The sequence below is a fragment of the Laedolimicola ammoniilytica genome, from assembly GCF_025567165.1.
GTDB lineage: Bacteria > Bacillota > Clostridia > Lachnospirales > Lachnospiraceae > Laedolimicola > Laedolimicola ammoniilytica.
On the sequence record NZ_JAOQKC010000008.1, the window covers coordinates 1 to 115,343 of the forward strand.

A 115,343-nucleotide genomic window follows, 5' to 3' on the forward strand; every position below is an offset into this window, starting at 1 on the left:
TGCAGGAAAAAGCAAGAAAAAGAAACCCCCACCCCTCAAGAATGAGGGGCAGGGGAGTTGAATAGGCGAAGCCTATTTTTTAATTTGCAGACGCATGAGGAGAAAAGTTATGTTAAATCAGTTTTCAAGAACAGAACTATTACTGGGTAAAGAGGCCATGGAGATTCTGGAACGCTCCAGAGTGGCGGTCTTCGGCATCGGCGGCGTGGGCGGCTATGTGGTGGAGGCCCTGGCCCGCAGCGGCGTGGGGGCCTTTGACCTCATCGACGATGATAAGGTATGCCTGACAAACCTGAACCGCCAGATTATTGCCACAAGAAAGACCGTAGGCAAATATAAGGCGGAGGTTATGAAGGAGCGGATTCTGGAGATCAATCCGAAGGCGGAAGTGAATACTCACATCTGCTTCTTTCTGCCGGAAAATAAGGACGAATTTGATTTCAGCCAGTACACCTACGTGGTGGACGCCATTGACACAGTTACCGCAAAGATTTCCCTGGTGGAGGAATGCGAACGGGCAGGCGTGCCTCTCATCAGCAGTATGGGCGCAGGCAATAAGCTGAATCCCTTCCTCTTTGAGGTGGCGGATATCTACAAGACCAGCGTATGCCCGCTGGCGAGAGTGATGCGGCGGGAGCTGAAAAAGCGCGGCATTAAAAAATTGAAGGTCGTTTATTCCAAGGAAAAAGCGGTGCGCCCCATCGAGGATATGTCCATCAGCTGCAGAACCAACTGTATCTGCCCGCCGGGAGCCAAGCACAAATGCACCGAACGCCGGGACATTCCGGGTTCGACCGCATTCGTACCGTCTGTGGCCGGACTTTTGATTGCCAGCGAGATCGTAAAGGATCTGACCGAGGACGCCATGAAGCGGGCCCGGGCAGCCCAGGAGCAGGAGGAGAGTAAATAAATGAATGGAAAATTATATGGAATCGGCGTGGGTCCGGGTGATCCGGAGCTGTTGACACTGAAAGCAAAACGGATTCTCGACGAGGCGGACATCATCGCCGTTCCGGTAAAAGAGGCCGGAGAAGAGAGCACTGCACTGGAAATCATCCGTCCGGTGGTGGATCTGGAGCATAAGAGCCTCCTGGAAGTCATTTTCCGAATGGCAAAGGACAAAGAGGAGCGGAAGAAATGCAGGGCGGCGGCCTGTGGGCAGCTGACTGCGGAGCTTTCCAAGGGAAAAAATATCGCCATGATTACCCTGGGCGACGTCTCTGTATACAGCACCTATATGTATGTCAATCAGTACGTGGCTGAGCATGGCTTCGAGACCGAGATCATCCCGGGCATCCCGTCCTTCTGCAGCGGAGCGGCGGCGGCCCAGTTACCGCTGATGGAGGGAAATGAGTCCCTGGTTATCGTGCCCTCCGTCCGGGCAGAGCAGCAGGTGGAGGACGCCATCGCCCATTATGACAATGTGGTCATCATGAAGGCAGGCGGCAGCATCGGCCGCATCCTGGAGCTGATGAAACAGTATGACCGCGCGGAAAACTGCGCCACCGTCATCAGCTGCGTGGGTATGAAAGACGAATATATCGGACCGTTGGATCCGGAGAGAACATACAGCTACTTTACAACCGTGATTATCAAGAAAGAGAAGAGGTAGGAAAATGGTATCATTTATCGGAGCAGGCCCGGGCGATCCGGAGCTTCTGACAATCAAGGGAAAGAAACTCATCGACAGCGCGGACGTCATCATTTACGCAGGTTCCCTGGTGAACCCCCAGGTGCTGGCGGACGCCAAGGAGGGCGCGCAGATCTATAACAGCGCCACTATGACCCTGGAGGAAGTGCTGGCTGTCATGAAGGACGGCGAGGACAAGGGCCTGAAGGTAGTCCGTGTCCATACCGGCGATCCGGCCATCTTCGGCGCGCACCGGGAGCAGATGGACGCTCTGGACCGTATGGGAATTACATATGAAGTAATTCCGGGCGTCAGCTCCTTCCTGGCTACCGCGGCGGCGCTGAAGAAGGAGTATACTCTGCCGGGCGTCAGCCAGACCGTGATCCTGACCCGGATGGAGGGAAGAACTCCTATGCCGGAGGGAGAGAAGCTTGCGGATCTGGCAAAGCACCACGCCACCATGATCATTTTCCTGAGCATCGGTATGATGGACGAGCTGTCCGCGACCCTTCGGAAGGAATACCGTCCGGACACACCGGTGGCTGTGGTCTACAAGGCCAGCTGGCCGGAGCAGAAAATCGTGCGGGGAACGCTCTTGGATATCGCGGAGAAGGTCAAGGCTGCAGGCATCACCAAGACTGCTCTGACGGTAGTAGGCGATTTCCTGGGAGATGACTATGAGCTGTCCAAGCTTTATGACAAGACCTTTACCCACGAATTCCGGAAGGGAGTCGATGCATAATGAGTATCCGGCTTATCAGCATCAGCCATAAGACGGCGCCGCTGGAGGTCCGGGAGCTGTTCGCTTTTACGAAAGAGAAGCAGGCGGAGCTTGGGAGAATTCTCCGGGAGGAAGGCGGCGCGGCAGAGAGCGTCATTATCGCCACCTGCAACCGGACGGAGATCTATACCTATTTCGACGCAGCCCAGGATAAAAAGAAAAATGTATTTACCAGGCTGCAGGAGCTGATTCTCCGGGAATCCGGCGCGGTGGCTGTAAAAGAGGACGTGTCCGACTATCTGCGCTTCTATCAGGACAGAAAGGCGGTCAACCACCTGTTTTCCGTGACGGCAGGCCTGGATTCCATGGTGGTGGGTGAGGATCAGATTCTCGGCCAGGTGAAGCACGCATTGGAATTGGCTCAGGAGGCGGGCAACAGTGGCAAATACCTGAATACCCTGTTCCGCTACGCCGTGACCTGTTCCAAGAAGATTAAGACTGATACCGATCTGTCGAAGACTTCCGTGTCCACAGCGACCCTGGCGGTCAAGGCGGCGGAGGAAGCCTTTGGCGGAAGCCTGGAGGGAAAAAATGTCATGGTTATCGGCGGTACCGGCCAGATAGGCGGCATCGTGCTGAAGAATCTCTACAGTCTGAAGGGCTTAAATATCTACAGCACCATCCGGAATGTGACCATGACTCATGACGCCCATATCAAGAGCGAAACCAATACGCTGATTGATTATAAGGACCGTTACGACTACGTGGATCAGATGGACGTCATCATCAGTGCCACGGCCAGCCCCCATTATACGCTGACCGGCACGAGGGTGAAGGAGCACATGAAGACTGACAAGATCCGTGTGTTCGTGGATCTGGCAGTTCCGGTAGATATCGAGGAGAGCATCGCGGAATTTCCGCGCACCTTCTTTTATAATATGGATGACTTTGAAGAGTTAGCAGAAGCTAACAATAAGGCCAAGAAGGAAGCAGTCTGTCAGGCAGGCGAGATTCTGACGGAATACGAAGAGGATTTTATGCGCTGGATGATTTTCCAGCAGGGCGTGCCCCGGATGCAGGAAGTGAAGCACTGGATGGAAGAAGAAGCGGAGAAAAAGGGCTTCGGGAAAGCCATCGATAAGCTGTTTTACCGAATTCGGGAAAATGCGTCGCCGGAGGAACTGGAGGCCTTTGTGGAGAACCTGCGGGAGCCGGGGAAGTAAAACGGTCGGGACATAAATTCTGAGAAATAAGTTTTAGAAGTAAAATGCGGTTGCAATCCGGAAAAGTCCGGGACAGAAATGGAGAATACAATGGGAAAATTATACGTGGTGGGCTTCGGCCCCGGCGGCTATGAGCATATGACCGCCAAATGTATCGACGTCATCAATCATGCGGATATTATTACAGGCTATACCACCTATGTGGAGATGTTAAAGGAGTTCTTCCCGGATAAGAATTATCTGGCCACACCTATGATGCAGGAAGTGAAGCGCTGCCGGATGGCGGTGGAAGAAGCCATGAAGGATCAGACCGTGGCCATGGTCAGTTCCGGCGACAGCGGCATCTACGGCATGGCGGGCATCATTTACCAGGTGGCAGAGGAAATGAATGCGGACATCGAGATTGAGACCGTACCGGGCGTGACCGCAGCCAGTGCGGCGGCTTCTGTGCTGGGCGCGCCGCTGATGCATGATTTCGCTGTGATCAGTCTGAGCGATCTGATGACCCCGCTGGATCTGATTATGAAGCGTGTGGACTGCGCGGGTCAGGGCGATATGATCGTCTGCCTGTATAATCCCAAGAGCAAAAAGCGCACCGGCTATGTGGAGCAGGCGGCGGAGATCCTGATGAAGTACCGGAAGCCGGAGACGCCGGTGGGAATTGTGCGCCATGCGGGCCGCAAGGAGGAAAGTAAGCAGATCACCACGCTGGCAGAGCTTAAGAATGCGGAGATCGATATGTTCAGCGTAGTCCTGATCGGAAACTCTCAGACTTATGTAAGTAAGGGAAGAATGATTACCCCCAGAGGATATGCGTTAAAGTGATGAGCGCTGCGAGATGGAACGAAGTGAAATCGAGGTCAGCGCTCATGGAAACACAGGAGTAAATTATGAAGATTCGAATCGGTACAAGAAAAAGCAAACTGGCCTTAGTGCAGACCGATCTGGTGCGGCAGCGCATCGAGGCGGCCTTCCCGGAGGTGGAGATAGAAATCGTGGAAATGTCCACCAAAGGTGACGAGATTCTGGATAAATCCCTGACCTCCTTTGGAGGCAAGGGGGTCTTTACCCAGGAGCTGGAGGAAGCCCTGTTAAAGGAAGAGGTGGATCTGGCCGTCCACAGCGCCAAGGATATGCCTATGGAATTCCCGAAGGGTCTCTACATCGGCGCAGTCCTGGAGCGGGCCAATGTCCACGACGTGCTGGTGACCACCACAGGCGTGAAAGCGCGGGATCTGGCGCCGGGAAGCATCGTGGGAACCAGCTCTCTCAGACGGGAATTACAGATCAAAGAACTGAATCCCACCGTGCGGATCAAGATGCTTCGCGGCAATGTGCAGACCAGACTCCGGAAATTGAAAGAGGGCCAGTACGACGCCATTCTTCTGGCGGCTGCAGGTCTGGAGCGGCTGGGTCTCGATAAAGAAGAAGGCATTCATCTGGAATATCTGGATACGGATAGATTTTTACCGGCAGCAGGTCAGGGAATTCTGGCGGTGGAGGCAAAAGAGGGACGTTTTACAGAGGTATTAAAGGCCATTCACTGTGAAGAGGCTGCCCTGGAGCTTGCGGCAGAGCGGAGCTTTCTGGCGGCCATCGGCGGAAGCTGCAATGCTCCGGCGGCGGGACTGTGCGTTCCGGCAGCCCGTTCTTTAAAAATGAAAGTGCTGTACGCGCCGGAAGGAGCTACCGGGCTTCGGAAAGCCGAGGCCATCGTGGATCTGACTGAAGCAGGAAGCCAGGAGGAGAAGCTTTCCAAAGCGCGTATGTTAGGCGAAAATCTGGCAGGCGAAGTGAAGCGGGGCAAGGTCTGGCTTCTGGGCGCAGGCCCGGGCGACATGGGACTTCTGACCCGGAAAGCCCTCTGGTGTATCCGACACGCAGACGTGCTGGTCTACGACAATCTGGCCAGCGGAGCCATTTTAAATGAGGCCAGGGAGGATGCAGAGCTCATCTACGCGGGCAAGCGCGCCGATAAGCACCATTTACGCCAGTGGGAGACCAATGCCCTTCTGGTGGAGAAGGCCCTGGCGGGCAAAAACGTGGCCCGGGTCAAGGGCGGCGATCCCTTTATCTTTGGCCGTGGCGGCGAGGAAGCCCAGGAGCTCTTAAAGGCGGGCGTGGAATTCGAAATCATTCCGGGCGTATCTTCCTCCTATGCGGCTCCGGCTTACGCGGGTATTCCGGTGACCCATCGTGACTATGCGTCCTCCTTCCATGTGATTACGGGACATGAGAGCGCGGACAAGACCGGTCTGGTGCTGGATTACGCCACACTGGCGAAGGAAGAGGGAACCCTGGTCTTTCTGATGGGCCTGAAAAATCTCCCCCATATCGCGGAAGAACTGATTGCCCACGGAAAGGATCCGAAGACCCCGGCAGCTGTGGTGCAGGCCGGAACGACGGCCAGACAGCGGGTGGTAACAGGGGTACTGGAATCCATCGCGGAGACCGCAAAACAGGTTGGCATTCAGACCCCGGCTATCACGGTCGTGGGCGATGTGGTAACTCTGCAGAAGCAGCTTTCCTGGCTGGGCGACAAGCCCCTCTTTGGAAAACGGGTACTGCTGACCGGCACGAAACCCATGTGTGAAAAGCAGCGGGAGGTCCTGGCGGCAGACGGCGCGGAGGCGATTCCCTTCAGCCTGATTTACACGAAGAAGCTGTCTATCCCGGCGACGGAGCAGGCATTTGCAGAGATAAAGAATTACAGCTGGGTAGTGCTGACCAGCAGCAACGGCGTGCAGTTTTTCCTGGATGAAATGAAAGAGCGGCGGCTGGATATCCGAAGCCTCTATGACCTGAAGTTTGCGGTCATTGGGGCCGGTACGAAGGCGGCGCTGGAGGCGGCGGGCCTCTATGCGGACTTTGTGCCCAGCCGGTATTCCAGCAGGGATCTGGCGGAGGAATGGATTCCGGGGCTGACTGACGCAGATAAGGTGCTTCTGTTACGCGCCCGGGAGGCTTCTTCGGAGCTTACGAAAGCGTTGGATGCAGCAGACGTTCCCTACACGGACGCGGCCCTCTATGAGACAGCCCGGGACGGGCGCAAAGCCGAAGAACTGAACCGTATCCTGCCGGAAATGGATTATATCACCTTTGCCAGCGCGTCGGCAGTCAAAGCCTTTGCAGACATGGTGGAGAACCCGGCGGAACTGACGGCGAAAGCTGTCTGCATCGGGCCGGTGACAGAGAAAGCAGCAGTACAGGCGGGCATTCCGGTGTATGCAAGCGCAGTGGTTTACACGGCAGAGGGCATACGGGATGTGCTCAGAAAAGATAATTTGAAAGGGAAAGCGAATTGATTCAGATACAGAGCGGCACGGCTTCGATAGTGGAAGGAAAACTGCATAGGGGAAATGAGCCGAAGCAATTCGTCTATCTGCATGGCGGCGATATCTGCGGCGCAGCGGAGGCAAGCGGGAGGAATACGGCGGAAATCCTGGATTTCTCTGCGAATATCAATCCGCTTGGCATGCCGCCCGGCGTCCGCGAGGCCATCATTGAAAGCCTGGACAGCTCGTTGAATTATCCGGATCCCTTTTGCCGGGGCCTTAAGGCAGCGCTGTCCGAAAAGCTCGGCCAGCCAGAGAATTTTATTCTCTGTGGCAATGGTGGCGCGGATCTGATATACCGACTGGTATATGCCACCCGCCCGAAGCGGGCGCTGGTGACGGCTCCGGCCTTTGCGGAGTACGAAGAAGCCCTGAACCAGACCGGGACGTGGATAGATTTCTTTCCGCTGGGGAAAACGCTGGAGATTACGGAAGATTATGTGGATAAATTATCCGCGGAGCACGACATGGTATTTCTGTGCAATCCGAATAACCCTACGGGCATCCTGACGCCCCGCAGCGTGGTGAAAAAGCTGCTGGACAAGGCGAAAGCCCTGGATGTGCGGGTGTGTCTGGACGAGTGTTTTCTGGATTTTGTGGAACATGAGGAGGCGTATTCTGCGGCTGGGTGGCTTACAGAATATCCCAATCTCATTATTTTAAAGTCCTTTACCAAAATGTACGCCATCCCCGGGCTGCGGCTGGGCTATGTGCTCTCTGCTGACGGGGAGCTGCTGAACCGGATGTGTCTGGCGGGCCAGCCCTGGTCTGTATCCGAACCGGCCCAGGCCGCCGGAATCGCGGCGCTGAAAGCCGGGGGCTTCCGGGAAAAGACCATTGCTCTTATCGATAGGGAGCGGACATTTTTAAAGGAACAGTTAGAAAAACTGGGGTTTCGCGTTTGCGACGGCCGTGCCAATTACCTCTGCTTTCAGGCAGAAGGCGATGAAACCCTGGCGGACCGGCTGCAGGCCGAGGGCATTTTGATCCGGCGTTGTGCCAATTATCACGGGCTGGGCGGGGATTACTACCGGACAGCGGTGCGGGGTCACGAGGAAAACGAAGAATTACTTGCCTGTCTGAAAAAGGTTTTATAATTTTATTATAAAAAGAGTAGAAAAAGAAACGAACTTATAAAATTTAGCACGAAGAAACGGAAGAAGTTTGGTGATAACATGAGCGAAAAGAAAAAAGCAAAAGCAATCATGGTACAGGGAACCATGTCCAACGCGGGTAAAAGCTTCCTGGTGGCCGGACTCTGCCGGGTATTTAAGCAGGACGGCTACAAGGTGGCCCCCTTCAAATCCCAGAACATGGCCCTGAATTCCTACATCACAAAGGACGGACTGGAGATTGGCCGGGCCCAGGCCATGCAGGCGGAGGCCGCGGATATTGAGCCCACCGTGGAAATGAACCCGATTCTCTTAAAGCCCACCAGCAACGTGGGCAGCCAGGTCATCGTAAACGGCGAGGTCCTGGGCAATATGAAGGCCATGGATTATTACGCCAACAAGCGTCAGCTGATTCCGGAGATTCAGAAGGCCTTCGACAAGCTTTCCGAGGAGTTCGACATTATCGTCATCGAGGGCGCGGGCAGCCCGGCGGAGATCAATCTGAAGGAAAATGATATCGTGAATATGGGAATGGCAAAAATTGCCAACGCTCCCGTACTGCTGGCCGGCGACATCGACCGGGGCGGTGTCTTCGCCTCCCTGTACGGAACGGTGAAACTTCTGGAGGACGACGAGCAGCAGAGAATCAAGGGTCTGATCATCAACAAATTCCGCGGCGATGTGGAAATCCTGCGTCCGGGCCTCCGTATGATCGAGGAGCGCACCGGCATTCCGGTGGTGGGCGTAGTGCCCTTAAAGCCGCTGGATATCGACGACGAGGACAGTCTGTCCGAGCGCCTGAATCATAAGGAGAAAAAGGGAGGCATCGACCTGGTGGTGGTGCGGCTTCCGCATATTTCTAATTTTACAGATTTCAATGTGTTCGAAGGTATGGAGGGCGTGTCTCTGCGCTATGTGCGGGAGGTGAGCGAGCTTGGCCGTCCCGATCTGATTTTCCTGCCGGGAACCAAGAACACCATGGACGACCTGGCCTGGCTTCGGGAGTCCGGCATGGAGACCGCGGTGCTCCGCTGCTCCGGGGACGGGATTCCGGTGGTGGGAATCTGCGGCGGTTATCAGATGCTGGGCGATCTTCTGGAGGATCCGGACAATGTGGAGCACGGCGGAACCATGAGGGGCATGGGCCTGTTACACACGAAGACCGTATTCTCCCAGGCGAAGACCCGGACCCGGATTCAGGGCCGCGTCAAAAATGAGGCGGAGCTTCTGGACTTCGCCGGAAAAGAAGTGCAGGGCTACGAGATTCACATGGGCCGCACGGAGGCTCTGGGCGGCTGCCGGGAGACCATTTACCTGGAGGACGGTCGTGTCGACGGCCTGTCCAATCCGGAGGGAACTGTGTACGGCACCTATCTTCACGGCATTTTCGACTATGGTGATTTGGCGGCCATGCTGGTGAGCCGTCTGATGGTGAAGAAAGGTCTCGACCCGAAAAACTGGCATTTTGACGCCCAGGCCCATAAGAAGCAGGAGTATGACAAGCTGGCGGATCTGGTCCGCAGCTCTCTGGATATGAAGAAGATCTACGAGATATTGGAGGAAGGAATCTCATGTTAAATGAAATCGAAATTGTAAAGCCTATGGATATCGAGAAGCGCAGTATGGCGATTATCACGGAGGAGCTTCATGGCCGCACCTGGCCGGAGCCGGAGTTCTCCATCGTGAAGCGCTGTATCCATACTTCTGCGGACTTTGATTACGCGGACAATCTGTGCTTCTCGGAGCATGCGGCGCAGATCGGCGTGGAGGCTTTGAACAGGGGCGCCTCCATCGTGACAGATACCCAGATGGCAGCCTCCGGTATCAACAAAAAACGGATGCGGGAATGCGGCGGAGAGGTATACTGCTTCATGAGCGATCCGGATGTGGCTGCGGAAGCCAAAGAACGGGGCTGCACCCGGGCGGCTGTCTGCATGGAGCGGGCGGCGGCGCTTCAGAAGCCTCTGATCATCGCAGTGGGCAACGCGCCGACGGCTCTCATTCGTCTTTATGAGCTGATTCAGGAGGGAAAAATCAAGCCAGAGCTTATCATCGGCGCTCCGGTGGGCTTTGTGAATGTGGTGGAAGCGAAAGAGCTGATTATGACAGCGGGCATTCCGTATATTGTGCCGAGAGGGCGCAAGGGCGGCAGCAATATCGCGGCCACCATCTGCAACGCCATGTTGTATCAGGGCGGAAGATAAGGCTCTGGCGTGATGAAGCAACAAAAAAATGAAAGCGTGAAAATTATGGAGTTAGATAACTATATCGAACAAATCAAGCCTCTGGATGAGGATGCCGTAAATGCGGCCTGGGCCCACTGGGATTCCCTCTGTAAACCATTACGGGGCATGGGACGGCTGGAAGAAATGGTAGCCCAGCTGGCAGGTATCTACGGAACCGCGCAGCTCGGTGAAGTCGCGGATCTGAAACCGGTGGTCGTCATCATGGGCGCAGACAACGGCGTGGTAGCCGAGGGCGTCAGCCAGACCGGAAGCGAGGTCACAGCCCAGGTGCTGGAAAATATGGGCGATCGCAAATCCTCCGTCTGTATCATGTCCAGGCAGATGGGCATCGAGGTTATCCCGGTAAACATCGGTATGTTCGTGGACGGACAGCATCCCCGGATCTGGAACAGGGTAGTCCGTTACGGCACTGCCAATATGGCCAAGGAACCGGCCATGAGCCGAGAAGAGGCCATTCAGGCCATTGAGACCGGAATCCAGGTGGTGAAAGATCTCTATGAGGCGGGCCATCGCATGATCATCACCGGAGAAATGGGGATCGGCAACACCACGCCCAGCTCCGCCATGGCGGCAGTGCTGCTGGACAAAGACGTGGCTGAAGTCACAGGCCGTGGCGCGGGACTTTCCAGCGCCGGACTGGAGCATAAAATGGAAGTCATTCGTCGGGCTATCGAGGTGAATCAGCCGGATAAGAACGACATTCTGGACGTGCTTTCCAAGGTGGGAAGCCTGGATATCGCGGGCATGCTCGGCTGCTATCTGGGCGGAGCCATGATGGGCGTACCGGTCCTGATTGACGGTTTTATTTCCTCCATTTCCGCTTACTGCGCGGTGCAGCTTGCACCGGAAAGTAAAGCGTATATGGTGCCGACCCACTGCTCCGCGGAGCCTGCGGGACGGATGATGCTGGACGCGCTGGGAATGACTGCGCCCATTCAGGCGGGCATGCATTTGGGCGAGGGAACCGGAGCCGTGACAGCCTATAGCCTGTATCAGTACGCCCTGGCGCTCTACAACGGATTGCCCAGCTTTGCGGAAGGCAAGGTGGAGAAATATACACACCAGAAGTAAAAAGTGCGGAAAATTAAGAGTTTCTTAATGGGAAAACTGGCATGATATTTGATAGAATAAAGCTGACACAATAAATACTTGAAAGTATTTACATGGAGGTGCGGGTATGAAAAATAAGTGCGCAAGGCTTCTGACAGCGGCTGTGGTGCTGCTGATGGTGGTTATGGTGCTGTCTTTGAGTGGCTGCGGAAAAAAGAACGATGTGGAAAATGGAACCGTGGATGGAACAGAGCAGACGGATACGGCGACAGACACAGAAGCGGCAGAAAATACGGCAGATACGCCGGACGATGCAGACATAGCCGCATCTGAGAACTCGGACAGCAGCGACCCGGAAGCTCCCAGCTTCGCGGCTCTCCAGTACGTGGATTTCACCTTCTCCAGCGGCGCGGGAGCCTGGGCCACCCAGCTGAATATCCGGCCGGACGGCAGCTTTTCCGGGGAATACTGGGACATGGACATGGGAAGCAGCGGAGACGGTTACCCCAACGGAACCCAGTACGGCAATACCTTTACCGGGAAATTTACTGATTTACAGAAGGTCAATGACTATACCTGGGCCATGAAGCTTGACGAAATCAACTACACGTATGAGATAGGAAAAGAAGAGATCCTGGATCAGATTCTCTATTCCTACACGGAGGCTTACGGTCTGGACGGTGCGGACGAGGTCGATATCTATCTGCCCGGGGCTCCGGTTTCTGAGCTGCCGGAGGAGTTTTTACAGTGGGCGTGCAGCAATTATGATCGTTTTGAGGCCGAAGAGAACGGTCTTCCCTGCTACGGCCTTTACAATGTGGAGGGCGCAGAGGGATTTTCCGGCTATGATTTCATCGATACAGCGGTGGAATATGTGGAAAACGCGGCAAAGGCAGATCAGGAGATTGTCCGTTCCCTTCAGGAGGATCCCTCCCTTACCCAGATGGATATGAATGTAAAGAGCAAGGAGCGCTATGATAACTGGGATGCAGCCCTGAATCTGGTCTGGTATCAGCTGAAGATGAAGGGCGTTCTGAAGGACGAAGACATGGAACAGCTTCTTACGGAGCAGCGGGAATGGATCAAAGAGAAAGAAGAAGCCGCGCAGAAGGCCGGAGAAGGGTCAGAGGGCGGCAGCATATGGGCGTGCCTGGTCAATGACAAAGCGGCAGAGCTTACGAAGGAGCGAACCTATGTTCTTCTGAATATCCTGCTGGAGGCAGCAGGCCGGGAAACTGTGACGATGGAGTAAAAATCGATGCTGGATCAATACGTCTATAAAAACAACAAAAAAATGCGGATGGGCTATACCACCGGATCCTGCGCCGCGGCGGCTTCCAAGGCGGCGGCCTGGATGCTGCTTCACGGGCAGATTCTGCCGGAGGTAGAGCTGATGACGCCAAAGGGCATCGGCCTCCATCTGGAGGTGCTGGATCCGAAGCTTTCCAAAGGGGAGGTCTCCTGCGCGATCCGGAAAGACGCAGGAGATGATCCGGATGTGACCGACGGACTTCTGATCTATGCCACAGTCAGCAAGACAGAAAAGCCCGGCGTCACCCTAGACGGCGGCGAGGGCGTAGGCCGGGTAACCCGGGTGGGCCTGGAGCAGGCTGTGGGCGACGCAGCCATCAATAAAGTGCCCCGTCAGATGATTCGCGAGGGCGTGGAGGAGATCTGCAGGGAGGCCGGATATACCGGCGGCCTTTCGGTGATCATTTCCATTCCGGGGGGTGAGGAGCTGGCCCGGAAGACCTTCAACCCCAGGCTTGGTATCGTAGGGGGCATTTCTGTCCTGGGAACCAGCGGGATCGTGGAGCCCATGAGCGAGGAGGCCCTGATTCAGACGATCCGGGTGGACATCAAAATGCAGCTGTCCGGAGGACGGAGCTATCTGGTGCTGGTGCCGGGCAATTACGGTCTGGATTTTCTGGAGGATTATGAGCCGGAGGTGCTGAAGCGTTCCGTCAAATACAGTAATTTTCTGGGAGAAGCCATCGACGCGGCGGTGGAATTCGGCGCAAAGGGCATTCTGCTGGTGGGACATATTGGGAAGCTGGTGAAGCTGGCCGCAGGGATTATGAACACCCACTCCCGCAACGCCGATGCCCGGATGGATATCCTGACGGCCCACGCGGCGGTGCTGGGCGCGGACCAGGAGACAGCGGCCCGGCTAATGGACTGCATCACCACGGACGAGGCGTTGGATATCCTGAAGGAGAAAGGACTGCTGGAGCCGGTGATGAAGCGGCTGATGGAGCGGATGGAATTCTATGTGGATCACCGGAGCGGCAAGAGCCTGGAGCGGGGAATCCTGACCTTTTCCCTGGAGCAGGGAGTGCTGGGTGAATCCACAGATGTGCGGCGGCTGATAACCTGTGTGAAAGCGGAAATCGAGCAGACAGAGTCTGAAGGAACAGAAAAACTGACAGAGTAAGATAGAATAGATTTGGACAGGAAAGGAGATGACAGTATGAAGCTCGCAATCATTGCATTTACCAGAGCAGGGTGTACGTTTGCGAAACGGATACGAGACGCGTATGAACAAAAAGGTAACACCTGTGTATGCCACTGCAAAGGCAGGGATGCAGCTGAATGGGGCATTCCGGTGCTGGAGGGTTCCCTGAAGGAATGGACCGGGAACATGTTCCGGGAATGCGACAGCCTGCTGTTCATCGGGGCCGCCGGAATCGCAGTGCGCGCAATCGCTCCCTTCGTGGCCAGTAAGGCCTCTGATCCGGCAGTTCTGGTTATGGACGAGCAGGGTCATTTCGTCATTTCTCTGCTGTCCGGGCACCTGGGCGGGGCCAATGCGCTGACCAGGGAGATAGCGGCCCTGGTGGGAGCTGTGCCGGTCATCACCACCGCTACTGACGCGGGCGGCCGCTTCTCAGTGGACGATTTTGCCCGCCGGGAACATCTGTATCTGGACAGCCTGCCTCTGGCGAAAGCGGTGGCGGCGGATATTCTGGAGCAGCGGACCATCGGTCTCTACAGCGATTTTGAAGTGGTTGGGCAGATTCCGCCGGAGCTGTCCATTCAGAAAAAGGACGGGCTTGGCATCAGTATCTCTGTGGACGAAACCTACGATCCCTTTCCCAGAACCCTGCACCTGGTGCCGCGCATCGCGGTACTGGGCGTCGGCTGCAAGAAGGGGACTCCTGTGGAGCGCATCAAAGCGCTGGTGGAGCAGGTGCTTATGCAGAATCAGCTTTCAAAGCACGCCATCGCCAGGATAGTTTCCATTGATCTGAAGAAGGAGGAGCCGGGGCTTCTGGCCTTCTGCGAGGCCTGGAAGCTGCCCTTTCAGACCTACACGGCGGCAGAACTGGAAGACGTGGAATGTGAGGGCGGTTTTACCGAATCTTCCTTTGTCCGGCAGATCACCGGCGTAGGAAATGTATGCGAGCGCAGCGCCCTGCTGGCCGCAGGAAGAAAAAAGCTCTTTCAGCGGAAGGTGGCCCAGAACGGTGTGACCGTGGCGATTGCGCTGGAGGAATATACGGTAAACTTTGGATAAATGAAGGATAAAGAGGGACAGGTGCATGAAACAGGTAATTGTATTTGCAGGAACTACAGAAGGAAGACAGTTAAGCGCCTGGCTGGCGGCAGCAGGGGTGGAGACCCTGTGCAGCGTAGCCACCGAATATGGAGAACTGCTGGTGGAAAAGCAGCCCCATCTGAGCGTCCACCAGGGACGTATGCTCCCGGAGGAGATGGAACAGCTTTTCGCAGAAGAGGGAAAGCCCCTGGTGCTGGATGTGACCCATCCGTACGCGGTGGCCGTGTCGGCGAATATCAAGGCGGCCTGCGAGAAGACCGGGTGCGAGTATCTGCGTCTGATTCGTCCCTCGTTGATGAATAAAAATGCATGTAAGACTGCGGAAGAAATTGTAGTAGTCGAGAGTGTGGAGGCCGCAGTAAACTTTTTGAAAACGACGGAAGGTTCCATTTTTGTTACCACAGGCAGCAAGGAATTAGCCAAATTTACTGCTCTGCCAGACTACCAGAACCGTGTATACGCCCGTGTCCTGGCGACCCCGGAAGTCGTGACCCAGTGTACCGAAGCAGGTTTCACAGGCCCCCATCTTATCTGTATGCAGGGCCCTTTCTCCAAAGAACTGAATCTGGCCATGCTTCGCAGCATCGGCGCAGCCTGGATGGTTACCAAGGAAGCAGGCCGCGCAGGCGGCTTTGAGGAAAAAATGACCGCCGCCAAAGAGGCTGGAGTCAAAGTTGTGCTGATAGGCCGCCCACGGGAGCAGGCAGGACTGTCCATTGAGGAAGGCGTGAAGCTGCTGGCGGAGCGGTTCCATATCCCATCTGATTTGACGGATTCTCGTGACGAGAAAAACGGACGAATCGCATACTTAGTCGGCATCGGCATGGGTACCCCCGACCACCTGACCGGCGAAGCCCGCGCTGCCTTCGAAAAGGCTGACTGCATCCTGGGTTCCGGCCGCATGTTGGATTCTTTTAAAACTACCAGAAAGCCTTTATTCGACGCTTATGATCCGGCGAAAATGCTGACTTACGTTCAGGAGCACCCGGAACACCGCACTATCGCCGTAGCCCTGTCCGGCGACGTGGGCTTCTACAGCGGAGCCAGGCGTCTGATCAGCACCTTTGGAAATGCGGGCATCCGCACAGAACTCATCACGGGCATCTCCTCCGTGACCTATTTCTGCAGCCGCCTGCAGATTCCCTGGGAGGACGTGAAGCTCATGAGCATCCATGGGCGCCGGGAGAATCTGATTGCGGCGGTACGCACCCATTTCCGCACCTTCACGTTGCTGGGCGGCAGAGACAATGTAGCGTCCTTATGTGAAAAACTGGAAAAATATGGATTCGAAAACGTGAAGCTCTACATCGGCGAACGCCTTCACTACCCGGAGGAGCGTATCACCGAGGGCACGCCCGCGGAGCTGAAGGAGAAAGCCTTTGACAGCCTCTGCGTGGCCATCATCGAAAACCCGTCTTACATGAGCGGACTTCGAAGCTGCATCCCCGATGAAGAGTTTCAGCGGGGCGACGCACCCATGACGAAGAGTGAGGTGCGCAGTCTCTCCGTGGCCAAGCTGAATCTGAACCGGGATTCCATCGCCTGGGACATCGGCGCGGGAACCGGCTCTGTCACCATCGAGATGGCGCTGGCAGCCGCGGATGGTGAAGTGTACGCCATCGAGAAAAAGCCCGCGGCGGCAGCCCTTATCGAGGAGAACGCAAGAAGATTCGGCACGCCCAACGTGGAGGTCCATGTGGGAACGGCCCCGGAGGCCCTGACTGACCTGCCCGCCCCGACCCACGCCTTTATCGGCGGCTCCTCGGGCAACATGAAAGAGATTTTACAGCTTCTGCTTGCGAAAAATCCGCAGGTCCGCGTGGTAATAAACGCCATTACACTGGAGACCGTGGCGGAGGCCAACAGCTGCTTCAAGGAGCTTGGCTTCACGGACTTGGACATTACCCAGATTCAGGCGGCCAAGGCCAAAAAGGTGGGGCCCTACGAGATGATGATGGGTCAGAATCCGGTCTACATCTTCGCCGGAACCGGAAAGGGGGAAGCATAAATGAGACTGCCGAGAATTATGCTGGCCGCTCCTGCCAGCGGCAGCGGCAAAACTTTGATTACCTGCGGCATCCTGCAGGCTCTGGTAAACCGCGGTTTCCGTGTGGCCTCCTTTAAATGTGGCCCTGACTACATCGACCCCATGTTTCATAGCAGGGTCATCGGCGTGAAATCCGGCAATCTGGACACTTTTTTCACGGATAAGGCGACCACCCGTTACCTGTTTGGCCGAAGTGCTGCGGAGGCGGAGATTTCCGTGGTCGAGGGCGTCATGGGTTATTATGATGGACTTGGCGGCATCTCTGAGGAGGCCAGCTCTTCGGACGTGGCGGCGGCTCTTAATATGCCCGTGGTGCTGGTGGTGAACTGCAGGGGTATGAGCATTTCTGTGGTACCGCTGATCAAGGGCTTCCTGGAATATCAGACTCCCAGCCGCATCAAGGGCGTCATTTTAAATCAGATGCCGAAGTCCCTGTACGCCGACATGAAGGCGCAAATTGAACGGTGGCTGCCGGTGAAGGTGCTGGGCTACGTGCCGAAGGTGGACGATCTGGTGCTGGAAAGCCGTCATCTGGGCCTGGTGCTTCCGGGTGAAATCGAGAGCCTGAAAGAGAAGCTGAACCGCCTGGCTGCCGTATTGGAGGAAAGCATCGATCTGGACGCTTTTCTGGCTTTGGCCTATGAAGCGCCGGATTTTACCTACGAGACGCCGGAGCTTCCGAAGCTCTCCGGTGAAAAAAAGGTCCGCATCGGCGTGGCGGAGGACGACGCCTTTTGCTTCACCTATCGGGATAATTTTCAGATGCTTAAGGATATGGGTGCGGAGCTGGTTCCATTTTCCCCCATAAAGGATGAGAAGCTGCCGAAAGGCATCGACGGCCTCATCTTAAGCGGCGGCTATCCGGAGCTGCACGCGAAGGCGCTGAGCGAAAACGCATCCATGCGAAGGGCTATTCACGACGCAGTGGTGGCGGGACTCCCCTGTATCGCCGAGTGCGGCGGCTTTCTTTACTTGCACCGGATCCTGGAAGGCTCCGACGGCGTAGAGTATCCAATGGCGGATGTGATCGGGGCACGGGCCTACCGGACGGATCGGCTGTCTCGTTTCGGCTATATCGAGCTGGAGGCGAAACAGGATCAGCTCATTTTAAAAGAGGGAGAAAAGGGCCGGGGGCACGAATTTCATTACTGGGAAAGCGAGGACTGCGGCGACGCCATCCACGCGAAGAAACCCTTACGGAAGCGGAACTGGGACTGCGTACATGGCACGCCGACCCTGTATGCGGGCTTTCCCCATCTCTTCTTCTATTCCAATCCGGCCATGGCCTGGAATTTTTTACAGAAATGTAGTAACGATTCCATACAGCCCGAAGCACCTGCTGCTGAGGGCGTATAAAAATGATTCAATGTGAGGAATATAGATGCTTGCAGTGATTACAGGAGGCAGTGGAAGCGGCAAATCCGAATACGCGGAGAGCGTAGCCACTTCCTTGGCAAAACGGGACGGACTTCTCTTATATTATATCGCCACTATGCGGCCCTTCGGCGCGGAGGGCATGTGGAGAGTGGAGCGCCACCGGAAGCTCCGGGCCGGAAAAGGCTTTGAGACGATAGAATGTTATGTAAACCTGAAAGAACAGACCCTGCCGGAGAAGGGCGTGGTGCTGCTGGAGTGCATGTCGAACCTGACGGCCAACGAAATGTTTGAGCCGGAGGGCGCGGGTGACGACACCGTGGAGGCGGTGCTGGCAGGCGTGGAGGCATTGAGAGACCGCTGCGTCCACCTGGTCATTGTGACCAACGATATCTTTTCCGACGGAATTACATATGATGAAGTAACGGCGCTGTATCAGGAACGGCTGGGCGAGATCAACCGGCGCATCGCGGCGGAGGCCGACCAGGCGGCGGAGGTGATCTGCGGCATTCCTTTGCAGCTTAAAAATAAAGGACAGAGCCTATGAAAACGATGAGACGGATATGGAACAGTTTTAAAATCGCATTTGCCATGTATTCCAAGATTCCCATGCCCCGGGCGGACTGGGAGAAGGAAAATATGCGCTATATGATGTGCTTCTTTCCCTTTGTGGGCATCGTCATCGGCGCGCTGATGGTGGGCTGGAGCTTCTTAAGCGGAAAGCTCGGCGTGGGCGACAGCCTCCGGGGCGTCATTTATGTGCTGATTCCGGTGCTGGTGACCGGCGGCATCCACCTGGACGGCCTGCTGGATACGGCGGACGCCCTGTCCTCCTGGCAGCCGAAGGAAAAGAAGCTGGAGATTCTCAAGGATTCCAATGCGGGAGCCTTCGCGGTCATCGTGGCCTGCTGTTATTTCCTGGCCTGCTTCGGCTTCTGGACGGAGCTGTCGGGCCGTCAGGTGCTGGTGCTCTCCGGCGGCTATGTGCTGTCCCGGTCCATGAGCGGCCTTTCGGTAGCGTCCTTTCCCTGCGCCCGCAAGACCGGAACGGTAGCAACCTTTTCCGACGCGGTGCAGGAGCGCACGGTCATGACCTGCCTCTACATTCTGCTTTTTCTGTCCGCGGGCTTCATGTGCCTGCTGGACGCGAAGCTTGGCACGGCGGCTGTGGTGGGAGCCTGGTGTACGTTTTTCTGGTATTATTGTATGTCCATGAAACAGTTCGGCGGCATCACCGGCGATCTGGCGGGCTGCTTCGTGCAGACCTGCGAGCTGGTCATGGCCATCTGCGTGTGGGCGGCGGGGAAGTTCTAGTATTTCAATAAGTTGAAAATTGCGTCGGAGTTGAAAAACTCCGGCGTTTTTTTCAATGAAATTATTAGCCTGACAGGCAATGTATTTGTACAAAACGATAAACCGTGTTAAAATGAAGGAGTTGTCAGAAATAAGATTTGTTATACGGGAGGTGTCACTATGGCAGGAATTAATAAGTTAGGATTTTTAAATTCTTTGATAGAAATCGTAAATAATAACATGGAAGAAGATGCTGCAACAAGTGTTCTTGCAAGATATTTTCTTGTGAATTTTAACAGACTTCCTGAGTTAAACATATACGATGTGGCAGAAAATTGTTTTGTGACTCGATCTTCTGTGCGACGATTTTGTCAATCCCTTGGATTTGATAATTATAAAGAATTAAAAAAACAGTTAGAAAATGTGCAGGATAATTACCATTATTATAAAGATGTTGTAATTACAGAAAATTATGGACAGAAAACAGCGGAAGAACTCTATCAAATGGCATTGGATTGTAATTCAAATGTGAGGGATTATGTGGAAAAAATTTCAGATTATATTCATGAGAGTAATCAGGTGGTATTCCTGGTTTCTGATATTTATTCGAGACAATGCAATGAATTTCAAAAAGGAATGATTCTTCTTGGAAAAATGGTAAAAATTGTGGGGCAGCAGTATGAAAATAATAAGCTTCTCTCACGTTTGGCACAAAATGATATGGTGATTACAGTATCTGTGGGCGGATTTTTTGCTGAGGCTTCTATAAAAATTATACAGAATCTTACCTGCAAAAAATATTGCTGACATCTAAGCGCTCAAAAAAATATAAGACATATTACAATGAGGTATTATATATTTGCAATCATGAACTTGGTGTAGACAGAACTGTATATCATGTTTACGCAGTTCCCTATTGTTTGGATTTGATTTTGTTCGCATATAAGAAAAAGTACGCAAATAGGAGCGTTTTTTGCACCCCATAAGAAATAATAATACTCTACAATTGAAAATGTACTAGGAAAAAGACAGCTGCAGCGTCAGAATATTTTCATTTATGGAGGGTGCTATGAAAAAAACGGATAATGAGGAAACGGTTAAACGGATTCTGAATGCGGTAGGGGGAGCAACGAATATTGTTGTTGCAAATCATTGCGCAACGCGACTTCGCCTGACGATTAAAGATACTGAAAAAGTAAGAGATGAAGAATTAAAAACAATTCCGGGAGTTATGGGACTTGTGAAGAATGCCAATGAATATCAGATTGTTATTGGCGTAGGTGTGGATAGACTATATCTGGACTTTATCAGGAAAAGTGATCTGGAATGCCAAAAAGAAATTGTAGATTTGGAAACATCTGAATTAGATCAGACCCCAAAAGGTATAAAAGGATGGTTCCTTGCATTTACAGATTTTATAGCGGGGGCAATTATGCCGGCATTACCGGTTATTGTTGCAGGAGGAATGATCAATGCGGTGTTGGTTCTTCTAACTACATATTGTGGATTAGATAGTACATCGGGCACATATATAATCTTGCATGCTATTTATACAGGAGCATTTAGTTTTATGCCAATTTATATTGGATATAATGCAGCAAAGAAAGTCAATGTATCGCCCATGCTTGGAGCGCTACTCGGAGGAATCATGGTATGCGGCGATATTAGTGGGGTAGAAGGACTTACATTTTTGGGAATTCCTGTTACAACACCGAGCTATAGTAGTACTATTTTACCAGTAATTCTGGGTGTATTATTCATGCAGTTTGTATACAAACCGCTGGATCGTGTAATTCCGAAAGAAATTAAATTTTTTGCGGTTCCGTTGCTGACAATGGGAATCTCTGCTCCGATTACATTAATTGCTCTTGGACCTATCGCAACATGGGTGGGTCAGATACTTGGAAGCGTTCTGGTATGGCTATCTGATACGCTAGGGGGATTGGCTGTTGGTATTATGGGAGGAGCAACCCCATTTCTGTTATACACGGGAACAGCGTCAGGTCTGTATGCGCCTATTTTTGTAAGTTTTGAACAGCTGGGATATGAGGCATTTGTAATGCCGGGAATGTTAGCTGCAAATGTTGCGGTAGGTGGAGCAACTCTGGCAGCATGGACCATGCTAAAAAAAGATGACAACAGGGCGATGGCACTTTCCTCAGGTCTGACAGCAGTATTTGGAATTACAGAACCAGCGATTTTTGGTGTTTTGGGAAGATTTCGAAGACCATTTATTGGGGCTACGATTGGCGGTTTGGCTGGAGGAGTTTTTGCCGGGGTTACGCATGTGGCAGAATTCGCGTTTTCATCTCCGGGAGTAGCGAGCGTAATTGCTTTCATTAATCCGGACGGAACAATGACTAATTTTATGATGGCAATATTAACGATGGCGATATCCTTTGTTGTAGCTTTTGTAGCAACCAGAATGCTTGGATTGGATGAGGCAGGGGCAGTGAAGGAGTGATAGGATGAAAAAAAATATATTTCCCGAAAATTTTTTATGGGGAGGTGCTGTTGCGGCAACACAGTGTGAAGGTGCATGGAATAAAGACGGAAAAGGGGAAACAGTACTGGATCATTGTACAGCGGGCGACAGAGAACATCCACGTATCGTAACAGACAGTCTTGAATCAATATATTCATATCCCACACATAATGGGTGTCATCAATATGAGCGGTATGAAGAGGATATTGCGCTTTTTGCTGAAATGGGATTCAAAACTTATCGTTTAAGCATTAACTGGGCGCGAATCTATCCCAATGGGGATGATTTGGAACCTAATCAGCGTGGAATCGAGCATTACAGAAAGCTTTTTCAGTGTTGCCGGAAATATGGGATAGAGCCAACGGTTACAATGACGCATTATGATATGCCCTGGAATCTGTGCAAAAAATATGGAGGGTGGTCGGATCGCCGTGTTGTAGAGTTTTTTGTTCGATATGCCAGAACGATATTTACAGAATATAAAGGGCTTGTGAAACGCTGGCTTACATTTAATGAAATTAACTTTGGAACTGTGACTTATGGAGGTATCGTTACCTCTGGAATTATTCCGGAGAATAGAAAGATTGTGATGGATGATCCAAACGCGACTCCGGAAGAAAAATCCAAACGCTTTCAGGCTCTTCACAATGAATTTGTCGCCAGTGCAAAGGTAGTACAATTGGGACATGAGATTGACCCTGAAAATCAGATAGGATGCATGCAGTGCGGGTTTACTTATTACCCTCTTACATCTAAACCGGAGGATATCCTTGCTGCCCAGCATGACATGGAGATTTGGAATTATTATTGCATGGATGTGCAGTGCAAAGGAAAGTATCCCTATTGGGCAAAACGATTTTGGGAGGAAAATGACATCAGATTTTCTATAGCAGAGGAGGATTTGGCTGAGCTCAGAGAAGGTACAGTTGATTTTATTAGTTTTAGTTATTATAAAAGTGATTGTTCTTCGGAAGCAGGGGCAGGAGAACAGAACAATGGAACCAATTTTGGAATTCCAAATCCTCATTTACCCCAGACAGCATGGGGATGGTGCATTGATCCGAAGGGGCTGAGATATCTGTTAAATGATTTTTATGCGCGATATGAGCTTCCGCTTATGATAGTAGAAAATGGCATCGGTGAATATGAAATAAAAGAGGCAGATAACAGAATTCACGATCAAGCAAGGATAGAATATCTGAGGGAGCATGTGATTGCGATTCGAGAAGCGCTTCAGGACGGCGTTCCTGTCATCGGATATACGCCTTGGTCGGCGATAGATATTGTTTCTGCCGGTACCGGGGAAATGAAAAAACGTTATGGTTTTATTTATGTAGATGCGGATGATTCAGGAAATGGAAGCTACGACAGATATAGAAAAGACAGCTTTTACTGGTATCAGAAGGTTATATCTTCTAATGGAGAAAATCTGGAAAATATTTAGGCTTTGATTTAATAAAAGAAATCGCTCTGATATGGAAAATGGGCGATTTCTTTTATCTTTTGTGTTTCCCTTGCAGGATGGTATAAAAAATAATCCGACACAACAACGTTATACCAGAATGGAGAAAATAGAAGAATCGGAGGTTAATTTCCTGGACTTACATTGTATAAAATTAGGAGGAAATCAGATATGATAAAGTATATTATTTAAGACATAAGTAATGACATGAGACATCTTATCTTTCTCCTTTAAATATAAGGTATATCAGTTTTGTTTAGTGAGAAGCAGAGTAAACAGAATAAACAATATGTTTATAGAATTAAATATAGACTTTTGTTTGTAAAATAGATATACAAAAAGAGCATAACATGATAATCCACCCTAATTTACGAAGGTATAAAAAAATATACTTATAGTCCATACTGATTACAGGCGGAGCCTTTCAGAGGGAAAAAGTCTGCGCCATGGAAAGATCTATGGCAACACCCTGGGGCGCTATATCGGAACCACCAATGAGCCATTGTGCGAGGAGGGAAAAGAAGCCCTGCAGGCTATTTTCGAAGCAGGGATCTACCCCATGCCGGACGTACAAAGAACTGGCCGGGAACGCGGCCTACCAGGCCAGGATTGACAGCAACAGCACGCTACCCTTTCAGGGAGGCCTTTCAGGAGCGGTGCGTCAGGGCTTTCACAAAGTCCTTGCGGACTTAAAACGGAAAGCGGTTCACCGGGCGATCCTTGTGGACATGGAGGAACGATTATGAGTATCCTGGCAGGCAGCATACTGGGAAGTAGTATGGCGTATCGAAGAAAGAGAAGATAAAGGATTTAGAAATATCGGGATTGCAGGAAAAAACAGCCTGTGTTATTGTAGAAAAACAGTAACACAGGCTGTTTTAGACCCTTGCGGGATAAAGGCGTAAAACGTATAATAAAAGAAGAAAAGGAACAGGAGGTGCGGCAAATGCAATTATCCAGAAAAGAGATAGAAACATGTATTAGAACGCTTCTTATAAAATATCATGCAGAATATGCCATTCTTTTTGGTTCCTATGCCAGAGGAGAGGAGACAGAAGAATCGGATATTGATGTGATAGTTGTAGGTGGGGAGCATTTCCGGGCGAAAGATATTTTTGCGTTTGGAGAAGAATTGCGGGAAATGACGAAGAAAGATGTAGATGCATTTGAACTTCGAGAAGTGAATAGAAACAGTGAATTCTATGATACCGTTATGCGGGAGGGAGTGAAGATTGCGTGAAAAAGTCAGATGAAGAACGGTTAAAGAAAATTATTTCTACATGGGAAAGCCTTAGCAGGCAAATGAAAGAGCGTAATATTACAAAAGAAGATTTACTGAATGATGAGTTCTCACAATGGGCAGTTACCACGCCGTTGTATAATATAGGAGAACAGGTATATTATCTGAGTGATGAATTGAAAAAGAATTATCCGGAACAACCATGGAGTATGGTTGCAGGATTAAGGCATCGTCTGGTACATGATTATGACGGAATCAACTGGTCGATTATTGTGGAAGTTGTGTTTGAAGATATGGAACCGTTTGTCGAAGAAGTAAGAAAAATTCTATTTGAGATAACGAGTACAAGATAAACGTAGGAGGAAATCAGACATGATACTGATTACAGGCGGAGCCTTTCAGGGAAAAAGGACATACGCAATGGAGCATTTTCAGCTGACAGCTGATGATTTTGTAAACGGGGCCGACTGCGCGGAAGCAGATCTGTTTCAGGCGAAAGCGGTCACGGATTTTCAGGAATATGTACGCCGGGTACTGAAGGAGGGCGGCGACGCGTCCACGCTGGCAGAAACATTGTATACAGAAAATCCGGATATCCTTGTAATTACGAACGAGCTGGGAAGCGGCGTGATACCTGCGGATCCCTTTGACCGCCAGTGGCGGGAGGCCTCCGGACGGGCAGCCTGCGATCTGGCGAAATACGCAGTAGAGGTTTATCGTGTGGTCTGCGGGATTGGGACGGTGATCAAGGAATGAAGGAGCTGTATCTGATTCGTCATGGAAAGACTTATGGCAATACCCTGGGGCGCTACATCGGAACCACCGACGAGCCCCTGTGCGAGGAGGGAAGAGAAGCCCTGCAGGCTATTTTCGAAGCGGGGCTCTACCCCATGCCGGACGTCCTGTACGGAAGTCCCCTGAAGCGCTGCCGGGAGACGGGGGCGATTTTATTTCCGGGCAAGAAAATGATTCCGGTTTCCCGGCTCCGAGAATGTGATTTCGGCGAATTCGAAAATAAGAATTACAAAGAACTGTCCGGGAATGCGGCCTACCAGGCCTGGATTGACAGCAACGGCACGCTGCCCTTTCCGGGAGGCGAAAGCCGGGAGGCCTTTGAAGAGCGGTGCGTCACGGGCTTTCAGGAAGTCCTTGCGGATTTAAAAGGAAAGGCGGTTCACCGGGCGGCCCTTGTGGTACACGGAGGAACGATTATGAGTATCCTGGCAGCTTACGCGGCGCAGAAAGAGGAGTTTTATCACTGGCAGATTCAGAACGGAGAGGGCTTTCGTATGCTTGTGAATGAGACGGAAAAAGGAGGAGTTTTTCTCGATGAAATATCACATCTATGCCCTGATTCTGGGCTTTGTGCTGGATCTGATCTTCGGTGATCCAAGATGCTTATATCACCCCATCTGTCTCATCGGCAATCTGATTTCCCATGGGGAGAAGCCCTTCCGGGCGGCGTTCCCGAAGACGGAGAAGGGCGAGCTGGCAGCAGGCGTGTTCTTCTGTATTTTCGTGGTGGCCGTATCTACAGCAGTTCCCTTCGGACTTTTATATCTGGCCCGGAACATCAATTTCTGGCTGTATTTTGCCTTGCTGACATTCTGGAGTTTCCAAATTTTAGCAACGAAATCTCTGAAAACCGAGAGCATGAAGGTCTACGACGCTTTAAAAGAGGGCGATCTGGAAAAGGCCCGCCATGCGGTGTCCATGATTGTGGGACGCGATACCCAGGCCTTAAATGAGGAGGGCGTAGCCAAGGCGGCAGTGGAGACGGTGGCGGAAAATTCCTCCGACGGCGTGGTGGCTCCCCTGCTTTTTCTGGCCATCGGCGGCCCGGTTCTGGGCTTTTTCTATAAGGCGGTAAATACCCTGGATTCCATGGTGGGCTATAAGAACGACAAATATCTGTATTTCGGCCGCTTCTCCGCGAAGCTGGACGATGTGCTGAATTATATCCCCGCCCGGATAAGCGGCCTTCTGCTGGTTGCGGCGAGCCCGCTGGCAGGCTTAAGCATATCCGGCGCCTGGAGGATCTGGCTGCGGGATCGCCGTAACCATGCCAGCCCCAACTCCGCCCAGACTGAGGCGGCAGCGGCGGGCGCGCTTGAAGTTCAGCTGGCCGGGGACGCTTATTATTTCGGAAAGCTTTATAAAAAGCCGACCATCGGCGATCCCATCCGCCCGGTGGAGTATGAGGATATCCGCCGCATGAACCGGCTGATGTACGCGGGCGTGATTCTGGCACTGACGCTTGTGGCGACAGTAGCGGCGCTGGCCGGGGTGCTGGCAGTATAAGAATGATAGACGAAAGCCTGCTTGTAAAAAAGCAGGCTTCATGTTATTCTGAAGGTACGGAGAACCAGAGCAGTAAGGAGGGGACAGTATGCCAGAATTAAATATTCCTGTGGGCGTTTCAGACTTTCGGGAAATCCGGCAAAATGGCTATTACTATATCGATAAATCCGGTTTGATTCGGGAATTACTGAAGAACACAGCTACCAAAGTGACCCTGATTACTCGGCCTCGGCGCTTTGGAAAAACCCTCAGTATGAGTATGCTGGAAAATTTCTTTGATATCCGAAAAGACAGCAGAGCGTGGTTTGAGGGTCTGGAAATCGCCAGGGACAGTGAACTGTGCCAGGCCTGGATGAATCAATGGCCGACGGTTTTCTTTTCTTTAAAGGATATTGACGGCTTGAATTTTGAATCTGCGTATGGACAACTGAAAGCACAGATTTCCGAATTATATAAAAAATATGCGTACCTGCTGGAATATGACGCAATCGATCCGGATGATAAACAAAATTTCCTGGATTTGAAGGCAGGACGGGCCGGAGAAGTACAGGTGAGCCGTGCCTTAAGCCTGTTGCTGCGGATCATGGAGGCATATTATCAGAAGCCGGTGATCCTGCTTCTGGATGAATATGATGTGCCCGTGGCAAAGGCAAGCAGCAATGGTTATTATGAGCAGATGCTGGAAGTTATCAAAACCATGATGAGTACGGCCTTAAAGGATAACAGTTGTCTGCGGTTTGCAGTTATCACAGGCTGTCTGAAGATTGCCAAAGAAAGCATTTTTACAGGAACCAATAATCTGGTTTCCGATACCATCGGCACTTCTGGACTGAATGAATATTTTGGATTTACACAGAAGGATGTGGATCGGCTGCTTGAGGATGCCGGGGCAAATAGTCAGGCGGAGAACATAAAGGTCTGGTACGACGGATATCGTTTCGGAAATTTTGAGGTATACTGTCCCTGGGATGTGATGAATTATCTCCGGGATTTTCAGCAGAATCCGGAAGCCAGACCGGTCAGTTACTGGAAAAATACCAGTGATAATGCCATTATCCGTTCCTTTATTGATTACGCGGGAGGAGCCATTACTAAAAAACTGGAAACATTGCTTTCCGGCGGTTATATTCTTCAGCATATTGATGAAAATCTGACGTATGATTATCTCCATTCATCCGAAGACAATCTCTGGAGCGTCCTGTATCTGACCGGATATCTGACCGGACTGAGGGAAGAGGAGCTGCCGGGAGTTGTGCCGGATGGAATGACAGCTCTTCGGATTCCCAACGAGGAAATCCGGGAGATTTTTGAGACAACCATTCGGAAATGGTTTGACGATAGCGCCAAAACCTGGAACCGAAAGGATTTATTTGCTTCTATCTGGCAGGGAGACAGCGAGGCTGCCACAGAGGAAATCAACAAGCTGCTGCGCAGAACCATCAGCTATCACGATTACCGAGAAGATTTTTATCATGCCTTTCTGGCCGGTATCTTTACCGGCGCGGGTTATGCCGTGGAATCCAACAAGGAGCATGGCGAAGGGCGCAGCGATATTGTGGTTTCTGATTACACGGACGGTTGGGTTGCCATATTTGAGATCAAATATTCGGACAGCCCGGAGGAGTTGGAAACGGACTGCGAGAAGGCGATCAGGCAGATGGATGAGCGGATGTACGCGGTAGAATATGAGGAACAGTATCCGGCGGAGAGGATTCTCTGCTACGGTATTTCCTTCTTTAAGAAGCGTTGTCTGGTGAAAAAGAAAGCGTAAAATGAGGAGATTCGAATTATGAAACAATCATGTATTCACATCTACTGCGGCGACGGTAAGGGAAAATCCACCGCAGTCACAGGGCTTGCTGTCCGGGCGGCAGGAAGCGGCAGAAGGGTCGTTTTCACCCAGTTTATGAAGGATGGGAAATCTTCAGAACTGAAGGTACTGCGGGAGCTGCCCGGTGTCACGGTGCTGACCTGTGAGAAGCAGTTCGGCTTCTTCTGGAATATGACCGACGAGCAGAAAAAGGAGGCGGCAGCCGCCTATCAGGCGCTCTTTGACCGGGCCACAGAGCTGGCAGCGCAGGAAGATGCTTTCCTGCTGGTCATGGACGAGTTTATGTCCTGCTACAATCACGGCATGTTGAACCGGGAAAAAGCCCTGGATTTTCTGAAGAACCGTCCGAAAGGCCTGGAGGTGGCCCTGACAGGCCGGGATCCGGCCCCAGAGCTTCTGGAACTGGCCGATTATGTCTCCGAGGTGCGGAAAATCAAGCATCCCTTCGACCAGGGTGTACATGCCCGGAAGGGAATTGAGCTGTAGGAGAAGAACAGGGGCTTGACAGGCCGGGGGAAAGAGTGGTAATGTGGAAATGCCCAGGGTCAAAAGAAGTCTGACCCGAATTTCCATTTAAAAACAGAATGATGAGGTGCAAGGATATGCAGGAAATGAAACCGATCAAAGAAGGTAAGGTACGTGAGATTTACGACAACGGCGACAGCCTGATTATGGTAGCGACAGACCGTATCAGCTGCTTCGATGTGATTCTTCATAATGAAGTGACAAAGAAGGGCGCAGTACTGACCCAGATGTCCAAATTCTGGTTCGATATGACAGAGGACATTCTGCCGAACCACATGATTTCCGTTGACACAAAGGATATGCCGGAGTACTTCCAGCAGGAGAAGTTCCGGGGTAAATCCATGATGTGCAGAAAGCTTCAGATGCTTCCCATCGAGTGCATCGTCCGCGGCTATATCACAGGCAGCGGCTGGGCCAGCTACAAGGAGAACGGAACCGTCTGCGGTATCAGGCTTCCGGAAGGACTGAAAGAGTCTGACAAGCTGCCGGAGCCGATTTACACACCGTCCACCAAGGCGGAGATCGGCGACCATGACGAAAACATTTCCTACGAGCAGAGTATCGCTCATCTTGAAAAATATTTCCCGGGCAAGGGAGAGGAGTACGCAAAGGCTCTTCGCGACAATACCATTGCCCTCTATAAGAAATGCGCGGAGTACGCCCTGAGCAAGGGAATCATCATCGCGGACACCAAGTTTGAGTTTGGTCTGGATGAGAACGGCAACCTGGTGATCGGCGACGAGATGCTGACGCCGGACAGCTCCCGTTTCTGGCCGGCAGACGGCTATGAGCCGGGCCACGGACAGCCCTCCTTTGACAAGCAGTTTGCCCGCGACTGGCTGAAGGCCAACCCGGACAACAACTGGACCCTGCCCCAGGAGATCGTGGACAAGACCATCGAGAAATACCTGCAGGCATACGAGATGCTGACCGGAAAGCCGCTGGAAGTATAGGTAAAAAATTGAGGCGCGGATATGTTCCATTTTTGGAGTATATCCGCGTTTTTTATGTAATAGGAAATTCCGATGGAATCCCCTATTACATAAAAAACATTATCGCACTGCGGCGGAGAGGTAGTATGTCGCTTGGGCGACCCGCCGCATGCGGAGAATCCTGCGTAGCAGGATTCTTTCTTATATACAAAAGACGGATAAAAAATCACCGTTATGTTTTGAAAAACAGGTGAAACTTCCACTCCGCTGTGTTACACTGGATACATAGATTGGTTTTTGGGAGGAATTTGGGGTATGAAATGTATCAACACAACGGACGCGGTGGGCCATGTGCTCTGCCACGACATTACGCGGATCGTCAAGGATGTGGTTAAGGACACCGCATTCCGCAAGGGACACATCGTCACCGAGGAGGATATTCCGGTGCTGCTGTCCCTGGGAAAGGATCACCTGTATGTCTGGGAGAAGGACGAGAACACCCTCCATGAAAATGAGGCGGCAGAGATTCTGTGCGCCGTCTGCAGGAACGAAAATATGCATCCCACCGATGTGAAGGAGGGAAAAATTGAGCTGGTGGCCGACTGCGACGGCCTGTTCCGGGTAGATGTGCCGCGGCTTGACGCCATCAATGAAATCGATGAGATTATGATTGCCACGCGGCATAATAACACGCCGGTGAAAAAGGGCGACCGTCTGCTGGGAACCCGGGTGATTCCGCTTGTTATCGCGAAGGAGAAGCTGGAACGGGTAAAGGAGGCTGCGGGAAGCGAGCCTTTGGTTTCCCTGACGCCTTATAAGCCCCTGAAGGCAGGCATTGTCACCACAGGAAATGAAGTGTATTACGGACGGATCAAGGATACTTTCACGCCGGTTATCATTGAGAAGCTGGCCGCCTATGGAATCGAGATCTGCGGACACATCCTCTGCGACGACAACCGGGAGAAGATTACCGAGGCCATTCTGAAGCTGAAGGAAGAGGGAGCGGACATGATTCTCTGTACCGGAGGCATGAGCGTGGATCCGGACGATCAGACGCCGGGGGCGATTAAGCAGACGGGAGCGCGTATTGTATCCTACGGCGCGCCGGTGCTTCCGGGAGCCATGTTCCTGCTGGCTTATTTCGAGGACGGTACGCCGGTTATGGGACTGCCGGGCTGCGTCATGTACGCAAAGGCTACGGTCTTTGATCTGGTACTGCCCCGGATTGCGGCGGGGATAGAGGTGACGAAGAAGGAACTGGCCCATATGGGAAATGGCGGCTTCTGTCTGGGCTGTAAGACCTGTCATTACCCCAACTGCGGTTTTGGAAAAGGCGTATAAGGGGGAAGCTGGTATGGGAGGAATTACAACAGAGGAGGCGCTTTGCCTGGTTTTACAGCACACGCCGGTGATACAGGAGAAGGAACAGATTCAAATCGCGAATATTTCGGGCCGGGTATTGGCGGAAGACGTGAAAACCGTCTTTGATAATCCGCCCTTTCACCGCTCTCCTATTGACGGCTATGCCTGCCGGGCAGCGGATTTAACTGGCGCCTCAAAGGAACAGCCGGTCTGTCTTACAGTCCTGCGGGAGATTGACGCGGGGGATTATTCCGAGGAAGAGGTGCAGCCGGGACAGGCTGTACGTATTATGACCGGTGCGGCGATTCCGCCCGGCTGTGACTGCTGCGTTCGTCAGGAGGATACGGATTACGGCGAGGAGACGGTACAGATCTATAAGGCGGAGCGGCCGTGGGGCAATTATTGCTTCCGGGGCGAGGACTTTAAGGCCGGACAGGTACTGCTGAAAGCAGACCGGGAGCTTGGCTTCGTGGAGGCCGGCGTGCTGGCCGGAATGGGAATCCCGGAGGTGGCTGTCTACCGCCGTCCCCGGATCGCGGTGCTGACCACCGGCAATGAGGTGGTGCAGCCGGGAGAGCCGTTGGCTCCCGGCAAGATCTATGACATCAACCAGAAGCTTCTGGCGGCCCGTCTGATGGAGTTGGGCGTGGAGCTTCTGGAGGCCCGCTCCGTCCCGGACGAGCCGGAGCAGATGGCGGAGGCTCTGAAAAAGGCCGCGAAGGAAGCGGATCTGATCGTTACCACAGGCGCTGTGTCTGTGGGAAAAAAGGACATCATGCATGAATCCCTGGCCCGGATTGGGGCGGAGCGCGTATTCTGGGGTATCCAGGTGAAGCCCGGTATGCCTACTTTATTTTCTGATTATCAGGGAATCCCGGTTATGAGTCTGTCCGGCAATCCCTTCAGCGCCCTAGTTATTACAGAACTCCTGCTTCGCCCTATGCTGGCGAAAATGATGAGAAAGCCGTCTCTTGAGCTGGTGCGGGTGCAGGGAACCCTGGCGGACGCCTTTGGAAAACCCAGTCCGGGTCGGCGCTTTGTGCGGGCTTACTGGGAAAAGGGAACCTTCCATCTGCCGGAGGGACTGAATTCCAATGGCGTGCTGGCCTCCATGGTGGGCTGCAACTGCCTGTTGGATGTGCCTGCAGGATCTGGGGCGCTGAAACCGGGGGATGAGGCGGAGGCGATTCTGTTATAAAGGGAAAATCTCCTTGAGATGTTGCTTCCAACAGTTAATTTGAAAGTATGGAATGTTATTTATGAACAAAAGATTAGAGAAAAAGCCGTTATTTTACGCCGTCAGCGGTGTGAAAAATTCGGGAAAAACCACGTTGATCACGAAGCTTCTGCCGGTTCTGACCGGACGGGGGCTGAAGGTGGCTACCATCAAGCATGACGGCCATGATTTTCAGACCGATGTGCCGGGAACGGATACCTTTGCCCATTTTCAGGCGGGAGCCTACGGTACCGTGGTTTTTTCGGACCACAAATTTATGGTCGTAAAGAAGCAGCCGGAGGAAGCCCAGGCGGAGCAAATGACGCCGGAGCAGCTGGCGTCCTGGTTCCCGGAGGCGGATCTGATTCTGCTGGAGGGCTTTAAGGACAGCGGGTATCCCAAAATGGAGCTGATTCGCGGAGCCAATTCCTCGGACTGTGTCTGCAGGGGGCATAATTTACGCGCCGTTGTGACAGATCTGGCGCCCGGAGCGGTGAAAGGACTGCCGGAGGGCGTGCCGGTATTCGGGCTGGAAGACGTGGAGAGCATTGCGGAATTTATTTTAAAGGATTTGTTTCCTTTATCCGGAAATACAAAGGAGATCATATGAAAACAGGAGCGGTTATCATAGCCTCCGGCGATTATGGGGAGGAGCAGCGGGAAAATGAGGGGATTCATCTGTTCCTGCCCATGTATCCGCTGGATGGGACAACGGTTATCAAGGGAGAGATCGCCAGGTTCCGTAAGGCCGGGGTTTCTCCCATCGTAGTGTTGGCAGGCTGTCACAGTGAGACGCTGAAGCTGCACCTGAGTCACAATAATGTCATCTTCGTGGAAGATGAAGCCTACCGGGAGCATAGCTTTGAGGAAGCCCTGAAGCTGGCCCTGGAGACGGCTGCACCCCTGATGGATCGGGCCCTTGTGCTGCCGGTGGAATATCCGGCCTTTGGGGAGGAGACTGTGGAGGCTCTTTTGAAGGCGGAACAGGCGGCTGTGCCGGTATATGGGGGGCAGGCCGGCTGGCCCAGAAGTGTGGTGCCAGGTGAAAAAGATACCAAAGCCGGACAGGATAGAATTTTGGTGGAGGATCCGGGCGTCTGTTATTCGCTTCTGGACGCTGGCGGGATCGAACGGGTGTCTGCTTACCTGAAAGCTCGGTGGGACGCCGCCACGCTTCATTTCAAAACCAAGCTGGTGATATCCAAGGAAGAGGATTTCTTCGGTCCCGGCGTCTACCACCTGCTTCAGTACATTGATGAGACCGGTTCCATTCAGGCTGCGGCGGTCAAAATGAATATGTCCTATTCCAAGGGCTGGAAAATGATCAACAAGGTGGAGAAGGAGCTGGGCTTCCGGTTCCTGAACCGCTGCAACGGAGGAAAGAACGGGGGTAGCTCTACCATCACCCCCGAAGGCCGCCTCTTCATGGAGCGGTATCACGCTATGCTGGAGGACATGAAGCGGATTACCCGGGGATTTTTTGAGGTGTATTTCGGGGAGTTTCAGTAAAAAGCACAGAGTGAAAGGGAGGTTGCACTTGCACCCTCCTTTTTTTCTGTGTATAATAGACCTATCGTTATTCTTCTGAAAAAATAACGGACAGAAGAAGCAGTGCGAAATAAGAAAAAAGAGGGATAGTTATGATGAGGAAGAAGGTAATCGCAGGTCTATTGGCCGGCGCGCTGGCAGTATCTATGCTTGGCTGCGGAAGCAAGCAGGCGGAAGAGATTCCGGCAGCAGAGGAGACCACAGGTGCAGAGGATACTGCAGCAGAAGAGACTGCAGAGGCAGATCCGGTGACTTTGAATGTCTTTGCGGCAGCATCCATGACAGAGACCCTGACAGAGATTCAGGAGATGTACAAAGAGGTTGCCCCGAATGTAACTCTGGTATTCAATTTTGATTCCTCAGGAACCCTGAAAACTCAGATTCAGGAGGGCGCGGACTGCGACGTATTTATTTCCGCGGCCCAGAAACAGATGAACCAGCTGGACAAGGACGCGGATCCGGAGGTGAATACCGACGGTCTGGATTACGTGCTGGAGGGCACCCGCGTAAATTTGCTGGAGAACAAGGTTGTTCTGGCGGTTCCGGATGGAAATCCGAAGGATATCCAGAATTTCGAGGATCTGGGAACAAACAAGCTTTCCCTGCTGGCTCTGGGCAATGAGGATGTTCCGGTAGGACAGTACTCCAACGAAATTCTGACCAATCTGGGTATTCTGGACAGCCTGGAGGCAGCGGGCAAGATTACTTATGGTTCCAACGTAAAAGAGGTGACAACCCAGGTTTCCGAGGCAGCTGCGGACGCAGGCATTATCTACGCTACCGACGCGTTTTCCGCCAAGCTGACCGTTGTGGATCAGGCGGGAAGCGATCTATGCAAGCAGGTTATCTATCCGGCGGCAGTCCTGAATGTTTCGAAGAATCAGGAGGCGGCAAAGGAATTCCTGGCCTATCTGCAGACTGATACCTGTATGAAGGTATTTGAGGCAGTGGGCTTCGCGGCGGCAGAATAAAAGGACGGAGTAGAGTTTTATGGACTGGTTTCCCCTGTATAATTCCCTGCGTATTGCGCTGATTGCCAGTGTGATCGTGTTTTTTACGGGCATTTTTGCGGCTTACTATATCGCAAAGCTTCACCCGGTGGTGAAGGGCGTGCTGGACGTGGTGCTGACGCTGCCGCTGGTCCTGCCGCCCACGGTAGTCGGGTATTTTCTGCTGATGGTGATGGGACCCAGAAGACCGCTGGGCGCCTGGTTTCTGGAAAATTTTGGAACTAAGCTGGTAATGACCTGGTATTCCGGTATTTTCGCGGCGGCTGTGGTAGCCTTTCCGCTGATGTACCGGACAGCCCGGGGGGCTTTTGAGAGTTTCGATGAGACCTACGCCTATTCCGGACAGACCCTGGGCCTATCTAATAGCTTTATCTTCTGGCGGATCCGGATGCCGGCCTGCAGGCAGGGCATTCTGGCGGGAGCCGTCCTGGCCTTTGCCAGAGCCCTGGGCGAGTACGGGGCCACCAGCATGGTGGCCGGTTATACGCCGGGCCGGACCGCGACCATTTCCACCACCGTCTATCAGCTCTGGCGGACAGACAACGACGCCCTTGCTTTCCGATGGGTTCTGGTCAACGTGGCGATCTCGGCGGTGGTGCTGCTGGTGGTAAATCTGTTGGAAAAAAGCGAGCGGGCTTCCCGCATGGGTACAAAACGAGAGGCCGGGAGGTAGCGGAGATGTCATTGTATGTGGATATCAGAAAAAAGCTGGGAGATTTCCGGCTGGAAACGCAGTTTGAGGCTGCGGAGGGGGTGACCGGGATTCTGGGAGCCTCCGGCTGCGGCAAGAGCATGACGCTCCGCTGTATTGCGGGTATTGTGAAGCCGGACGAAGGATATATTGAGCTGGACGGCCAGGTGCTTTTTGATTCGAAGAAGAATATCAATCTGCGGCCCCAGGATCGTCATGTGGGACTGTTGTTCCAGAATTACGCCCTATTTCCCAATATGACGGTGCGCCAGAATCTGATGACGGGACTGAAGGCGGAAAAGACCGGGAAAAAAGAAGCGGAGATAAGAATTCAGGAAATGCTGGAAAAGTTTGAGCTGAAGGGTCTGGAGAAGCATAAGCCTGCGGAGCTTTCCGGAGGCCAGCAGCAGAGGGTGGCGCTGGCGCGGATCTTCCTCTCCAGCCCCCGTGTGCTGATGCTGGACGAGCCTTTTTCTGCGCTGGACGGGTATCTTCGCTGGAACCTGGAGCAGGAGCTTCTGGAGACGCTGAAGGAGTTTGGCGGGCCCACCCTGTTTGTGTCCCACAGCCGGGACGAGGTGTACCGGATCTGCGACCGGGTATGTGTGATGGATCAGGGTTCTTCAAGTCCGGTGATTCCGGTAAAGCAGCTCTTCGAAGCGCCCGAGTCCAGGGCGGCTGCGCTGCTGTCCGGCTGTAAAAACTTCGCGCGGGCCCGGGTTACGGAGAAGGGCCGGGTAACTGTGCAGGACTGGGGCGAGACGCTTTTCTACAGCGGAGAACACGGACCGGACACAGAGGACGTCCGCTATGTGGGCGTGCGCAGCCATTATATCGGGCTGATGGGAGAAAAAGAGGCGGCGGCGCAGCCGGAGAATACCTTCCGGTGTCGGATTGACCGGGTTATTGACGACGTCTTTTCCACGGTGCTGATGGTGACGCCGGAGCATGCGGAGAATTCACAGGAGAGCCGGAAGAATCATTTCAACCGGATCCGTGTGGAGACTACCAAGGAATACTGGCGGGAATTCTGTGAAAGAGAGTTTGCGGACAGAGAAAATCCGCAGGATACACTCTGGCTTCATGTGAATCCTGCGGACGTGATGGTGTTAAGATAGGTCAGCCTCCGATACGGGACATTTCCTTTCGTTCCGTTACGGTCGGAATATTTTCAAAGCAATGGGCTGCGGGCTTCTGACCGATAGCCTGGGCCAGCAGGGCTTTTACGTCCTCCGGACTTCCGTTCCGGAGGGCATTTTTTATGGAAATATGGTCGCTGTAGCACAGACAGGGCTTGATATCCCCGGTGGCCGTCAGGCGGATCCGGTTGCAGGAGCTGCAGAATTTCCCATGAATGGCGCTGATAAAACCGATACTGCCCGAAAAGCCGTCGATCCGGTAATAGCGGGCGGGGCCGTTGCCGTGGGCCCGGGAATCCGGGATCACCCGCTCAGAGCCGTAATGGGCGCGCAGGCGTCTAAGAATCTCCGGGTTGGACACCGGCTCCAGGGTTTTTCCGTAGCCGATGGGCATCAGCTCGATAAAACGTACGTCCAGCTTATGATTTTTCGCAAGCTCCGCCAGGGCGATACATTCCATATCGTTGACGCCCCGCTGGAGAACGGCGTTGATCTTGACCGGAATCCGGCGTTCCTCCATGGCGCGGATTCCATCCAGTACGGAAGAAAGCCGATCAAAGCCGGTAATTTCGGCATATTTTACCGGGTCGAGGGTATCCAGGCTGATGTTGACCGCGTGAAGTCCCTGGCGGCAGAGCTCGTCGGCACAGGAGGCCAGCAGGATTCCGTTGGTGGTCAGGGTGACCTGATCGATACCGGGCAGGGCGCTCAGCATACCGATGAGATCGGTGCAGCCTCTGCGAACCAGAGGCTCGCCGCCGGTCACCTTGATTTTTCGAATACCGAGAGCTGCGGCCTGGCGGCAGGCTTCGGTGACCTCCTCCAGACTCAGAATTTCCTCCATGGGAAGCCATTCGATACCGTCCGGCATACAGTAGCGGCAGCGCAGGTTGCAGCGGTCGGTGATGGAGACGCGCAGATAGTCGATATCCCGTCCATATTGGTCTTTCATAGAGTTATTCCGCCTTTCTCACAAACTCTCCGCTTTTTCCGCCGCTTTTGCGGCAGAGATGGATATCGGACATTTCCATACCCTTATCTACGGCCTTGCACATATCGTAGATGGTCAGGAGCGTGATCTGGACGCCGGTCAGGGCCTCCATTTCCACGCCGGTTTTTCCGGTGGTGCGGACGGTGCAGACCGCCCGCACCGAGGCGGTTTCCTCCTCTAAGGCAAAGCGGATTTCTACCTTGGTCAGGTTTAGCAGGTGGCAGAGGGGAATCAGCTCGGAGGTCTTTTTAGCGCCCATGATTCCGGCTACCCGGGCCACGCCCAGGACGTCGCCCTTTCCCATTTCCCCTTCTTTTATCTTTTCAAAGCATTCCCGGCTCATGGAAATGCGGCCCTCGGCCACAGCCTCCCTGGCGGTTTCTGCCTTGGCGCTTACGTCCACCATGATGGCTTCTCCCTGCCGGTTAAAATGTGTAAATTCACTCATAACAGTATATTTACGGATCCGCCCGCTTCCGGTGCGGATTCCCAGTTCCTTTCTTAAAAATTCAATTAAAAAACATTTCGGAAGGCTTCAGACAGCCCAGAACGAGATATTTACAGTCTTTCCGGCCTTCCGCAGATGCCCGATTAGCGCCTCCACCGTCCGGGTTTTAGTCTGGGCTGTAATCTCACTGCCCTCATAAGCCTGATTATAAGCATTTCCAAAGAAGACGTTGATATCCGTGGCCCAGGTAAAAAGAAGGGCGCCAAGCCGGGCAGCCCCGTCCTTCTTCTGCAGCATTTCATGGAAACACAGGCGGTCTTCCCGGAAATCCTCGCAGTATTCCAGCAGACGTTCCAGAGTCAGTAAGCCTTCCGTCACCAGATCCGCCCCGGGCAGGCGCATCAGGGAGGGCACGTCGTCCACCGCGGATCCTTCGATGGTGGTCAGGGGCTGACGCAGATACCGGGCCGCGATTTTCGCCGTGGTACCGCCGCAGATCACATGCTTTCCTTCCTTCTGCCAGAAGTTTTCCATATAGGTGGAATCCTGCTCAGAAGTAGTGGGCGGGCCAATCATCAGATTGACCGTCTGCTTTTTGCAGAAGCGTAAGGCCAGAACCGTCAGATCGTCGTCGGTCTCCTCCAGATTCAGGGCCAGTCCCGCATAGGCGATAGCTACAGCCATTTCCTGGGCGCTCATACCCGGGCGGTACTTCTTCTGACAGAAGCGCAAGACCTCATTGCGGCCCCAGCCGCCGTCGGTGGTTTTTCCCATTCCCGCGTTGGTGACGCCGTCGGACATGAGAATCAGCATGTCATTTTCCCGCAGATCAAAGGTGCTTTCGTGGATCACCTTTTCCTTCAGGGTGAAGGTGGAATAGGGGTAGGCCGTTACCTTGCCGTCCCGGATCAGGATCGCGTCCGGGTTGTCGAACTGGTAGAGCAGGGCCTGCCGTCCCCGGATATCCAGCACGGTGAAGGTGGAGTAGGCCAGGTGCCGGACGCTGCAGACCGGAAGCGTGTCGGCCACGGCAGCCACCGCGTCGTGAATGGGAAGCTTTTTGATAATCATATGGCTGAGCATCCGGGCGGTCAGAGTGGAGAGAATGTTGGCTTTGACGCCGCTTCCCAGGCCGTCGGACAGCACTAGCACATGATCCTCCTCATTTTCGGTGATGTCAAAGAAATCGCCGCAGATACTTTCCCGTTTTTTATTGAGGCTTATCCAGCCGAAATCCGTCACCAGTCCGTGGAAGGAGACGTTCAGCCGGTAATTTTTGTCCTTATTCATCGAAATCCTCATCCTCTCTGAGAATGGTGCGCTTCAGCTGTTCCACTGCCACCTTGGTGTCGGCGGCGGTTTCTCCCAGGAGGCTTGCGATCTGATGAACCAGCTTCAGCTGCTCGGCGGCCAGCTTGTCAGCCATGGCGGCCGCGTTGTTCCGGGCTTTCCGGATCCGCAGCTTTTCCTCCATTTCCCGGGTGATGTCCTTCATGACACAGAGAATCAGCTGATTTTTCCGGTCGTTGGCCAGAGTCCGCTCCAGATAGATCTTCCGATCCTCCAGGTAAATCTGATCGTCGGAACGGTTTTTGTCGAAGGAAATCAGGTTGACCAGGGAATAGTCGTCCATGAGATCGGAAACCGGCGCGCCAATCAGCTCCTTTTTATGCAGGGGATCGAACAGATCCCGGGCGGCCTGATTCATGTGGATAACCTTCAGCTGGTAATCAACCGTGACCAGAATGCCGGGCATCACGTTGATGATTTTGTTGGAATAGCTTTCCTGGCGCTCCCGCATGAAGGGCACACACATGGAGATCTCGGCTTTTCCGGCCAGCACGGCCTTCGCCTTCTCCCGGCAGGTATTGTAGCCGCAGGCCCCGCAGTTCAGCTCGTCCTCCGGCGTAAATTTTCCCATCTGGGCCAGTACCTTTTTAATATCTTCTTCGGAGGCTTCCGCCTCCTGTTGCCGCAGTACGAAAGTATCATAGTGACGACTGACGTCGGTCAGGGACTGCGCCGAAAAATCGTCCCGTTTATAATTGGAAATGCCTTTGTACAGGGACGCGTTCTGCAGACGGATCAGGCCGTGGAGCAGTCCGGTCTTCGTACGTCGGAAAGAAGGACCGCCGATGCAGCCGTTGGGACAGGCGTTCAGTTCCAGAAAACAGTTGGAATAACTGTCCGGATTCGCCATAAATTCATTCAGAATCTGCTTGCAGCTGTCGATCCCGCAGGCGGGAAGATAGCGCTGGTGAACGGATGGATGCATGGCCATGGTAAAGCCGCCGGACATGGCCATAATGCGGGAAAGCCGGATATCCCGGTCCGCGTCTGGAGACGCGTTTGACGGGGCGGCCACCTGCACCTGAACAGCAGTCAGCCATTCCTGCAGTTCGCTGAAGGTGATGACATAATCCACATAGTTGTCCGCCTCCCGCATCTGGGCCAGGCCGGAGATACAGGGAGAGACAGAGAGAATCCGCGCGTCGGGATATTGTTCCTTCAGATAACGGGCATGGGCCTGCATCACGGACAGAACCGGGGCCAGATAGGGAACCAGATCCGGATAACGCTTCTGAACCAGCTGTACGATCACCGGACAGTTGGAGGAAATGGTGGGCGTCTCCTGGGCCCGTTCCTCCACCAGGTTTTCGTAAGCGGTCTTGACCAGATAAGCCCCGGCGGCCGCGTCGAAGGCGTCAGACAGACCGAGCTTTTTCAGGGCTTCGGTCAGAGCCGGCAGGCTGTCGGTTCCGAATTCCGCCACATAGGCCGGGTGAAGAGAGGCGATGACCTGTCCGCCGCTCTGGATGAAGTCATGCACCCTGGGAATCATATTCAGTTCTTCCTTGGCGTTCTGGGGACAGACCAGGGTGCATTTCTCACAGAGGATGCACTGATCCTCCAGAATCTGGGCCTGATGGTTGATGACCCGGATGGCTTTCACCGGGCAGTTCCGGACGCATTTATAGCAGTTCCGGCAGTGTACTTTTTTGAATTGTAGAAATGAGGTGTCGGCGTATACCGAAGGCATAGAATAAAACCTGCCTTTCTTAAAATTTATATTTAAAATAGGAATAATTTACAAATTGATTTTTCCTAAAAGAAGATGGCCCGCTTCTCAGACTTCTGACTTCGTCCCGGCGAACAGCTTCATCCGGTCCCGCCTTGCCGCGCAGACCAGGGTGAGGCCGTATTCTTTCGCCAGCGCGATGGCTTCCGCTGTGGGCGAGGCCTTGCTTGCGAGAATGGGGATCCCGGCCCGGATGGCTTTCATGGCCATGTCTGTGGGAATCCGGCCGCTGGAATAGACCATGCACCGGGAAAGAGGAATCCCGTGACGCAGGGCATAGCCAATGGCTTTATCCAGGGCATTGTGCCGGCCGATATCCTCGCATTGGAAGAGAAGCTGGCCGTCCTTTGCCAGAAAACAGCTGTGGGTGGCCCAGGTCTGTCCATGGAGAGGCATACCTGCGTGGAAGCGGTCGGCCAGATCAAAGACCTGCTCTGCCTTCCAGGAAATGGGAGTCACTGGCTTTACCGGCTTCCCGGTCAGAAAATAATCATTTAAAATATGATTCCCGGTGCAGCAGGAGGGCATAAGCTCTGTAAAGGGCTCCCGGTCAGCCTCACAGTCCCGGGAAATTCCTTTTTCCGGTTCCTTTTCGCTTAGCACCACCCGGGCACGCCGTCCGTGCTCACAGATATAGATTTGCTCCACATCAGAAGCGTCCTCCAGGATTCCCTCGGTCAGAAGGCGGCCCAGTACCAGCTCGGTCAGATACTGGGGAATACAGACCAGCTTCATGGTCAGCCGATCGTTCAGATAGACGTCCAGCATATGCTCTGTGAGAACCGGTTCGGATTCGGTATGGCAGTTGCCGTCCCGGCCGATATAGGTATAGGTCTCCGCGGAAAGAAGCGGAAGCTTGTCGTATAATTCATTGATATACATGGAATGTTGTACTCCTGAATGATGTGGGGCTTTTTGCCCCGCTTCCATTATACATGGGGACTCCGGGCGTGTCAAACCTGTGATTGTGAAAAACTACCAGAAAATCAAAAAAATAAATTGTCTAATTTGTAACAAGTGTTGATCTGTGGGCCGAGATCAGGTACCATAGAAGACAGAGAATTTGGAGGCTGTCCGCGTTGGAAAAAGCAGACGGCAGAATAAGGGAGGAACGATAGCATGGGCAGGATCATGGCAGTAAATATCAGTGAGAAAAAGGGTACGCAGAAGAAAAACGTACATTCCGTAAAGGTCATAGAGGACTGGGGACTGGAAAACGACGCCCACGCAGGCAAATGGCACCGTCAGGTGAGCCTGCTGTCCTATGAAAAAATTGAGGACTTCAAGGCAAAGGGAGCGCCGGTGGACGAGGGCGCTTTTGGGGAAAATCTCATTGTCCAGGGGATTGATCTGAGGCAGCTTCCCGTCGGGACGCAGCTTCAGTGCGGGGAGGTTCTGCTGGAGGTGACACAGATTGGAAAAAAATGTCACAACGGCTGTGAGATTTTCAAGATTATGGGAGACTGTATTATGCCGAGAGAGGGCATTTTTACCCGGGTATTAAAGGGCGGCGTCATTTCTGAGGGCGATGAAATCCAGGTGGTAAAACGCCCCATGCGTGCGGCAGTACTGACCGCCAGCGATTCCGGCTACGCAGGGGAGCGGGAGGATTTAAGCGGCCCGGCCATCCAAGCAATGCTGGAAGAAAATGGATACGAAGTAGTCCATACGATTCTCCTGCCGGACAACCGGGAGATGCTGGCCAAAGAAATGGCGCGCATTGCTGACGAGCAGGTGGCGGAATTGCTTCTGACCACCGGGGGTACGGGCTTTTCTCCCCGGGACTGTATGCCGGAGGCTACCATGGATATCGCGGAACGGATGGTCCCGGGAATCCCGGAGGCCATGCGGGCTTACAGCATGACCATTACCCCCAGAGCCATGCTGAGCCGGGCGGCTGCCTGTATCCGGAAGAGCACGCTCATCATCAACCTGCCGGGCAGTCCCAAGGCAGTGAAGGAGTCTTTGGGCTACATTCTGCCTTCTCTTCAGCACGGTCTGGAGATCCTGACCGGGGAGGCCACCAACTGTGCCAGAAAATAAGCGGCCGGGAGAAGGCATTTCCCTGGTGGTGCTGGCGGGGGGAAGGAGCAGCCGCATGGGAAGCGATAAAAGTGATCTGCCCATCGGGGAAAGCACCTTTCTGGAATGTCAGATCCGAAAGGGCAGAAAGCTTGGAATCACAGATATTCAGGTGTCCGGCTACCGGGGAGCATGCTACAGCGCTCCGGTGACGCCGGACCGTTTTCCGGGGAAGGGGCCGCTGGGAGGACTGGAAAGCTGCTTCCGTCTGGCGCGGGAAAGGCAGGTTCTGGTGCTGGGCGTGGACATACCGCTGGTTCCGGTGGAAGAGCTGGAAAGACTGGTGCTCCGGAGCAGGGAAAAGCAGAAAAAGGCAGTGATTCTCAGACACAGGGGAAAGGAAGAGCCCCTGGCAGGCGTCTACGACCGGGATTTGGCGGATGAAATGCTGGCAGAGATCCGGGAGCGGAAGGGCTCAGTGTTCGCGTTTCTGAACCGGATCGGCTATGATATCTGTGATAGCGCCGCGCCGGAGGAGAGCTTTGCCAATATCAACCGCCCGGAGGATTATCATCGGAGGATTGTGCAAAAAGTTAGTGATAAGTAACCGATATGTTTTAGAAAACAGGACGATTGCACAAAAATGACAAAAAAGTAACGGAGATAATTGTTGATTTTATACAAAAATGGCTGTATACTGTTAGTGTATTATCAGAACGGTTACAGCCGTTTTGCAGTTGGGTGAAAATAATGTAAGGAGGGTAAATATAGTATGCTTGATCAGTCCTATTACGCAAAAGCGGATGAGATCATGGATCAGTACGGCAGAAAGCCGGCTTCACTGATTCCGATTATGCAGGAGATTCAGGGAGCTTACCGTTATCTGCCCGGAGAGCTGCTGAGTTATGTGGCAGACAAGATCGGGGTGACGGAGGCCAAGGCTTTCAGCGTAGCGACGTTCTATGAGAACTTTTCCTTCGACGCGAAGGGAAAGTATGTTATCAAAGTATGTGACGGAACGGCCTGTCATGTGCGGAAATCCATGCCGGTGCTGGAGGCCCTGTACGCGAAGCTGGGCTTAAGCAAGACCAAGAAGACCACAGACGATATGATGTTTACGGTGGAGACCGTATCCTGCCTGGGAGCCTGCGGACTTGCGCCCACCATGATGGTAAATGAAGACGTGTATCCCTGTATGACGCCGGAAAAGGCGGCGGCAGTGATCGACCAGTTAAGAGGAGGTGCCGGAATTGATCCAGAATAAAGAACAGTTACAGCAGCTTCACGAGGAAGCGGTAAAAGAGCTTAATTCCTACGACTGCCGGATCCTTGTCTGTTCCGGTACAGGCTGTATCGCCACAGGTTCCAACAAGATTTACGAAAAATTCCTGGAGATTACCAAAGCTACACCGGACGTGACACTGGAGTTCGCTCCCCACGATGAGAAAGAGCATCTGGGCGCAAAGAAGACAGGCTGTCAGGGCGTCTGCGAGCTGGGTCCCTTGGTCCGTATCCAGAAAGGTCAGGATGTGGTTCAGTATGTGAAGGTACAGCTGGACGACTGCGCCGAGATTTTCGAAAAGAGCGTTCTGGGCAATGAAGTCGTAGAGCGTCTTCTTTATCAGAAGGGCGGCAAGGTCTGTAAGGGGCCGGACGATATTCCGTTTATCGCGAAGCAGACCCGCATCGTGTTAAAGAACTGTGGTAAGTTCGACGCGGAGTCCTTAAAAGAATACATAGCCAGCGGCGGCTTTGACGCGCTTCAGAAAGCCATGTTTGAGATGACGCCGGATCAGGTCATCGAGGAGGTAGACCAGTCCGGACTGCGCGGACGTGGCGGCGGCGGCTTCCCGGCAGGCAAGAAGTGGATTCAGGTAGCCCGTCAGGCAGACCCGGTTCACTATGTGGTATGTAACGGCGACGAGGGCGACCCCGGAGCATTCATGGACGGCTCCGTTATGGAGGGCGATCCCTACCGTCTGATCGAAGGTATGATGCTGGCGGCCTATGCGGTACGCGCAGAGAACGGCTATATTTATGTGCGTGCGGAGTATCCGAACTCTGTAGCGCGGCTGAAGCATGCCATTGCCGTACTGGAGGAAAATGGACTCCTGGGCGAGAACATCCTCGGCACTGGTTTCAATTTCCATATGCATATCAATAAGGGAGCGGGAGCCTTTGTATGCGGCGAGGGTTCTGCCCTGACAGCCTCCATCGAGGGAAACCGCGGCATGCCCCGTGTAAAGCCGCCCCGTACCGTAGAACAGGGACTGTGGGCGAAGCCTACCGTTCTGAATAACGTAGAGACCTATGCGAACGTTCCGGAGATCGTGCTGAAGGGTCATGAGTGGTATCGCAGCATCGGTACAGAAGGAAGCCCGGGAACCAAGACCTTCTCTCTGACCGGCAGCATCGAGAATACCGGTCTGATTGAGGTTCCGATGGGAACGACCCTTCGCGAGATTATCTTTGATATCGGTGGCGGCCTGAAATCCGGTGCGGCCTTTAAGGCGGTTCAGATCGGAGGTCCCTCCGGCGGCTGTCTGACAGAGCAGCATCTGGACGTTCCCCTGGATTTCGATTCCGTCAAGAAGTACGGGGCCATCGTGGGATCCGGCGGACTGGTTGTCATGGATGAACATACCTGTATGGTAGAGGTGGCGCGTTTCTTCATGGGCTTTACCCAGAGGGAATCCTGCGGAAAATGCGGTCCCTGCCGGATCGGAACCAAGCGTATGCTGGAGCTTCTGGAGAAGATCGTAGACGGCAAGGGAGAGATGGAAGACCTGGAGAAGCTGGAAGAGCTGGGCCATTTTGTAAAAGACAGATCCCTCTGCGGCCTTGGAAAGAGCGCTCCCCTTCCGGTACTTAGTACCATTCAGAATTTCCGGGACGAGTATATCGAGCACATCGTAGACAAGAAGTGCGCGGCTCACGTATGTAAGTCCATGCGCGTATACGAAATCGACCCCGATAAGTGTAAGGGCTGTACCAAGTGTGCCCGCAACTGTCCGGTGAACGCGATTACCGGCGAGCGGAAAGCGCCTCATGTCATTGATAATTCCAAGTGTATCAAGTGCGGAACCTGTCTGGAGAACTGCGCCTTTGATGCGGTCATTTTAAAATAAAATTACTGTTCACAGATACTATTCCGCGAGGTGTTTTGGCATATATATGCCAAAATCCCGAGTTATTCAAGCGAGAAATTACGCAGTAATTTCTGTGCATCGCGAAGCGTATTACTGTGAACGTAGTGAACAGTAATAAAAGGAGGATGGATATGATTCATTTGACGATAGATGGAATCCCTGTAGAAGTGGAAAAGGGTACCACGATTCTGCAGGCCGCCAAGCAGATAGGCGTAAAGATTCCGACCCTTTGTTATCTGGAAAATGTGCTGCCCGATGGTTCCTGCCGCCTTTGTGTCGTGGAAGTAACCAACAATGGCAGAACAAAGTTTGATACGGCCTGTACCTTACGCTGCTCCGAGGGCGATGAAGTACAGACCATGTCTGAAAAGGTTGTAAAATACAGAAAAGAGACCCTGGATCTTCTGCTGTCCGATCACCGGGTACACTGCTTCTCCTGTGAAGCCAACGGCGACTGTAAGCTGCAGGATTACTGCTTTGAGTACGGCGTAGAAAAGACCAGCTTCCCGGGCGAGATGAACAACGCGCCTATCGATGATACCAATAAGTTCTTCACCTACGATCCCAGCCTGTGTATTTTATGCCACAGATGTGTCAATACCTGTAAGGAAATCGTAGGACGCGGAGCCATCGATACCATGAACCGTGGATTCCAGTCCGTCATCGGCGCTCATTATAAGAATACCTGGAATGAGGGAATCTGTGAGTCCTGCGGCAACTGTGTGCAGGCCTGTCCCACCGGAGCGCTGACCATGAAGCGCAGAAAGAAATACCGCCCCTACCAGATCGACAAAAAAGTACTGACCACCTGTCCCCACTGCGCGACCGGCTGCCAGTATTATGTACTGGTGAAGGATGGCAAGGTAGTAGATACAGAGGCCTATAACGGCCCCTCCAACAAGGGACTGCTCTGCGTCAAGGGCCGCAGCGGAAGCTTTGACTTTGCCCAGTCTCCGGAGCGTATCAAGTATCCGTTGATCAAAAATCATGAAACCGGAGAATTTGAGCGGGCTACCTGGGACGAGGCGCTGGATCTGGTGGCTTCCAAATTTATGGAGATCAAGAAGCAGTATGGCCCGGATTCCCTGGCCGGATTTGCCTGCTCCCGATCCCCCAACGAAGACATTTACATGGTACAGAAGATGGTCCGTACCTGCTTCGGTACCAACAATACCGATAACTGTGCCCGCGTCTGCCATTCCGCGTCCGTATCAGGTCTGTATATGACCCTGGGCTCCGGCGCCATGACCAATCCCATCGAGGATATCACGAAGAACGCGGAAGTGATTATGCTGGTAGGCTCCAACCCGGAGGAGGCGCATCCGGTAGTCGGTATGCAGATCCGCCAGGCAGTGAAGAGAGGCTGCAAGCTGATCGTTGTGGATCCCCGTGATATCGGTCTGGCCAAGAAGGCAGATATTCATCTGAAGCTGAAGCCGGGTACCAACGTAGCCTTTGCAAACGGTATCATGCATGTCATTATCGAGGAAGGTCTGCAGGACGAGAAGTTCATCGCGGAGCGTACCGAAGGTTATGAGAAGATCCGGGAGATTGTAAAGGATTATACGCCGGAGAAGGTGGCGGAAATCTGCCATATTGATCCGGAAGAGCTGAGAAAAGCAGCGGTTATGTACGCCAAGGCTGACCGCGCGCCGATTATCTACTGTCTGGGTGTAACCGAGCACTCCACCGGTACCGAGGGCGTTATGTCCATGTCCAACATGGCAATGCTGGTAGGCAAGCTGGGACGTCCGGGCTGCGGCGTGAACCCGCTTCGTGGACAGAACAACGTACAGGGAGCCTGCGACATGGGCGCTTCCCCCACAGATTTCCCGGGCTATCAGAAGGTTGCCGCACCGGGCGTGGTAGAGAAATTTGAAAAGGCCTGGGGCGTTCCGCTGAGCCATGAGGTGGGAACCCATGCAACCGACGTATTCCCCAAGGCTATCAATAAGGAGATTCGCGGTCTCTATATCTACGGCGAGGATCCGATTGTGACCGATCCGGATACCAATCACATTATCAAGGCGCTGAAGAGTCTGGACTTCTTCGTGCTTCAGGAGCTCTTTATGACAGAGACCGCCCAGTACGCAGATGTAATCCTTCCGGGCGTCAGCTATCTGGAGAAGGAGGGAACCTTTACCAACACCGAGCGCCGCGTGCAGAGAGTCCGCAAGGCGATCACCGTACCGGGTGAGATGCGTCTGGATACCGATATCATCATCGACCTGATGAACCGTATGGGTTATCCGCAGCCCCACCTGACCGCTGCTGAGATTATGGACGAAATCGCTTCTGTAACGCCCAGCTTCGGCGGCATCAGCCATGCCCGCCTGGACAGCGAAGAGGTGGGCGGCAAAGGCTTACAGTGGCCCTGCCCGACCAAGGATCACCCGGGTACCCCGATCATGCATGTAGGCAAGTTTTCGAGAGGCCTTGGCTGGTTCTATCCGGCAGAGTATGTGCCTTCCGCGGAGCTTCCGGATGAGGAATATCCGATTATTCTGATGACCGGACGTATCCTGTATCATTACACCACCCGCGCCATGACCGGTAAGACGCCGGAGCTCATGGAGATTGAGGGACACTCCTTTATCGAGATGAACATCGTGGATGCGGAGAAGCTGGGAATCAAGAACGGAGACCGGGTTCGCGTATCCTCCAGACGAGGAAGTATTGAGTCCACCGCCCGTGTAGGCACCAAGACCTCACCGGGTGAGAGCTGGATGCCCTTCCACTTCCCGGATGGCAACGCAAACTGGCTGACCAACGCCGCTCTGGATAAATACGCAAGAATTCCGGAGTACAAGGTCTGCGCGATTAAGATCGAGAAGGCTTAGCCTTATATACAGAACAAAACAGGCCGGACAGCGCATCGCTGCCCGGCCTGTTTTATAGAAAAAAGGAGAATTGATATGGCACAGATTACGCTTTTTACGGATATTCTTCCCGAAGAGCAAGAAAGAATGCGCGTCTGCTTTCGGGCAAAGGAAATGTGTTTTCAGAATAACGAGACCATTCTGGAATACGCAAGTTCCATGAATCAGATTGGGGTGATTCTGTATGGATGGGCGGACGGTCTGTCTGAAATGGTAAAAAGAATGGAAACCATACCCAAAATGTAAAATTTGTGTTATAATATAACATTAAATGATATCTGGAGGGGGAAGGTAGAAAGTGTCCTTAAAAGTAAGAGAAATATTGGAGCTGGCTGAGACGAAGGGATGCTCACTGGCAGCCGGAAAGGGCGGGCTTGACCGTGTAGTCCGTTTTGTTGACTGTATGGAAATACCGGATATGAAAGCGTGGATGCGGCCGAATGTCTTCTATATTACAACCGGATATACCTATAGCAATTCAGAGAAAGAAATTATCCAGTTAATCCGAGATTTGTACGACGCCAAGGCGGCAGCCCTGGCGACAAAATATAAATACATCGGCTGTTCCCTGGATGCGGCTATAAAGGTGGCGGATGAATTGCAGTTTCCGCTGATTCTGTGGCCGGAGGATCTTCCTTTTATAGAGATGAATTATCTTGTAATGGAGGCGCTTATCAAGTCGCAGAATAATCTGATGGATTCCATGCAGTCCCAGATTAAACGATATAATCAGCGGGAAATGGATCAGAGGTTATTTGTGGATCTTCTGACCGGCAACATCGCCCACGACGAGGAAGAAAATTACAGGATCAAGGAACAGAGGTGGCCCGTGCCGCCTTATCAGATTATTTATATCGAGGTTGACCGGATCAAGCAGAAGCTGCATGAGCTTCGGGAGGAAGAAGCCCAGGAGCGGATTGAAAAGATAGAAAATCTGATAAGGGAGGCCTTTACCGGGGAGCAGGTGGTTGTCCTGTCCAACAACGGCACCTTTCAATGTATCCTGAAGCGGACCGGGGATAAGGAGATCGGGGCTGATTATTTTGAAGCCATACAGAGGGAGATCTGTGAAAAAACAGGATACAGGGCGACCATAGGCGTGTCGAGGGCGGAGGATACTTATAAAAGATTCGGACAGGCCTATCAGGACGCAAGGGACGCGGTGGAAATCGCCGTATGTCAGAACCTGGAATCCAGGGTGCTCTGTATCGAAGACGCCGGTTTCTGGAAAATTTTGAAAAAAATCAGCAAGCAGGATATGTGCCGGGAATTTGTGGAAGAAAAGCTGAACGCGTTTATTGAATACGATCAGGAGAATGAGAGAGAGCTTCTGGAGACGCTGGAGGCTCTGGTCAACAATCTGGGAGCCAGGAATGTGACGGCAAACGCGCTGCATTTACATCGGAATACGCTGATGTACCGGATTAAGAAGATTGAAAATCAGACAGGCTATGACTTGTCTGCTCCCAACAGCATCCTGGAGCTTGCGTTTGCGCTCCGGATTATGAAATTTATGAAATAAAGGGCAGATGAAAAAACTCCGTCGTAATGTATAGATTATCATTTGCAAGTGAGAACCGTTGTGCATGGTGCATAAAAAAACAGGGGTTTTATGGTGCGCAGGGAGCGTCGACATGAAAAGGAAGCAGTGCTATACTAAGAATAGCAAGAGCTGAATGATCTTTTGGAAACCTGGATCCCATGGTACTGGAGGTTTCGGAAGATTATTTTACTGAAACGGAGGAAAAAGATGTGAAACAGAGAACGGGTACTGTAAATTGTATGATTGTAACGCTTATCCTTTGCATTATTGCGGAGCTGATTGGACCGTTGCAATTCAAGGTGATGGGAGTCGATGTAAAGATCCTGACCATGATTTGGGTTATCATTATGGGAATTTTATTATCCCCCTCACTTCTGGGAAAAGTAATCCCGCCGCTTAAGAAAGTTATCGGCCACGCTGAGATCAGCCGTGCACCCTACTTACTGTCCCTGACCTTATACCCCCTGGGCATCATGTTCGGTATCAGTGCAGGACCGAAGGTCGGAATCGTGCTTCAGGCAGGTCCGGCTCTGCTGCTGCAGGAGTTGGGTAACCTGGCAACTATGCTGATTGCGCTGCCCTTAGGTCTGCTGATTGGACTGGGAAGAAGTGCGGTTGGTGGAACCTTCTCCCTGTGTCGTGATACCGCGCTGGGAATTATCGGAGATAAGTACGGTCTGGAGTCCAGAGAAGGTATGGGAACTCTGGGAACCTACATCAGCGGAAGTGTATTCGGAACCTTATTCTACTCTTTCTTGGCACCCGTCGGCCTGCTTCTGGGATTCCACCCCTTCGCACTGGCTATGGCGTCCGGAATGGGAAGTGCGTCCATGATGAACGCAGCTACCGCAGCCCTTACCAGTGCTGCCCCGGCTATGTACTCTGAGCAGATTCTCGCATATTCAGCAACCAGTGGACTTCTGACTGCTGTAACAGGTGTGTATGTTGAGATGTTCGTGGCATTACCGCTGGCTAACTGGTATTATAAGCGCATAAATCCGGGTATCGAGCGCTTTAGACAGAGAGTATTTAAGAAAGCACCGGAGGGAGAGGTATAAAATGGAAGCTGCAAAGGAAAAATCACTGCTTGAAACTATTTTAGAGCAGATTAAAATTATTGTCGTTATTTATGGAATCATCATTGTGGTTCATATGGTTTCTATGGGAACCCCGCTTCCGGGTCTGCTGAAGTCAACCGTAGTAAGTTTTATCATGGTTGCAATCGCAATCGTTCTGAAGAACGTGGTAAAGAAACCGAATCTTCCGGGATTTGCGTGGGCTACCCTGGTGGCATTTGTTTTAACACTGCCGATCTCCCCGCTTTCCGATACGATCGTTGAGTTGATGAGCGCATACAGCTTCGGTCTGGTGGGAATCCCGCTGCTGAGCTTCGCGGGAATCGCGGTAGGAGAGCAGCTGGAGGTATTCAAGAAGCTGAGCTGGAAGATTGTAATTATTTCTTTCGTAGTTATGGCGTCTACCTATTTTGGTTCCGCAGCAATTTCCAATATTATTCTGGCTGCAAAGGGACTGATTTAATATAACATTTTGTGAAATTTTGAACAGTAACAGGAAATCCTGCGAGGATTTCCTGTTATAATAAAATTCAAATGAAATGGAGAGAAGCATATGGAGACATTAGAGACATTAAAACAGGAAATCAGTACACTTGCAGATGCAAGACAGGAAGAGTTTGAGAAGGTATGTAGCTATATTTTTGAGAATCCGGAGCTGGCGTTCAAGGAATACAAGGCTCAGGAAGCACTCTGTAAGCTTCTGGAAAGCAATGGATTTGAAGTAAAACGTGGAATTTCTGAACTGCCCACCTCTTTTGAGGCAGTATATGATACCGGAAAACCGGGCAAGACCGTAGCTCTGATGGGAGAGTATGACTGTCTTCCGGAAATCGGACATGGCTGTGGCCATAACATCATCGGAACCTCTGCGGCAGGAGCCGGCATCGTATTAAAAGAGGTTATGGAAAAGCACGGAATTGGCGGCGTGTTAAAGGTATTAGGCACACCGGCTGAGGAAAAGGGAAGCGGAAAAGCTATCATGGTTCGTCACGGCGTATTTAAGGGAATCGACACAGCGCTTCTGATGCATCCGACCGAGGCGTCCATGCCGGATGATATTTCCTTCGCATGCGTTACCCTGGAGTTCACCTTCAAGGGAAGTCCTGCACATGCAGCAGCATTCCCGTGGAAGGGAGCAAATGCTCTGAGCGGCGTACAGCTGATGTTCCACGCAGTTGATATGATGAGACTGCATTTCAAGGATTTCAGCCGTGTACATGGAATCATCACCGAGGGTGGTACCGCGCACAATACCATAACTGCAGAGGCAAAGGCTGTATTTAACATCCGTGCTCTGGAGTATGAGTATATGATGGAGTTGGTTGACATCATTAAGGACTGCGCAAGGGGTGCTGCAATCGCTACCAGAACAGAGGTTGAAGTACAGCAGTTAGATGAGGTTGTCAAGGATATCCGCAACGATAAGAGAATGGTTGACTATGTACGTAAGAACATGGAGTTCATCGGCGAGGATTACATCGAGCGTGATCTGACCCAGGGTATCGGTTCTACAGACGTAGGAAACGTATCTCATGAGATTCCGACCATTCAGTTCTATGTAAGACTGAAAGAGAATGTGGGAACACATACCAAGGAATTTGCTGAAGCAGCAGGCGGAGAAGAAGGAAAGCGTACCTTACATCAGGCTGTAAAGCTGTTGGCGATGAGTGCGTTAGACGTATTTAACGAATATAACGAATAATCCAATCCAAAAAAGGTAGTAGAGACGAGCCGGACGGCGAAGGCTGTCCGGTCCGTTTTTTTCGGGGAAATTTTTATAAAAAGCGCTTGACATGGGAAATAAAACGTGATAAGATAGCACGGTGACAGAAAGCAGAGTATCCACTCTCACCTTAGCGCAACAGGCGACTCGGGTTTATATGTATCGAAGATACCGACATCAGTATACGTCGTGTAAAAAGATATTTCAAGTGGATAGTCTGACTATCCACTTTTTTAGTTTTTTCTTTCTTAGAAGGAGGGCACTACCATTAGCGATTTAATGATTAACGAACAGATCCGGGATAAAGAGATTCGACTGATTGGCTCGAACGGAGAGCAGCTTGGAATCATGTCTGCAAGAGATGCGATGAAAATTGCCCGGGAAGCAGAACTGGACCTGGTGAAGATTGCACCGACGGCGAAACCGCCTGTCTGCAAGATCATTGATTACGGCAAGTACAAGTACGAGCAGGCGAGAAAAGAGAAGGAAGCCAAGAAGAAGCAGAGAACCATTGAGATTAAGGAAGTTCGTCTGTCACCGAATATCGAGGAGAACGACCTGAATACCAAGGTGGGCGCTGCCAAGAAGTTCATCCAGAAGGGTGACAAGGTAAAGGTAACCTTACGTTTCCGAGGCAGAGAGATGGCCCATGTACAGAAGACCAAGCAGATTCTCGACGTATTTGCGGAGAAGATGGCAGATGTCGCTGTAGTGGAGAAGGCTCCGAAGATGGAAGGCCGTCAGATGATGATGTTTCTGGCAGAGAAGCGTCAGTAAAATATGGAAATCAACCGTGGAAGCGGCAATGATTTGATAGAAATTTGGAAAAGGATACTAGGATAGGAGGAGTATATAAAATGCCAAAAATTAAGACAAGCAGAGCAGCAGCAAAGCGTTTCAAAGTAACAGGTACAGGCAAACTCAAGAGAATGAAAGCTTATAAGAGCCATATCTTAACCAAGAAATCTCAGAAGAGAAAGAGAAATCTCAGAAAAGCTACCATTACGGATGCAACCAACGTAAAGAGCATGAAGAAGATTCTGCCGTATCTGTAAGTTTCAGTACAGAACAGGCGGAAGTGAGAAGTTTCAAGGAGGAAAGAAGAAATGGCAAGAATTAAAGGCGGTTTAGGCGCTAAGAAAAGACATAACAGAGTATTAAAGCTCGCTAAGGGATACAGAGGAGCAAGAAGCAAGCAGTACCGTGTAGCAAAGCAGTCCGTGATGAGAGCACTGACCAGCTCCTACGCAGGAAGAAAAGAGAGAAAGCGTCAGTTCCGTCAGCTTTGGATCGCACGTATCAACGCTGCAGCACGTCTGAACGGACTTTCCTACAGCAAGTTCATGTATGGACTGAAGCAGGCTGAGGTTGAGCTGAACCGTAAGGTACTGGCTGACATGGCAGTAAATGATCCGGCTGGATTCGCTACTCTGGCAGAAGTTGCTAAGAGCAAGCTGGCATAAGACCAAGAAACAGAGCGCATGATGCAGCCATAGGCTGCGCATAGCGCTCTTTGTTGATTTTCTGGAGGAAAATAAAATGACAGAGATTACCATTATTTCCGGTTTCCTGGGAGCCGGAAAAACAACACTGATTAAGAAGCTTCTGGAAGAGGTATTTAAGGGCGAGAAGATCGTGCTTATCGAGAACGAGTTCGGCGAGATCGGCATCGACGGTGGCTTCCTGAAGGAGGCAGGCGTACAGGTAAACGAGATGAACTCCGGCTGTATCTGCTGCTCCCTGGTGGGAGACTTCGGAACCGCTCTGAAAGAAGTTATCGATACCTACGCGCCGGACCGCATCCTGATTGAGCCGTCAGGCGTAGGCAAGCTGTCCGACGTTATGAAGGCTGTTCAGAATGTGGCTGGCCATATGGACGTTCACATCGACAGCTCTCTGGTAGTCGTAGACGGTAAGAAATGCAAGATGTATATGAAGAACTTCGGCGAGTTCTTCAATAACCAGGTAGAGCACGCAGGCACCATCGTACTGAGCCGTACCCAGAGCATGACGGAGGAAAAGCTTCAGGAGGCTGTGAAGATGCTGCGTGAGCACAATGCGAAGGCAACTATGATTACTACTCCCTGGGATCAGTTAAATGGCAGACAGATTCTGGACGCTATGAAGCATGCAGAGCTGGATATGGGCGACCTGCATCATGAGGATCATGACCATGAGCATGATCATCACGACCACGATCATGACCATGAGCATGATCACCACGACCATGAGCATCATCATGATCACGATCATGACCACGGCGAGGGCTGCACCTGTGGCTGCCATGACCACGATCATCACCATCATCACGATCATGAGGGACACCATCATGCAGACGAGGTATTTACCAGCTGGGGCGTAGAAACTCCGAAGCGTTTTGAAAAAGAAGAGCTGGAGAAGATTCTGGAAACCTTAAGCAAGTCCGGCCTGTACGGCCTAATTTTACGTGCCAAGGGTATCATCCAGAGCACCGACGGAAGCTGGATGGAGTTCGACTTCGTACCGGAGGAGTATGAGATCCGCGAAGGACATCCGGATTACACCGGCCGTCTCTGCGTCATCGGCTCCCTGCTTGATGAGGATGGACTGAAAGAGCTCTTCGGAGTGTAAAGAGGAAGAAATTATGGCAAACAAGATCCCGATTTATATGGTAAATGGCTTTCTGGAGAGCGGAAAGACCACATTTATACAGGAGACCCTGTCCGATCCCTATTTTTCCGACGGCGGCAAGACTCTGCTTATCGCCTGCGAAGAGGGCGAGGAGGAGTATGACCTGCATGTGCTGGAGTCCTATGATACGACCCTGGTAACCATCGAGGGCAAGGCGGAATTCACGAAGGAATTTCTGGAGGACTGCCAGAAAAAGTATAAGCCCAGCCAGGTCATGATTGAGTGGAACGGCATGTGGGGCATGCAGCTGTACCGGGAAATGAATTTTCCGAAGGGCTGGTTCCCGGCCCAGGATATCACCCTGGTGGACGCCACCACCTTTGACCTGTATATGCAGAATATGAAGTCCCTGTTCATGGATATGGTACAGGATTCCGATCTGGTCATCTTTGACCGATGCACAGAGGGCACCAAGGCGGCTTCCTACAAGCGCAATATCCGCGCCGTGAATCCCCGGGCCCAAGTGGAATTTGAGCAGGAGGGCGGCGAGCCCTTCGAGTTTGAGGACGAGCTTCCCTTTGACCTGAACGCGGACATCATTGACATCAGCGATATCGACTACGGCATCTGGTATGTGGACGCCATGGATCACCCGGAGCACTACGATGGCAAGACCATCCGCTTCAAGGGCCGCGTCATGAAGCCCCGCCGGATGACTCCGGGCTACTTCGTGCCGGGCAGAAAGGCCATGACCTGTTGTGCCGACGATACGGTATTCCTGGGTTTCCTGTGCCGTAGCCACAATGTGGATAAGCTGAAGAACGGCCAGTGGCTGACCGTGACGGCCAAGGTCTACGTGGAGAAGAGGGATGAGTATTCCGGCGAGGAAGGACCGGTGCTTTATACCAAGGCCCTGAAGTCCGCAGAGCCCCCCGAGGAAGAAATGGTTTATTTCTAAGCGAAAAAATAAAAATTTTTGTAAATTAGGACTTTACAGGAAATATTTTTTCTGATAAGATAAGTCCATCAGTGAACAAGGCGGTTTGCAACAGGCAAACTGCCTTTTCTTTTTATTATAAAGCAGATAAGCCAATGCAAGGGCGGCGGATCAGATGAGGAGGAAGAAGCATGGACAACATTGATTTAAGCATACTGAAATGTCTGAAGGAGAATTCCAGACAGACGGCGTCAACCATCAGCCAGTCCATCAATCTGTCCGTATCGGCAGTGATTGAGCGGATTCGGAAAATGGAAGCGAAGGGCATTATTCAGCAGTACACGGTGGTGCTGGACGAGAAGCAGCTGGGCAACGACCTGACCGTATTTATTTCCGTGCGGCTGGAGCACCCGAAATACGGCAAAGACTTTGCGGAGGCCGCGGCGAAGCACTGCCATGTGGCCGAGTGCTATTATATCGCGGGCGATGTGGATTATCTGCTGAAGATCGTGACCGACTCCTCCCGGAGTCTGGAGGTGATTCACCAGGATATCAAGGAGATGCCCGGCGTATCCTGGACCAAAACTCTGTATGTCTTATCTACAATTAAAAATGATGTGTCAGTCTTACCCGGAGAAGTGTAATCTCCGGGTATTTTTGTCTGAAAGACTTGACACTTTGTAAAAGTTGGAATATGCTCATAGAACGGGCATCTATATTCAGAAAAAGGGAAAGAGGAATTGCCGTGAGAGAGATCAAAGCAGGCGAGTACTATCGCCATTTTAAAGGCGGCCAGTATCAGGTGACAGCCATCGCGCGGGATGCGGATACGGAAGAAAAGGTGGTCGTATACCAGGCTTTATATGGAGAGGAAGACTTTTGGGTACGCCCCTACGAGGAGTTTGCAGGCGAGGTAGATCACGAGAAGTATCCGGAGGCGGAGCAGACCTGGCGGTTTGAGAAGATCGAGGAGCCCAGGGAAATGAATCCGCTGCTGCTTCGTTTTCTGGACGCAGAGACGTACCGGGATAAGCTGGAGCTGTTTCAGGCCTGGGAAGCCTATGCGGACGAACAGCTTCTGGAGAGCATCGCAGTGTCTCTGGATATTACGCTGGGACAGGGTACTGTCCGGGATAAATACCGGGAGATTCTGAACTGTCTGAAGACCATGGAGCACTTCGAGACAGATCGGTTCCGATAAGAGGGAGAGAAAGGCATGGATATTGTAATCATCGGGGACGGAAAAGTGGGACATAAGCTTGCCATGCAGCTGTCCGGTGAAAAATACAATGTGACACTGATTGACAAAAGTGAACGAAAGCTCAGAAACGCGGTCAATGAGATGGACGTATCCTGTGTGGTGGGCGATGGAGCCAGCGCGGATATTCAGCGTCAGGCGGACGTGCCGGGGGCGGATCTGGTGATTGCCTGCGCGTCTACAGACGAGATGAATCTGTTCTGCTGCCTGCTGGCCAGAAAGCTGGGAGCCAAGCAGACCATCGCCCGTGTGCGGAATCCGATTTATCATAATCAGATCGATTTGCTGAAGGAGGATCTGAAGCTCAGTATGGCGGTAAATCCGGAACGGGCTCTGGCGGGGGAGATATCCCGGGTTCTGATCTTCCCGTCTGCAGCGAAGCTCGAGACCTTCGTAAAGGGCCGGGTCGAGCTGGTGGAGGTGACATATCCGTCTCACAGCTCCATCGATGGTCTTTCTTTAAGCGAGTTATATAAAAAGCATCAGATCAAAATGCTGGTCTGTGCGGTGCAGCGGGACGGGGAGGTCTATATTCCCGATGGTAATTTTGTGCCCCAGCCCGGCGACAAGATCAACATCACAGCTTCCCATCCGGAGATTGAGAAGTTCCTGAAGCTTACCAAGGGTATCATCGGCAAGGCTAAAAATGTCATGATCTGCGGCGGCGGACGGGTGGCCTATTATCTGGGTAGCCAGCTTCTGGAGCTTGGTATGCAGGTCAAGATTATAGAGGTGGACGAGAAGCGTTGCATGGAGCTCTGCGATCTGCTTCCCAAAGCGACGATTATCCATGGCAATGCCACCGATCACGAGCTTCTGGAAGAGGAAGGAATCTCCAAGGCAGACGCCTTTGTAACCCTGACCGGTATGGATGAGGAAAATATCATCATGTCCATGTACGCGAAAAGCCGTCATGTACCCAAGGTCGTCACCAAGATCAACGACGAGGGTCTGCAGAGCATGGTGGATCAGCTGGGCATGGAGAGCGTGGTTTCCGCGAAGAACGTTACGGCCAACGCGATTACCAGCTATGTGCGCGCCATGCGGAATTCCATGGGAAGCGCCAATGTGGAGACGGTATATAAGCTGATTGGCGGCAAGATCGAGGCGCTGGAGTTCCGGATCCGGGAGAAAACCAGGTACACCGGTATTCCGCTGAAGGATCTGAAGCTGAAGAGCAACCATCTGGTAGCCTGCATTGTACGGAACCGCCGTACCATCATACCAGGCGGAAATGATACGCTGGAGGTAGGCGATAGTGTCATTGTCATTTCCATGGGACAGGGCCTCGAGGATTTGCAGGACATCATGCGCTAGTGGGGGAAAGCTATGAATTACGGAATGATAAGATACATCGTGGGGAAAATGCTTCTGATAGAAGGTTTTCTGCTGCTTTTCCCGGCCTTTGTGTCATTTTTATATGGGGAAATGGAAGGTATCAGCTTCCTGCTGACTGCGATGCTCCTGCTCCTGGTATCGTTTCTGAGCTCCCGGAAGCCGGAGAATACGGCCATTTACGCCAAGGAGGGATTCCTTATCGTGGCACTGGCCTGGATTCTGTGGTCGGTATTCGGCGCGCTGCCTTTCCTGCTTTCGGGCTGCATCCCCCGGTTTGAGGATGCGTTCTTTGAGGTGGTGTCGGGCTTTACGACCACGGGCTCCACGATTTTAAGAGATATTGAGGGGCTGCCCAAGTGCATGAATTTCTGGCGCTGCCTGACCCACTGGGTGGGCGGCATGGGCGTGCTGGTATTCGTCATGGCGGTGATCCCCTTAAGCAATAAGAATTCCATGTTCCTGATGCGTGCGGAGATACCGGGACCCACCTGCGATAAGCTGGTACCCAAGGCGCGTACCACGGCGCGGATTCTGTACACCATGTATCTGGGGCTGTCTGTGGCGGAGGTCATTTTCCTGCTGGCAGGCGACATGAATCTGTACCAGGCAGTGATTCACACCTTCAGTACAGCCGGAACCGGAGGCTTCTCCGACCGGAACGCCAGCGTGGCGGCTTTTAACAGTGCCTATATCGACGGCGTGATTACGGTCTTTATGCTGCTGTTCGGCATCAACTTCAACCTGTATTTCCTGCTGCTCATGAAGAACGTCAAGGGTTTCTTTAAAAATGAGGAGCTGCGGAATTATCTGGGAATTGTGGCGGCAGCGATTGCACTGATCACGATTAATATTATGAATCTGTACGGCGGCGTGCTGCACGCTTTCCGTTACGCGGCCTTCCAGGTGGTATCGGTTATTACGACCACCGGCTTTGTAACGGCAAATTTTGATTTGTGGCCGGAGTTTTCCAAGACCATTCTGCTGCTTCTGATGGTGGTGGGAGCCTGCGCCGGAAGCACGGGCGGCGGCATGAAGGTGTCCCGTATTATGATTCTGGGCCGGACCATCACCAAGGAGATGCGGCAGATTCTGCATCCCAAGTCAGTCAATGTGGTAAAACTGGATGGCAAGCGCCTGACGGATGAGGAGACCCATGGGGTCTATGTGTATACTATCTGCTATTTTGTGATCTTAAGTGTGTCTGTACTGCTGATTTCGGTGGATAACTTTGATTTTATCACGAACTTTACGGCCGTATTGACTACCCTGAATAACGTGGGACCGGGTCTGGCGAAGGTGGGACCGGTGGAGAATTTCTCCGCGTTTTCCTGCTTTTCGAAGATTATCTTAAGTTTGGATATGCTCATAGGACGCCTGGAGATTCTGCCGATTATGATGCTGCTGGCTCCGGTGACCTGGCGGAAGAAGTTTTAAAAATAGCACATAACAGGGGAGCTGGTCTTTGGCTGGCTTCCATGTTAAAATAGGATTTAGAAATAAAAGGGAAAGAAGGTAATATTATGTCAGAAAAATCATGCAGCAATACAAGCTGCGATAAGACAAGCTGCGAGGGATGTCCCAGCAAGGCAAAGGAGCAGCAGCCCCAGAGCCTGCAGGCAGAGTGCAACGAATACAGCTGTGTGCGCCGGGTTATCGGCGTAGTCAGCGGCAAGGGAGGCGTGGGAAAATCCATGGTGACTGCGTCTCTGGCCAATGAGCTGGCGGCGAAGGGCTACCAGGTAGGTATCCTGGACGCGGATATCACAGGTCCGTCCATTCCGAGAATGTATGGGGTACACGGTCCGGCAGAGGGCAGCGATATGGGAATTGAGCCGCGGCTTACCAAGAATGGTATCAAGCTCATGTCCATGAACCTGCTGCTTCCCACAGAGGACACTCCGGTGATCTGGAGAGGCCCGATCATCGCCAATATTGTAAAGCAGTTCTGGACCGACGTAATCTGGGGCGATCTGGATTATCTGCTGGTGGATATGCCGCCTGGAACCGGCGACGTGCCCCTGACTGTATTCCAGTCCCTGCCGGTCAACGAGATTGTAGTCGTGACCTCTCCCCAGGATCTGGTACAGCTGATCGTGAAGAAGGCGCTGAGTATGGCAGATCAGATGAAGATTCCGGTAAAGGGTGTGGTGGAGAATTATTCCTGGCTGGAGTGCCCGGACTGCGGAAAGAAGCTTTATCCCTTCGGCAAGAGCCATCTGGAGGAAATCGCAGGTGAGGAGAAGCTGCAGATTATCGGACGCGTTCCCATGAAGCCGGAATTCGCCGAAGCTGCGGATGCGGGTGAATTTGATAAGGTGAGAAATCCTTATCTGGATGTGGATTTTGAATAGGAAAATCAAAAGAAATGTGGAAAAGGATTCGCCGGGACTTGGGAAAGACCGGCGAATCCTTTTGGATACCCGAAAATCTGGAGATAAAAGAGAAAGGGAACAGAATGGAGCGCAGAGAGATTTATACGAAGATCACAGGAAAGGCTGAGACCATGAAACAGGAGCTGGTGAAGATCCGGAGGGATTTTCATCGCTATCCGGAGCTGGGATGGATGGAAATGCGGACATCCTCTATCATTGCATCTTATTTGAAAAGAGTTGGCTGTGACGAGGTGCTGGTGGGACGCGATGTGTGTCTGGATGAAGCGCGGATGGGTCTGCCTGCGGATGAGGTGTTGGACCGGCATTATGAGGAGGCGGCGGCCCAGGAGGGCACAGAGCTTGCGTATCTGTCCGATACAAAAGGTGGATTCACCGGTGTGGTTGGAATCTTGCGCTGCGGCGAAGGACCAACGGTGGCATTCCGGTTTGATATGGACGCGCTGCCGGTGCTGGAGTGCAAGGAAGAGGCACATTATCCGACAAAAGAGGGGTTTGCGTCCCGCAATACGGGTGTCATGCATGCCTGCGGCCATGACGGCCATATGACGGTAGGACTGGGAACGGCCAAAATTCTCTGCGAGCTGCGGGAACAGCTTCACGGAACCGTGAAATTTATCTTCCAGCCAGCGGAGGAAGGCGTGCGCGGAGCGAAGTCCATTGTGGAGCACGGACATCTGGACGATGTGGATTATGTGCTGGGCGCCCATATGGGAGGCGGACTGGAGCAGAAGGAAGCAGCCATCGGAATCGGTGACGGCGAGAGTCTGGCTACTGTAAAGTATGATGTGGAATTTTATGGAAAAGGCTCCCATGCGGCGGCTTCTCCGGAAGAAGGGAAAAACGCTATGTTGGCCATGGCTACGGCGATATTGAATCTGCACGCCATTCCCCGGAGTGGTAAGGGAGATACCCGGGTAAATGTGGGAAGGGTTGTGGCAGGTACCGGACGGAATATTATCTGTGAGCATGCGCACATGGAGATGGAAGTCCGGGGCATGACCACGGAGGCCAATACCTATATGAAGGAGTATGCCGAGCGGATTATCCGCAGCGCGGCCGAAATGCACGACTGCACCTGCGAGATGAAGCTCATGGGCGCAGCCATGAATGGAATCAATGATGACGCGCTGTCGGATCGGCTGGCGAAGGTTTGTGAGGAGGATTTGCATCTGCCGGTGGTTCGGCTGAAGAAGGGCGGAGCCGGAGGCAGTGAGGATTATTCTTATATGTCGGAACGGGTGCAGAGCCATGGCGGACAGTCCTGCTATTTTATGAATCTGAGCTGCTGCACAGGTACGCTTCATAACGAACGGTTTAATTTCTGGGAGGAAGCCCTTGTCAATGGGGTGAAGGCCTTCTGCGGAATTGCGGTTGAGTTGTTGCAGTAAAAATGGACGGGCCGGGACTATGTTGTACACTGGATAACAACATAGTCCCGGCCCTGTTTTTCAAGGTCGCGAAGAGGGGCTGTTTGCTGTGCAAAGGCGCCAGATGGGGAGTTGCGAATTTTTTTGAGTGGATATAAATGATTTTTATGGATTTTGATAGAAAAATGGATAGTTGTATGTCTTTTTTGTGGATTGTAAAATGAGATCAGAAAATTAAGGAGGTATGGATTTATGGGGAAGATGGCTTTTATTGCTACAGGGGACGCGTTTGTGACCAGGCGGATTCCGAAGGAAGGTTATGAGGGATTCGAGGAGCTGCAGGATGTGATTGGGAAGCATGATGTGGCGTTTTCCAATCTGGAAATGACGTTTCACAATCAGGAGGGGACACCTGCGGCTGTCAGCGGCGGAACCTGGGCGATGACGGATCCGCGTTGCCTGGATGATATGAAGCGCTATGGTTTTAATCTTTTTACGACGGCGAATAACCATAGCGGTGATTATGGGGAGAGTGGAATTCTGGCTACGATGCGCCATTTGCAGGAACGTGATATGGTCTTTTCCGGCACCGGTGCCAATATGGCGGAGGCGTCCCGTCCTTGTTATCTGGAGACGAGAAAGGGAAGGGTGGCGCTGATCAGCGTCTGTTCCACATTCAGCGACGCGAGTATTGCGGGTGGACAGTCTGGCGAGGTGTGTGGACGGCCGGGCTTAAGTCCCTTGCGTTTTTCTACGACTTATCATGTGACGCAGGAATATTATGATATGGTGAAAAAGCTGGCGGAGGCTACGGATATCAATGCCTATGAAGATTACGGGATTAAGATTGGGTATGTGAATCCGAAGCCGGAAGGCGTGGCGAACCTGGGCAAACACATTTTTAAGTTGGATACGGAAAATTGGGTGGATACTAAGCCGCAGCCCCGGGATATGGAGCGGATTGAGAAGGAGATCCAGGAAGCAAAGCGTCAGGCGGATGTGGTGCTGGTCAGTGCCCATGTGCATGAGACGGATCACAAAGATTTCGCAGTTCCACCGCAGTTCCTTGAGATTTTTTCGAAGAAATGTATTGACGCTGGCGCGACGGTTGTGATTGGACATGGCCCCCATGAACTGCGGGGAATCGAAGTGTATCACGGTGGTTTGATTCTGTATAGTCTCGGTAATTTTATTTTCCAGACGGAGACAGTGTCCATGCAGCCTTATGAAGCGTTTGCGAATAAGGGCCTTTCGACGGATATGAAGGTCGGAGAGTTTATGAATCTGCGCAGTAAGAACGGTACAGTAGGGTATCCTACGCTGGAGAATATCTGGCGGTCGGTAATGGCGGCCTGGACGATGGAGGATGGTGTGCTGACACAGGTTCAGTTGTATCCGATTTCGCTGGGGATGGGAGAACTCAGGACGCGGAGAGGTACGCCGGTGATGGCGGAGAATGATGCGGTGCTTAGGTATCTGGCGGAGCTTAGCCGACCGTTTGGGACGGAGATCCGTATTGATGGCGGAGTTGGGTTTATTGATTTGAAATAGGACGGCCGGGCCGGGGCTATGTTGTACACTGGATAACAACATCGCCCCGGCCCTGACTTTCGATGTCGCGAGGTGGGCTGTTTGCTGTGCAAAGGCACCTTAGGCAGAGGCGGGGTAATGGAGACGTTTGGGGCGTCTCTTTTTTTACTGGGGAAAACTTGCACTTGTATCCCTGTTAGATATGTGATATAGTAAAACAAACATATGTTTCGAACGTATATTCGATAACACAAAAGATGCAAGTGAGGTTTTTACCATGACTTTTGTACAGGGACGGGCGGATTTACCTGTGATGGAGAAGCTGCGGATTCTGGCGGATGCGGCGAAGTTTGATGTGGCCTGTACCTCCAGCGGGGTGTCCAGAGGAAATTCCGGGCAGGGAATCGGTAATTGCATGGAGGCGGGGATCTGTCACAGCTTTGCGGCAGATGGGCGGTGTATATCGCTTCTGAAGATTTTATTTACCAATGAGTGTATTTTTAACTGCCGGTATTGTCTGAACCGGTGTTCCAATGACGTGCCGCGGGCTGCGTTTACGCCGTCCGAGGTCTGTGAGCTGACCATGGAATTCTATCGGAGAAATTACATCGAGGGACTTTTCTTAAGCTCTGGAATTGCAAAGAATCCGGACTATACCATGGAGCTTTTGTATGAAACCCTGTGGAAGCTGCGCCGGGAGTATCACTTTGGCGGATATATTCATGTGAAGGCGATTCCGGGGGCAGATCCGCTCCTGATAGAAAGGACGGGGTTCCTGGCAGATCGGATGAGCGTGAACCTGGAGCTTCCCACAGCGGAGGGACTCCGGATGCTGGCCCCGGCCAAGACCCGGGAGAAGATTCTGACTCCCATGCGGCAGATTCAGAATGGACGGCTGGAGTATGGGGAGCGGCTGCTGGGCGGCTCCGGAGCGCAGGAAAGCAGCGCATATGGGATAGACGACTATGGGACGAATCTGCCGCAGATTGTCGGAAAGAGTACGGATCTGGCCAGGCGGCGCAGCCGAGGACCTCAGTTTGTGCCGGCGGGGCAGTCAACCCAGATGATTATCGGGGCGACGCCGGAGAATGATTTTCAGATTATGTCGGTGGCGGAGTCGCTGTATCAGAAGTTTGATTTGAAGCGGGTGTTTTATTCTGCCTTTGTGCGGGTGAATGATGACAGTACGTTGCCAGAACTTCCGGGCGGGCCGCCACTTTTACGGGAACACCGGCTCTATCAGGCGGACTGGCTGCTGCGGTATTACGGCTTTGAGGCCGGGGAGCTTTTATCTGAGGAACGGCCGAATTTTAACGTGCTTTTGGATCCCAAGTGCGACTGGGCGCTCCGGCATCTGGAAGCGTTCCCGGTGGAGGTGAACCGGGCTTCTTATCAGACCCTTCTTCGGGTGCCGGGCATCGGCGTGAAGTCGGCTCAGAGGATTGTGAAGGCCAGGAGGCTTGGAACGGTGGATTTCCCGGATCTGAAACGGATGGGTGTGGTACTGAAGCGGGCGCTGTATTTTATTACCTGCAGGGGAAAGACCATGTATCCGATCCGGATTGAGGAGGATTTTATTACCCGGAATCTTCTGGATGTGAAGGAACGGCTGCCTTATGGTATCAGCGGGGACGTGACGTACCGGCAGCTGTCGCTGTTTGATGATTACCGGGTGCCTCAGACAGATACGACTCGATTGCAGGCATGAAGAAGAGATGGGATAGAGCAGGATGGGAGGAGAGAACGCCTGTATGACGGTTTTTGTATGTGAAGACAGCCTGGACGGGATTCTGACCGGCGTCTATGACGCCTGGGACAGTCGTCTGGGGCACAGTGGGGTGAGACTTAAGACGGCGGATACGGATACCTATGAGTTGTTTTGTGAGTACCGGGAGGTGGCGACGGATATGGAAAAGGCGGAGAAGGTGCTTCGGACGGTACTGCGCCGGATGGGCGAGGAAGCCCGGGAGGCGATCTGCTATGCCTGCGCCTGCCCCAATCCGGATAAGGCAGACGCCATCTACCGGCTGATTGCGCGGGGACTTTCCATGGAGGACGGGACGAAGGCGGTACATTATCTGCAGGATCCGTCCATAGCCCTGGTGATGAAGCTGCGGCAGAAGGCCTGGCATGAAGCACATCGGATGCTGGGTTTTCTGCGGTTTGAAGAGCTGCCGGGTGGGGTACTGTACGCCCGGATGGAGCCGCCGTATGCGGTGCTGCCGCTGATTGCGCCTCATTTTGCGGACCGGTTTCGGCAGGAGAACTGGATTATCCATGATTTGAAGCGGGGACTGCTGGCGCTGCACCCGGCGGGTGGCTGGTGGGTGCTGACGGACGATCGGGAGCTGAATCAGAAGTTCCTTACAGGGCGCTCGGAACGGGAGGAGGAGTTTCAGGCTCTCTGGAAGACCTTCTGTCAGACCATCGCCATTGAGGAACGGCGGAATCCCCGTTGCCAGCAGACACTGCTTCCGCTCCGCTTCCGGCCGCATATGAATGAATTTTAGACAGACAGGGAAAATAGCAGATAAAAGTACGGAAAAAAATACAAAATTACCGCGGGAAAATAAGCCCGTTGTGTCGCCTGTTGAATTGACACTGTAAAAATTTCATAGTACACTGTATACAGAAATCAGCAAAATCCTGTATCCGGGCCAAAATGTTGGAAAGGCATAGAACGAGGCGCGGGCAGCAGGATATTTGACAGGCAGGAGAAAAGACAATGAATGACGTTCATGTAATCAAGGCCGCGCTTCTGGGCGCGGGAACCGTCGGAAGCGGCGTGTATGATATTTTGCAGTGGCAGAAGGATGAGATGCCGAAGAAGCTGGGCGCTGTGGTGGAGCTGAAGAAGATTCTGGTCCGCGATACGAAGAAGCAACGAGAGGGCATGGACAGCAGTCTCTTTACCGATAACTGGAAAGAGATTCTGGAGGATCCGGAGATCGAGATCATCATCGAGGTCATGGGCGGCATCGAACCGGCGAAGACTTATATCACCGAGGCGCTGCATGCAGGCAAGCATGTGGTGACAGCCAACAAGGACCTGCTGGCGGAGCACGGCAGGGAGGTGCTGGACGCGGCGGCGGAGCATGGCTGCGACCTGATGTTTGAGGCTGCAGTGGCAGGCGGCATTCCGATTATCCGCCCGCTGAAGCAGTGTCTGGCGGCGAACCACCTGACGGAAGTAATGGGTATCGTCAATGGCACCACCAATTACATTCTGACGAAGATGACCAAAGATCACATGGAATTTTCCGATGCGCTGGCTCTGGCAACGAAGCTGGGCTATGCGGAGGCGGATCCCACTGCCGATGTGGAGGGCTACGACGCGGCCCGCAAGGTGGCGATTATGGCTTCCATCGCCTTCAATTCCCGCGTGACCTTCTCTGATGTGTATACACAGGGTATCACGAAGATTACAGCAGCAGATATCGCCTATGCCACCGAGATGGGCATGGTGATTAAGCTTCTGGGCGTGGCCCGCAATACGGATACCGGTATCGAGGCAGGCGTTTATCCGATGCTGATTCCGGCGGATCACCCGCTGGCAGGCGTCAACGATTCTTTCAACGCCGTCTTTGTACACGGCGACGCCGTAGATGACGCCATGTTCCAGGGCCGCGGAGCCGGAAAGCTTCCTACCGGCAGTGCGGTAGCAGGCGACATTTTCGAGGTGGCCCGGGACATCATGGCGGGCAGCACCGGAAGAATCAACTGTACCTGCTACAAGGATCTGCGGATCAAGCCCGTCGACGAGGTGCGGAACCGCTATTTTATACGTATGGAAGTAGAAGACAGACCGGGCGTACTGGCCGCTATCGCTTCCGTCTTTGGCAATAACCATGTGAGCATCTCCCAAGTCATCCAGAAGAGCGTGGGTGGTGGAACCGCAGAGCTGGTCATCATCACCGACCAGGTGGAGGAGCGCCATTTCAAGGACGCCCTTCTGGTGATGAACGAGATGTCCATCGTAAAAGAGATTCCTTCCGTACTTCGCGTATACGCGCAGAGTGAGTAAGAAAAAACAGAGGGAGACAGAGACGGGGAATGAAAAAAACACTGACATTACTGGATAAGGCGATCATATTCGCCACCAAGGCGCATTCGGGAGCCAGGCGAAAGGGTACGAACGTCCCGTATATTGTACACCCCATCGAGGCGGCGGCCATCGTATCGACCATGACAGACGACGAGGAGGTCATCGCGGCTGCCGTGCTCCACGACGTCATCGAGGACACGGACGCCACGGAGGACGACCTGTATGCCCGTTTCGGCAGGCGGATCACCGAGCTGGTACTGGACGAGAGTGAGGACAAGCGGAGAACCCTTCCGGCGGCACTGACCTGGAAGACCAGAAAGCAGGAGACCATTACCTTTCTGGAGACAAAAGCCGACAGGGATGCTAAAATGCTGGCTCTGGCTGACAAACTGTCTAACTTACGTGCCATCCACCGGGATCAGTGCATCATTGGCGACAAAATCTGGGAACGTTTCAATGAAAAAAATAAAGAGATGCATGCCTGGATGTACCGTTCTATCGCGAAAGCGCTGGAAGAACTGAAGGATCATCCCACCTGGCAGGAATATAACCGCCTGGTAAAAGAAGTGTTCGGGGAAGAAAAGAGTGTTGACAACCCGACCGAAAAAGGATAATCTGCTACAGAGAAATCTGCAGCATGATTCATACTGCGAAGAGCAATCAGAAGCAGCAATAAGCGAACAGGAGGAACATGATGAAACCGTACAGAGAATTAACCAAAGAAGAACTTGTGCAGCTTAAGACAGAACTGGAGGCAAAGTACAAAGAGGCTCAGGCCAAAGACCTGCATCTGGATATGTCCAGAGGAAAGCCCAGCGCCGATCAGTTAGACCTGTCCATGCCCATGCTGGACGTATTGAACAGCGAGAGTGATCTGAAGGATTCCACCGGACTGGACTGCCGCAACTATGGTGTGCTGGACGGCCTGAAGGATGCCAAGGCACTGCTGGCAGGCATGACCGGCGTATCCCCGGAGAACGTCATCGTCTATGGAAACGCCAGCCTGAATATCATGTATGATACCGTGGCGAGAGCCATGCTCCATGGAATTATGGGTCATACTCCCTGGTGCAGGCTGGATAAAGTAAAATTCCTCTGCCCGGTACCTGGTTATGATCGCCATTTCGCCATCACAGAATCCTTCGGAATCGAGATGATTAATATCCCGATGACTGTGACTGGTCCGGATATGGACATGGTAGAAGAGCTGGTTCAGAAGGATCCGGCAGTCAAGGGCATCTGGTGCGTACCGAAGTACTCCAATCCCCAGGGAATCACCTACTCCGAGGAGACGGTGCGCCGTTTCGCAGCGCTGAAGCCCGCGGCAGAAGACTTCCGTATCTTCTGGGACAATGCGTACTGCGTACACCACCTGTACGATGACAAGCAGGATGAGATCCCTGAGATCTTAAGCGAGTGCGTCAAGGCAGGCAACCCGGATATGGTCTTCGAATTCTGCTCCACCTCCAAGATCAGCTTCCCGGGATCCGGAATTTCCTGTATCGCCACATCTGAGAACAACCTGAAGGACATCAAAAAGCAGATGACCATTCAGACCATCGGCCACGACAAGATCAACCAGCTGCGTCACGTACGCTTCTTCAAGGACATTGACGGAATCAAGGCACACATGCAGAAGCACGCAGCCATCCTCCGCCCGAAATTCGAAGCAGTCCTGGATATTCTGGAGAGAGAGCTTGGAGGCCTGGAGATCGGCAGCTGGGTGCGCCCGAACGGCGGCTACTTTATCTCCTTCGACGCCCTGGAGGGCTGCGCGAAAGCCATCGTAGCCAAGTGTAAAGAGGCCGGCGTCGTCATGACCGGAGCCGGAGCCACCTACCCGTACCACAACGACCCCAAGGACAGCAACATCCGCATTGCCCCATCCTTCCCCACCCCGGAAGACCTGGCCGCAGCCGCAGAGCTGTTCGTCCTGTGTGTCAAGCTGGTAAGCGTGGAGAAGCTTCTGGAGACAAAATAAGAAATAACAGTGTGGATAATAAGGGAAGCCCCGGCGTCGATTTCGCCGGGGCTTCCTGCGTAAAGAAATTGGAAACGTAATTTAGTTAAAAAGCAGGAAATATACGATCACCAGCGCGCCCAGCACGATCCGGTAATATCCGAAGGCCTTAAAGTCATTTTTCTTGATGTATCCCATCAGGAACTTGATAGCCAGTACGGAAACCACAAAGGCTGTCACCATACCCACGATAAGAATGGCCGCCTCGGTTCCGGTAAAAGCAAAACCAAACTTCAGCAGCTTCAAAAGACTCGCTCCAAACATCACCGGGATCGCCAGGAAGAAGCTGAACTCAGCCGCGATATACCGGGAAGCGCCCAGGAGGGTTGCGCCCAAAATCGTAGCGCCGGATCTGGAAGTACCCGGAATCAGCGCCAGCACCTGGAATACGCCGATAAAAAGCGCCATTGGATAAGAAAGCTGCTGAAAAGAACGTACCCGGGGCTTCCGTCCCTTATTATAATTCTCAATGACGATAAAAAGCACGCCATACAGAATCAGCGTAAAAGCCACCGTCTGATAATTATAGAAGAGCTCATCAATCTTATCATCAAAGGGAAGTCCGATGACCGCCGCCGGAAGCACCGCCACCAGTACCTTAAACCACAGAGACCAGGTATCCTTCTTAATCCATCCCTTCGAGGGGGTGGTAAACGGCCACAGCTTGTCGAAATACAGCGCCACAACAGCCAGAATTGCGCCCAGCTGAATCACTACCAGAAACATTTCCATAAAAGTGTCGCTGACATTCAAATGAACAAATTCATTGACCAGAATCATATGTCCGGTACTGCTGATGGGAAGCCATTCCGTGATGCCCTCCACGATACCCAGAAGAAGAACCTTCAACCATTCAATCACATTCATCGTATCTACTCCTTAAAATAATATCCTCTGTTCTATAGGTATATTTAGATGTGCAGAGGAAAGATTCGGATTTCAGTATAACATACTGACTTTTTATGTCAATGAAAGGAGCGAAATTTAAGAAAGACTTCAAGTTCCGGAGAAAAATCAGAAAGAAAAAAGATAGAAACCAGATAGATACCAGATAGAAAAAGAAAGGGGCAGATGAAAAAAGAACCATGATAGAGGGAAGAAAACCGATAAATTATACACAATCCATATGAATATGCATAAATAGCAGCATAATCATGCATAAAAAACAAATAAAATGCATAAAACACTAAAAAATATGCAATTTAGGTCTTGCAATTTTCAAAAATGACGCTATAATAAGAAACAGGTTTTAACCTGAAACGAACAGAAAGACCATTTCAAGGTTGGGAGGAACAAATTATGAAAAAGTTAGTAGCAGTATTACTGGCAGGCGTAATGTGTGTATCACTGGCAGCCTGCGGAGGAAAGAAAGAAGAGGTAGCTGACACCACAGCAGCAGAGACCACCGAAACCACTGACGAGGCGGCAACAGAGGATACAGAAGACGCAGCAGCGACAGACGGAACCTTTACCACCGTTGCAGACGGCGTTCTGACCATGGGAACCAACGCAGCATTCCCGCCGTACGAGTACAAAGAGGGCGATGAGGTTGTAGGTATTGACGCAGAGATCGCACAGGCTCTGGCAGACAAACTGGGACTGAAGCTTGAGATCCTGGATATGGATTTCTCCTCTCTGATTACAGCTATCCAGGCAGGCAAGATCGATATCTCCCTGGCGGGCATGACTGTGACTGATGAGAGAAAGCAGAACGTAGACTTCACAGATTCCTACGCCACAGGCGTGCAGGTGATTATCGTAAAAAACGATTCCGATATTAAGAGTGTAGACGACTTGGCAAATGACAAGATCATGGGCGTACAGGAGGGAACCACCGGACATCTGTACTGCTCCGACGACTACGGCGAGGAGCACGTTATCGCTTACACCAACGGCGCAACCGCTGTACAGGCTCTGCTTCAGGACAAGGTTGACTGTGTCGTTATTGACCAGCAGCCGGCAGAAGAGTTCGTAGAAGCCAACGAGGGACTGAAGATTCTGGATACCGAGTATGTGGTAGAGGATTATGCAGCAGCAGTATCCAAGGACAACCCAGGCTTAACCGCAGCCCTGAACCAGGCACTGCAGGAGCTGAAGGACGATGGAACTATCCAGTCCATCCTTGACAAGTACATCAAGGCAGAGTAAGCAAAAAAGCGGACGCTCAAGGCTATAAGAGCATCAACGGAGGTGTTCAGATCGGACACCTCCGTATTTTTGCAAAATAGAAAAATAAGATAGCGTAGAAATATAAGAAGCAATAAATTCAAAAAATAAAATTGCTTTTTATATTTCTACGTTATAGAATAGAAGAAATATGGTAACTGCCTCAGAGCCTGAACAGTTACGAAATACGTACAGAGGAGAATAAGCATATGTTCGAAGACTTAAAAAAAGGTCTTTACCAGACATTTATCCTGGATGACAACTACCAGTATTTTATCAAGGGCATCCAGACGACGTTGATTGTCACAGTTTTTGCGCTGATCGTCGGCGTGATTCTCGGCGTGATTGTGGCGATTATCCGTTCTGCCCACGACCAGCAGCCGGAGCGTAAGAAAAATATCTTTCTGCAGCTGGCCAACGCCATTTGTCAGATTTATCTGACGGTTATCCGTGGAACCCCCATGATGGTACAGCTTCTGATCATGTGGTTCGTGGTCTGGGCCAGCGCCCGCGCCACTGACTCAAACATGATTCGCTGCGCGATCCTGGCCTTCGGTATCAACTCCGGAGCCTATGTGGCCGAGATCATCCGTTCCGGTATCATGTCCATCGACAAGGGTCAGATGGAGGCGGGACGTTCCGTAGGACTGACCTACGCCACCACCATGCGCTGCATCATTATTCCGCAGGCGTTCAAAAACGTACTGCCTGCCCTGGGAAATGAGCTGATTACCCTGTTAAAGGAGACATCCGTCGTGACGGTTATCGGACTTCGCGACCTGACCAAGGGCGCGCTGATTATTCAGTCCAAGACCTATCAGGCCTTCGTGCCGTTCTTTGCCATTGCCGGTATATATCTGGTCATGGTACTGGGTCTGTCCTGGCTGATGGGAAAACTGGAAAGGAGACTGAGACAGAGTGATTTACGTTAAGGATCTGGCCAAAGCATTTGGCGACAATCATGTTATCAAAAATATCAATATGCATATTACACCGGGCGAGAAGGTGGTTATCGTAGGTCCCTCCGGATCCGGTAAATCCACATTCCTGCGCTGCCTGAACCTTCTGGAGCAGCCCACCGGCGGCAGCATTACCTTCGACGGGCAGGAGATCACAGCCCCGGGTGTGGATGTCAATAAGATCCGCCGCCGTATGGGTATGGTATTCCAGCATTTCAACCTGTTTGCAAATCTGACTGTGAAGGAAAATATCATGCTGGCTCCGGTGCAGCTGAAGCTGAAGACCAAGGCCGAGGCGGAAGCAGAGGCCATGCGTCTGCTGAAGCTGGTTAATCTGGAAGAAAAAGCGGATTCCTATCCGGCCCAGCTGTCCGGCGGACAGAAGCAGCGAATTGCCATTGTTCGTTCCCTGGCGATGGATCCGGAAGTGATGCTCTTCGATGAGCCCACCTCCGCCCTGGACCCTGAGATGGTAGGAGAGGTTCTGGAACTGATGAAGAAGCTAGCTGACGACGGCATGACCATGGTGGTCGTGACCCACGAGATGGGCTTCGCCCGTGAGGTAGCCACCCGCGTGGTATTCATGGACGGCGGTTACATCAAGGAGGAGAACAATCCGAAAGACTTCTTTGAGCATCCGCAGGATCCACGTCTGCAGGATTTCTTATCCAAAGTACTCTAAAGACAAGCACAACCGCTGTCAGAGCCCCATTTTCAGGGCCGGACAGCGGTTTTTTTTAATTTCATCATTCTTTCGTAAGAATTTCTTAATCGACTTTATATTTTTTTTAGAGGCTGGACATATCTTAGTCACAATTCCCTGATATAGTATTAAATGTAGCAAGAACACATATCAGTATTTCATTCATAACACTCGGGGACTTCCGGGAGGAAGCCCCCACTCCCTCGTAAATATGGGTTTCTCAGAAATGAGAAGCCCTTTTTTGATGCCAATTTTGGCGAGTTTACCAGAGATTTACCAGATTTGGTGGGAAAGAGAGTTTGGTATGTTCATTGTCGCTCTCGTTGGATTGTGTTATACAATCTTCGGGAGAAAAAAATAGCCGCCACTACTCGCAATAGTGACGGCTGGCCTCGTAAGAGGTAAAAGCTTATAACTACGGGGTAGGCCGGATTACTCTGGCTTTCCCTATATCTATCATCAATATATCACATTTGGCAGCAGGACGCAAGGGGATATATACAGAAAATATAAGGAAAATATAAGGAAAATATAAGGAAAATATAAGGATCCTCCGCGTGCACCAGCCAGAATCTACTCTTCAGCAGATGTTTTTATGGAGGTTCGCTCCATTCGTTCATCAATCGCCTTTTTAATATAGTCGTTTACGGATTCGCCGGAGGCTTCGGCTGCGGCCTTTATTTCCTCGTACTTTTCTTTCTGGACGTCCAGGGGGATGCGCTTGAGGTTCTTTTTAGCGTAGTTATACATGGACTGTTTTTGACCTTCTGTTAATGGCATTCGAATACATCGGTATGATTCAGCAGGTGCGGAAAGCCTTTATAGAGCAGAAACGGATCTGCCTGCAGTTGGGGCGCCGGAGCGAGATAGAAGTGGACGGGCAGAGGGACTTTGTATTTTTGAATAACGGCCCGCCACATTCTCGTAACTTTAGTGACGAGTTAGGCGGGCAAATTTTTTGCCAAGTTATCGAACTGGTGTTTACTCTCCGGCTAACATATGGTATAATCGAAACATGGAAAAAGATATATTTACTATGGAAAATACATGATTAATTTTATCAAGACGTAAGTATTCTTTTCTTATCTCTAATTCTATGTCAAAGTGCAATCCCAATATGGTATAACTGAAAAGGTAACGTACAGGAATGTAGATTTGCTATTGACGATGTCAATATATATGTATATATTTAAATTAGACAAAAGTCTAATATGAGACAAGATAAGAAGAAATGGGGTGGAGGTTTGAAAAAATTACCCGATGCGCAACTGGAACTGATGCTGATTATCTGGGATGCAGACAGACCTGTGACCAGAGCGGAGATTGAAGAAAAGATGGATGACAGTAGAGACGTGCTGCCGAATACGGTGCTGGCTCTGCTGTCCCGTCTGGAAAAACGGGGATTTGTAAAGAAAGAGCGGGATGGGAAGATCAATCACTACAGTGCCCTGGTGGAACGGGAGCCCTATATGAAGGAAGCCAGCAAGGGAATTTTGAAGCAGATGTTTCAGGGTTCTCTGAAAAATTTTGCTGCTGCTCTTTATGATGGAGAGGAACTCAGTGAAGAAGATGCAAAAGAGCTGATGGAATTTCTGGAAAGCAAGGTCAAGAGGTAGCGCTATGAGAGAGTTTTTTATCTATGCATTGCAGAATCTTCTTGTACTGGATGCTTTGATTCTGATTTTGTGGCTGCTGGATGGACGTTTTTCCTGGAAATCGGGGCATCTTTGGCGGAAATGGCTGTGGCTGCTTGTGTGTATACGGATGCTGCTTCCGGTGGAGTTCCATCTTGAGGATCTGAATCAGTCCTGGAAAGGCTGGCAGGTTCAGCTGGAAGTGGAAACGGATGATGCTTCCCGGACAGACAGGGAAGCGGAGGAAGAGATTTTCCTAAATGGAGAATCGACTTATGCACAGATGCCATCCGCTGATACTGCTTCGGTGCAGTCAGCGTCAGAGGGTGACAAAGAACAAGCAGCGGTCTCAGAAAAGAATCACACATCTGAAGAAGCGAAAGCAGAGAAGCAGGAAGCTTTTTCTGGTTTTCTGTGGAAGCAGAAAACGCTGATTCTGTCCGGTATCTGGCTTTTGGGCTTCCTGGTGCTGCTGTTTTATCATATTCTGCAGTATTACCTGCTTAGGGATTTCTTTTTTGGAGATTCCAGAACCTGTCAGGATGAGAAAGTGACAGGGCTTGTGAGAAGCTGGTGCAGAAGCTATCATATCAAAAAAGTGCCGGAGCTTCTCTGGAAGGAGCAGCTTCCTACCCCTGTGACCTTTGGATATTTCCGGAAAAAACTGGTATTTCCGCCGGAACTCTTTGAAGAAGAGGAAATGCCACTGGTTCTGCGGCACGAGCTCATGCATCTGAAATACAGGGATTCCTGGTACAAGGCCATCCTGCTTCTGGTCTGCGATCTGTACTGGTTCAATCCGGTTTTCTGGGTGATGAAAAAGCTGGCATTCCGGGACGTGGAGTATGTCTGTGATGAACGGGTCACCAGGGAAATGAAGCCGGAAGAAAAGAAGCAGTACGGCGAAACTATTTTAAAGGCAGCCAGGTACAGCACAGGAAAACCGGCACCTGCCCTGGTTCCCTTTGCCCTTCGGAAAAAGGATATAAAGAAGCGGATGAATAATCTGTTCGTTTTCCGGAACTGGCGTGGAGGCTTCATTCCATTCCTGCTGGCGCTTCTGGGGGTAGGACTTCTGGAAATGGGGATTACGGTATCTGTCAAAGAGATTCCGGTAGAGGCAGCTGCGGAGCAGACGCCTGTGAACTGGGAGGAAGAGGAAGTCATCGCAGGAACTTATCCCACGGACGATCTGCAGGCGCTGAACCGGCAGAAGGATGCGAAAAGCTCTTATATTACGGATCGGTTTACAGGTTTTAATCATTACTATATTGATGAGAACGGTACCCTTTGGGGAACCGGGGAAAATGACAGCTGGCAGCTGGGCATCACAAAGGAAAGCGATATCAATAACCTGGATGTGACCTATACGGAGCCGATGAAAATAGCGGAGCATGTGGTGCATGTGGATGCGAATGTGAACAGTACCTTTGTGATCTGGATAACAGAGGATGGAAATCTGTATGGACAGGGAGCCAATACCTGGGGGGCACTCCGGCTTCCCATGAAAGAAAATGAACCATGGAATCCCTGGCTGAATCTGACAATGGAACCTCAGCTTCTGATGGAGCATGTCACCTATGCTTCCGCAGGTCAGGAATGTATCTCTGTGCTGACGGAGGACAAAAAGGTCTGGTGGTGGGGACGGATGCAGGCTACCACCGGAACCGAAGGGCCTGGCAATCTGTTCGCAGAGGAACCCAGGCTGATGGTGGAGAACGCCAGGTATACGGTCTGTGGCCTTGCCACTGCGGCGGCCATCGATGAAGAGAATCGTCTGTGGCTGTGGGGCTGTAATGTCTGGGGACAATGTGCCACAGAAGGAGAGGACTATCTGGAGGAACCCTATATGGCCTGTACAGATGTGGAAATGGTCTGGACCGATTTTCTGAGCGCCCGCCAGAATGTGTTTGATCCGGCAGAGTGGATGGGAATGAACCCGTATGGCAGTTCTGAAAAAGACTGCATACATTCCTATACGACGTTCATCCGAAAAACAGATGGACAGATGTATGCCTGCGGGATGGATCTGGGGGCTTTCGTGAAGTCGGTCAAGCTGTTTGGAGACTTATATGTAGAAAACTCCGAACGTCCGGAGGATTATGTACGGAGTTATTCGCCGTATTTTCTCCCGGTAGAAATTATAGAAGAATAGAGGAGACAAGACGTATGAAAAGAGAAAGCAGACAGGAGTTTGATGAATGGAATGAGGAGGAGAGTGGTTTTTCCGTACGAACTGTGCTTGCAGTTCTGGCGGCCATCCTGTGTGTGCTGGGACTATGTGCTGTTCTGTATTTTCTGATTTTCCGGGGCGAAAAGGAAGAACCGGAAAAAGCCGAGGAAGTTCAGGTCATTGCCGATACGGAAGAGGAAATAGTGGATAAAGAGGAGCTGGATTATGAAGATCCGCAGAGCACGGAGAATCTGACTTCCGATGAGACCGGGGCAGAAACGGCAGTTTCAAAAATTCTGATTTCTGAACATGCAGCAGAAACGGATGATGTGACCCTTGGTATTGATGTTTCCCGGTTTCAGGGAACTATTGACTGGAAAGCAGTTGCAGATGCAGGCATCGATTTTGCCATGATACGGGTGGGCTATCGTACCCAGAGCAGCGGAGAGATTGTGGAGGACAGCAATGCCCGGTATAACATGCAGGAAGCGTCGGCAAACGGAATCAAAATAGGTGCTTACTTTTTCTCCACAGCAGTATCGGAAGCAGAAGCAGTGGAGGAAGCACAGTGGGCAGCAGATATCATTTCCCAGTATCCCATTACCTACCCGGTAGCCTACAACTGCGAGGGGTTTGAAAATCCGGAGAACCGGCTGTACAGTCTTACCAAAACGGAGCGGACCGACTGTGCCATTGCCTTTCTGAATGAGATTTACAAGCAGGGCTACACCCCGGTGTTTTACGCTTCCAAAAACGAAATGGAAGAAGATTTGAAATGGGAAACCTCCCGGATTGACAAGAGCTTTAAGATCTGGGTATCCCAGTATCCGGCGGCGCCCTATCCCCAGACAGTTACATCCAGCTACAGCGGCACGCATGTCATGTGGCAGTATACCAACAATGGTACGGTAGCAGGCGTTCCAAAGCCGGTGGATGCCAATGTGGCGTATTTCGGATATGAGAGCAGCGCCCAGGCACAGAACCAGGAAGCACCGGAAGAGGCCGAGGCGGATGTGGAGGCACTGATGAAGTTTCAGAAGGTAGAAGAAACAGTTACGTCTAAAGACGTGACCAACCTGCGTGATATGCCCAGCCAGGGCTCCGACAGTACGGTACTTCGGACCCTGACCAATGGAGAGACGGCCACCAGAACCGGCATCAGTGACAGCGGCTGGTCCCGGCTTCTCATTGACGGCGAACGCTATTATGCAGTATCCAACTATCTGACGACGGATTTATCCCATCAGACGCCGGTGAAGGAGCCGGATGACGGATTGAAGACGAAATCTACGAAGGTTTCGGAAAATGTGACACCGAAGATCGAAGTAAACCTGCGGAAGCTTCCCAGCGTGACGAATCCGGATGCGGTTGTGGTGGCAACGGTCACTGCAGGCGAAGTCTTTGTGCGGACCGGAATCAATACAGATTATGGATGGTCCAGGGTGGAATACAATGGACAGACTCTGTATTGCGTAAGCAGCTATCTGAATGTGGTGGAGTAATAAGCAGTAAAATATAAAAAATCCATCATGCAGTTTATAAAAAATTAAGGGTTGGAACAGGTCACAAACCTTGAATTCTATTTTTTATTCTTTAAATGTAGAGTGTAGAAATCATGGTATTCGTGTCATATTGCGAGATATTATTGAAAATAATCGTGCTTATTAGTGCGAAAACTGAAGAAAATTCCGTTGATTTTTGCATGAATATTTGTCATGCTATGGTCAGTACCTTTAAGGAGGACGGATTATGTATAGAAAGATTATGGGCTTCTTGAATGGCTTTGCCTGTCTGGCATCGTGTCAAGGGTTTACAAGGTGGAGCAAATCAAAAAGCCGCTGGAAAACTATCGTGATATTGATGCGTTTAAGATTTATGTGTCTGACTTGGGATTACTTTGTGCCAAGAAGGATTTAGCTGCCAATGACATTCTTTATATGGTCGAGGAAATTAACGACTTTAAGGGCGGTATGGCGGAGAACTATGTCAATGTGCAGCTCTCCATAAACAGCTATTACACTTATTATTGGGAGTCAGAGCGGGGGGCAGAGGTTGATTTTATCATTCAGCGTGACGGGCAGCTCATTCCCATTGAAGTCAAATCTGCCGATAACACCAGAGCCAAGAGCTTAAAGGTCTATATGGACACCTACAAGCCCGCTTATGCGATTAAGCTCTCCACTAAAAACTTCGGCTTTGAGGACAACAAAAAAATCGTTCCTCTCTATGCGGCATTTTGTATCTGAAATCAATATTTTGACGATAACGCTCACAGAAAATACAGGCGGAGATTCTGGCAGATATGACAGATTGAGTATCAAAAAAACGATGGGTCAACCGGCAAGTAGACCGGAGCCCATCGTTTTTTGACTCAGAATCTGGATTTACAGAACCTGCATTCCGCCGTACTTCCGGATCATCAGTACGCTGCAGGCACCCTCGCCGAATACGCCGTCCAGAGCAGCCTTGTATTCTGCTACTGCCTCATTTTTCACAAAGGCCTGGATAGTTCCGGCAAAGCCGCCGCCGTGTACACGGCTGACGCCGTTGCTGCCGAGAATGGCGTCGCTGACTGCCAGGGCCACCGATACGTTCTGGTGGGTAATGTCGTGGTTGGTGTATACGTTCTGGAGATATTTGAAGGAGGAATCGCCGGAGGCCTTTACAGCAGCCAGGAACGCATCGAAATCCTCTGCCTGGAGAGCGGCTACCTCTTTCTGAACTCTTACATTTTCGGTAACAAAATGGATAGCGCGTAAGTAAGCGCGGTCGCCGGTCTTTTCACGAATCTCTGCAGCATGGGAGAGGAGCTGCTCCAGAGTAATACCATGCAGAAGTTCCTGACCGAGTACAGCAGCCACGGCGCGCATCTCGGCGGGAACGGCTGCGTAATCCGGAGTCAGATCCGCATGGGAGCCCTTGGTATCGGTGATACAGAGACTGTATCCATATTTTACCAGGTCGCAGCTTACATTTTCGATAACCGGGTGAGCCACGTCCGCAAAATCAATATGTACCAGATTGCCCACGGAGCTGGCCATCTGATCCATCAGTCCGGAGGGCTTTCCGAAGTGGACGTTCTCCGCATACTGACCAATGATGGCGATATCAACCGGGGAAAGCTTCATCTCATTGTAGAGGCCGGATACGATGGTTCCGATGATGGTTTCGAAAGCGGCAGAGGAGGACAGGCCTGCGCCAATCAGTACGTCGCTGGTCACATAAGCCTGGAAGCCGCCGATTTTGCCTCCATGGTTTTTGATTCCTTCCAGCACGCCGCGGATCAGGGAATCGGTGGTTCCTTTCAGTTCTTCCTTTACCTCCAGGTCGTCCAGGAATACGGTAATCATGTCGTAACCGTCAGATACCACGCGGACAACCGGTTCTGCCAGAGGCGCTGTGATGGCGATGGCGTCCAGGTTGATGGAAGCGGCCAGTACTTCACCGTGCTGATGGTCGGTGTGATTGCCGCCGATCTCGCTGCGGCCCGGAGCGCTGAAGATCGCGATCTCTCCGGCTCCATACAGCTCCTCATAGTGTGTCAGGGCGTCGATGTAACGCTGACGCTGATAGTCCAGACGGCTTTCGTCCAGGTAAATGTCCATGAGTGTGGAATCCAACTCCCGGTTTTGTAACAGATTTTTTATTTCTCCCGTTGTTTTCATTTGGAACTCTCCTTATATGATGTGAAATTTATACATAATTTCATAGTAAACGATTTTGGATTGCTTGTCAATCACCTTGGAAGTCAACAGAAATCAAAGACTGGATCGTAAAAAATTAACCTAAAAAAGTAAAAAAATACATTTGATTTGGTTGGAATTATGTTATAATTTTTATGTAGTTTGTAACTGCAACCACATGAAAGGGAGGATTTACTATGAAAAAGAAACTTTTAGCAGTTGTATTATGCGGCGCTATGGCATTATCCATGCTGGCTGGCTGCGGCGGCAAGAAAGAGGAAGCTCCGGCAGCTGACGCTACTGCAGAGGCAGAAGCAGGCGACGTAGCAGACGCTGCAGAGGCAACCGGAGATCTCTCCGATGCTAACATCGCAGTATTCTATTACACCTACTCTGACACATATATCTCTTCTGTTCGTACCGCACTGGATGCGAAGCTGGACAGCCTTGGAGTAAAGTATCAGAACTATGACGCAAACAACAACCAGACCACACAGAACGAGCAGATCGATACCGCTCTTGCACAGGGCGCAAACATCCTGATCGTAAACATCGTTACCTCCGGTTCTGTAGACGCTTCCCAGGCAGTTGTTGATAAGGCATCCGCTAAGGGCGTTGACCTGATCTTCTTCAACAGAGCAGTTGAGGATGACGCTACAGCAGGACAGGTTCTTGGTTCCTATGACAAGTGCGCGTTCGTTGGAACAGACGCTCCGGAAGCAGGACATATGCAGGGCAAGATGATCGGCGATTACCTGGTTGAGAACTTTGACAAGGTTGACCTGAACGGCGACGGCAAGATTTCCTACGCTATGATGATGGGTCAGCTTGGTAACGCAGAGGCTATTTACCGTACTCAGTTCGCAGTAGAGGACGCTAACGCAGTTCTTAAGGAGGCTGGCAAGCCGGAGCTTGAGTACTTTGACCCGACCAACACAGACAAGTATCAGGTAGACCAGGACGGCGCATGGAGCGCAACCGCTGCAAATAACTACATGACCACCAACCTGTCCCAGTACAACGAGGGTAACGGCAACATGATCGAGCTGGTTATCTGCAACAACGACGGTATGGCTGAGGGCGTTATCTCTGCACTGAACGATAAGGGATACAACCTGGGAACAGCTGATTCCACTCTGATTCCGGTATTCGGCGTAGACGCTACAGACGCAGCGAAGCAGCTCATCAGCGACGGCAAGATGGTTGGTACCATCAAGCAGGACGCAGAGGGTATGGCAGACTGTATCTCCATCATGGCTCAGAACGCAGCGAAGGGCGCAGCTCTGACAGATGGAACTGACAGCTACAATGCAGACGCAGAGATCAGCAACAAGATTTACGTTCCGTACGCACCGTACACAGGAGAGTAAATCACAGGAAACGATTTAAAAAGATAGCAAAGTAAGGATACAACAAAGGCGGCCGTAAGTTACGTCCGCCTTTGTGTCAACGAGATGGGAGGAAGAGTATGGAGCATGATGTTCTCTTACAAATGACAGACATCTGTAAAGAATTCCCCGGTGTCAAGGCGCTGGATCATGTTTCTTTGACAGTGAAGAGGGGAACCGTCCACGCGCTGATGGGAGAAAACGGCGCAGGAAAATCCACCCTGATGAAATGCTTGTTTGGTATGTATGCCAAGAATAGCGGACAGATTTTTCTGGAAGGCAAAGAAATTAATTTCAAGAATTCGAAGGAAGCACTGGAAAACGGTGTGGCAATGGTGCATCAGGAGCTGAATCAGGCACTGAAGCGTAATGTAATGGACAACCTGTGGCTGGGACGTTATCCCAAGATTGCAGGCGTCATGGTAAATGAGAAAAAAATATACGATGATACGAAGGCTGTTTTTAAGGAGCTGGGCATCGACGTAGATCCGAAGCGGATTATGAGTACCATGCCGGTATCCCAGAGACAGATGGTGGAGATTGCGAAAGCCGTTTCCTATAATTCCAAGGTCATCGTATTTGACGAGCCTACTTCTTCACTGACAGAGCAGGAAGTAGAACATTTATTCGAGATTATAAATATGCTGCGTGACAGAGGCTGTGGCATTATCTATATTTCCCATAAGATGGCAGAGATTTTACGGATTTCGGATGAAGTTACCATCATGCGGGATGGTCAGTATGTGGCAACCCGTCCGTCAAGTGAGCTGACTACCGATGAAATTATCCGTCTGATGGTAGGCCGTGAGCTGACCAACCAGTTCCCGCCGAAAACCAATACGCCGGGCGAGGTAGCGCTGGAAGTAGAACACCTGACCGCGCAGTATTCCCTGCTGAAGGATGTATCTTTCAATGTAAGAAAGGGAGAGATCGTAGGTCTGGCAGGTCTGGACGGCAGCGGAAGAACAGAGACCCTGGAGAATATCTTTGGTATCGCTACCCGCCATTCCGGAACCATCAAGCTTTATGGAAAAGAAGTAAAGAACCGCAATGCCCGTGAGTCCATCAAAAATGGTTTTGCCATGCTGACGGAGGAGCGACGTGCCACCGGTATCTTCGGTATCCTGAATATCCGGGAAAACACGGTCATTTCCAGTTTGAAAAAGCACCTGCGTATGGGCTTCTGGCTGGATGAAAAGTCCATGAAAAAGGATACCCAGTGGTCTATTGACGCCATGCATACGAAGACCCCGACCCAGGAGACGAAGATTCGTTCCCTGTCCGGTGGAAATCAGCAGAAGGTTATTCTGGGACGCTGGCTTCTGACCGAGCCGGAAGTACTGCTTCTGGACGAGCCTACCCGAGGAATTGACGTAGGAGCGAAGTACGAGATCTACCAGCTTATCATTGACCTGGCCAATAAGGGCAAATGTGTCATCGTGGTATCCTCTGAGATGCCGGAGCTGCTTGGTATCTGCGACCGGATTCTGGTTATGTCCGGCGGACGGCTGGCAGGCGAAGTAAATGCAAGTGAGACGACGCAGGAAGAGATTATGACTCATGCTGCGAAATACGTATAAAGGGGGCGGCGCGATATGAACGTTTTTTCTAATATGAAATCCAACTGGAACGCAAAGATTTCCAGTTATCAGGCATTGGACAGCAAGGATAAGAAAACCTTCTGGAAAGAGGCACTGATCAACAACGCCATGTATATTCTGATTCTTGTGGCGATTATTTACACACAGGCGAAGAACAGCTATTTCCTGAAGCCGGATTCTATCGTCAATATTATTTCACTTTCCGCGGCAAATATTCCGATTGCCTGCGGTATCGCAGGTTGTATCGTACTGACTGGTACAGACCTTTCTGCAGGACGAGTAGTAGGTCTGACCGCATGTATTTCCGCATCGCTTCTGCAGTCTGTAACTTATGCTACAAAAATGTTCCCGGATCTTCCGGTTATGCCTATCTGGCTGGTTATCCTGATTGCCATCGCAGTGGGCGGTCTGGTAGGCTGGGTCAATGGTTTCTTCGTGGCGAAGTTCTCTCTGCATCCGTTTATCGTAACACTGGCAACACAGCTGATCGTATACGGCTGCCTGCTGATGTACATTATGATTAATGGCAACAATGGTCAGCCGCTTTCCGGACTTGACCAGTCCTTCAAGGATTTTGTAACCGGAAGCCACCTGTCTGTAGCAGGCGTTCCGATTCCGAATTACGTATTCTACGCAATTGTAGTTGTTATTTTCATGTGGTTCATGTGGAATAAGACAACCTTCGGTAAGAATATGTTCGCAGTAGGTTCCAGCCCGGAGGCTGCTAACGTATCCGGTGTAAATGTTATGAAGACTACCATTCTGGTACATACCCTGGCAGGCTGTATGTATGGTATTACCGGATTTATTGAGTCCGCCCGTATCGGTTCTAACCAGGCAGGTACCGGTCTGAACTACGAGTGTGACGCGATTGCGGCCTGCGTTATCGGCGGCGTTTCCTTTGTTGGTGGTACCGGTAAGATCAGCGGCGTAGTAATGGGAGTATTCCTGCTTCGTATTATCTTTGTAGCGCTGCAGTTCCTTTCCATCAACCAGAACCTGCAGTACATCATCAAGGGTCTGATTATCCTGATTGCCTGCTCTATTGATATGAGAAAGTATCTGGTGCGTAAGTAATCTATTTTCAGAAAAGGACAACTGACAGAAATCTATGGCAGAAGATAAGAAATGGTTCGGAAGGGGCATCTACGGAAGTAAGGATGTCCCCATCCGTATTTTAGACGGATTTATTATAGGCGCGATTTGCTTCGTGGTGATTCTGGTGTTCTGGTTTGCCACCCATGGGGGTTACAATGTGACCTTTGATACAGAGGGCGGGTCGGAGATTGCCGCCCAGCGTCTGAAGCATGGGGAGCTGGCAAAGGAGCCGGAAACACCTTTGAAGCCCGGCTATACCTTCTGTGGCTGGATTACCTCAGAGGATGAAAGCCTGGCGAAGGAATGGAATTTTGCTACCGATAAAGTGGAAAACGACATGACTCTCTATGCAGTATGGATGCCTGCCGAGGTAATGGTAAAATTTGATCTGGATGGCGGAAATCTGGATGAAGAAACATATATACCGGATAAGGCAGTGACTTATGGCGAGGCCTACGGGGAGCTTCCGGTACCGGAAAAGGAAGGCTTTCTTTTTGACGGCTGGGTATACAGCGGAGCTGTGATTAAGGCAGATACGACGGTGACGATGACCGGAGAGCATGTGCTGACAGCCCGGTGGATTCCGGCAGAGTGAGACTTGGATAAGGAGAAAGACGATGAATCGTGACAAAGCGAGAATAGCGGTCTATGCACTAGGCGGCCTGTATCTTTTATATCTGGCATGGCAGATGTTTCAGGGACTGCCCACGGCAGGTTCTGAAAAAACGCTGATGATCGGGTTTATGATTTTCTTCACCATCATCGGTGCAGGGCTGGCAGGCTGGGGGCTTTATACCAGCTGGAAGGCGGCCAGCGGACGAAGTGCCGGAGTCGAAGAAGCAAAACAGAGCGACGAAGAGTCGGAAGAAGCTTCTGATGAAGTAAAATAAAATTGTAAAAGAATGGAAAAGAGCTTTCTGTAAATGATACAGGGGCTCTTTTTTACTCTATAGGAAATACCGTGTTACATGAAAGTGCGAAAGCTATGATTCCTATAGAGCAAAAAGCCCCTCCGGGGGATCGCACTGGATTCTATTTTTACTGGAAATTTTACTATACATCAAGTATACTGGATAGCAGAACAGGAAAGTGAATGAAAGGGGAATTATCCATGTATCAGGCAAGTGAATCAAGATATGAAACCATTCCGTATCATCGCTGTGGGGACAGCGGTCTTTTACTTCCGGCTGTATCCTTAGGCTTCTGGCACAATTTTGGAGATACAGCTTCTTATGAAAATATGAAAAAGCTCTGCTTTACCGCTTTTGACCATGGCATTACTCATTTTGACCTGGCCAATAATTACGGCCCGGAGCCGGGGAGTGCAGAGAAGAATCTGGGTCTGATTCTGCGGGACGAGCTTTCGGCTTATCGGGATGAACTGATCATCAGTACGAAAGCCGGTTATGATATGTGGCCGGGACCTTACGGCAACTGGGGAAGCCGCAAGTATCTGATTGCGAGCCTGGATCAGAGCCTGAAGCGCCTTGGACTCGACTACGTGGATATCTTCTACCATCACCGGATGGATCCGGAGACGCCGCTGGAGGAGACCATGGAGGCCCTGGCTCAGATTGTACGGAGCGGGAAAGCCCTCTATGTGGGTCTGTCCAATTATAACGGGGAAAAGCTGTCCCAGGCAGAGGCGATTTTAAAGGAGCTGCACTGTCCGTTTATCATCAATCAGAACCGTTACTCGATCTTTGACAGGACGATAGAACAGAATGGCCTGAAGGAGACAGCCGCGAAGCTCCATAAGGGTATCATTGCCTTCAGTCCCCTGGCTCAGGGGCTGCTGACAGATCGTTATCTTCATGGCATTCCGGAGGACAGCCGGATTCGGACAGACGGACGCTTCCTGAAGGAAAATGCATTGACAGAGGAACGTCTGGAACAGATTCGGAGACTGAATAAACTGGCGGCTGAGCGTGGCCAGACCCTGGCGGAAATGGCCCTTGCCTGGATCCTCCGTGACGGCGTTGTGACCAGCGTCCTGATTGGCGCGTCCAGGCCGGAGCAGATTCTCGATAATATTAAGGCGCTGGAAAATACGCATTTTACAGAGGAAGAATTAAGAATCATAGACCATATTTAACAAAAAGCGAATATCCCGCAGTCCGAAAAGGACGGCGGGGTACAAGTGATAAAGGAGACGACAGATAAGTATGACGAAGCAGGAACTTGCTCTGGAAATTATTGACAGATTAAAAAAGGAATATCCGGATGCAGATTGTACTCTGGATTACGATCAGGCCTGGAAGCTGCTGGTCAGCGTACGGCTGGCAGCCCAGTGTACCGACGCCCGGGTCAATGTGGTGGTGGAGAAGCTGTATGAAAAGTACCCGGACGTGAAGGCTCTGGCGGCGGCGCCGGTGGAGGATATCGAAGCCATCGTGAAGCCCTGCGGACTGGGTCACAGCAAGGCCCGGGATATCAGCGCCTGCATGAAAGTGCTGGAGGAAAAATATGATGGAAATGTGCCGACCACCTTCGACGAGCTTCTGGCGTTGCCGGGCGTGGGACGAAAAAGCGCCAACCTGATTATGGGAGATGTGTTCGGAAAACCGGCCATTGTCACCGACACCCACTGCATCCGTCTGGTGAACCGGATGGGGCTGGTGGACGGCATAAAAGACCCGAAGAGAGTGGAAATGGCCCTGTGGAAGCTGATTCCACCGGAGGAGGGCAGTGATTTCTGTCACCGCCTAGTTAATCACGGGCGGGAGGTCTGTACGGCGCGGACCAAACCCTATTGTGAGAAATGCTGTCTGCAGGATATCTGCGTGAAAAATGGAGTAGAGGAGTAAAAATATGGAATACGCAATCGCTACACTGAAGAAGGGCGAGGGACGCGCGCTGAAGGCGGGCGGAGCCTGGATTTACGATAATGAAATCGAATCAGTCATGGGACACTTTGAGGACGGGGATCTGGTTCTCGTCCGGGATTTTGACGGCTATGGACTGGGAAAGGGCTTTATCAACCGTCATTCCAAAATCCGGATCCGTATGATGACGAGAAATCCGGAGCAGGAGATTGATCGGGAATTTATACACAACCGTGTAAAAGCAGCCTGGGAGTACCGGAAGAAGACCGTGGACACTTCCAGCTGCCGTGTGATTTTCGGCGAGGCGGACTGGATTCCGGGTATGGTGGTGGACAAGTTTTCTGATGTGCTGGTGGTACAGGCGTTGGCGCTGGGAATTGACCGGATGAAGAAGACAGTGATAGAAGAGCTGGAGAAGGTGCTTGCAGAGGACGGCGTCTCTATCCGCGGCGTCTATGAGCGAAGCGACGCCAAGGAGCGGGAAAAAGAAGGCATGGAGCGGGTCAAGGGCTTCCTGGGTGAGCCCTTTGACACGAATGTGGAGATCGTAGAAAACGGCGTCCGCTATCTGGTAGATGTGAAGGACGGTCAGAAGACAGGCTTTTTCCTGGATCAGAAGTACAACCGTCTGGCTATTCAGAAGCTCTGTAAGGACGCGAGAGTGCTGGACTGCTTTACCCATACGGGATCCTTTGCCCTGAACGCGGGCCTGGCCGGAGCCCAAGAGGTTATCGGCGTAGACGCCTCAGAGCTGGGCGTACATCAGGCGGAGTTAAACGCAAAGCTGAACGGCCTGGAGCAAACCGTGCGCTTTACATGCGCGGACGTCTTTGATCTGCTTCCGGATCTGGAGAAAAAGGGCGAGAAGTTTGATGTGGTGATTCTGGATCCCCCTGCCTTTACCAAGTCCCGGAATTCGATTAAGAATGCCACCAAGGGCTATCGGGAAATCAATATGCGGGGACTGAAGCTGGTGAAGGACGGAGGCTTTCTGGCTACCTGCTCCTGCTCCCATTTCATGAGCTACGAGCTGTTTACCCAGACCATTGCCCAGGCGGCAAAGAGCGTACATAAGCGGATCCGTCAGGTGGAATACCGGACCCAGGCGCCGGATCATCCGATTCTCTGGGCGGCAGACGAGTCCTATTATCTGAAATTTTATATCTTCCAGGTGTGTGAGGAAAAATAAAAATGCAGTTACCGGAATTATTTGAAGAAAAAATGAAAGGCCTTCTGGGGGCAGAATATGACGAGTTCCGAAGAAGCTACGGGAAGGAGCGCCGTCAGGCCCTGCGGGTGAACCCGGCAAAGCTGTCGGCGGCAGAGATGAAGGAGAGGAGCCCCTTTACCCTGGAGCCGGTGCCCTGGGCGAAGAACGGCTTTTATTACGGAGCGGAGGACCGTCCCGGCCGACATCCCTGGCATGAGGCCGGCGTCTACTATATCCAGGAGCCCAGCGCCATGTCTGTGGCGGAGCTTGCGGGGGTACAGCCCGGGGAGCGGGTGCTGGATCTCTGCGCGGCTCCAGGCGGAAAGAGTACGCAGCTTGCGGCGGCGCTGGAGGGCAGGGGCCTTCTGGTATCCAATGAAATTCACCCGGCGCGGGCGAAGATTCTGGCCTCCAACGTGGAGCGGATGGGGATCCCGAATGCTGTGGTAACCAATGAGCCGCCGGAGCGGCTGTCATCTCATTTTCCGGCTTTTTTTGACCGGATTGTGGTGGACGCACCCTGCTCCGGAGAGGGAATGTTCCGGAAGGAGGAACAGGCGGTGCTCCAGTGGAGCCAGGAGAATGTGGAGCTCTGCGCCCGCAGGCAGCAGGATATTCTGGAGGAAGCAGCCGGGATGCTCCGGCCGGGCGGCGTGTTAGTCTATTCTACGTGCACTTTTGCGCCGGAGGAGGACGAGAAAAGCGTGGTGCGTTTTCTTCTGAAGCACCCGGAATTTTCTGTAAAAAAGACGGAGGCGTACGGGGGCTTTGCTCCGGGAAGACCGGAGTGGGTACGGCTTACGGAGGAAGAAAAGGAGGGCGTCAGCCCGGAACGGCTGGAGGAGATTCTCGCTTCTGTCAGAGATACCTTCCGTTTGTGGCCTCACAGGCTTGACGGGGAAGGACATTACGCGGCAGTGCTGGAAAAAGCCGGAGCAGGCAAAGCGGAGGCCCCAAAAAAGGCAGGGCGCGTCTCCGGTAAGTCCGGTCGGGGAACGGTGGACGCGGAAGCCTGGAAACTCTACGAGGAATTTGCGGCGGATACCCTGAAGAACTGTCCGGAGGGCGTGCCCATGCTTTTCGGCGAGCAGCTGTATCTGTTGCCCTGCGAACTTAAGCTGGCGGGACTTAAGGTCCTGCGTCCCGGCCTTCATCTGGGAACCGTAAAAAAGAAGCGCTTCGAGCCCGCCCATGCCCTGGCGCTTGCCCTGAGGGCGGAGGAGGTAAAGCGGACGGCGTCATATCCGGCAGATTCCGGGGAGATCCGCTCCTGGCTGTCGGGAGAAACGCTTCCGGGAGGAGAGGGCAAGGGCTGGACGCTGGTTCTGGTAGATTCCTTCCCTCTGGGCTGGGGAAAGCTGGCGGGCGGAAGTCTGAAAAACCATTACCCAAAAGGGCTTCGGAAATGAAATAAGGAAACAGAACCTGTAAATTTGTGCAAATATCACACAAAACAGAAAAAGAGACGGGTTTAGATTGACAAAAACGACAAAAGATGGCACAATGAATACAAGGCAGAGCTCAGATCAAATGTTGCGGACTGAACACGGAGGCTGCCGGATTACATACAATTTCGTGGGAGGATTTTCTTATGAATGATTATGAACGGATCCGGGATATTCTGGACAAAAGCAGCTATACAGTAGCGATGTGTGGAACAGATATGATGAAGGAGTCTGGTATGCCCAGTCTTCGCGCTCCGGAGATTGCCTATCAGGTGGAGAAGGAGTTTGGTTATTCGCCGGAGGAGATTTTCTCTTCTGTATTTTACGCGAACCGCCCGGATACCTTTTTCAAATATTACCGGGAATGGATGCTGAAGCCCCATCTGGAGCCCAGTGCAGGCTTTTACGCGCTGGCGGAGCTGGAAAAGCGTGGAAAACTCCAGTGCAGTATTGCGAATAATGTACACAATCTGCCGGGCCGGGCTGGCTGTCAGAAGGTACTGAACCTTCACGGAACCATTTATGACAATGAGTGTTCCAGATGCGGAAGAAAGTATCCCATGGAATATATCCGGGATACCAACCGGGTGCCTCTGTGTGAGGATTGTATGGCAGTGATCCGCCCGAAGGTGCTGCTCTTTGGCGAACAGGTGGATAACCGGATGATGACGGCGGCGGTAGAGGAGATTTCCAAGGCGCAGGTATTACTGCTTCTGGGGACGTCTATCGGCTCCGGTCTTTGCGAGCGGTATGTGAAGTATTTTGAAGGAGAGACTCTGATTATTATCAATGCAGCGGAGCATTTTACCGATGAAAAGGCGGATATTGTGCTGCGGGAGGAAGTAAAAACGGCGCTTCCGAAGATAGTAGGATTATAATAATACGGACAAACGAAGGAAAGGCAGGATGACAGATATTATGAAAGCACTGGAAGAGAAGATATTACAGGAAGGCGTCGTCGTAGACGGAGACATTCTGAAGGTGGACGGCTTTGTAAATCATCAGGTGGACGTGCCTTTAATGGAAGAAATTGGAAAAGATATGGCGGAGCATTTTAAGGAACAGGGAATTACGAAGGTATTTACCATCGAGTCCTCGGGTATCGCGCCGGCCTTATTTACCGCGAAGGAGCTGGGCGTGCCGCTGGTGATTCTGAAGAAGCAGCAGACTGCGGACAGCCTGAAGACCGAGGTGTGGCAGACTGAGGTTGTGTCCTATACGAAGGATACCTCCTATCGGCTGACTTTGGCGAAGAACTATATTTCTGATGAGGATCACGTGCTGATTATCGACGATTTTCTGGCCAATGGCGAGGCAGCCACCGGCGCCATCCGCCTGATCCGCAAGGCCCATGCCACTGTGGCAGGACTTGGCGTACTTATCGAGAAGGCCTTCCAGCCGGGCCACGAAAAGCTGGAGAGCCAGGGCATCCACGTATATGCCCAGGCCAGCATCCAGGCGTTTGAAGACGGAAAAGTGGTATTTTAAATGAGAGAGAAGAACAGAACAGGCGCGGACGCAGCAGTCCGCGCCTTTGAAAAGAGCGATATTTCACAGATTCTGATCACCATCGGCGGTATGCTGATCTACGCCATCGGCATCAACAATTTTATCGTTCCGGCGGGACTTTACAGCGGTGGCGTCATGGGTATCAGCCAGATTCTCCGTACCCTTCTGGTGCAGTACGCGCACCTGAATTTCGGCGGCACGGATATCGCGGGTATCATCAGTTTGATTCTGAATCTGCCGCTGTTTGTGCTGGCCTATATGTCGGTGGGACGTCATTTCTTCTGGAGGACAGTCATTTGCGTGGTGAGCCAGTCCCTGTTCCTGACTCTGATTCCGATTCCGGCCAGCCCCATTGTGGAGGACACGATTACGGCGACGCTGATCGGCGGCATCATCGTGGGGGCCGGTATCGGTATCTCCCTTCAGAGCGGCGGATGCAGCGGAGGAATCGATATCCTCGGCATGTATTTTACGAAGAAATACAATGGATTCAGCGTGGGAAAGCTGAATCTGCTGATTAATCTGGTGATATATGGAAGCTGCGCTTTGCTCTTTGATATCAAGGTCGTGATCTACTGTATCATTTACGCGGCGGTGAATACGCTGATGGTGGACAAGACCCACACCCAGAATATACGGACGGCAGTGATCATCATTACCAAGGAGGATCCGGAGAAACTGAAGCATTATATCATGGACGAGCTGGCCCGGGGCGTCACCCACTGGGACGCGACGGCGGGCTACACGGACGACCGGTCGCATATCCTTTTCACAGTTATGTCCAAGCATGAGCTTTCTATACTGAAGCAGGAAATGAAGTATATCGACCCGAAGGCCTTCATCGTCAGCAAGGATAATGTGGGAATTGACGGAAGATTCGCGAAACATCTGTAAAATATGTGAATTTGGTTCCGGACAGTGAAGTGCTCCAGGGGCTTTTATAAATCCCACACAGTTTTAGAAAATCTGCGTATACTATAAAAACGGAGCGATTCCGGAATCTTTCTATAAGGAAAAAGCCTGTACCCGGATGTTGGGGTGCAGGCTTTTTGCGCGGGTTAATTCATCTTATTGACGAAGGACTCGCAGTCGGTACACTCGACCTTGGTCGGGTTGGCTTCATGGGTGCCCACCTGAATCTTGTTCAGAGTACAGTAATTCTCTGTCTGGGCGTGATGGGTGCAGTTATTGACGGTACATCCGATGGCTTCATTCTTGTTGGTCATCTTAAAAATTCCTCCTTTTCGGTGCGGTGATCCGCGGGTGATTGCGTTACAGAAGTAGTGTGTACCGAATCATCATTTTTATACACAAAAATCTCCTGCCGGAGTTGTGGACCGTCAGGAAATTTCTGTCGCTTTATACTATCGAAGAAGGAGAGTAACAATTGAAAGTGTTCATTGCTACATAGAACTATATGATAAAGGGGGTTACCCATTGTTTTTAGACGGGGCCGGTCGGCACCGAAGCAGCACCGGCAGCCCCATTTTTATGAGTAGCATCTGCATGTTTTTTGCTTTGCTTCATTTGATAATACTATCATACACAAAGGATGTGTCTAAGTTGTGTCCGCACTCTTAACAAATAATTGGGAATTTCTAAAAAATATATAAAATGGAAAAAGGATATGCTATAATGTCGTGAGACATTATAGCTTGCCGAATGGCATCCAAAGCGGAGCGGCATATCCGGAGGATATGCTATACTGAAGTGTAGAAAAGGAAAAGGAGTATCGAAATGTCATTTATCAGCGTATTTGACGTGCTGGGTCCGAATATGATCGGCCCGTCCAGCTCCCACACGGCGGGAGCCGCCAGAATTGCCTATCTGGCCCAGAAAATGATTGCCGGGCCCATTATAAAAGCAGAGTTTATCTTATACGGTTCTTTCGCCCGCACCTACCGTGGCCACGGCACGGACCGGGCGCTGCTGGGCGGCATCATGGGCTTCGATACGGACGACGAGCGGATCCGGGACTCCTTTCAGATAGCAGAGAAGCGGGGTATCGCCTTTTCCTTCACGCCGGACGCGGAGGAGACCGAGGTGCATCCGAACACGGTAGACATCCGGATGGAAAATGAGGCCGGTCAGAAGCTGACTGTGCGGGGCGAATCCCTGGGCGGCGGCAAGGCCCGCATCTGTCGCATCAATCAGGTGGAGGTGGATTTCACCGGTGAGTACAGCGCGGCCATCGTGATTCATCAGGACCGGCCGGGCGTGGTGGCCCATATCACCAGTGTGCTGAGTCGTCACGGCGTCAATATCGCGTTCATGCGCCTGTTCAGGGAGGGCAAGGGCGACATCGCCTACACTATTGTGGAATCAGACGGACGGCTGCCGGAGAACGTGTCGGACGAGCTTCGGGAAAATGGGAACGTGCATGAAGTGATGATTGTGCAGCCCTAGAAGCCGGGGACTTCATCACCGGAGCATGAAACACAGATCCGGAAAAAAGTGGATTGCAATAGAACAGGGAGTTATAAAAATGGATTTTAAGAATGCGAAGGAGCTGCTGGCACTCTGCGTGGAGCAGAACATGCGGATCTCAGATGTCATGCGGCAGCGGGAGATAGAAGAGGGCGAGACCAGCGGGGAGCTCTGCGACGCCCGGATGAAGAAAGCTTATCACATCATGGGAGAATCTGCCCGTGGACCCATACGGAAGCCAGTCAAATCCATGGGTGGTCTGCTGGGCGGTGAGGCAAAGAGGCTTTCGGACTGGCAGCAGGGGAAAGGCCGGGGAAAAAGTCTCTGCGGGCCGGTGTTGGGGCGGGCAGCGACCTACGCCATGGCAGTTCTGGAGACTAATGCCTCCATGGGACTGATTGTGGCGGCCCCCACGGCGGGCTCTTCCGGTATTGTGCCGGGGGTCCTGCTGGCTTTGGAAGAAGAGTTTCATTTTACAGAGGAAGAGATGATACAGGCCCTTTACAACGCGGGAGCCGTGGGATACCTGGCCATGCGGAACGCTACGGTGGCAGGCGCTGTGGGCGGCTGTCAGGCCGAGGTGGGCGTAGCCTCCGCCATGGCGGCCTCAGCCGCTGTGGAGCTGCTTGGCGGATCTCCGAAGGCCTGTCTGGACGCGGCTTCCACGGTTCTTATGAACCTGCTGGGACTGGTCTGTGATCCCGTAGGCGGCCTGGTGGAATACCCCTGCCAGAACCGCAACGCAGCCGGAGCCGCCACAGCCCTGACCGCCGCGGAAATGGCCCTGGCCGGAGTCCCTCAGCTGATTCCGCTGGACGAGATGATCGTGGTGATGTACAACGTGGGCAGACGGCTTCCGGCAGAGCTTCGGGAGACGGCCCTCGGCGGCTGCGCCACTGCGCCGTCGGCCTGCGAGGCCTGCGGAAAGTGCAGTTGAGAAATTTTAATTGCCCCCTTTACAAATATTTCATTTTCGAGTATAATAGCAGTTGCTGACACAGCAGGCTGGAATAGCTCAGTCGGTAGAGCACTTCACTCGTAATGAAGGGGTCGTGAGTTCGAGTCTCATTTCCAGCTTGATACAAAAGAAGCCCTGAGGATAAGCTCCTCAGGGTTTTTTTCATGGAATAGGAAATTCCGATAGAATTCCCTATTCCATAAAAAATATTATCGCACTGCGGCGCAGTGGTAGATGGTTGCCAAGGCAACCGCGCCTCGGCGCGAGAATGTGCCAATGGCACATTCCTTTTTATCCTTACTTCAGATCCAGCTCCACCGGGCAGTGATCCGAACCGAAAATTTCCGTGTGAATGGAGGCGTTTTCCAGTCGATCCTTCAGCCGTTCGGATACGATAAAATAATCAATGCGCCACCCTGCGTTCTTCTCGCGGGCGCGGAAGCGGTAAGACCACCAGGAGTAGACGCCCTCGGCGTCCGGATAGAAGTAGCGGAAGGTGTCCACAAAACCGGAGCTTAAGACGGTGGTCATTTTCGCCCGTTCCTCGTCGGTGAAACCGGCGTTTTTGCGATTGGTCTTCGGGTTTTTCAGATCGATTTCCTGATGGGCCACATTCAGGTCGCCGCAGTAAATGACAGGTTTCTTTTCATCCAGACTCTTGATATAGGCGAGAAAATCATCCTCCCACTGCATTCGGTAGTCCAGGCGCCTAAGGCCGTCCTGGGAGTTGGGCGTATAGACCGTCACCAGATAGTAGTCCTCAAATTCCAGCGTAATCACGCGTCCCTCGTGGTCGTGCTCCTCGATACCGATGCCGTAAGCCACGCTCAGGGGTTCCTCCTTTGTAAAAATGGCGGTTCCGCTATATCCCTTTTTCTCCGCGTAATTCCAGTATTGATGATAGCCGGGCAGATCGAGTTCAATCTGTCCCTCCTGGAGCTTGGTTTCCTGGAGACAGAAAATATCGGCGTCCAGTTTCTTGAAATCTTCCATAAAATTTTTCCCGACACAGGCCCGCAGGCCGTTTACATTCCAGGAAATCAGTTTCATAAGATCCTCCTTACAGAAAAGATTTGATCTTTTCTTGCATTTTACATATAATAGATATTATTATAGTGGTTCTGCGAAAAAAAGTAAAGAATCGCAGCCGAAAGCATTATAAAGAAAAGATTTTTACAAGAGGAGAATACGTGTATGGAGAAGTTACTGGATCGGATTACCGCTGCGGTATCCGAAGCCTTTGTAAACTGCGGCTATGAGGCCGAGTACGGAAAGGTCACCATTTCCAATCGCCCGGACCTGTGCGAGTATCAGTGTAACGGCGCCATGGCAGGCGCGAAAAAATATCACTGCGCGCCCATTCAGATTGCCAATAAGGTGGCGGAGAGCTTAAAGGAGCAGGAGCTGTTTTCCGAGGTCAATGCGGTAAATCCGGGCTTTCTGAACCTGAAGCTGGCGCCAGCCTATGTGCAGGAATACCTGCAGGGCATGGCCGATGACGAGCGTCTGGGCTGTGAGAAGACCGCGAACCCGAAAACCATCGTCATTGATTACGGCGGACCCAACGTGGCGAAGCCGCTGCATGTGGGACATCTCCGTTCTGCCATCATCGGCGAGAGCGTGAAGCGCCTGGGACGTTTCGCAGGGCACAAGGTGATCGGCGACATCCATCTGGGAGACTGGGGACTGCAGATGGGACTGATTATCACAGAGTTGAAGGAACGTAAACCGGATCTGGTGTATTTCGATGAGGACTATACCGGCGAGTATCCGACCGAAGCGCCCTTTACCATTTCCGAGCTGGAGGAGATCTATCCGGCAGCCAGCGCACGTTTCAAGGAGGACGAGGCCTACAAGGAGCAGGCGATGCACGCCACCTATCTGGTGCAGCACGGGCATAGAGGCTATCAGGCCATCCTGCAGCATATTTTAAATGTGTCGGTCACCGATCTGAAGCGCAACTATGCGAATCTGAATGTGGAGTTCGACCTGTGGAAAGGCGAGTCCGACGCCCAGCCCTATATTCCGGATATGGTGGAGAAGCTGAAGAACGAGGGCTTTGCTTATGAGAGCGAGGGCGCGCTGGTAGTTGACGTCAAAGAGGATACGGATACCAAAGAGGTTCCGCCCTGCATGATTCTGAAGTCTGACGGAGCGTCCCTGTATACCACCACCGACCTGGCGACTCTGGTGGAGCGCCGAAAGCTCTTTGATCCGGACGAGGTCATCTACGTAGTAGATAAGCGTCAGGAGATGCATTTTATCCAGGTATTCCGCTGTGCCAAGAAGACCGGTCTGGTAAAGCCGGAGACGGATTTGGAATTCTTAGGATTTGGTACCATGAACGGCAAGGACGGTAAGCCCTTCAAGACCCGCGAGGGCGGCGTTATGCGTCTGGAGTACCTGATTGCCGATATCAACGAAAAGATGTATCAAAAGATCGCGGAGAATTCTGAGATTTCCGAGGAAGAGGCGCGGGATACGGCGAAGAAGATTGGTCTGTCCGCCATCAAGTATGGCGACCTGTCTAACCAGGCCTCCAAGGATTACGTGTTCGATATCGACCGCTTTACCTCCTTTGAGGGCAATACCGGACCCTATATCCTGTACACCATTGTGCGGATTAAGTCCATTCTGAACAAGTATCAGGCCCAGGGCGGCGATCTGACAAAGGGACGGATTCCGGCAGCGGAAAATGACAGCCAGAAGGCGCTGGAGCTGGTACTGGCCCGCTTCAACGGCGTGCTGGAGAATGCCTTTGACGAGCTGGCGCCCCATAAGGTCTGCGCTTATATCTATGAGCTGGCGAACGCCTTCAACAAGTTCTATCATGAGACAAAGATTCTTGGCGAAGAGGACGAAGAGAAGCGTGCAGGGCTGGTGGCTGTACTGCAGTTGACCAAGCGGGTGCTGGAGACCTGCATCGATGTGCTGGGCTTCGAAGCACCGGAGAGAATGTAAGATAAATAGGTAATGTGAGAGATCCGGGATTGAAACATGTGAACAGGTTCACAATTTCAATTCCGGATTTTTAATACATGGAGCTGTAAAAATATTCCAAATACGATACAAAAATTCGTGCGTTGCACAAGCGTGTTATCATGAAAAGTGTGAAGAGCAATATTTTACTAATTTTCAGGGGACTCTCATTCTATGTCATGTCCCTATGCACACGTTTATGCTAAGATAAAATCAGAAAACACAGCAGGAGGACTTCACCATGGAGCAGATAAAAACCGGAAAATTCATCGCGGAACTGAGAAAGGAAAAGGGCATGACCCAGGAGCAGCTTGGCGACAGATTGGGTGTCAATTCCCGCAGTGTCTCCCGCTGGGAAAATGGTCACGGAATGCCGGATATCTCATTGCTGCTTACTCTGGCAGATGTGCTGGGTGTGACAGTGCAGGAACTGCTGGAGGGAAGCAGGCGGGAAATAGAAAGTGGAAATGCCGGAGTCGTCACCTATGAGGGATTGCATACCGTAGTGCAGTATCTGAATCAGGAGCGGGCAGCCTGGAAGAAACAGATCGATTCCAGCCTGAAATTCAGTCTGTTTTGCGTAGGTGTGGCCACTGTCGGATATGTGGTTATGGAGCTGCTCCGGGCATACAGAGGAATAGATGGCGGCATCATCGATGGAGTTCTGTTTCTGATGCTGTGCGGTTTTATCCGCATCCTCCAGTGCCAGCGCATGAATAAAGATGAGTACAAGTTCACTACGGAGCAGCTGGAAAGCCTGATGGAAAATCAGTGCCCGAAAATGCACACGGCTCAAGAGATGCTGTACTTTCTGAAAAGCCGCCAGCAGCCGGAGCCGGACGAGAGTAAGTGCGAGAAGATTCTGAAAGCTATTGAAACGGAATTGAAGCCTGGCGAAGCCGTCGAACTGGTCACCCAGTATGGCGAATACACCCGAAACGCTCTCCCCATGATGTGGCACCCTGTCATCGCCTTCACCGATCACCGCATGATCATCGGAGGTGAGCGTCAGAAGGGCATGCTTATGGTAGAGTATGACACCGAAAGCTACGAAAAAGACGACATCCTTTCCAACCGTACCGAATGCGACGGCATCCAGTGGGAAATGATCATCGGCACAAAGCAGGCGGAGCTTCGGTTTACCATCAAAAAGAAACGGCAGTCACAGAAAGATAGAGAGAAAACGTCGGAAAAATAGAAGGAAACAGGGTTGTAAAAAGTTTTCGAAAAGGGAAAAATGCCGCAGGTTCCGCAAAAGAACCCGCGGTATTTTTTATTGGTGTAAAAGAATGATTGTTTAATCTGCCACCGCCATCTGCTTCACCCGCACAAACGCCTTATTCACCGCCGGAATCGCCAGTACAATCAGTGTAATGGCCGCCTCGCAGCCCAGATAAGAGCCGTTGTAGGCCAGGGAATAAACCGGGGCGCTCATACCGGATCCTTCCGCGTACATGCCGAAGAAAATCAGGCCGGACAGGAATGCGAAGAGGTAGCGGCCCAGGACGCCTACAATGTAGCCTTTCACAAGGCCATTTTTCTTGTTACAGAAGATACCGGACAGACCCAGTGCGCCGAAGGCCAGGATATAGTCCGTAATCATCTGGGGCAGGCTGATGATATAAGGATCGGAGATGAGCTGCAGCAGGCCGTAGGCCACGCCGGTCATAATACCGGCCCGCAGGCCGTACCAGTAACCGATACAGCAGATGAACAGCATGGAAAACAGAGTAACGGATCCGCCCATGGGAGCCTCAAAAAGCTTCAGGAAGGACGTGATCATGGCCAGGGCCATGGCAACGGCAGAAAAAACCAGGTGCTTCGTTTTCAATTTTGCCTTGTCTCCGGTGAGATAGCAGGCCAGGATCAGAAGAACCAGCATCAGGGCGACCAGGGCACCGTAACCCAGGCCCGTCAGGTTGTAGGTGGCGTTACCGTATTCGTCCACCAGTTTGGTAGCAAAAAGTGACATAAAAAAACCTCCTTAGGAATGAAAAAATTTCACAGGAGGGGATACAAAAGATGCTTCCTTACGCCGGTATTAACCGGTTCAAGTAATGAGGGTCAACACAGATGTGTATTCTCAGCCTTTGGCTCCCCTAGCTTTCGCTATGTGATTGATTTAAATATAGGGCAGACAGGGAAGAAAGTCAAGAGAAAACATTTTGCATTTTCGTGAAAAAGTACAGAAAAACATTTTGTATTTTCGTGAATAGCAGGAAGATTTGACAGGGACAAAGAAGGGGCTTATACTTGTAGAATATGAATCCATATGGAAGAGAACCCTGGTAGCCAAAGGTGAAACAGGGTCAAAGTATAAGAAACGGAGAATTCTATGAACCGAATACCAAACAATAAAAAAATCATTTTCATCCTGAGCGCCCTGTGCTGTCTGCTCATGGTGGCGGTCAACATCTATCAGCAGAAAACCTGGCGGGGCATGGACGTGATTCTGTTTATGGGGCAGAGCAATGTGAGCGGAGCGGGCGGCGACGCCTCGCAGGCACCGGAGCTGACAGAGGGAGCCGGGTATGAGTACCGGGCCGTGACCGATCCGGACAACCTGCATGTGCTGACGGAGCCCTTCGGCCAGAATGAGAATCGGGGAGCTCTGGATGATACGGATATCCTGGAGCGGAACGGCAGCATGGTGACGGCCTTTGTAAACGCCTATTATGAGAAAACTGGCGTTCCGGTGGTGGCCATTTCCGCGTCCCGGGGCAGCTCTTCCCTGAACGGATGGCTGAACAGCGGGCGGAAGGAAGAGGCGGCGGATCGCCTGAATGCGGCGAAGGAGTGCCTGAAAAAAGAAAAAATCCGGGCGCGTCACATTTACATGGTCTGGTTCCAGGGAGAGGCGGACGCGAATCTGGAGACGCCCGGGGATGAGTATCAGACCATGCTGCGGCAGCTGGTGGATGATATGGAGGAGCAGGGTGTGGAGGATTGCTTCCTGATTCAGCTGGGCCCGGATCTGACGGATCTGACCAGACACCAGGAGATTATGGACGCGCAGCTGCAGATTTGCGAGGAAAATGAGGATATCGTGCTGGTGTCCACCCTCCCGGCCGAGCTGACCGGGGCGGATATGAAGGACGAGGGGGGAATCCATTTTACACAGAAGGCTCTGAACCTTATCGGAGAGGACGCCGGAAAAAATGCGGGAGAGTATGTGAAAGAGCATGGAGCAGAGAAAGAATCTCAGTAAAAGCCTGTGGGAGCTGGCTATGCCGTTCCTGCTGTACGTGAGTTTGAATATGGCAATCCAGGCGGCCCTGGAGCTTTGTTTTTTCGAATTCTTCACAGCACCGGAGCATGCAGTCTGGGAGCTGGCTGTGGTCAATGGGATTGAAATACCAATTTTTTATAGAATGTATCGGGAAAGCTGTATCCGGGAGCAGTTGGAGGAGCCGGAACCGAAACGCGGCGGAAAAAACGCAGTCTGGAAAAGAAAGTCCCGGACAGGCCGCCTGCTTCTGGCGATTTTGGGCGGCCTCTTCCTGGGCCGGGGCATCAACCTGCTGATCGGCCTGACGCCGCTGCCGACCCTGTTTCCGGGCTATGAGACAGCCGCGGACAGCATGTATACAAGCAGCCTCCTGTCGCTTGTGGCAGCCAGCATGGTGACGGCGCCGATCCTGGAGGAGCTGCTGGTACGGGGCGTTCTGTACCGGAATCTAAAAGGGGTGCTTCAGAACCGCTATGCCGGCATGGCTTGCGCGTCCCTGCTTTTTGGCATTCTTCATGGGAATCTGGTGCAGGGGCTCTTCGCCTTTCTGATCGGCCTCTATCTGAACTGGATCTACGAGTCCGAAGGCTCCCTGCTACCGGCAATTCTGGCTCATGCGGCGGTGAACGCCTCTACCATTTTTCTGGAGAGGATGCCGGAGTGGCAGAATGTGCTTTATGGAAGTTTGCCGTTGTATCTGGCGGTGACAGCGGTGTGTCTGCTGGCTGGATTTGAAATATGGAAAAAATTTCCACTTTCAAAAGAAAAGTAAGGATGTAAGGAACGAAAAGCAGAGAATATCATAAAAATAGCGTAGAAATTATTGAGAAAAATGATATTTGAATTGTTCCTATAGTCCTCATTTCCAAAGAAAAAAGAGAAAACAAAGATGCAATTCAACGAAAAAGACGAAATTCACAAATAATCTGACAATAATACAAAAATTCACTCTTTACATCTGAAAAAAATCGTTGTATAGTACCAATAAAGTCAGAGCAGGACGCTGCACTGAAGAATAATAGTAATTGAAAATTCCAAACAAGCGAGTTCAAGGATCTGGAGGGATAGGTATGAGCCAACAGAGCAAGGGATTGTATGACCCGCGATTTGAGCACGATAACTGCGGTATCGGTGCAGTGGTCAACATCAAAGGATTGAAAAGTCACGAGACCGTGGCGAACGCATTGAAAATTGTAGAGAACCTGGAACACAGGGCCGGCAAAGACGCCGAAGGTAAGACTGGAGACGGAGTAGGAATCTTATTACAGATATCACATAAGTTCTTCTCCCAGGCAGTCAAACCTCTCGGCGTCTTTTTAGGTGAAGAAAGAGATTACGGTATCGGCATGTTCTTCTTCCCCCAGGATGAACTGAAGCGCAACCAGGCCCGGAAGATGTTCGAAATCATCGTAGAAAAAGAAGGGATGGAGTTCTTAGGATGGAGAGAAGTTCCCACCGTGCCGTCTGTCCTTGGCACCAAGGCGCTGGAGAAGATGCCGTGCATCATGCAGGGCTTCGTCAAACGTCCGGCAAACGTGGAAAAGGGACTGGACTTCGACCGGAAGCTTTATGTGGCCCGTCGGACCTTCGAGCAGTCCAACGACGACACCTACGTGGTATCCCTTTCCAGCAGAACTATCGTATACAAAGGCATGTTCCTGGTACATCAGCTGCGCTCTTTCTTCCAGGATCTGCAGGATGAAAATTACGAATCGGCCATCGCCATCGTACATTCCCGATTCAGTACCAACACGAATCCAAGCTGGGAGCGGGCGCATCCCAACCGTTTCATCGTACACAACGGCGAGATCAACACCATCCAGGGCAATGCAGACAAGATGCTGGCCCGGGAAGAGACTATGGAGTCCAGCCACCTGAAAAAAGACCTGAACAAGGTTCTTCCGGTGGTCAATGCCTCCGGTTCCGATTCCGCCATGCTGGATAACACCCTGGAGTTCCTGGTTATGAGCGGCATGGATCTTCCGCTGGCCGTCATGATTACCATTCCGGAGCCCTGGGATAACAATAAGGCCATGTCCCAGAAGAAGCGTGATTTCTATCAGTATTACGCTACCATGATGGAGCCCTGGGACGGCCCGGCCTCCATTCTGTTCAGCGATGGCGATGTGATGGGAGCGGTTCTGGACCGCAACGGCCTCCGTCCTTCCCGTTACTATATCACCACTGATGACGATCTGATTCTTTCCTCCGAGGTGGGAGTCCTGGACATCGACCCGACCAAGATCGTAGTCAAGGAGAGACTGCATCCGGGCAAAATGCTTCTGGTGGATACAGTCAAAGGCGAGGTGATCGACGACGAGCATCTGAAAGAGAAATACGCTTCCGCACAGCCCTACGGCGAGTGGCTGGACAGCAATCTGGTACAGTTAAAGGATCTGAAGATTCCCAATGAAAGAGTACCGGAGTTTTCCGCAGATGAACGCAGAAAACTGCAGAAGTCTTTTGGATACAACTACGAGGAATACCGTACCTCCATCCTGCAGATGGCCCAGAACGGAGCCGAGGGCATCGGAGCTATGGGTATTGACACCCCGCTGGCGGCATTGTCCGAGGAGCATCCGCCGCTTTTCAACTATTTCAAGCAGCGGTTCGCCCAGGTAACGAATCCGCCCATCGACGCCATCCGTGAGGAAATCGTCACTTCTACCACCGTGTATGTGGGCAAGGAAGGAAATGTGCTGGAGGAGACCCCGGAAAACTGCAGACTGCTTCGCATCAATCATCCGATTCTGACGAACACAGATATCCTGAAGATTAAGAGCATGAAGGTTCCGGGCTTCAAGGTGGAAGTGATTCCGATTACCTATTATAAAAATACCAGCCTGAAGAAGGCCATGGATCGTCTGTATGTGGAGGCGGACCGTGCTTACCGGGACGGCGCGAATATCCTGATTATCTCCGACCGGGGCGTGGATGAGAACCATGTGGCGATTCCGTCCTTGCTTGCGGTATCCGGACTGAACCAGCATCTGGTTACCACCAAGAAGCGTACTGGCGTGGCGTTAATTCTGGAGAGCGGCGAGCCTAGAGAGGTACATCATTTCGCAGCGCTTTTAGGCTACGGCGCCTGTGCTATCAACCCCTATCTGGCACAGGAGACCATCCGGGAACTGGTATCATGCAGGCTGCTGAATAAAGATTATTACGCAGCCGTAGACGATTATAACAGCGCGGTACTTCATGGCATTGTAAAAATCGCTTCCAAGATGGGTATTTCCACCATCCAGTCCTATCAGGGCTCCAAGATCTTCGAGGCCATCGGTATCGACAAGAATGTGGTGGACGAGTACTTCACCAATACCGTCAGCCGTGTGGGCGGCATCACTCTGGCAGACATCGAGAAACAGGCGGACGAGCTTCATTCCGCAGCCTTTGATCCCCTGGGACTGAACGTAGACCTGACTCTGGAGAGCGTGGGACGCCATAAGAGCAGAAGCGGCGGCGAGAAGCATCTGTACAACCCCCAGACCATCCATCTGCTGCAGGAGTCCACAAAGCGGGGCGACTACAAGATGTTTAAGGAATACACAGAGCTCATCAACGGGGAAAATAACCGCGGTTATCTCCGCAGATTGATGGACTTCAACTATCCGAAGAAGGGCGTGCCCATTGAGGAAGTAGAGAGCGTGGATTCCATCGTGACCCGGTTTAAGACCGGAGCCATGTCCTACGGATCTATTTCCCAGGAGGCCCATGAATGTCTGGCCATCGCCATGAATACTTTGCATGGCAAGTCCAACTCCGGTGAGGGCGGTGAAAGCCTGGAGCGTCTGGAAATCGGGCCGGACGGCCTGAACCGCTGTTCCGCCATCAAGCAGGTGGCTTCGGGACGTTTCGGCGTAACCTCCCGGTATCTGGTCAGCGCCAAAGAGCTGCAGATCAAGATGGCCCAGGGCGCGAAGCCCGGTGAGGGCGGCCATCTGCCGGGCGGAAAGGTGTACCCGTGGATCGCGAAGACCCGTCACTCCACGCCGGGCGTGAGCCTGATTTCCCCGCCGCCTCATCACGATATCTATTCCATCGAGGATTTGGCGCAGCTGATTTATGATTTGAAGAATTCCAACCGGGACGCGCGGATTTCCGTGAAGCTGGTTTCCGAAGCCGGCGTGGGAACGGTCGCAGCCGGTGTAGCCAAGGCCGGAGCCCAGGTTATCCTGATTTCCGGATACGACGGAGGTACCGGAGCGGCGCCCAGAAGCTCTATCCACAACGCGGGACTTCCCTGGGAGCTGGGACTGGCGGAGACACACCAGACCCTGATCATGAATGGCCTCCGGGGCCGTGTCCGCATTGAGACCGACGGCAAGCTGATGACCGGCGAGGACGTGGCCATTGCGGCTATGCTGGGAGCCGAGGAGTTCGGCTTCGCGACGGCTCCGCTGGTAACCATGGGCTGCGTCATGATGCGTGTCTGCAATCTGGATACCTGCCCGGTGGGCGTGGCTACCCAGAACCCGGAGCTGAGAAAACGGTTCCGCGGCAAGCCCGAATACGTCATCAACTTCATGCGCTTTATCGCGCAGGATCTCCGCGAATACATGGCGCGCCTGGGCGTGCGTACCGTGGATGAGCTGGTGGGCCGCTCCGACCTTCTGAAGGTACGCGAGGGACTGACTGGCCGTCAGGCGGAGATTGACTTAAGCAACATCCTGAATAACCCGTTCGCGGGCAAGGGCCAGAAGGTCATCTTTGACCCGAAGCTGGTCTACAACTTCGAGCTGGAGAAGACTCTGGATCAGAAGGTGCTGTTCAAGCAGCTTCTTCCCGCCCTGGAAAATGGTTCCAAACGCAGCATTGAGGTGGATGTAAAAAATACGGACCGTGCTTTCGGCACCATGTTCGGTTCCGAGATCACCAAGCGGTATCCGGAAGGCCTGGAAGAGGATGCCTTTACCGTGAAATGTAAGGGCGCGGGCGGACAGAGCTTCGGTGCCTTTATCCCCAGGGGTCTGACCCTGGAGCTGGAGGGCGACAGCAATGACTACTTCGGCAAGGGCCTGTCCGGCGGCAAGCTGGTAGTTTATCCGCCCAGAGGCGTGCATTACAGGCAGGATGAAAATATCATCATTGGAAATGTGGCCCTCTACGGCGCCACCAGCGGTAAGGCTTACATCAACGGCGTGGCCGGCGAGCGTTTCTGCGTCCGTAATTCCGGCGCGGTAGCAGTCGTCGAGGGCGTGGGCGACCACGGCTGCGAGTACATGACCGGAGGCCGGGTGGCTGTCATTGGCAAGACCGGCAAGAACTTCGCCGCAGGTATGAGCGGCGGCGTGGCCTATGTGCTGGATGAGGACAGAGACCTGTACACAAAGCTGAATAAGGACATGGTTCTGATTCAGGAAGTGACTGATAAATACGATGTGCTGGAGCTGAAGGGCATGATCGAGGATCATGTGGCTTACACCAATTCTGAGAAGGGCAAGGAAATCCTGAATAACTTTGGAGCTTATCTTCCGAAGTTTAAGAAGATTATTCCGCGGGATTACCAGAGAATGCTTATGACCATCGTTCAGATGGAGGAGAAGGGCTTAAGCAGCGAGCAGGCACAGATTGAAGCATTTTACGCAAACCAGCAGAAATAAGGAGGGGAGCATCATGGGAAAACCGACAGGATTTATGGAGTATGACCGGGTAAATCCAAAAGCCCAGTCTCCGAAGGAACGTATCAAGCATTTTAATGAATTCCATACCCCTCTTTCCAAAGAGGAGCAGGAAAAACAGGGAGCGCGCTGCATGGCATGCGGCGTCCCCTTCTGCCAGGCAGGCATGATGATCGGCGGCATGGCCTCCGGATGTCCGCTGCACAACCTGATTCCCGAGTGGAACGATTTGCTTTACATGGGCAACTGGGAGCAGGCCTACAAGCGCCTGAAGCGCACCAGCAGCTTTCCGGAGTTCACGGGCCGCGTGTGCCCGGCCCTCTGCGAGAAGGCCTGTACCTGCAACCTGAATGGCGATCCGGTGTCAACGAAGAGCAACGAGTTGGCCATCATCGAAAATGCCTACAAGGAGGGCTACGCCGTGCCGACGCCGCCCAAGAACCGTACCGGCAAGAAGATTGCGATTATCGGAAGCGGCCCCTCGGGACTGGCGGCAGCCGATCAACTGAACCACAGAGGACATTCTGTGACGGTCTTTGAGCGCTTCGACCGGGTAGGCGGACTTCTGCGCTATGGTATTCCGAACATGAAGCTGGAGAAGCACATCATCGACCGGAAGATCGATATGATGAAAGCCGAGGGCGTGGAGTTTGTAGTGAATACAGATGTGGGCAAGGACAAGAAGGCGGCGGAGATCCTGAAGGATTACGATCGCGTCATCCTGGCCTGCGGAGCCTCCAATCCCCGGGACATCAAGGTGCCGGGCAGAGAGCTGAACGGTATCTACTTCGCGGTAGATTTTCTGCGGGCTACCACCAAGAGCCTTCTGGATTCCAATTTCGCTGATAAGAAATTTATTTCCACCAAGGGAAAGAACGTCATGGTCATCGGCGGAGGCGACACCGGAAACGATTGCGTGGGAACATCCATCCGACTGGGCGCAAAATCCGTGATTCAGCTGGAGATGATGCCGAAGGCGCCGGACACCCGGACTCCGAACAACCCCTGGCCCGAATGGCCGAAGATCTGCAAGACCGATTACGGCCAGGAAGAAGCCATCGCCATGTTCGGTTCCGACCCGCGTATCTATACCACCACAGTCAAGGAGTTCGTCGGAGACAAGGCAGGCAATCTGAAGAAGGCGGTCTGCTGTAAGCTGGAAAGCAGAAAGGACGAGAAGACCGGCCGTATGATGATGGTGCCCATAGAGGGCAGCGAGTTCACCCTGGATGTGGACGTGGTACTGATCGCCGCAGGCTTCCTGGGCAGCCAGGACTACGTGACCAAGGCCTTTGGCGTGGAGGTCAATGCCAGAACCAACGTCAACACCGCTCCGGGCCAGTATAAGACCAACGTGGATCGTGTCTTCACCGCCGGAGATATGCACCGGGGCCAGTCTCTGGTTGTATGGGCCATCCGCGAGGGCCGGGAGGCCGCCTGCGCGGTGGATCTGGATCTGATGGGGTATACGAGCCTGCAGGTGCAGTAAATAAACATTGGGAGAAAGAGAAGCGTCAAAAACTTCTCTTTCTTTTTACGTTCTGATTTTAAATGAGAAAAATCTGCGGATTGGAAATTATGAGAAATGGATAATCAGAATCCTGAATTGACAAGGAAAATTTAACGCTATATAGTAAAGAATGGAATAAATTTTATTCCAAAGAATCAATGGAGGTAAAACAATGAAAAAAGTGATCGCTACAACCAATGCACCCGCAGCCATCGGCCCTTATTCCCAGGCCATCGAGTATAATGGTATGGTATACGCATCCGGCCAGATTCCGGTAAACCCGGCTACCGGCGAGGTAGAGTCTGACAACATCGAGGGTCAGGCAGAACAGTCCCTGAAGAATGTGGGAGCTATCTTAAAAGAGGCAGGTCTCGACTACAGCAACGTGATCAAGACCACCTGTTTCCTGGCAGACATCGCGGATTTTGCCAAGTTCAACGAGGTATACAGCCGCTATTTTAAGGAAGAGGCTCCGGCCAGATCCTGCGTGGCAGTGAAGGACCTGCCCAAGGGAGTTCTGTGCGAGGTCGAGGTTATCGCGGGAAGATAAAAATGAGATGAAAAAGGGAGCGCTGGGAGGCGCTTCCTTTTTTAAACAAAGCAGATGCAGAAAAGACAAAGTCAGACTCCGGGAATGAATTACTGTAGATTCATTCCCGGTTTTCGTTACGCCCCGCACAGCTCGCTGAGCGGATGAAAGGTATACCCCATCTCCTCCCACTTCGTCAATAGCTCGTCGAGAATCTCCCCATTGGTTTTCGAGGTATTGTGGAGCAGCACCACAGCGCCCGGGTGGACACGGGTCAGGAGCTTGTCGAAGGCCTGTTCGTGGGTGGGCTGGTCATCCTGCTTCCAGTCCACGTAGGCCAGGCTCCAGAAGAAGGTGTGGTAACCCAGTTCCTTCGCCATCTGCAGGTTCTTTTCGCTGTAAATGCCCTGGGGTGGCCGATAGTATTTCGAGATGGGCTCGCCGGTCACTTCCTGGTAAAGGGTTTCCAGGGATTCCAGCTCCTTCGAGAAGTCCGCTTCGGTACTGATTTTGGACATATCCGGATGATGGTAAGTGTGATTGCCCACCGTGTGTCCCTCGGCCAGCATCCGCTTCACCAGATCCGGGCTGGTCTCCAGGTAATGGCCCACCACGAAGAAGGTGGCGGGCGCGTCATGCTTCTTCAGGGCGTCCAGAATCGCAGGCGTATTGCCATTTTCAAAGCCGCAGTCGAAGGTCAGATAGAGCTTCTTTTCCGCCGTTTCTTCTATGTAATAAGCGTCATATTTTTTTAGCGTATTGGCAGAAACTGTACCGGTGGGCGGAGTGCCGGGTTCACCAAAGCCCAGTCCCCAGCTGGTGGAAGCTGCTCCGGATACAGGGAGTAGTGCAGCACTTCCGTCCGAAATGCGCGCGACGCCCTGACCGCCGAAATAGGCCAGGGTCAGAAGCAGGGCAATCCCGCACAGGCGCAGGAACAGGTGAGCAGACATGGAAGCGACAGGTTTCATAGGCGGACTCCTTCGACTTGTAGTTTTACAGTATATGTGAAAATCAGAAGGTATATGAACGCAGGATTGCGTTCACAGGAAACAGCATTTCACAGTTTTCCCATAATTTTCCCATAATCTGAACACAAAGTTCCGGTATGATAACAGCATCAACAGAAAAATAAAAGCATTGACGCCGGATGCGGAAGGCTTTCGGGGCGTAAATGGAGGTATAAGATTATGAAGTATGCGAAATTGTTGGCGATGGGTTGTGCTGTGGCATTGGCGACAGTGGGAATGACCGGTTGTACAAAGACAACGGCAGATAGCACACAGACGTCTGAGGCAGAAGAGAGCGAGAGCGTAACTGCGCAGGTGACAGCGGTAGACGGCAATACGGTGACGGCGGACCTGGGCGCGATGGCTGAAATGCAGGCGCCGGGCGATGGTCAGGCTCCGGGCGAGGCACCGGAAAAACCAGACGGCGAGGCTCCCAGTGGAGAAGCGCCGGAGAAGCCGGACGGAGAGAGTACAGACGGGGAAGCTCCGGAGAAACCGGATGGAGAGGCACCGAGCGGTGAGACTCCCGCAAAGCCGGATGGAGACAGCTCAGACAGCCAGGCGCCTTCGGATAATGGCAATGGAAACGGTGGCGTGCCAAACGGAGCCCCAGACGGCCAGGGTCAGGCACCGTCCATGTTCACCGCCTCCGGTGAAGCCATCACGTTTACCCTGACGGATGATACACAGATCACCGTAGAGCAGGGCAGTGAGACTACCGATGGAACTGTCGACGATATCAAGGAAGGCAGCATCCTGGAGCTGACCCTGGACGCGGATAACAATGCGCTGACTGTGATAGTGAAGAACGCGGGCGGCCCGGGTGCGGGAGGTAACGACGGCCCCGGCCAGGGCAGCGACGCTTCCAACGGAACGGCGGCCACGACGATAGATGCGGATACTACCGCAGATGGCGAGACCTACAGCTCCACCGGCGACGACGAGAACGCCCTCCGGGTGGACGGAGTCACCGCGACGTTAAGTAATATCACTGTTAATAAGACTGCCGGTTCCTCATCAAGCGCCGACAACGGCGATTTCTACGGCATGAACGCAGGACTGCTGGCCCAGAATGGAGCCACCGTTACCATAAAAAATGCCACGGTGAATACCGGTGTGAAGAACGGCAACGGCATATTTAGCTACGGAACCGGAACCACGGTCAATATTTCTGATTCCACCATCCGTACTACCGGCGACTGCTCCGGCGGCATTCAGACCACCGGCGGCGGAACCACCAACGCAGCCAATCTGGATGTGGAAACCCAGGGAAACTCTTCCGCAGCCATTCGTAGTGACCGGGGCGGCGGGACTGTGAATGTAAATGGCGGCAGCTATGTGACCAACGGCACCGGAAGTCCGGCAGTCTACAGTACTGCGGACGTCAGCGTATCCGACGCAACACTGATTGCCAACAACAGCGAAGCCGTGGTCGTAGAGGGCAAGAATTCCGTCTCCCTGACAGACTGCAACGTGACCGGTAACATGACCGGTACCTATCAGGACGACAGCGAAAATATTCACAATATCATGATTTATCAGAGTATGTCGGGAGACGCGGAGGTAGGAAAGGCTAACTTTACCGCAGAGGGCGGCAGCATCACAGCGAAGAGCGGCGATATGTTCTATGTGACCAACACGGACTGTACCATTTCCCTGAAGGATGTGGCCTTCAAGCTGGCCAATGAGGTATTCTTAAGAGTCGAGGGAAATTCCTCCGGCAGAGGCTGGGGACAGGAAGGCTCCAATGGTGGAGACGTGGTTTTGAACGCGGAGAAGCAGAGGATCGAGGGCCAGATTCTGGTGGATGAAATCTCCAGTCTGAAGCTGAACCTGACAGATGGCAGCGGCTTTACCGGCTGTATCAATCCGGACGGCGCAGAGGGCACCGTAGACGTGACCTTAAGTAAGGACTCCACCTGGACGCTGACCGGCGACAGCTACGTGAGCAGCTTCACCGGCAGCACGGATAACATTACTGCAAACAGTTACCATCTCTACGTGGATGGCGAGCAGGTGCTGTAAACCCGCTCGATGTGCATGGCCAGATAGCCGATCTCCATCTCGTCGAAGGTAAGACCGGTGGAAGCGGCCAGGCGATCGCAGACAGAGGTGGCCAGGGCGTAGGATTTGGGAAATTTAATAGACATATAGTCGTTCATATTCACCTTCAGATCTTCGCCGGTGACACCCCGGGCGACCATGTATTTGATATGATTCATGAGACGATTGTAGGCAAGGGAGAGTACGTCGATGTGCTCTCCTGTTTCCTGCTCCAGCATGTCAACGCACTCCCGGACGGCCTGTGCGGTCTGCATGGCCATGGAAATTTTTTCATCCTCGATGGCGGAGTGGATGTGGAGAGCCACGTAGCCCACCTCGTGGTCGTCGAGGGAGAGACCCAGACGATCGCGGAACAGATCCTTGATAAGGAGAGCCGTTTTAAATTCACTGTGGAACAGGGTGCGGATGTCGTCGGTCAGAGGATTGCTGATCTGTTCGCCGTTCCGGACCCGGGAGGCTGCGAAGGACAGATGATCGGCCAGGGGCAGCATGACCCGGCGATCCACGGTGCCGAAGCGGCTTTCGGCTTCCCGCATAACCGCGTCGGCCATCTCGATAAATTCCGGAGCCACATTCTGGGCCAGAGATTTCGCGGAACCCCGTTCCGTATCATCTGCCAGCCGGTACATGGATATCCCATCCGGCTTCTCAAACCGCTCCGAGACCTTCTTCCCGAAGCCAAGCCCCTTTCCCAGCAATACATATTCCTGATTATCTTCCATATCAATGGCGATGACACCGTTATTATTCAAAACTCTGCTCACCCGATACATAATTGAATCTCCCCCATAAGTGATATTAAAATTATGGTATCAAATAGGGAGAAAAAAGTAAAGAGAAGATAAAAAATACTTGACTTTCCCATAAATCATGTTGTATACT

The 115,343-nt window shown here is 52.1% G+C and carries 103 protein-coding genes, 1 tRNA gene, 1 pseudogene and 1 riboswitch; of the genes and pseudogenes, 92 read left to right on the forward strand and 13 right to left on the reverse strand.

Annotation, left to right across the window (positions count from 1 at the left end):
* Window positions 1–109: 109 nt before the first annotated feature.
* From OCV63_RS07185 to OCV63_RS07355, 35 genes are all read left to right on the forward strand, one after another.
* Entirely contained in the window at window positions 110–910 is an 801-nt protein-coding gene (locus OCV63_RS07185) for a tRNA threonylcarbamoyladenosine dehydratase (protein ID WP_158363178.1), read from the forward strand.
* Window positions 911–1,612, forward strand: a complete 702-nt coding sequence (gene cobI / locus OCV63_RS07190; RefSeq protein ID WP_158363179.1) for a precorrin-2 C(20)-methyltransferase — start codon at window positions 911–913, stop codon at window positions 1,610–1,612.
* A 4-nt stretch (window positions 1,613–1,616) separates the two neighbouring features.
* Complete coding sequence (cobM, locus tag OCV63_RS07195) at window positions 1,617–2,372, forward strand: precorrin-4 C(11)-methyltransferase (protein WP_158363180.1); 756 nt, start codon at window positions 1,617–1,619, stop codon at window positions 2,370–2,372.
* The gene (hemA, locus tag OCV63_RS07200; RefSeq protein ID WP_158363181.1) at window positions 2,372–3,574 is read left to right on the forward strand and encodes a glutamyl-tRNA reductase; all 1,203 of its coding nucleotides are present in this window, start codon (window positions 2,372–2,374) and stop codon (window positions 3,572–3,574) included. Before cobM ends, hemA begins: the two co-directional genes overlap by 1 nt.
* Before the next feature lie 90 nt (window positions 3,575–3,664).
* Window positions 3,665–4,399 carry a precorrin-3B C(17)-methyltransferase gene (cobJ, locus tag OCV63_RS07205; protein ID WP_158363182.1) on the forward strand — a complete coding sequence of 245 codons (735 nt, stop codon included), beginning with the start codon at window positions 3,665–3,667 and terminating at the stop codon, window positions 4,397–4,399.
* 65 nt (window positions 4,400–4,464) lie between these two features.
* Window positions 4,465–6,879, forward strand: a complete 2,415-nt coding sequence (hemC, locus tag OCV63_RS07210; protein ID WP_158363183.1) for a hydroxymethylbilane synthase — start codon at window positions 4,465–4,467, stop codon at window positions 6,877–6,879.
* On the forward strand, window positions 6,876–8,006 hold the full coding sequence (gene cobD / locus OCV63_RS07215) for a threonine-phosphate decarboxylase CobD (protein WP_262670693.1): 1,131 nt from the start codon (window positions 6,876–6,878) through the stop codon (window positions 8,004–8,006). The genes hemC and cobD overlap by 4 nt, the downstream gene beginning before the upstream one ends.
* A gap of 78 nt (window positions 8,007–8,084) precedes the next feature.
* Entirely contained in the window at window positions 8,085–9,599 is a 1,515-nt protein-coding gene (locus OCV63_RS07220; RefSeq protein WP_158363184.1) for a cobyric acid synthase, read from the forward strand.
* Window positions 9,593–10,225, forward strand: a complete 633-nt coding sequence (locus OCV63_RS07225) for a precorrin-8X methylmutase (protein WP_158363185.1) — start codon at window positions 9,593–9,595, stop codon at window positions 10,223–10,225. The genes OCV63_RS07220 and OCV63_RS07225 overlap by 7 nt, the downstream gene beginning before the upstream one ends.
* A 12-nt stretch (window positions 10,226–10,237) precedes the next feature.
* Window positions 10,238–11,338, forward strand: coding sequence for a nicotinate-nucleotide--dimethylbenzimidazole phosphoribosyltransferase (cobT, locus tag OCV63_RS07230; protein WP_262670694.1), 1,101 nt, complete (start codon window positions 10,238–10,240; stop codon window positions 11,336–11,338).
* A 106-nt stretch (window positions 11,339–11,444) separates the two neighbouring features.
* A complete protein-coding gene (locus tag OCV63_RS07235; protein WP_158363186.1) occupies window positions 11,445–12,569 on the forward strand; it encodes a lysozyme inhibitor LprI family protein in 1,125 nt (374 codons plus the stop codon).
* A gap of 6 nt (window positions 12,570–12,575) precedes the next feature.
* Window positions 12,576–13,751 carry a cobalt-precorrin-5B (C(1))-methyltransferase CbiD gene (cbiD, locus tag OCV63_RS07240; RefSeq protein WP_158363187.1) on the forward strand — a complete coding sequence of 392 codons (1,176 nt, stop codon included), beginning with the start codon at window positions 12,576–12,578 and terminating at the stop codon, window positions 13,749–13,751.
* 36 nt (window positions 13,752–13,787) lie between these two features.
* Window positions 13,788–14,834, forward strand: coding sequence for a cobalt-precorrin 5A hydrolase (locus OCV63_RS07245; RefSeq protein ID WP_158363188.1), 1,047 nt, complete (start codon window positions 13,788–13,790; stop codon window positions 14,832–14,834).
* Window positions 14,835–14,859: 25 nt separating this feature from the next.
* On the forward strand, window positions 14,860–16,884 hold the full coding sequence (gene cobK, locus OCV63_RS07250) for a precorrin-6A reductase (RefSeq protein WP_158363189.1): 2,025 nt from the start codon (window positions 14,860–14,862) through the stop codon (window positions 16,882–16,884).
* Window positions 16,885–18,279, forward strand: coding sequence for a cobyrinate a,c-diamide synthase (locus OCV63_RS07255; protein WP_158363190.1), 1,395 nt, complete (start codon window positions 16,885–16,887; stop codon window positions 18,277–18,279). It begins immediately after the preceding gene.
* 25 nt (window positions 18,280–18,304) lie between these two features.
* Complete coding sequence (locus OCV63_RS07260; protein ID WP_158363191.1) at window positions 18,305–18,844, forward strand: bifunctional adenosylcobinamide kinase/adenosylcobinamide-phosphate guanylyltransferase; 540 nt, start codon at window positions 18,305–18,307, stop codon at window positions 18,842–18,844.
* Complete coding sequence (gene cobS / locus OCV63_RS07265) at window positions 18,841–19,611, forward strand: adenosylcobinamide-GDP ribazoletransferase (RefSeq protein ID WP_317245749.1); 771 nt, start codon at window positions 18,841–18,843, stop codon at window positions 19,609–19,611. Before OCV63_RS07260 ends, cobS begins: the two co-directional genes overlap by 4 nt.
* Window positions 19,612–19,770: 159 nt before the next feature.
* Window positions 19,771–20,397, forward strand: coding sequence for a MurR/RpiR family transcriptional regulator (locus OCV63_RS07270; RefSeq protein WP_158363192.1), 627 nt, complete (start codon window positions 19,771–19,773; stop codon window positions 20,395–20,397).
* A gap of 262 nt (window positions 20,398–20,659) precedes the next feature.
* Entirely contained in the window at window positions 20,660–22,054 is a 1,395-nt protein-coding gene (locus tag OCV63_RS07275) for a PTS transporter subunit EIIC (RefSeq protein WP_262670695.1), read from the forward strand.
* A 4-nt stretch (window positions 22,055–22,058) separates the two neighbouring features.
* A complete protein-coding gene (locus OCV63_RS07280; protein WP_158363194.1) occupies window positions 22,059–23,519 on the forward strand; it encodes a glycoside hydrolase family 1 protein in 1,461 nt (486 codons plus the stop codon).
* Window positions 23,520–24,483: 964 nt separating this feature from the next.
* Window positions 24,484–24,777 (forward strand): nucleotidyltransferase family protein, encoded by a 294-nt coding sequence (locus OCV63_RS07285; protein ID WP_158363195.1) that lies wholly within the window; start codon window positions 24,484–24,486, stop codon window positions 24,775–24,777.
* Window positions 24,774–25,130, forward strand: coding sequence for a HepT-like ribonuclease domain-containing protein (locus tag OCV63_RS07290; RefSeq protein ID WP_262670696.1), 357 nt, complete (start codon window positions 24,774–24,776; stop codon window positions 25,128–25,130). The genes OCV63_RS07285 and OCV63_RS07290 overlap by 4 nt, the downstream gene beginning before the upstream one ends.
* Window positions 25,131–25,149: 19 nt before the next feature.
* A complete protein-coding gene (locus OCV63_RS07295) occupies window positions 25,150–25,533 on the forward strand; it encodes a bifunctional adenosylcobinamide kinase/adenosylcobinamide-phosphate guanylyltransferase (RefSeq protein ID WP_158363196.1) in 384 nt (127 codons plus the stop codon).
* On the forward strand, window positions 25,530–26,165 hold the full coding sequence (locus OCV63_RS07300; RefSeq protein WP_158363197.1) for a histidine phosphatase family protein: 636 nt from the start codon (window positions 25,530–25,532) through the stop codon (window positions 26,163–26,165). The genes OCV63_RS07295 and OCV63_RS07300 overlap by 4 nt, the downstream gene beginning before the upstream one ends.
* Window positions 26,107–27,078, forward strand: a complete 972-nt coding sequence (cbiB, locus tag OCV63_RS07305; protein ID WP_158363198.1) for an adenosylcobinamide-phosphate synthase CbiB — start codon at window positions 26,107–26,109, stop codon at window positions 27,076–27,078. Before OCV63_RS07300 ends, cbiB begins: the two co-directional genes overlap by 59 nt.
* An 88-nt stretch (window positions 27,079–27,166) precedes the next feature.
* Entirely contained in the window at window positions 27,167–28,849 is a 1,683-nt protein-coding gene (locus OCV63_RS07310; RefSeq protein ID WP_158363199.1) for an AAA family ATPase, read from the forward strand.
* 18 nt (window positions 28,850–28,867) lie between these two features.
* Window positions 28,868–29,395 (forward strand): cob(I)yrinic acid a,c-diamide adenosyltransferase, encoded by a 528-nt coding sequence (locus OCV63_RS07315; RefSeq protein ID WP_158363200.1) that lies wholly within the window; start codon window positions 28,868–28,870, stop codon window positions 29,393–29,395.
* A gap of 116 nt (window positions 29,396–29,511) precedes the next feature.
* Entirely contained in the window at window positions 29,512–30,387 is an 876-nt protein-coding gene (locus tag OCV63_RS07320) for a phosphoribosylaminoimidazolesuccinocarboxamide synthase (protein WP_158363201.1), read from the forward strand.
* A gap of 294 nt (window positions 30,388–30,681) precedes the next feature.
* Window positions 30,682–31,707 (forward strand): molybdopterin-binding protein, encoded by a 1,026-nt coding sequence (locus OCV63_RS07325; RefSeq protein WP_158363202.1) that lies wholly within the window; start codon window positions 30,682–30,684, stop codon window positions 31,705–31,707.
* A 13-nt stretch (window positions 31,708–31,720) separates the two neighbouring features.
* Window positions 31,721–32,926, forward strand: coding sequence for a molybdopterin molybdotransferase MoeA (locus tag OCV63_RS07330; protein ID WP_158363203.1), 1,206 nt, complete (start codon window positions 31,721–31,723; stop codon window positions 32,924–32,926).
* A gap of 61 nt (window positions 32,927–32,987) precedes the next feature.
* Window positions 32,988–33,554: a molybdopterin-guanine dinucleotide biosynthesis protein B gene (gene mobB / locus OCV63_RS07335; RefSeq protein WP_158363204.1), complete on the forward strand. Its 567-nt coding sequence runs from the start codon at window positions 32,988–32,990 to the stop codon at window positions 33,552–33,554.
* The gene (locus tag OCV63_RS07340) at window positions 33,551–34,453 is read left to right on the forward strand and encodes an NTP transferase domain-containing protein (protein WP_158363205.1); all 903 of its coding nucleotides are present in this window, start codon (window positions 33,551–33,553) and stop codon (window positions 34,451–34,453) included. The genes mobB and OCV63_RS07340 overlap by 4 nt, the downstream gene beginning before the upstream one ends.
* A gap of 131 nt (window positions 34,454–34,584) precedes the next feature.
* Window positions 34,585–35,463 (forward strand): molybdate ABC transporter substrate-binding protein, encoded by an 879-nt coding sequence (modA, locus tag OCV63_RS07345; protein WP_158363206.1) that lies wholly within the window; start codon window positions 34,585–34,587, stop codon window positions 35,461–35,463.
* A gap of 19 nt (window positions 35,464–35,482) precedes the next feature.
* Window positions 35,483–36,175, forward strand: coding sequence for a molybdate ABC transporter permease subunit (gene modB / locus OCV63_RS07350; RefSeq protein ID WP_158363207.1), 693 nt, complete (start codon window positions 35,483–35,485; stop codon window positions 36,173–36,175).
* Window positions 36,176–36,180: 5 nt separating this feature from the next.
* Window positions 36,181–37,311 (forward strand): sulfate/molybdate ABC transporter ATP-binding protein, encoded by a 1,131-nt coding sequence (locus tag OCV63_RS07355; RefSeq protein WP_158363208.1) that lies wholly within the window; start codon window positions 36,181–36,183, stop codon window positions 37,309–37,311.
* A 1-nt stretch (window position 37,312) separates the two neighbouring features.
* Here the strand turns inward: OCV63_RS07355 and moaA are convergent, their stop codons facing one another.
* The 5 genes from moaA to fdhD all read right to left on the reverse strand — a co-directional run bounded on the left by moaA (window position 37,313) and on the right by fdhD (window position 42,732).
* Window positions 37,313–38,284: a GTP 3',8-cyclase MoaA gene (gene moaA, locus OCV63_RS07360; protein WP_158363209.1), complete on the reverse strand. Its 972-nt coding sequence runs from the start codon at window positions 38,282–38,284 to the stop codon at window positions 37,313–37,315.
* Window positions 38,285–38,288: 4 nt separating this feature from the next.
* Complete coding sequence (gene moaC / locus OCV63_RS07365; RefSeq protein ID WP_158363210.1) at window positions 38,289–38,771, reverse strand: cyclic pyranopterin monophosphate synthase MoaC; 483 nt, start codon at window positions 38,769–38,771, stop codon at window positions 38,289–38,291.
* A gap of 87 nt (window positions 38,772–38,858) precedes the next feature.
* Window positions 38,859–40,061, reverse strand: a complete 1,203-nt coding sequence (locus OCV63_RS07370) for a SpoIIE family protein phosphatase (RefSeq protein WP_158363211.1) — start codon at window positions 40,059–40,061, stop codon at window positions 38,859–38,861.
* Entirely contained in the window at window positions 40,054–41,811 is a 1,758-nt protein-coding gene (locus OCV63_RS07375; RefSeq protein WP_158363212.1) for a [Fe-Fe] hydrogenase large subunit C-terminal domain-containing protein, read from the reverse strand. The genes OCV63_RS07370 and OCV63_RS07375 overlap by 8 nt, the downstream gene beginning before the upstream one ends.
* 87 nt (window positions 41,812–41,898) lie before the next feature.
* Window positions 41,899–42,732 carry a formate dehydrogenase accessory sulfurtransferase FdhD gene (fdhD, locus tag OCV63_RS07380; RefSeq protein WP_262670700.1) on the reverse strand — a complete coding sequence of 278 codons (834 nt, stop codon included), beginning with the start codon at window positions 42,730–42,732 and terminating at the stop codon, window positions 41,899–41,901.
* Between the two features lie 237 nt (window positions 42,733–42,969).
* On the opposite strand from fdhD, the gene OCV63_RS07385 reads away from it, so the two are divergent.
* From OCV63_RS07385 to OCV63_RS07515, 27 genes are all read left to right on the forward strand, one after another.
* Window positions 42,970–43,893, forward strand: coding sequence for an MOSC domain-containing protein (locus OCV63_RS07385; protein WP_158363213.1), 924 nt, complete (start codon window positions 42,970–42,972; stop codon window positions 43,891–43,893).
* Window positions 43,880–44,479 carry a molybdenum cofactor guanylyltransferase gene (gene mobA, locus OCV63_RS07390; RefSeq protein WP_158363214.1) on the forward strand — a complete coding sequence of 200 codons (600 nt, stop codon included), beginning with the start codon at window positions 43,880–43,882 and terminating at the stop codon, window positions 44,477–44,479. The genes OCV63_RS07385 and mobA overlap by 14 nt, the downstream gene beginning before the upstream one ends.
* A 165-nt stretch (window positions 44,480–44,644) precedes the next feature.
* Window positions 44,645–45,136, forward strand: a complete 492-nt coding sequence (locus OCV63_RS07395) for a complex I 24 kDa subunit family protein (protein ID WP_158363215.1) — start codon at window positions 44,645–44,647, stop codon at window positions 45,134–45,136.
* Entirely contained in the window at window positions 45,123–47,000 is a 1,878-nt protein-coding gene (locus OCV63_RS07400; protein ID WP_158363216.1) for an NADH-quinone oxidoreductase subunit NuoF, read from the forward strand. Before OCV63_RS07395 ends, OCV63_RS07400 begins: the two co-directional genes overlap by 14 nt.
* Window positions 47,001–47,152: 152 nt before the next feature.
* Window positions 47,153–49,861, forward strand: coding sequence for a formate dehydrogenase subunit alpha (gene fdhF / locus OCV63_RS07405; protein ID WP_158363217.1), 2,709 nt, complete (start codon window positions 47,153–47,155; stop codon window positions 49,859–49,861).
* Window positions 49,862–49,936: 75 nt separating this feature from the next.
* Window positions 49,937–50,146, forward strand: a complete 210-nt coding sequence (locus tag OCV63_RS07410; RefSeq protein WP_262670701.1) for a hypothetical protein — start codon at window positions 49,937–49,939, stop codon at window positions 50,144–50,146.
* Between the two features lie 52 nt (window positions 50,147–50,198).
* Window positions 50,199–51,422 (forward strand): PucR family transcriptional regulator, encoded by a 1,224-nt coding sequence (locus tag OCV63_RS07415; protein WP_158363218.1) that lies wholly within the window; start codon window positions 50,199–50,201, stop codon window positions 51,420–51,422.
* A 230-nt stretch (window positions 51,423–51,652) separates the two neighbouring features.
* Window positions 51,653–52,501: a DUF3100 domain-containing protein gene (locus OCV63_RS07420; RefSeq protein WP_262670702.1), complete on the forward strand. Its 849-nt coding sequence runs from the start codon at window positions 51,653–51,655 to the stop codon at window positions 52,499–52,501.
* Window position 52,502: 1 nt separating this feature from the next.
* Window positions 52,503–52,982 carry a hypothetical protein gene (locus OCV63_RS07425; RefSeq protein ID WP_158363219.1) on the forward strand — a complete coding sequence of 160 codons (480 nt, stop codon included), beginning with the start codon at window positions 52,503–52,505 and terminating at the stop codon, window positions 52,980–52,982.
* A 90-nt stretch (window positions 52,983–53,072) separates the two neighbouring features.
* On the forward strand, window positions 53,073–54,221 hold the full coding sequence (locus tag OCV63_RS07430) for a M20 family metallopeptidase (RefSeq protein ID WP_158363220.1): 1,149 nt from the start codon (window positions 53,073–53,075) through the stop codon (window positions 54,219–54,221).
* 300 nt (window positions 54,222–54,521) lie between these two features.
* Complete coding sequence (gene infC / locus OCV63_RS07435) at window positions 54,522–55,019, forward strand: translation initiation factor IF-3 (protein WP_158363221.1); 498 nt, start codon at window positions 54,522–54,524, stop codon at window positions 55,017–55,019.
* Window positions 55,020–55,099: 80 nt separating this feature from the next.
* On the forward strand, window positions 55,100–55,297 hold the full coding sequence (gene rpmI, locus OCV63_RS07440) for a 50S ribosomal protein L35 (protein ID WP_087165851.1): 198 nt from the start codon (window positions 55,100–55,102) through the stop codon (window positions 55,295–55,297).
* Between the two features lie 51 nt (window positions 55,298–55,348).
* Window positions 55,349–55,705, forward strand: coding sequence for a 50S ribosomal protein L20 (gene rplT / locus OCV63_RS07445; RefSeq protein WP_158363222.1), 357 nt, complete (start codon window positions 55,349–55,351; stop codon window positions 55,703–55,705).
* A 76-nt stretch (window positions 55,706–55,781) separates the two neighbouring features.
* Window positions 55,782–56,852 carry a CobW family GTP-binding protein gene (locus OCV63_RS07450; protein WP_158363223.1) on the forward strand — a complete coding sequence of 357 codons (1,071 nt, stop codon included), beginning with the start codon at window positions 55,782–55,784 and terminating at the stop codon, window positions 56,850–56,852.
* A 13-nt stretch (window positions 56,853–56,865) separates the two neighbouring features.
* On the forward strand, window positions 56,866–57,810 hold the full coding sequence (locus tag OCV63_RS07455) for a TIGR03943 family putative permease subunit (protein ID WP_158363224.1): 945 nt from the start codon (window positions 56,866–56,868) through the stop codon (window positions 57,808–57,810).
* Between the two features lie 170 nt (window positions 57,811–57,980).
* Window positions 57,981–58,433: an Lrp/AsnC family transcriptional regulator gene (locus tag OCV63_RS07460; protein WP_158363225.1), complete on the forward strand. Its 453-nt coding sequence runs from the start codon at window positions 57,981–57,983 to the stop codon at window positions 58,431–58,433.
* 101 nt (window positions 58,434–58,534) lie between these two features.
* Window positions 58,535–58,990: a DUF1653 domain-containing protein gene (locus tag OCV63_RS07465; RefSeq protein WP_262670703.1), complete on the forward strand. Its 456-nt coding sequence runs from the start codon at window positions 58,535–58,537 to the stop codon at window positions 58,988–58,990.
* A gap of 15 nt (window positions 58,991–59,005) precedes the next feature.
* Window positions 59,006–60,364 (forward strand): Trk system potassium transporter TrkA, encoded by a 1,359-nt coding sequence (trkA, locus tag OCV63_RS07470; RefSeq protein WP_158363227.1) that lies wholly within the window; start codon window positions 59,006–59,008, stop codon window positions 60,362–60,364.
* Window positions 60,365–60,376: 12 nt separating this feature from the next.
* Entirely contained in the window at window positions 60,377–61,819 is a 1,443-nt protein-coding gene (locus OCV63_RS07475) for a TrkH family potassium uptake protein (protein ID WP_158363228.1), read from the forward strand.
* Window positions 61,820–61,905: 86 nt separating this feature from the next.
* Window positions 61,906–62,736 (forward strand): Mrp/NBP35 family ATP-binding protein, encoded by an 831-nt coding sequence (locus tag OCV63_RS07480; RefSeq protein WP_158363229.1) that lies wholly within the window; start codon window positions 61,906–61,908, stop codon window positions 62,734–62,736.
* 14 nt (window positions 62,737–62,750) lie between these two features.
* Window positions 62,751–64,166, forward strand: a complete 1,416-nt coding sequence (locus OCV63_RS07485) for an amidohydrolase (protein ID WP_262670704.1) — start codon at window positions 62,751–62,753, stop codon at window positions 64,164–64,166.
* 231 nt (window positions 64,167–64,397) lie between these two features.
* Window positions 64,398–65,696, forward strand: a complete 1,299-nt coding sequence (locus OCV63_RS07490; RefSeq protein WP_158363230.1) for a CapA family protein — start codon at window positions 64,398–64,400, stop codon at window positions 65,694–65,696.
* Window positions 65,697–65,952: 256 nt separating this feature from the next.
* Window positions 65,953–67,383: a putative DNA modification/repair radical SAM protein gene (locus OCV63_RS07495; RefSeq protein WP_158363231.1), complete on the forward strand. Its 1,431-nt coding sequence runs from the start codon at window positions 65,953–65,955 to the stop codon at window positions 67,381–67,383.
* 43 nt (window positions 67,384–67,426) lie between these two features.
* Window positions 67,427–68,185, forward strand: coding sequence for a TIGR03915 family putative DNA repair protein (locus OCV63_RS07500; protein WP_262670705.1), 759 nt, complete (start codon window positions 67,427–67,429; stop codon window positions 68,183–68,185).
* A 215-nt stretch (window positions 68,186–68,400) separates the two neighbouring features.
* Window positions 68,401–69,699, forward strand: a complete 1,299-nt coding sequence (locus tag OCV63_RS07505; RefSeq protein WP_158363233.1) for a homoserine dehydrogenase — start codon at window positions 68,401–68,403, stop codon at window positions 69,697–69,699.
* Between the two features lie 29 nt (window positions 69,700–69,728).
* The gene (locus OCV63_RS07510; RefSeq protein WP_158363234.1) at window positions 69,729–70,334 is read left to right on the forward strand and encodes an HD domain-containing protein; all 606 of its coding nucleotides are present in this window, start codon (window positions 69,729–69,731) and stop codon (window positions 70,332–70,334) included.
* Between the two features lie 80 nt (window positions 70,335–70,414).
* Window positions 70,415–71,701 (forward strand): aspartate aminotransferase type Ic, encoded by a 1,287-nt coding sequence (locus tag OCV63_RS07515; RefSeq protein ID WP_158363235.1) that lies wholly within the window; start codon window positions 70,415–70,417, stop codon window positions 71,699–71,701.
* Window positions 71,702–71,782: 81 nt separating this feature from the next.
* On the opposite strand, the gene OCV63_RS07520 is transcribed toward OCV63_RS07515, so the two are convergent.
* Window positions 71,783–72,607 carry an undecaprenyl-diphosphate phosphatase gene (locus OCV63_RS07520; RefSeq protein WP_158363236.1) on the reverse strand — a complete coding sequence of 275 codons (825 nt, stop codon included), beginning with the start codon at window positions 72,605–72,607 and terminating at the stop codon, window positions 71,783–71,785.
* Window positions 72,608–73,039: 432 nt separating this feature from the next.
* On the opposite strand from OCV63_RS07520, the gene OCV63_RS07525 reads away from it, so the two are divergent.
* From OCV63_RS07525 to OCV63_RS07535, 3 genes are all read left to right on the forward strand, one after another.
* Entirely contained in the window at window positions 73,040–73,888 is an 849-nt protein-coding gene (locus OCV63_RS07525; RefSeq protein ID WP_158363237.1) for an ABC transporter substrate-binding protein, read from the forward strand.
* Window positions 73,889–74,115: 227 nt separating this feature from the next.
* Window positions 74,116–74,838 (forward strand): amino acid ABC transporter permease, encoded by a 723-nt coding sequence (locus OCV63_RS07530; protein WP_158363238.1) that lies wholly within the window; start codon window positions 74,116–74,118, stop codon window positions 74,836–74,838.
* Complete coding sequence (locus OCV63_RS07535; protein ID WP_158363239.1) at window positions 74,825–75,547, forward strand: amino acid ABC transporter ATP-binding protein; 723 nt, start codon at window positions 74,825–74,827, stop codon at window positions 75,545–75,547. The genes OCV63_RS07530 and OCV63_RS07535 overlap by 14 nt, the downstream gene beginning before the upstream one ends.
* 594 nt (window positions 75,548–76,141) lie before the next feature.
* On the opposite strand, the gene OCV63_RS07540 is transcribed toward OCV63_RS07535, so the two are convergent.
* Complete coding sequence (locus OCV63_RS07540) at window positions 76,142–76,348, reverse strand: hypothetical protein (protein ID WP_158363240.1); 207 nt, start codon at window positions 76,346–76,348, stop codon at window positions 76,142–76,144.
* Window positions 76,349–76,812: 464 nt separating this feature from the next.
* Here OCV63_RS07540 and OCV63_RS07545 point away from each other — a divergent pair, with 464 nt between their 5' ends.
* The 4 genes and pseudogenes from OCV63_RS07545 to OCV63_RS07560 all read left to right on the forward strand — a co-directional run.
* Window positions 76,813–77,184 (forward strand): BlaI/MecI/CopY family transcriptional regulator, encoded by a 372-nt coding sequence (locus OCV63_RS07545; protein WP_158363241.1) that lies wholly within the window; start codon window positions 76,813–76,815, stop codon window positions 77,182–77,184.
* 4 nt (window positions 77,185–77,188) lie between these two features.
* Entirely contained in the window at window positions 77,189–79,357 is a 2,169-nt protein-coding gene (locus OCV63_RS07550; RefSeq protein WP_158363242.1) for a M56 family metallopeptidase, read from the forward strand.
* A 14-nt stretch (window positions 79,358–79,371) separates the two neighbouring features.
* A complete protein-coding gene (locus OCV63_RS07555; protein WP_158363243.1) occupies window positions 79,372–80,877 on the forward strand; it encodes a GH25 family lysozyme in 1,506 nt (501 codons plus the stop codon).
* 282 nt (window positions 80,878–81,159) lie between these two features.
* A pseudogene (locus OCV63_RS07560) lies at window positions 81,160–81,621 on the forward strand (DUF4143 domain-containing protein); the annotation flags it as partial.
* Window positions 81,622–81,759: 138 nt separating this feature from the next.
* On the opposite strand, the gene OCV63_RS07565 reads toward OCV63_RS07560, so the two are convergent.
* Complete coding sequence (locus OCV63_RS07565; protein ID WP_158363244.1) at window positions 81,760–83,040, reverse strand: galactokinase; 1,281 nt, start codon at window positions 83,038–83,040, stop codon at window positions 81,760–81,762.
* A 215-nt stretch (window positions 83,041–83,255) separates the two neighbouring features.
* Between OCV63_RS07565 and OCV63_RS07570 the strand changes: the two genes are divergently transcribed.
* From OCV63_RS07570 to OCV63_RS07625, 12 genes are all read left to right on the forward strand, one after another.
* Window positions 83,256–84,428, forward strand: coding sequence for a galactose ABC transporter substrate-binding protein (locus tag OCV63_RS07570; RefSeq protein ID WP_158363245.1), 1,173 nt, complete (start codon window positions 83,256–83,258; stop codon window positions 84,426–84,428).
* A 98-nt stretch (window positions 84,429–84,526) separates the two neighbouring features.
* On the forward strand, window positions 84,527–86,026 hold the full coding sequence (locus tag OCV63_RS07575; RefSeq protein ID WP_158363246.1) for a sugar ABC transporter ATP-binding protein: 1,500 nt from the start codon (window positions 84,527–84,529) through the stop codon (window positions 86,024–86,026).
* 15 nt (window positions 86,027–86,041) lie between these two features.
* Window positions 86,042–87,124 carry a galactose/methyl galactoside ABC transporter permease MglC gene (locus tag OCV63_RS07580; RefSeq protein WP_158363247.1) on the forward strand — a complete coding sequence of 361 codons (1,083 nt, stop codon included), beginning with the start codon at window positions 86,042–86,044 and terminating at the stop codon, window positions 87,122–87,124.
* 34 nt (window positions 87,125–87,158) lie between these two features.
* The gene (locus OCV63_RS07585) at window positions 87,159–87,740 is read left to right on the forward strand and encodes an InlB B-repeat-containing protein (RefSeq protein ID WP_158363248.1); all 582 of its coding nucleotides are present in this window, start codon (window positions 87,159–87,161) and stop codon (window positions 87,738–87,740) included.
* Window positions 87,741–87,762: 22 nt separating this feature from the next.
* Complete coding sequence (locus tag OCV63_RS07590; protein WP_158363249.1) at window positions 87,763–88,035, forward strand: hypothetical protein; 273 nt, start codon at window positions 87,763–87,765, stop codon at window positions 88,033–88,035.
* Window positions 88,036–88,256: 221 nt separating this feature from the next.
* Window positions 88,257–89,240: an aldo/keto reductase gene (locus OCV63_RS07595; RefSeq protein WP_158363301.1), complete on the forward strand. Its 984-nt coding sequence runs from the start codon at window positions 88,257–88,259 to the stop codon at window positions 89,238–89,240.
* A gap of 70 nt (window positions 89,241–89,310) precedes the next feature.
* Window positions 89,311–89,952: an endonuclease III domain-containing protein gene (locus OCV63_RS07600; RefSeq protein ID WP_158363250.1), complete on the forward strand. Its 642-nt coding sequence runs from the start codon at window positions 89,311–89,313 to the stop codon at window positions 89,950–89,952.
* 4 nt (window positions 89,953–89,956) lie between these two features.
* A complete protein-coding gene (locus tag OCV63_RS07605) occupies window positions 89,957–91,159 on the forward strand; it encodes a class I SAM-dependent rRNA methyltransferase (protein ID WP_158363251.1) in 1,203 nt (400 codons plus the stop codon).
* Window positions 91,160–91,161: 2 nt separating this feature from the next.
* Window positions 91,162–92,589 carry an RsmB/NOP family class I SAM-dependent RNA methyltransferase gene (locus tag OCV63_RS07610; RefSeq protein ID WP_158363252.1) on the forward strand — a complete coding sequence of 476 codons (1,428 nt, stop codon included), beginning with the start codon at window positions 91,162–91,164 and terminating at the stop codon, window positions 92,587–92,589.
* Window positions 92,590–92,771: 182 nt separating this feature from the next.
* Window positions 92,772–93,503, forward strand: coding sequence for an SIR2 family NAD-dependent protein deacylase (locus tag OCV63_RS07615; protein WP_158363253.1), 732 nt, complete (start codon window positions 92,772–92,774; stop codon window positions 93,501–93,503).
* Between the two features lie 40 nt (window positions 93,504–93,543).
* Entirely contained in the window at window positions 93,544–94,113 is a 570-nt protein-coding gene (locus tag OCV63_RS07620) for a xanthine phosphoribosyltransferase (RefSeq protein ID WP_158363254.1), read from the forward strand.
* Window positions 94,114–95,028 carry a YitT family protein gene (locus OCV63_RS07625; protein WP_158363255.1) on the forward strand — a complete coding sequence of 305 codons (915 nt, stop codon included), beginning with the start codon at window positions 94,114–94,116 and terminating at the stop codon, window positions 95,026–95,028. It abuts the gene before it with no gap.
* A 164-nt stretch (window positions 95,029–95,192) separates the two neighbouring features.
* Here OCV63_RS07625 and OCV63_RS07630 read toward each other — a convergent pair whose 3' ends face one another.
* Window positions 95,193–95,360, reverse strand: coding sequence for a DUF1540 domain-containing protein (locus tag OCV63_RS07630; protein ID WP_158363256.1), 168 nt, complete (start codon window positions 95,358–95,360; stop codon window positions 95,193–95,195).
* Window positions 95,361–95,871: 511 nt separating this feature from the next.
* On the opposite strand from OCV63_RS07630, the gene sdaAB reads away from it, so the two are divergent.
* The 3 genes from sdaAB (at window position 95,872) to OCV63_RS07645 (ending at window position 97,638) form a co-directional block, all read left to right on the forward strand.
* Window positions 95,872–96,540 carry an L-serine ammonia-lyase, iron-sulfur-dependent subunit beta gene (gene sdaAB, locus OCV63_RS07635; protein ID WP_158363257.1) on the forward strand — a complete coding sequence of 223 codons (669 nt, stop codon included), beginning with the start codon at window positions 95,872–95,874 and terminating at the stop codon, window positions 96,538–96,540.
* A gap of 79 nt (window positions 96,541–96,619) precedes the next feature.
* Complete coding sequence (sdaAA, locus tag OCV63_RS07640) at window positions 96,620–97,498, forward strand: L-serine ammonia-lyase, iron-sulfur-dependent, subunit alpha (RefSeq protein ID WP_158363258.1); 879 nt, start codon at window positions 96,620–96,622, stop codon at window positions 97,496–97,498.
* A 67-nt stretch (window positions 97,499–97,565) separates the two neighbouring features.
* Window positions 97,566–97,638, forward strand: a tRNA-Thr gene (locus tag OCV63_RS07645).
* Between the two features lie 178 nt (window positions 97,639–97,816).
* Here OCV63_RS07645 and OCV63_RS07650 read toward each other — a convergent pair.
* Window positions 97,817–98,569: an exodeoxyribonuclease III gene (locus OCV63_RS07650; RefSeq protein ID WP_158363259.1), complete on the reverse strand. Its 753-nt coding sequence runs from the start codon at window positions 98,567–98,569 to the stop codon at window positions 97,817–97,819.
* Window positions 98,570–98,713: 144 nt separating this feature from the next.
* On the opposite strand from OCV63_RS07650, the gene argS reads away from it, so the two are divergent.
* Entirely contained in the window at window positions 98,714–100,480 is a 1,767-nt protein-coding gene (gene argS, locus OCV63_RS07655; protein WP_158363260.1) for an arginine--tRNA ligase, read from the forward strand.
* Between the two features lie 259 nt (window positions 100,481–100,739).
* The gene (locus OCV63_RS07660; protein ID WP_158363261.1) at window positions 100,740–101,696 is read left to right on the forward strand and encodes a helix-turn-helix domain-containing protein; all 957 of its coding nucleotides are present in this window, start codon (window positions 100,740–100,742) and stop codon (window positions 101,694–101,696) included.
* Between the two features lie 99 nt (window positions 101,697–101,795).
* On the opposite strand, the gene thiT is transcribed toward OCV63_RS07660, so the two are convergent.
* Complete coding sequence (gene thiT / locus OCV63_RS07665; RefSeq protein WP_158363262.1) at window positions 101,796–102,470, reverse strand: energy-coupled thiamine transporter ThiT; 675 nt, start codon at window positions 102,468–102,470, stop codon at window positions 101,796–101,798.
* Between the two features lie 38 nt (window positions 102,471–102,508).
* A riboswitch (TPP riboswitch) is annotated at window positions 102,509–102,609 on the reverse strand.
* 224 nt (window positions 102,610–102,833) lie between these two features.
* Between thiT and OCV63_RS07670 the strand changes: the two genes are divergently transcribed.
* The 5 genes from OCV63_RS07670 (at window position 102,834) to OCV63_RS07690 (ending at window position 111,408) form a co-directional block, all read left to right on the forward strand.
* Window positions 102,834–103,706 (forward strand): sialate O-acetylesterase, encoded by an 873-nt coding sequence (locus OCV63_RS07670; protein ID WP_158363263.1) that lies wholly within the window; start codon window positions 102,834–102,836, stop codon window positions 103,704–103,706.
* Window positions 103,681–104,499, forward strand: coding sequence for a CPBP family intramembrane glutamic endopeptidase (locus tag OCV63_RS07675; RefSeq protein ID WP_158363264.1), 819 nt, complete (start codon window positions 103,681–103,683; stop codon window positions 104,497–104,499). Before OCV63_RS07670 ends, OCV63_RS07675 begins: the two co-directional genes overlap by 26 nt.
* A gap of 298 nt (window positions 104,500–104,797) precedes the next feature.
* The gene (gene gltB, locus OCV63_RS07680) at window positions 104,798–109,330 is read left to right on the forward strand and encodes a glutamate synthase large subunit (RefSeq protein ID WP_158363265.1); all 4,533 of its coding nucleotides are present in this window, start codon (window positions 104,798–104,800) and stop codon (window positions 109,328–109,330) included.
* A gap of 13 nt (window positions 109,331–109,343) precedes the next feature.
* On the forward strand, window positions 109,344–110,837 hold the full coding sequence (locus OCV63_RS07685; protein WP_158363266.1) for a glutamate synthase subunit beta: 1,494 nt from the start codon (window positions 109,344–109,346) through the stop codon (window positions 110,835–110,837).
* Window positions 110,838–111,030: 193 nt separating this feature from the next.
* A complete protein-coding gene (locus OCV63_RS07690; protein ID WP_158363267.1) occupies window positions 111,031–111,408 on the forward strand; it encodes a RidA family protein in 378 nt (125 codons plus the stop codon).
* Between the two features lie 116 nt (window positions 111,409–111,524).
* Here OCV63_RS07690 and OCV63_RS07695 read toward each other — a convergent pair whose 3' ends face one another.
* Complete coding sequence (locus OCV63_RS07695; RefSeq protein ID WP_262670707.1) at window positions 111,525–112,358, reverse strand: delta-lactam-biosynthetic de-N-acetylase; 834 nt, start codon at window positions 112,356–112,358, stop codon at window positions 111,525–111,527.
* Window positions 112,359–112,577: 219 nt separating this feature from the next.
* Between OCV63_RS07695 and OCV63_RS07700 the strand changes: the two genes are divergently transcribed.
* Window positions 112,578–114,422, forward strand: coding sequence for a hypothetical protein (locus OCV63_RS07700; protein ID WP_158363268.1), 1,845 nt, complete (start codon window positions 112,578–112,580; stop codon window positions 114,420–114,422).
* Here the strand turns inward: OCV63_RS07700 and OCV63_RS07705 are convergent.
* A complete protein-coding gene (locus tag OCV63_RS07705; RefSeq protein ID WP_158363269.1) occupies window positions 114,395–115,234 on the reverse strand; it encodes a PRD domain-containing protein in 840 nt (279 codons plus the stop codon). The two genes, OCV63_RS07700 and OCV63_RS07705, sit on opposite strands and share 28 nt — an antisense overlap.
* Window positions 115,235–115,343 lie beyond the last annotated feature (109 nt).

Coding starts and splice junctions, on each gene's coding strand:
- OCV63_RS07185 (WP_158363178.1), top strand. CDS start 110: ATGTTAAATCAGTTTTCAAGAACAGAACTATTACTGGGTAAAGAGGCC.
- cobI (WP_158363179.1), top strand. CDS start 911: ATGAATGGAAAATTATATGGAATCGGCGTGGGTCCGGGTGATCCGGAG.
- cobM (WP_158363180.1), top strand. CDS start 1,617: ATGGTATCATTTATCGGAGCAGGCCCGGGCGATCCGGAGCTTCTGACA.
- hemA (WP_158363181.1), top strand. CDS start 2,372: ATGAGTATCCGGCTTATCAGCATCAGCCATAAGACGGCGCCGCTGGAG.
- cobJ (WP_158363182.1), top strand. CDS start 3,665: ATGGGAAAATTATACGTGGTGGGCTTCGGCCCCGGCGGCTATGAGCAT.
- hemC (WP_158363183.1), top strand. CDS start 4,465: ATGAAGATTCGAATCGGTACAAGAAAAAGCAAACTGGCCTTAGTGCAG.
- OCV63_RS07220 (WP_158363184.1), top strand. CDS start 8,085: ATGAGCGAAAAGAAAAAAGCAAAAGCAATCATGGTACAGGGAACCATG.
- OCV63_RS07225 (WP_158363185.1), top strand. CDS start 9,593: ATGTTAAATGAAATCGAAATTGTAAAGCCTATGGATATCGAGAAGCGC.
- cobT (WP_262670694.1), top strand. CDS start 10,238: ATGAAGCAACAAAAAAATGAAAGCGTGAAAATTATGGAGTTAGATAAC.
- OCV63_RS07235 (WP_158363186.1), top strand. CDS start 11,445: ATGAAAAATAAGTGCGCAAGGCTTCTGACAGCGGCTGTGGTGCTGCTG.
- cbiD (WP_158363187.1), top strand. CDS start 12,576: ATGCTGGATCAATACGTCTATAAAAACAACAAAAAAATGCGGATGGGC.
- OCV63_RS07245 (WP_158363188.1), top strand. CDS start 13,788: ATGAAGCTCGCAATCATTGCATTTACCAGAGCAGGGTGTACGTTTGCG.
- cobK (WP_158363189.1), top strand. CDS start 14,860: ATGAAACAGGTAATTGTATTTGCAGGAACTACAGAAGGAAGACAGTTA.
- OCV63_RS07255 (WP_158363190.1), top strand. CDS start 16,885: ATGAGACTGCCGAGAATTATGCTGGCCGCTCCTGCCAGCGGCAGCGGC.
- OCV63_RS07260 (WP_158363191.1), top strand. CDS start 18,305: ATGCTTGCAGTGATTACAGGAGGCAGTGGAAGCGGCAAATCCGAATAC.
- cobS (WP_317245749.1), top strand. CDS start 18,841: ATGAAAACGATGAGACGGATATGGAACAGTTTTAAAATCGCATTTGCC.
- OCV63_RS07270 (WP_158363192.1), top strand. CDS start 19,771: ATGGCAGGAATTAATAAGTTAGGATTTTTAAATTCTTTGATAGAAATC.
- OCV63_RS07275 (WP_262670695.1), top strand. CDS start 20,660: ATGAAAAAAACGGATAATGAGGAAACGGTTAAACGGATTCTGAATGCG.
- OCV63_RS07280 (WP_158363194.1), top strand. CDS start 22,059: ATGAAAAAAAATATATTTCCCGAAAATTTTTTATGGGGAGGTGCTGTT.
- OCV63_RS07285 (WP_158363195.1), top strand. CDS start 24,484: ATGCAATTATCCAGAAAAGAGATAGAAACATGTATTAGAACGCTTCTT.
- OCV63_RS07295 (WP_158363196.1), top strand. CDS start 25,150: ATGATACTGATTACAGGCGGAGCCTTTCAGGGAAAAAGGACATACGCA.
- OCV63_RS07300 (WP_158363197.1), top strand. CDS start 25,530: ATGAAGGAGCTGTATCTGATTCGTCATGGAAAGACTTATGGCAATACC.
- cbiB (WP_158363198.1), top strand. CDS start 26,107: ATGAAATATCACATCTATGCCCTGATTCTGGGCTTTGTGCTGGATCTG.
- OCV63_RS07310 (WP_158363199.1), top strand. CDS start 27,167: ATGCCAGAATTAAATATTCCTGTGGGCGTTTCAGACTTTCGGGAAATC.
- OCV63_RS07315 (WP_158363200.1), top strand. CDS start 28,868: ATGAAACAATCATGTATTCACATCTACTGCGGCGACGGTAAGGGAAAA.
- OCV63_RS07320 (WP_158363201.1), top strand. CDS start 29,512: ATGCAGGAAATGAAACCGATCAAAGAAGGTAAGGTACGTGAGATTTAC.
- OCV63_RS07325 (WP_158363202.1), top strand. CDS start 30,682: ATGAAATGTATCAACACAACGGACGCGGTGGGCCATGTGCTCTGCCAC.
- OCV63_RS07330 (WP_158363203.1), top strand. CDS start 31,721: ATGGGAGGAATTACAACAGAGGAGGCGCTTTGCCTGGTTTTACAGCAC.
- mobB (WP_158363204.1), top strand. CDS start 32,988: ATGAACAAAAGATTAGAGAAAAAGCCGTTATTTTACGCCGTCAGCGGT.
- OCV63_RS07340 (WP_158363205.1), top strand. CDS start 33,551: ATGAAAACAGGAGCGGTTATCATAGCCTCCGGCGATTATGGGGAGGAG.
- modA (WP_158363206.1), top strand. CDS start 34,585: ATGATGAGGAAGAAGGTAATCGCAGGTCTATTGGCCGGCGCGCTGGCA.
- modB (WP_158363207.1), top strand. CDS start 35,483: ATGGACTGGTTTCCCCTGTATAATTCCCTGCGTATTGCGCTGATTGCC.
- OCV63_RS07355 (WP_158363208.1), top strand. CDS start 36,181: ATGTCATTGTATGTGGATATCAGAAAAAAGCTGGGAGATTTCCGGCTG.
- moaA (WP_158363209.1), bottom strand. CDS start 38,284: ATGAAAGACCAATATGGACGGGATATCGACTATCTGCGCGTCTCCATC.
- moaC (WP_158363210.1), bottom strand. CDS start 38,771: ATGAGTGAATTTACACATTTTAACCGGCAGGGAGAAGCCATCATGGTG.
- OCV63_RS07370 (WP_158363211.1), bottom strand. CDS start 40,061: ATGAATAAGGACAAAAATTACCGGCTGAACGTCTCCTTCCACGGACTG.
- OCV63_RS07375 (WP_158363212.1), bottom strand. CDS start 41,811: ATGCCTTCGGTATACGCCGACACCTCATTTCTACAATTCAAAAAAGTA.
- fdhD (WP_262670700.1), bottom strand. CDS start 42,732: ATGTATATCAATGAATTATACGACAAGCTTCCGCTTCTTTCCGCGGAG.
- OCV63_RS07385 (WP_158363213.1), top strand. CDS start 42,970: ATGGGCAGGATCATGGCAGTAAATATCAGTGAGAAAAAGGGTACGCAG.
- OCV63_RS07395 (WP_158363215.1), top strand. CDS start 44,645: ATGCTTGATCAGTCCTATTACGCAAAAGCGGATGAGATCATGGATCAG.
- fdhF (WP_158363217.1), top strand. CDS start 47,153: ATGATTCATTTGACGATAGATGGAATCCCTGTAGAAGTGGAAAAGGGT.
- OCV63_RS07410 (WP_262670701.1), top strand. CDS start 49,937: ATGGCACAGATTACGCTTTTTACGGATATTCTTCCCGAAGAGCAAGAA.
- OCV63_RS07425 (WP_158363219.1), top strand. CDS start 52,503: ATGGAAGCTGCAAAGGAAAAATCACTGCTTGAAACTATTTTAGAGCAG.
- OCV63_RS07430 (WP_158363220.1), top strand. CDS start 53,073: ATGGAGACATTAGAGACATTAAAACAGGAAATCAGTACACTTGCAGAT.
- infC (WP_158363221.1), top strand. CDS start 54,522: ATGATTAACGAACAGATCCGGGATAAAGAGATTCGACTGATTGGCTCG.
- rpmI (WP_087165851.1), top strand. CDS start 55,100: ATGCCAAAAATTAAGACAAGCAGAGCAGCAGCAAAGCGTTTCAAAGTA.
- rplT (WP_158363222.1), top strand. CDS start 55,349: ATGGCAAGAATTAAAGGCGGTTTAGGCGCTAAGAAAAGACATAACAGA.
- OCV63_RS07450 (WP_158363223.1), top strand. CDS start 55,782: ATGACAGAGATTACCATTATTTCCGGTTTCCTGGGAGCCGGAAAAACA.
- OCV63_RS07455 (WP_158363224.1), top strand. CDS start 56,866: ATGGCAAACAAGATCCCGATTTATATGGTAAATGGCTTTCTGGAGAGC.
- OCV63_RS07460 (WP_158363225.1), top strand. CDS start 57,981: ATGGACAACATTGATTTAAGCATACTGAAATGTCTGAAGGAGAATTCC.
- trkA (WP_158363227.1), top strand. CDS start 59,006: ATGGATATTGTAATCATCGGGGACGGAAAAGTGGGACATAAGCTTGCC.
- OCV63_RS07475 (WP_158363228.1), top strand. CDS start 60,377: ATGAATTACGGAATGATAAGATACATCGTGGGGAAAATGCTTCTGATA.
- OCV63_RS07480 (WP_158363229.1), top strand. CDS start 61,906: ATGTCAGAAAAATCATGCAGCAATACAAGCTGCGATAAGACAAGCTGC.
- OCV63_RS07485 (WP_262670704.1), top strand. CDS start 62,751: ATGTGGAAAAGGATTCGCCGGGACTTGGGAAAGACCGGCGAATCCTTT.
- OCV63_RS07490 (WP_158363230.1), top strand. CDS start 64,398: ATGGGGAAGATGGCTTTTATTGCTACAGGGGACGCGTTTGTGACCAGG.
- OCV63_RS07495 (WP_158363231.1), top strand. CDS start 65,953: ATGACTTTTGTACAGGGACGGGCGGATTTACCTGTGATGGAGAAGCTG.
- OCV63_RS07500 (WP_262670705.1), top strand. CDS start 67,427: ATGACGGTTTTTGTATGTGAAGACAGCCTGGACGGGATTCTGACCGGC.
- OCV63_RS07505 (WP_158363233.1), top strand. CDS start 68,401: ATGAATGACGTTCATGTAATCAAGGCCGCGCTTCTGGGCGCGGGAACC.
- OCV63_RS07510 (WP_158363234.1), top strand. CDS start 69,729: ATGAAAAAAACACTGACATTACTGGATAAGGCGATCATATTCGCCACC.
- OCV63_RS07515 (WP_158363235.1), top strand. CDS start 70,415: ATGAAACCGTACAGAGAATTAACCAAAGAAGAACTTGTGCAGCTTAAG.
- OCV63_RS07520 (WP_158363236.1), bottom strand. CDS start 72,607: ATGAATGTGATTGAATGGTTGAAGGTTCTTCTTCTGGGTATCGTGGAG.
- OCV63_RS07525 (WP_158363237.1), top strand. CDS start 73,040: ATGAAAAAGTTAGTAGCAGTATTACTGGCAGGCGTAATGTGTGTATCA.
- OCV63_RS07530 (WP_158363238.1), top strand. CDS start 74,116: ATGTTCGAAGACTTAAAAAAAGGTCTTTACCAGACATTTATCCTGGAT.
- OCV63_RS07540 (WP_158363240.1), bottom strand. CDS start 76,348: ATGCCATTAACAGAAGGTCAAAAACAGTCCATGTATAACTACGCTAAA.
- OCV63_RS07550 (WP_158363242.1), top strand. CDS start 77,189: ATGAGAGAGTTTTTTATCTATGCATTGCAGAATCTTCTTGTACTGGAT.
- OCV63_RS07555 (WP_158363243.1), top strand. CDS start 79,372: ATGAAAAGAGAAAGCAGACAGGAGTTTGATGAATGGAATGAGGAGGAG.
- OCV63_RS07565 (WP_158363244.1), bottom strand. CDS start 83,040: ATGAAAACAACGGGAGAAATAAAAAATCTGTTACAAAACCGGGAGTTG.
- OCV63_RS07570 (WP_158363245.1), top strand. CDS start 83,256: ATGAAAAAGAAACTTTTAGCAGTTGTATTATGCGGCGCTATGGCATTA.
- OCV63_RS07575 (WP_158363246.1), top strand. CDS start 84,527: ATGGAGCATGATGTTCTCTTACAAATGACAGACATCTGTAAAGAATTC.
- OCV63_RS07580 (WP_158363247.1), top strand. CDS start 86,042: ATGAACGTTTTTTCTAATATGAAATCCAACTGGAACGCAAAGATTTCC.
- OCV63_RS07585 (WP_158363248.1), top strand. CDS start 87,159: ATGGCAGAAGATAAGAAATGGTTCGGAAGGGGCATCTACGGAAGTAAG.
- OCV63_RS07590 (WP_158363249.1), top strand. CDS start 87,763: ATGAATCGTGACAAAGCGAGAATAGCGGTCTATGCACTAGGCGGCCTG.
- OCV63_RS07595 (WP_158363301.1), top strand. CDS start 88,257: ATGTATCAGGCAAGTGAATCAAGATATGAAACCATTCCGTATCATCGC.
- OCV63_RS07600 (WP_158363250.1), top strand. CDS start 89,311: ATGACGAAGCAGGAACTTGCTCTGGAAATTATTGACAGATTAAAAAAG.
- OCV63_RS07605 (WP_158363251.1), top strand. CDS start 89,957: ATGGAATACGCAATCGCTACACTGAAGAAGGGCGAGGGACGCGCGCTG.
- OCV63_RS07610 (WP_158363252.1), top strand. CDS start 91,162: ATGCAGTTACCGGAATTATTTGAAGAAAAAATGAAAGGCCTTCTGGGG.
- OCV63_RS07615 (WP_158363253.1), top strand. CDS start 92,772: ATGAATGATTATGAACGGATCCGGGATATTCTGGACAAAAGCAGCTAT.
- OCV63_RS07620 (WP_158363254.1), top strand. CDS start 93,544: ATGAAAGCACTGGAAGAGAAGATATTACAGGAAGGCGTCGTCGTAGAC.
- OCV63_RS07625 (WP_158363255.1), top strand. CDS start 94,114: ATGAGAGAGAAGAACAGAACAGGCGCGGACGCAGCAGTCCGCGCCTTT.
- OCV63_RS07630 (WP_158363256.1), bottom strand. CDS start 95,360: ATGACCAACAAGAATGAAGCCATCGGATGTACCGTCAATAACTGCACC.
- sdaAB (WP_158363257.1), top strand. CDS start 95,872: ATGTCATTTATCAGCGTATTTGACGTGCTGGGTCCGAATATGATCGGC.
- sdaAA (WP_158363258.1), top strand. CDS start 96,620: ATGGATTTTAAGAATGCGAAGGAGCTGCTGGCACTCTGCGTGGAGCAG.
- OCV63_RS07650 (WP_158363259.1), bottom strand. CDS start 98,569: ATGAAACTGATTTCCTGGAATGTAAACGGCCTGCGGGCCTGTGTCGGG.
- argS (WP_158363260.1), top strand. CDS start 98,714: ATGGAGAAGTTACTGGATCGGATTACCGCTGCGGTATCCGAAGCCTTT.
- OCV63_RS07660 (WP_158363261.1), top strand. CDS start 100,740: ATGGAGCAGATAAAAACCGGAAAATTCATCGCGGAACTGAGAAAGGAA.
- thiT (WP_158363262.1), bottom strand. CDS start 102,470: ATGTCACTTTTTGCTACCAAACTGGTGGACGAATACGGTAACGCCACC.
- OCV63_RS07670 (WP_158363263.1), top strand. CDS start 102,834: ATGAACCGAATACCAAACAATAAAAAAATCATTTTCATCCTGAGCGCC.
- OCV63_RS07675 (WP_158363264.1), top strand. CDS start 103,681: ATGGAGCAGAGAAAGAATCTCAGTAAAAGCCTGTGGGAGCTGGCTATG.
- gltB (WP_158363265.1), top strand. CDS start 104,798: ATGAGCCAACAGAGCAAGGGATTGTATGACCCGCGATTTGAGCACGAT.
- OCV63_RS07685 (WP_158363266.1), top strand. CDS start 109,344: ATGGGAAAACCGACAGGATTTATGGAGTATGACCGGGTAAATCCAAAA.
- OCV63_RS07690 (WP_158363267.1), top strand. CDS start 111,031: ATGAAAAAAGTGATCGCTACAACCAATGCACCCGCAGCCATCGGCCCT.
- OCV63_RS07695 (WP_262670707.1), bottom strand. CDS start 112,358: ATGAAACCTGTCGCTTCCATGTCTGCTCACCTGTTCCTGCGCCTGTGC.
- OCV63_RS07700 (WP_158363268.1), top strand. CDS start 112,578: ATGAAGTATGCGAAATTGTTGGCGATGGGTTGTGCTGTGGCATTGGCG.
- OCV63_RS07705 (WP_158363269.1), bottom strand. CDS start 115,234: ATGTATCGGGTGAGCAGAGTTTTGAATAATAACGGTGTCATCGCCATT.